Consider the following 115343-nt stretch of genomic DNA (forward strand, 5'->3'; position numbering starts at 1 on the left):
CAAGTGGCTTGATCCCTGTCATCAACTCATTATGGCTAATTTTTATTGGTTGGCGGCTCGGAATGACGAGGCGCTTAATTAGTAATCCGAACGCGAAAGGATTCGCGCACGAGCGATGGGTTCTTTTTCTAAAAAACAAAAACCCGAAGTACAAGACAGCTTTTTAACTTGTACTTCGGGTTTATTTATGGGCTTATGGCAGCATCTTAGTTCTGCGATGCCGCTTGCACTTCTTCTTTTTGAGCATTGGTATTCCGGGTTCGTATCTTGGTGTTAATACCATCAATTAAAGAATCAATTACCTCAGCCGTACTTCCGTAGGTATCGGGTAAAAGGTTGTTCATTAAGTTCAGGTAATTCACCACGTTTTCAAAAGCATTTAACACACGCTTTACCACTTCACCAGCTGGTTCTGCCTTATCTCTGGCCGCTTTATTTACACTTCGAGCCAATTCGCTCTCTTTGTAATTTGATTGCGATTTAACCATGCCATTATAAATAGGTGTTAGGCATAGTGTTTCCACTGATTCTAAACCATCAGCATCAATGGCTGCAAACATCGAATTCATTACAGCACTTTGCTTTTCGAGCGATAAACGCGATGGATTACCGCCATTGTTTTTAAGTATTTGATAAATATGCTCCGCAGCTTTTGCTTGCTCTAGTATTGGCGAGCCAATATGCGCTTTTACAATAGCATAAAAGGTGGTACAATAGTTATCTCTGATACCATCTAACTCTTGCACTCGTTTTGTATCATTCAGTTTACGCTCTTGAAATAAAGACTGGGTTAATAGGCCATTCTCGGCATCTAACTTATCAGTAAAAGAAAGTAAATGGGCATCGGGCGTTTCCTGTCCCTCTAAAAACTGGCGTACACTAGTTACCGTTGAGTTACTAAGGTCATTTACTTCATCCATTTTAATGTAGCTCGTTAATAAAGAGCTGATTTGATTGTTTTCCATTCTGAGTTTAAAAAAAATTAGTTAAAGCTGTTTTGTATTTATTTTTAAGATATCCTGTAGAAGCTATTCAATGCTCTTATACTGTATTCACCATATAAAATAAGAGTGTGCAAGTGTTGCTTATTCAAAAAGGGACATTGGCTTTTTAGCTCGCAAGCCTTGTTTAATGCCTAATGAATGTTGCTTTGGCATTTCGCAGGTGTTGCTTGTTAATTTTCAAGATTCAGAATAGAGCTCGCAAGTGCTGCTCGTAAAAAAAGGAACCTTGAAAAACACCTCGCAGGTGTTGCGCCTTGCAAAACCAAGTTTCAAATTGAATGCCGCAAGCCTTGCGAATAGAATTTGAACTTTGCTTTTACATGCTGCAGGTGTTGCGAATAGATTTTGAACGTTCGAAATGGTGCTCGCAGGTATTGCGAGGTCAATTTCCATCACCTCAAGGGCACAAACAGGGGTGTTGAGCTGCTTTTGTTGCGTTAAACCATTTATTGGCGCAGGGTGTAAGCTTATGCTAGCGCATTGATTACAACACAAGCATGTGTTGCAAATACTGCCTTTGGTATTAAATATGGGTAGAACAACAGCCAGAAGGGCTGCATGGCAAAAAATAGATTTCATTTAGGGTATTAGATTAGTTAATATCTATACCGAATATATAATGTTTAGACGATAAAAACTAATACCTAAAGGGTCAATGTATTAGCGAAGGCTCTGAATAAAGCGCAATCGCACACAATAATTAAGGTGTAAAATGGAGCGAAAACGCAGTTCATTCTCGTAAATGAGCATTTCGATGGCTTTGGAAGCCATACGCTAAAACAAAGTTTTATTTACAGCAAGAGACTGTAAATTTCTACCTGTATTAATTTCGTCTCCATTTAGTTTTCCATATTTCTAACTTAATACTAACGCACCGCTTTACTCCACCTTAAATCTTAGTACGGTTTTTAGCTTTTCGGGAGCTACCTTTCTGAAATCAGATAAATATATCTCGCGGTGTGTTTTTGAAATTCGCTTTAAACCTTCACGCTCTGTAAATTCTTCCATTATTTTAAAGGTTTCAGGTTCGTTATCGTAACTACCCACATGCAACATATGAATACATTTTCCTTCTGAAATGGTTTCGAACTTTACATTATTCAGCTGCTCTTGAGGTTTCTTTTGTTGGGTAAGTGCTAACATCTCCTTAAAAAATGCTTCACTTACAAAATTGGGCTGACGAATCATTATTTTAAAAACCAAATCGTCTTTATTAAATGTTCCATCGTATTCTTTACGGGCCTTTTCATTTAAATCCCAAACGCCTTCGAGCGGATAAACGGTAAAGTCAGCGTATCCATCAGGCTTAGCATCCATTTTTTTAAGGGTCATTTTAATGGCATAAGAAACGGCATACAGCGCGCCTATGCACTCGCTAAACAATTCACCATTGGGATTTCCTTCTCCTGAAATAGTTACAAATTTAAATGCAGGTACATCTAGCAATTGAGGTTTTGCTTTTGGTAGGTAAAATTCCTTTTCCGTTTTTCTCCATTCGTGCTTGGTCATCATACTTGGGTTTAATTATTCAAATGTATTACTGATACAATATTACTCATATCCTGGCAAAAATAAACGAGATGCGAGTTTTTTAAATTCTCTAACAAACTGATAATATAGTCGCTTTCAACAGCTTTATTAATTGCAGTGAGCTTAGCAAACAACTCTTCAAAGGAGTGGGTTTTATCTTCAAGTATTTGTAAAATTTGTATGTACTCGGGTTTACCCAATACCATGTTCTCAATCTCTTTATCGTTACAATACTCGGTATAATAAAGCACCTCGTTGTGAGTTTGTATTTTATATCTAAAGGTATTCTCTTTATAATAATCTTCAATGTCAATTAACTTTTTCCACTCCTTATTATTGATAGGTACATCGGCCTTAAACCTGAATAAATGAAAACGTTGCTCGTTATTAGAGTATTTATCAGGCATCAAATACGATAAATCATCATCGTTATAAGTGGCCACTTGATCTTGGGGCAACTCGGCATAATACTTCGACATAGAAGACAGAACCAACTCAACGTAGGTATGCGAAAAGGATACCGTGCTATCGTTATAAAAGAAACGCAGGTAATGCAAATTATCAATACACTCGCGCACATCATCTTCGGTTTCGCCGGGTACATGTTTAATTACATTTACCAAAGGTGCAATTCCGTTTTTAATGGAGTGTTTCACAAAGAATATATTATCGGCAAAATCGTTCTTCTTATTCATCTTTTTCAAGAGCGTATCCGACAAGCCATCGTAACCTATAAATATATTCTTTAATCCAGCAATGGTCATTTTCTTAAGCAAGGAAGCGCTAAACTCCTTATTGGGGATAATCTCAGCCCAAAACACATAATCCACTTCGTTTTGGTAGCGCAAATCAATAATTAAATCTAACAATTTCTCAAAATGAGCCAAGTTGCCAAAGGTGTCACTATCCACAAAGTTGTACGATGAAATACCATACTTATTGGTATAAAACTCTATTTCGTTTAGGATACATTCGGGGGTGCGCATCCGTAATTTGTAGCCCTTATTAAAATCGCAAAATTTGCACTTTAACCAGTGGCACGATCGTATGGTATTAATGGGGAAGTTAACCTGATCCAGTTCATCCTGCTCGGGATAACTTGCCATATAATCGCTGTAATCAGGATATAGGTACGATTTAAAATCGAGATACTCACTTTTAACCAAGCCCGACTTCTTTATCTCCGCTCCTTCTCTATAGGCTAATCGCGATACTTGAGAAAAATTGGGATGCTCCGTCTGTATCTCTTCCATAAAATTGAGCAAGGGATATTCGCCTTCGCCCCAAGTGGTAAAATCAAAATCGGCACAAAGATTCATGGCTTCCTTAGCCACCTCAAAATTTCCAAATCCGCCCACTATTATTTTCGATTGCGGAGAACGCTTTTTAATTTCGGCCGCCAACACCATTCCTGGAATCCACTGATTATATTTGGCACTAAAGCCAAACACAGTAGGTTCTGATAAATCCATTTTATCTAATTCGGCATTAATTACCGCAAAAATCTCCTTTTTCTTCTCCTCCAAAAAGTTGGAATAGTATGCTGGATCGTAAAACTTCTCTTCGGGTTTTAACTGATATAATAACGATTCTATTCTTTTGTTGCCTTTGGCATTTCCTTCCATATCATTTAATATGGATAAGAAAGGTAAAATCTTCACCTCTGTTTCTTCGTCAATAGCCTCTTCTTCCGATTCGATATAATCAGACATCACCGACAGCATAAAATTCCAATACTTAAGCTCTACTTCCAAGCCCTTTTGCTGAAGAAACGATTTTAATATGGATAGCGAAATTGATGGACTTTGCGTATCTACTGGAGGTAAGCAATTTAAAAGTATCTTCATTTTTAATTATGCTATTTTGTAACTATTGAGTGTTGATTTACTCAGGATATTAACATGGATGCGCCACAAAATTAAACTTAATTACCCTGAATGATAGTTTTTAATCCGAAAAGATGAATACTTATTTGTCCTTCTCAGTAATTACCCCCTGATACCCCATAAGCACACTAATTAACTAAGCTTTTACACCCGATTATTTTAGGGTATAAATTCTAATTTCATCTTCACTATTAAATTCAATCAATCACCAAGTAAAAATAGATATGAAGAAACTATTCCTCTTTATAATTAGCGCATTAATAATTACGAATTCAGCATTTGCACAAAATAGCAAACCCAATATACTTTGGATTATAACCGACGACCAACGTGCTGATGCTTTAGCTTGTTTTAACCAAGCCAATACTGGAACTAAAGAAAGTAAACTAGGATATGTTGAATCACCCAATATTGATGCGCTGGCTAAAGAAGGCGTTATTTTCACCAAAGCCTTCTGTAACTCCCCGGCCTGTGCCCCATCTCGCGGATCAATGCACACCGGAAAATACCCACACCACTCAGGTATTTATGGTTTTGAGCAAACGCATACCAAAGCCAAACACTATAATCCGGTAATTCCTGAAGTGATGAAAACGCAAGGCTACAATACCGCTCGTATGGGTAAAAGTGGCATTTATATTTTTGAGTGGGAGAATGGTTTAACGTGGACATCGCCCGATTTTTATAACACTGTGGTGGATGCAAAAAACAACTTAAAACGCAAAGGGCATACCGACTTTTACAATGCCACAATTAACGGCAAAGGGGCTGATGCCGGTAAAGCCGAAGTTTGGTATTTTCCCGATGGATCGAAAAAAACAATTTACCACGAGCGTAAGAATGCAGTTTTAACAGATGAGGATAAAGCATTAAAGAAACAAGTAGATACAGATCAGGATGTACTGCGAGCTTACACCCGTTCACAATCTAATATGATTTTAGGAGGAGTGAGTCCGCTTACGGGCGATAAAATGCTCGATGGGCAAATCACTGCTGCTTTCCAAAATTATTTAAATAATGCCAACAAATCATATACAGCCGTTGATGGCACAAATTTACAAGGTCCAAAAACTAACGAACCTCAATTCATCCATTTAGGATATCACTTCCCGCATTCTCCTATCCTTCCTCCGCATTCATTCCGCGAGCGTTTTAAAGATAAAGTATATCAGATACCTGATTTTGATAAAGCTGAATTAAAGAAACTACCGACTCAACTTCAGAAACTTTACGATAAAATGAAAGTGGATGATATGAATGATGATGAAAAGCAACAGTTGGTGAGAGACTATTACGCATTTTGTGCCTATGGCGATTCTTTAATTGGAGAATCGGTAAAATCGTTTAAGAAATACTGTGCCGATAATAAGCAAGAGTACCTTATTGTAATGGCTTGCGGCGATCATGGCTGGCATTTAGGTGAGCAAGGCATAAGTGCCAAATTTGGACCATACGATAAGTCGAACCACACCACGGTAATTGCAGTTGCATCAGACAAAAAGAAATTCCCTGCTGGTAAAGTGGTAAATAACTACGTTGAGTTTGTTGATTTTGCGCCAACCTTTTTTGCCGCCGCAGGCATCGATGTAAATACAAAAACTTACGATTATTTAGATGGATACGATTTGGCAGAAACCGTAAACGGAAAGAAAAAACCACGTCAATACATTCTGGGTGAGATGAACCACGTATATGGCGACAGAGCTTACATACGTTGCGAAGATTTTGCCTTTTCGATGCGCGTAAAAAAAACAAATGGCAAACCCAATACCAAAACCATGGGTGTAAATTTAAAATGGGCATTAACTGCCGATGCCAAAGCAGTTGAAATGGCACTATACGATTTAAGAGTGGATGCTAACGAACAATCTAATGTGGCCTACGAAAAAGAATACAAACAACTGGCTAGTTTCTTCCGCAACAAATTGGGTAATATTGTATTGGGCGATGGCCGAGTAGAATGCGATTGGAAAAAAGAAAATCAATGGGTAAAAAGTGATTTTGCATTGGGTGCCGATGATAAAAAACTAAACATCCCAAAGAAAATCATCCCTAAAAAATAAACCCACCAAAATTAATAAGTAGACAATTATGAAACGTATTTATATAGCAATCTTAACTTTATCCCTATTACTAAATGTATTAAGTGCCCAAGATAGGCCAAACATTGTATTTCTTTTATCCGATGATCAAACTAGTGCTGCCACAGGATGCTATGGTAACAATCAGGTAATTACACCTAACATTGATAAAATGGCTAGCGAAGGCGTAATGTTTAGTAATTACTATAATACCACTTCAATATGTATGGCTAGCAGGGCTTGCCTGATAACAGGTATGTATGAGTACAAAACGGGTTGTAATTTTATGCACGGCCCCTTACATAAGGATAAGTTCGAAAAATCCTTTCCTGTAATAATGCGCAAAGAAGGTTATTTTACGGGTTTTGCAGGCAAGTTTGGAATGGCAGTTTCTGATGGCGATAGTTGGGACGATAAATCGTGGGAGGTAATGCCTGTTGATGCTTATGATAGATGGGGAGGTGGCCCTGGACAAACCAATTACAAAACTGCCAAAAACGAACGTATTGCACAGTACGCTGATGAATACCCGCATAGTACTAGAGCTTATGGGGCTTGGGCGAACGATTTTATAACGGATGCCAAAAAATCAGGCAAACCCTTTTGCATGTCCATAAGTTTTAAGGCGCCACACCTTCCATTTACTCCTGATAAGTATTTTGACGATGTATATGCCAATAAGGTTTTTGAGAAACCTGCGAATTACGGTGCCGAAAATGCAACACACCTATCTCCTCAGGCCAAATCGGGGCGTCAATACAATGCTTATAATTTTTGGCGCGAATCCGAAGAATCGTATCAAAAAGCTATGCGTACCTATAATCAATTAATACATGGTGTAGATTATGCTTTAGGCATGATTAGAAAAGCCTTGGAAGAACAAGGTGTGGCTGATAATACAATAATTATTTTTACCAGCGATAATGGTTATAGCTGTGGTGCCCATAATTTTGGTGGCAAAGTTTTACCTTACGAAGAGGCTTCTAAATCGCCTTGTGTTATTTACGATCCGCGTATTCCTGAAAACAAAAGAGGTATGAAACGTGAAACGGTAGCTGCTAATATAGACATTGCTCCTACCATATTAAGCTACGCCGGCATAAAAGCTCCTGATAATATGGATGGCAAAGATTTAAACCTATTAATTAATAATCCCAATAAGTTTAAGCGCGAAACCATAACCTTAACTAACATGTGGGGCAATGATGAGATTCAATCCATATCTGTGGTTTCAAAAGATTGGAAGTACATTTACTGGCAATACGAGAATGAAAAGATGAAACCCACCGAAGAACTCTTTTTTGTGGGCAAAGATAGACTTGAAATGAAGAATGAAGTTAAGAATCCTGAACATAAGAATCAACTTAACTCCATGCGCCAACAATACGATAAACAAGTGCAGGAAATAAGCAAGGGCGCTGTTAATTATAACGACTACCAAAAGTACAGCATCCTATTTGATAGAAACGCAAGTGCTGAAGAAAAAAAGCCCTACCTAACGGGCGATTATGAGCAAGTGCTTAAAGAAGCAACTCAAAAAAGAAAAGAAAAACAGAAACAAAATAAACACTAGAAATAATAATCGATAAATATGATGCCGCACTATTACAGTGCGGCATTTGTTTTTTTAAGGCAATTTGTATTATAAATGCACTAAAAATCTTTTCGGGCTATTGCTATGTCTTTGTGGAATAAAATAGGGCTCCAAAACCCTGCATCTTTGTAATGTAATTAAAAACAACATTTAAACACAAAACATATTACGTCATGAAAAAGTTAAATTTATTATTCGCAGTTCTTATTAGTATGTTCACTCTAGGAGTAACAGCACAAGAAATTATTCACGATGCAGATCACTATGTATTATTAAAACAACATGGTGACGATTGGAAGAAGCAAGACAAAGAAATAAACAAAAAGCTAAAAGCTTTAGAGAAAAAACATGGTACTAAACCAAACATCATACACATTATGTGGGATGATACAGGTGTTGGTGAAGTAGGTATACCAGAAATACAAAAAGTAAGAGGTTTTGAAACGCCTAACATGAACAACATGGCAAAAGAAGGTATGAACATGATGCGTATGTATACCGAACCAAGTTGTACACCAACAAGAGCTGACGCTATGACAGGCCGATATGCTGTTAGAACTGGGATGCACACAGTAAGTTTCCCTATAGAGAATTCAGGGATAGATGGTGATGAAATAACCATTGCTGAAGTATTATCAGATGCAGGTTATTCAACAGCATTCTACGGAAAATGGCACTTAGGTGATACTGAAGAGAGTTATGCTCACAATCAAGGTTTTGATGAAGCATTCTTTACTCCTTACAACCAAGTACCAAGTATGTGGGTTCGTGAAGCTGAAGCTAATAATGTAGTAACTGGATTGTATCCTGAATTATATGGTGAGGATATTTACGACATAGACAACTCATGGCAACCAATTGGATACGTTTGGACTTTAGAAGGAACCAAAGGCGGAAAAACATATGAGTGGGGAGCTCCTCCAGCAGTACCAAACTTCTGGGATATTGATAAAGAGTGTGAAAAACGTACCATCGAGTTCATCAGAAAAAATGCAGCTGAAAAGAAACCTTTTTACACAGCATATTGGCCAACAGTAACGTCATTTATTCCTGATGTAAGATCTCCAGAAAAGTTAACAGCAAACAAAAATGTATTACAAGAAGGTTTAGTAAAAGTAGATGAATTTATTGGTGAGTTACATGAAGAGCTTGAAGCATTAGGAATTGCTGAAAACACCTTAGTTATTATAATGGCAGATAATGGCCCATTTACCCACCACGGACCTAGAGGAATGGTAGAAACATTATACACTGGAGGAAAAGGTGATTTAACTGAAGGTGGCGTACGAGTTCCTTGTATTGCAACATGGCCAGGAATGATTGAAGAAGGACAGATTGTTGGAGATATAATTCACGTAACCGATTTATATACAACATTTGCAAGCATAGGTGGTGCTACAGACTATATACCAAGAGACCGAGTAATTGATGGTGTTGATCAAACTTCTTTATTAGTGAATGGAGATGGTTATAGCCGCAGAGATTATGTAATGATTTACCAAGGACCTAATTTAGCTGCTGGTGTAAAAGGCCGATTTAAAAAAGATTATAAAAATGCTGAACCAGGATTATCAGGAGCTGAGTTTTACGACTTATACACTGATCCACGTGAGCAGAATCCTGAAATGATACAACAATTCCATACAAAAAGTATGTTCCAACGTCAGAAAGAACGTCACTTAATGTTTATGGATAAATATCCAAACAGACCTGATGCAACTAGAGGAATTCCATTACAAGGCATAGAAAACGTAAGACCAGAAACAGAAGCATTATATCACGCTCCGTTTAATGAAAGCGATTTACCTTTCGATATTAACGAAGTAATAGAATTTGAAATGCCATATGTGGATACTAAAAAATAATAGTAGTAAGTAGTGTTAAAGTGTAGGAAGGGCCAGCTCAACAGAGCTGGCTCTTTTTGTTATTAGATTTCTAAAGCACTGATTAGTACTAGTACCATTGTATGGCGAAAAACACCCTTAAATCAGCGCCTCAAACCTTAATTAAAAACGCTTCTCTCAGACTCTAACCAACAAGTAAAAGTTCATATCAAAATACTCTATTAAGGTATAAACTAAACTTCTTATTATCACAAAAATGCACTAAACATCTTTTTGGGCTATTGCTATGTCTTTGTGGAATAAAACAGGAGCCTCAAATCCAACATCTTTGTAATGTAATTAATCACAGAGATGTAATCGCAAAAATAAAACGTTATGAAAAAGTTAAATTTATTAGTTGCAGCCCTTATTAGTTTATTCACAATAAACATTACGGCACAAGAAATTATTCACGATGCAGATCACTATGTATTATTAAAACAACATGGTGACGATTGGGAGAAGCAAGACAAAGAAATCGACAAAAAGCTAAAAGCTTTAGAGAAAAAACATGGTACTAAACCAAACATTATACACATTATGTGGGATGACTCAGGTGTTGGTGAAGTAGGTATACCAGAAATACAAAAAGTAAGAGGTTTTGAAACGCCTAACATGAACAACATGGCAAAAGAAGGTATGAACATGATGCGTATGTATACCGAACCAAGTTGTACACCAACAAGAGCTGATGCCATGACAGGCCGATATGCTGTTAGAACTGGGATGCACACAGTAAGTTTCCCTATAGAGAATTCAGGAATAGATGGTGATGAAGTAACCATTGCTGAAGTTTTATCAGACGCAGGTTATTCAACAGCATTCTACGGAAAATGGCACTTAGGGGATACAGAAGAGAGTTATGCACACAACCAAGGTTTTGATGAAGCATTCTTTACTCCTTACAACCAAGTTCCTAGTATGTGGGTTCGTGAAGCTGAAGCTAATAATGTAGTAACTGGATTGTATCCTGAATTATATGGTGAAGATATTTACGACATAGACAAATCGTGGCAACCAATTGGGTACGTTTGGACTTTAGAAGGAACCAAAGGCGGAAAAACATATGAGTGGGGAGCTCCTCCAGCAGTACCAAACTTCTGGGATATTGATAAAGAGTGTGAAAAACGTACCATCGAATTCATCAGAAAAAATGCAGCTGAAAAGAAACCTTTTTACACAGCATATTGGCCAACAGTAACGTCATTTATTCCTGATGTAAGATCTCCAGAAAAACTAACAGCAAACAAAAATGTATTGCAAGAAGGTTTAGTAAAAGTGGATGAATTTATTGGTGAGTTACATGAAGAGCTTGAAGCATTAGGAATTGCTGAAAACACCTTAGTTATTATAATGGCAGATAATGGCCCATTTACCCACCACGGACCTAGAGGAATGGTAGAAACATTATATACTGGCGGTAAAGGTGATTTAACTGAAGGCGGCGTAAGAGTTCCTTGTATTGCAACATGGCCAGGTATGATTGAAGAAGGACAGATTGTTGGAGACATTATTCACGTAACCGATTTATATACAACATTTGCAAGCATCGGTGGTGCTACAGACTATATACCAAGAGACCGAGTAATTGATGGTGTTGATCAAACTTCTTTATTAGTAAATGGTGATGGTTATAGCCGCAGAGATTATGTAATGATTTACCAAGGGCCTAATTTAGCTGCTGGTGTAAAAGGCCGATTTAAGAAAGATTATAAAAATGCTGAACCAGGATTATCGGGAGCTGAGTTTTACGACTTATACACTGATCCACGTGAGCAGAATCCTGAAATGATACAACAATTCCATACAAAAAGTATGTTCCAACGTCAGAAAGAGCGTCACTTAATGTTTATGGAGAAATATCCGAACAGACCTGATGCAACTAGAGGAATTCCTTTACAAGGCATAGAAAACGTAAGACCTGAAACAGAAGCATTATATCACGCTCCGTTTAATGAAAGCGATTTACCTTTCGATATTAACGAAGTAATAGAATTTGAAATGCCATATGTGGATACTAAAAAATAATAGTAGTAAGTAGTGTTAAAGTGTAGGAAGGGCCAGCTCAACGGAGTTGGCTCTTCCTTTTTTTTTGAGTTTTTTTATAAATGAACCAAACCTTTTATATTACAAATCCTTTAGCTATTAATTCAACACTTCATTTTATGCAAAAACAGATTGAATTCTACGAGAATAAGTTGGCTTTTGAAATGGACTCATCCGATTTATACCAAGCCTTTGAAAACAGCTCTGATTATATTGCAATAGATACCCGTCAGGCTTTTGGTTTTGAAAAAGAGCATATTCCAACTGCCATTAATATTCCGCACAAAGAGATGACTAAGGAGAATACCCAACATCTTGATAAATCAAAAATATATGTTTGCTATTGCGATGGAATTGGATGTAATGCTTCAACCAAAGGTGCTTTAAATATGACCAAATTAGGTTTTAAAGTAAAAGAATTAATTGGCGGCATTGAATGGTGGAAGTTTGATGGCTACGCAACCGAAGGATCCGCTGCTTCCGACGGCTCACAATTTAAATGCTCTTGTTAGCAAATGCTAAAACTATTTGAAAACAGTCAGCAATATATCACCTTAAGTGATGATGATAAAGTTTCGCTTTATAATGCCGTTGAAAAAAGAGTTTACCATCGTAATAAAACTTACTTTGTCAGCAAGCAAAGTTGAAGAGTGTTTTAATGCTGAAGTAAAAAAACAAAACACCTAATTATTAATTACTATGAAAGAATTTTGGGACGAACGTTTTAGTCAATCTGAATTTGCTTACGGAACAGATGCAAGCATATATGTACAAAAGGTATTACCACAATTAACACCCGGAAAAATATTATTCCCTGCCGAGGGCGAAGGTCGCAATTCAGTGTTTGCAGCGCAACTTGGCTGGAAAGTTTCCGCCTTCGATTTTAGTATAAAAGGCAAAGAAAAAGCAGATAAGTTGGCCCAATCAAAAGGAGTAAAAGTTGATTACACAGTTCAAAGCTTTATGCAAGAACAATATGAAGCTGAAGAATTTGATGCCATATGCATGTCATCCGTTCATTTCCCGCCAAACATTAAAACTGCAATGCATCAGAGGTTAAACTCCTATTTAAAAGTTGGAGGTTATTTTATTATTGATGCATTTAGCAAAGAACATCGAGAGATTAATAAACTGAACCCTGCTGCTGGTGGCCCACCAGATGCTGATATGATGTATTCGATAGAAGAAATTAAGACTGATTTCAGTAATTACGAATTCATCGAGCTAAAAATAGAGCGCCCTCATTTAAAGGAAGGATTCGGACATGTGGGCGAAAGCTCAATGATACGTTTTATAGGCAAGAAGATCAGACTTAATTAAACAAATCATCTATAATTATTGGTTTCACATTGTGTATTCATCAATAATTATCAACTCACAATGGCTAGTGCTGTATAAAACTCCTCGGGTTTAAACTCTATTTATACCCGACTTTTAAGTTTGATAAATACTAGTTTAGTTGCAGACAATAGATCATCGTGTCAACTAAACTGTATTTACACTTATAATATTTATATGAAGAAATTACTACTGCTTATAGCACTGACCTTTTCAATTGTTGCCCACGCACAACTTGATAAAAAGTATTTCAGAAAACTACAAAGTGAACAAATAGAATCAACCGACCTAGTAGAATGGACTCAGTTTGGGCCAGGAATGTCGGGTTATTGCGAAGAGTTTTGGTGCCATCCTACCAATACCGATGTAATGTTTATGTCGCCCGATATGTATAATACTTATGGTACATGGGATAATGGTAAATCGTGGCATACCATAAAAGATGTTGATGGCACTGGGGTGGATATGCGACGGGTGCAATCCATTACATTTTCGCATCAAGATCCAAATTTTGGACTAGCCATTGATGTACGTGGCATTTTATACCAATCAAACAACCAAGGCCGCTCATGGGAAGTGATGCCATTTGAAGGTAAAGGGCGTCATTCTGAGTTAGCGGTAGATCCTACCAATGATAATATTTGGTACATGGGAGCTGGTGATTTTTGGAATGTAAAATCCAATCACCGCACTAAAGCTAGTTTAGATGATCCTGCCAAAGGGTATCAGTATAAATATGCTCAATACGGACATATTTACAAGAGTACCAACAAAGGTAAAACATGGAAGAAAATTAAAAAGGGATTACCCGAAACCTTGGATGTTGCCAAAATAATTGTAGACCCAACTAAGCCTAAAAACATTATTATGGCAGCCAATTCGGGCATCTACCTTAGTAAAGATGGTGGTTTAAGTTGGACTTTGGGCGGAAAGGGTTTGCCCAATAACACACCTCGCGATTTAACTTCGTATTACAATGCTAAAACCAAAGATTTTGTATTGTATTTGGTAGAGCAAACTAGCTTTACTCCCGAAGGTAAAACCATAAAGTGTACTGGCGGAGTGTATAGTAGTACCGACCATGGTAAAACTTGGAAAAACATCTCGGGTAACCTGGCGGTTGACATGAATAAAATAAGCTCTTACGGAGGCCGCCAAAAATACTGGAGGTCGATAGCACATTGGCTTGGGCTGAAAAATGATAAGGAGGCAAAAAAACTTTATCCTGAATATAGCACCGAAGTATACAATGTTCTGAATCGCATTGTTGTTAACCCTTTAAATAAGGATGAAATTTATATTTCGCACAATACCAAACACGATAAAGCCTTTTTACCGGGCGATGTTTGGAAAACTAACGATGGCGGCAAAACTTGGATTGCATGTGCCCGCACAGGAAGATATTGGAGCAAAGGAAAAGATAATGCATATTGGCAATCGCGCAACAACCCAACTAAACCCAATACCTATTACGCACACTTGCAAAAAGAACAGAATGAACGTGAAGAAACCTTTGGAAATCGCTTTATGCAAATTAATGCCAAGGGCGATGTTATTATTTGCTTAGAACAACAAGTTATGCGCACCAACAATGGTGGCGATTCGTGGAATCAGATTGATGATTACGAAACGGAACCGGGCAGCAATGCATGGGTAGGTCGTGGTGGCAGTAACCTTCCCGGAAGATTTATCCTTACAGAAACGGGTATCAAAGATCGTTACTTCTTTTGCAGCGGCGAACATGGATTGTGGCAATCGGCTCCTCTTGGCAAATTTGCCGATAAAAAGGCTGTTGCCGTAACTCAAATCGAAGGACAAGTAAATCATAAAGGAGCTACTTCTATTTCGTCGGTAGCCGTACATCCTAACAACCCTGATATTATTTATATGCTGATGTTTCGTCAGGACCATAGAGGAGCATTTAGAAGATCAATGGATGGAGGTAAAACATGGGAAGATATTGCTAAACCTTTGGAGCATGATAGTAATTATTCGATGCAGCATATTTTTCAGTACTCACTTACCATAGATCCTGAGAATCCGGATAACATCTATTTTGTTGTAATGCGCAATGCCATTACTGAGGTTAGTTCGCAACGAGCCCCCAAAGGTTTTAACAAATTTGGCGTAATGAAAAGTACCGATGGAGGTTTCACTTGGGCATTAGCAAATACAGGTTTACCCAATAATTGCAGTGTACATCGCATTGTAATGGATCCTAAAAACACTTCAACCTTATATGCTGCAGTTAATGAAGGAAAAAATGGTGAGCCAGGAGGTTTATTCATTAGCACCGACAAAGCCAATTCATGGCAAGCACTTAAAATACCAGCTCAAATAAAATCGGTAAATAATGTTTTTATCGATAGAAATACTAATGATATATTTTTGGCCTGTGGAACCCAAACAGGATTGCTTGAAGAAGGTGGTGTTTGGCGAAGCAACAACAAGGGGAAATCGTGGAATAAGATATTTGATATGCCATATATTTGGCAAGTTGAAACTTCTCCGGTTAATCCGGATATCATTACCGTTTGTGTAGCTATGCCTCATGAGAAAAAAGGCGCTTGCCCAATAAATCCAGGGAACTACGTATCATTAGATGGTGGCAAAAGTTGGAATAAAATAAACCACAACCTTGGTCAACCTAATACTATAGTAGATTTTAAACCCGATCCGTATCGTGAAGATGTATTTTGGTGTGCACTAAAGGGAAGCGGTTGGTCAATCGGCTACCTAAAAGGAACAAAAAAAGGATGGAGCGAGAAATAATAAAATAAACTAATTACTAAAAAACGAGGCATGGGTTTATACCTTGCCTCGTTCTTATTTTACAAAAAAAACTTCTAATAAATTAAACGCGAATAGTTTTATTGCACTGGTTTAAATACTCTAATCCAATCTACCTTCATGGTATTTCTATCTGGGTTTAATAAATCTTCGTCCGAAGGCGTTCTTCCCGCTTTTACATGCCAATCTTGCGACTCCAGATTCACTATAATATTTAATTCTTTAGTATAGCCTTTTCCTCCCTGATATTCGTAAGGATCAATAATACTAACTGATGAAACAGCATTGGCCTTTTCTAACTCTGCAAAAGAATAATGATCAAGCGTACTGAAATTGGTAATTTTCTGTTTTCCGTTTTTCACGTCTAACTTCCCATCTGTCATTGTTGGATAACCATACTCCCACTTCCCATTTCGTTTTGTAGCTATCGATTTATCGTATAAAACACGATACAACTCTCCATCAATATAATGTTCAAAATGAACAGGACTTTTCCAATACACACCGGTTCGTACATATTTCCGATCGCCATCATTCCAACAATACTCGCCCCATGCTTTTACTCCTTCGCGCTGATACCAAGCACCCATGTCTCGTGGTTGATAATCGGTAAATGGTTTGCGAATAAATGAATGGTGGCTTACATGTATAGATTTCGCAAAATAAGCATTACCGTGCTCAGCACCACCATAGCACTCCATAATGTCTATTTCTTGTGTGGCATCCGGGCTTAACAACCAAACATCTGATGCTAAAACGATGTTGGCTACGCTGGACTTCGACTCAATATATACAGGATATACTACTTTGCCAACAGAACTAATACAACCTGCATTTACGCCACCTTCGGGCTTATCCATTTTTACACCTTTTGTATATACAGGTTCAAACTGCTTATCTTTATTCCAACGAGATGCTTTAATAATAAGCTCACTTCCATCAACCGATGCGTGATTATATTTCCAATAGGTGGTACCTGGTCCATCCCACTTACTATGGTAAAAATTTACCCACTTATTTTCACCAAAAATAGTTTTGGCATTGGTAGGTGCAAATTTGTAGTTGAAATCATCAGACACATCGCCCTGAAATTCCCATTTGACATCCTGTAAATTTGTTGGTAAAGGCATAGTAGCAATCTCATCCATTTTTGAAGTTTTACCTTTACTGGCATCCTTACCACTCCCACACGAAAAAAGTAGTGCTCCAATGGCACATATAAGAATTTGTTTTTTCATATCTATTTTATCAATTATTTTATTTCTTGTTTGTGATAGCAAGAAGTAAATAATATGAAATATTTATGAGTGGCATTTTAAGCTTCTTACATGGGATATTTATGTTTTTGTTTTGAAACTGTACAGTTTTAATATGTACATTCTATTATATAGGATACATTTTTAGGGAATGCATCAAACACACACTGTATTAATATTGAAAACCGATTTTGGCAGAAGTGGCAATAGGTGTAGGATACAGAAAACTCTTATTCTCGCTTACAATAGTATTAACAGAATGTAGTTATCTCTAATATATTTTAGAGTTTATAGGGCATCAATAATCTAACCTAAGTTATTTTACCCTCAATTTTAAAGTAGCATCACAACTATCTCCATTTTTCATCTTTATTTTTGCAGATATTACATCTTCCTCACCCAAGGATATAAGTCGTAAATAAGTCCTTTCGTCCCATGCTACAGGTGTTTTATTAATTTCTAAATTGGTTAATGGATTGGTAAATAACCAATTCTTAGTTAAGGACATGATCTTTTTTGCTGCTAAATTCTCAGATGCGATGGAATGAATCCGAACTATCCCCAGGTTTGTTAACTTGCCTGTACAATCGTAAATAGAATCTTCAAGTATTGTAACATCATCAATTTTATATTGATATACGGTGCTCAATAAAATTTCAGCAATGCCAGAGGGTACAATAATTCCATCGTAAACTACAATGGGTTCAGGTTTAACGGGCAAATTATTATTACTAACATCACTATTACTCTGCTGAGCAAAAGTAAGCATCGAGAAAATAGTTAGAAGGGAGGTAGTTACAAGTAAACGAAGCATAACACACATGTAATTTAGATGAAATACAAGAATTTATTTTCATCTATAAATTACAACATTGATATTACAAAGTCATTTTTATAATGCTATTTTTTTATGGTAATACAATTCTTTTTTTCTGATTTAACGCATTGAAGTTGTTTAAAGTCGTGCTGAAAAACTGCGAGTAACATCTTGATTTTATTGACTTCAGCTAATTTTTATTCCGTAGCTAAGGCTATGCAAGAAAAATTGAGCCTTGTCACTGAAAACCAATATGTCACTCTCGAAATTTCCAGACAACTTTAAACAACTTCATTTTGAATCCAATCTGTTTTAGCAAAAAACATTTATATTTCAAGATCTTGCGCTGAAAAAGAGAGTGGTAAAAGGCCAACTGTATTTTTTGATACTATTATTTTGCTTTCACTATCCATAATTACTCGTAGTGGTGTTTCAAACCTATTTTCAGTTTCGAGCATTACTTGGCGGCACGCACCACAAGGTGCTATTGGGTTGGCAACAGGCTTTCCGTTATTTAAAACACTAATGGCAATGGTTTCAACAGCAATATCAGGAAACTGAGAGTTGGCCCAAAAAATGGCAGTACGTTCAGCACACAAACCTGATGGGTAGGCAGCATTCTCTTGATTATTGCCTGTAATTACTTTTCCGTTTGCCAAACGAACGGCAGCTCCAACACTAAATTTTGAGTATGGTGCATAGGCATTATGGCATGCTTCGCGGGCACTTATTATGAGTTCTTGATCTTGCGGGGTAAGCTCATTTATATCGTCTACTTCAATCAAACTGGTAACTATTTCTATCTTCTTCATGTGGTAAAATTACAAATTATTAGATACAGCATATTAGTTTTAATAGCATTATTAATTGTTACACTAATATCACGCCAAAAAAGTCAATCTCACGCAAAGGGAACCCAATCTCACGCAAGAAATGGTAAATCTCACGCTCCCAAAGTCGATCTCACGTATCGGGTAGCTAATCTCACGATAGTTTATATCTATCTCACAGGTAGTATGGTTAATCTCACGCACTATATTTGCAATCTCATGTGTGAGATTGATGATTTCTAGTGTGAGATTAACTTTATTGACATGAGATTGGATAATTATAGCAAAAACATCATCAAATGATTGATATAAATAAGAAGTTTCGAGTTAGGGCATCAACTCGAACCCGGCTGGCTTAGCGGTAGTAGTGGCATCCTTTGTGAGCCCATTATGGCGAAGCAAAGATATAGCGAATGACGCGACCCGCAGGGTAAGCCCCATATTTTAATGGCTTTAAATATAATGTCAATGGCTTTTTAAAATGAGAACCATAAAACTGAATCTTTTTTTATATTTGCTGCACTCACATAATTAATATTAGTTTGTTAACGTTATTGCAATAGAAATAAGGAAACAAACCCTAAAACAGAAAATTAATGCAGCATAAAATTCGGTTTTCAATTTTACTTTTTGTTGGCACATTGCTTTGTAATTTATCTGCGGCGCAGGAGAGATACAGCACGCCTGATTACATAAAAAAGTACTCGGACTTGGCAGTTAAGGAAATGAAAAGAACGGGAATTCCGGCAAGTATTACTATGGCTCAGGGAATATTAGAATCGGGCAACGGTAATTCTACTTTAGCACGAAAATCGAACAACCACTTTGGAATTAAGTGCCACAGTGATTGGAAGGGCAAAAAAGTGTATCATGATGATGATGCCAAAGGAGAGTGCTTTAGAAAATATGCGAAAGTGTACGATTCGTACATTGATCACTCGGAATTTTTAACAGGAAAGCAACGCTATGCCTCTTTGTTTACTTTAAAAACTACCGACTATAAGGGTTGGGCGCACGGTTTAAAAAAGGCCGGATACGCAACTGACCCTAAGTATGCGCACCGATTAATTAAAATTATTGAGGATTATAATTTGCATAAACTCGATGATAAAAAATACAAAGCGAAGGCTACTAGTTCTGGCGGTTCAAATACGGATAACTTTACAGTGGATGCTTTTAATAACCATACTATTGAGCGTAACAATGGCGTAAGGTATATTAGGGTTAAGGATGGTGATAGCTTTATTGATATTTGCAATGAGTTTGGACTTAAGGAGTGGGAAATTTATAGTTACAATGATTTAAGTAAAGGGGAATCTATACAGGATCATAAGTACCTTTATTTAAGTCCGAAAAAGCGCAAAGCCCACCAATCACATAGTACGCATAAATTAAAAAATGGCGAAACATTGGAATATATTTCGCAAAAGTATGGTATTAAACTGAAATCTATTTACAAGCTAAACCGTTTAGAAGATGGTGCTCAGCCTAAGGATGGAACGGTTATTAATTTAAGAAAGAAGAAAAAGAAATAACCTATATTATAGAAGCAAAAAGGGCGATTGGATTAACTTCCTTCGCCCTTTGTTATTTTTATTAATGCTGTTATTGTTTCACTACTTGTGTTGTGAAAGTAGTGTGATTACCTATAAACTTAATAAAGTATATTCCGCTGGTAATTGAATTATTATTTAGAATAAACGATACTTTAGTTTGGTTGGCTGCAATAGGCTGCTGACTTACTATTTTACCTGAAATACTAATTAATTGTAGGTGATTATAGCCATGTTGCGCTTCTAACTCGATATTGATTTTATCGTTAAACGGATTAGGGTATACTGAAGTAAGGTGGGAATCTATATCATCAACAGCTGTTCCGATTGTAAATTTAGCCCATAGGTTAAAATCTCCTGCCGAGCCATGTTCAATTACAGTAATTTGGTCATCGGTAAAGTTCGCATTATCGTACCAGCCTTTAAAAATATATCCTTGCTTTTCGGCATCTAATAAAACCAAGTCATCATCAGCAGAATTATAACTTGGTGGATTTGTATGTGATCCACCATCGGCATTATAGGTAATGTAATAAGTATCCGGACACCCTTCTTCAACATCTTCGCCAGTAACAATATCCTTTGATTGATACTCGAAACCAATTGATTCTGTATTAACAATTTCGTTAGGATAGGTCAACTGCCCTTCTACTATATCAGAAGCGGTATTTACAACACAAGAAATAGCAGGAGCTATATAACTTTCGCCATCGGGGCCTATGTCCTCATTTATTAAACCTCGTAACTCGCAAGGCATGTATTTAAAGTGCTTAGATTTTACTTGAGCTGTAGAACCATAGCTTGCTTTTACATTTTCGATATAAACATCTTCGTACTTTCCGGGTCCTACATTAATAGTATCGTAACGCGTGTAACCAGATGACATACGAACAGCAAAACCACAATTTACTGATTCGATATTTGAAGCCGAAACTATACCATTATGTGTTTCGTGAGGAGATACCATTAGCGATGCATTCCCATTTTCGCAATAAATATTATCGGCAACAATATTAAAATTGCCGCCTATTTGTTGAATATTCATTTGAGAATAACCGGTTTCTAAACGCAAAGTTACACCGCCTTCGCCCCATAAGTTTTTAAATAAAGTATTATTAAGAGCTTGCGACTGAACCAAGCCATAACCATAGGCAGCTCCATACACATTAATATCTTTTACTATGCCATTGCGCGATGAATACCAATTATCAGGCATTCCGTTGTGCACCTCAGTACCAGTTGTTATTGAAGAAAATCGGGTTAATTTATCGTAAATATTAACATCAGCAATATAAAAATTATCTACGCTGTTTAGTTGAAATACACGCACCCTTGTATTTAAAGCATCGCGTAAATCAACGGTATATTTTTCGTCAGCCTGTTTACATCTGATACTTGCATTTTTAAAATCGTAATTTTTGTAAGTAAAATAAAAGATGGTGTAGTTTTTATAGTCATCAGGGTCTACTCCCACCCACTCATCTTGAGTAGGTTTAATAATAGCATCTTTATCAATTTCGATATGGATATTATTATCTAAATAAATTTTGGTGAGGTAATAGGTACCAGCTGGTATGTATATTCTTCCGCCGTTTTCGAGCTGTGTTAATTCTGAAATGGCAGTTTTTAAAGCTTGGCTATCGTCAAGTTCATCGTTTCCATTAGCTCCATAATCCGTCACCAGATTTTTTGATACTGCTAAATCAATATAATCTGTATAAAAGTCGGCCTCATCCTGCGCCCAGATTCCACTCAAGCAAAGTGAAAAAGTAATTAAAGTGTAGATTTTTTTCATGTGTGATATATTATAATTTGCTTACAAAAAAGCTATTTATTATAATTTATTGTGTGTTTAGGGATTAAGCAAAAGTTCGTATGGATACATACAAAAAGGGCACCCTATTGGATGCCCTTAAAATCAGTGCTTAATACGAAAAAACAGACTATTAATTATTATTTATACGAGCCACTTCAAATGGAAATAATTCAGAATGCATATGTTCTTTCATAATAATTTCTTTTAAATGTTTTACCACATCAGGATGATTGGCTGCTACGTTGTTTGTTTCGCCTAAATCGGTAGATAAATCATATAATTCGAAGGTTGGATTCTTAGCCTTCTCTACTTTATATACTACACCTTTCCAATTATTCCAACGCGCTGCAACTCTGCCGCCTGCAACATTCAATTCCCAATACATATGGTCGTGTTTTTTTTGCTGATCTGTATTACCTAATAATGTTGGTAAAAATGAAATCCCATCTCCTTCAGCTTCTAGCTCAATACCAGCAGCATCGGCTAATGTTGGCATTACATCCCAAAAGGCAGAAATATGATCGGATACAGAACCTGCAGGTATTTTTGCAGGCCAACGTGTAATAAATGCTGTACGGATGCCTCCTTCATATAAATCGCGTTTCACGCCACGTAGCGGGCCATAACTATTGAAGAATGCAGGTACAGCTCCCCCTTCGGTATGCGGGCCATTATCGCTAGCAAACATGATGATTGTATTCTCGTCAATACCCAAATCCTCAAGTTGCTCCATAATTTGTCCCATATAGGCATCCATGCGATATACCATTGATGCATAGGTTGCCAAAGGCTGTTCTTGCGAACAATATTTCCAGTATGCCTCCGCTTTTCCTGGTCCATAATCCATTGTGTAATTCGGATTTGTACTCAGGTCGTAAGGAACTTCATCATCGGCATATTTACCATCAAACATAGCCCAAATAGAATCTTTAGGAGATATTAATTCAGCATGTGGTAAAGTGCAGGCCACATAAGCAAAAAATGGTTTATCCTTATTTTCTTTGATAAAGTTTAATGCGCCATTTTGCATAACGTCAGCAGCATAGGTTTTCTTTTGTGTCCAATCGTTACCTTCGAGCATCAATTTTTCATCATTATGCCAAAGGTAAGGTGGATAAAATGAATGTGCCATACGCTGACAGTTAGCTCCTAAAAATTCATCAAACCCCTGGTTTAAAGGATCACCTTCGCTCCCTGGCACTCCTAATCCCCATTTACCAAAACAACCTGTTGCGTAACCTGCTGATTTTAGAACTTCAGCAATGGTTATATTTTCTGCGGTAAGAGGAGCTTGCCCTTCTATGGCATCACCGGCTTCATTAAACAACTCTTTATTTCCTCTAATGTAGGTATGCCCAGTATGCTGGCCTGTTAATAGTGATGAGCGCGATGGAGCACAAACTGCAGTACCACAATAATGCTGCGTAAATTTAATTCCTTCGGCAGCTAACTTATCTAAGTTGGGAGTTTCAAACTTTGTTTGACCATAGCAACCTAAATCGCCATAACCCATATCATCAACTAAAAAGTATATGATATTTGGTTTCTGTTCTACTTTCTTTTGCGCAGGTTTAGATACACATGATGCAAACAAACCTAAACCTATTAAGATTGCTGCACTCCATTTTATTTTCTTCATATAATTATTCATTATCGGATTTATTCTACTACTAATTCATCAATACAAAGTCCGTCGTCTTCTAATGCTTTCAAACGAATGGTGTTGGCACCACTTTGCATTTGTACATTTACTTCATATACCTCCCAAGCTTTTTTGTAAGTTTTAGTGGCTGGTAATTCTATTGTTTGCACCTGATCATTCACCTTTAATTCTACTTTGTAAGTATCTCTAATTTTATCAAAAGCGCTGTAACGTATTTTAAGTTTGAATTCTCCGTGGCTTCCATCATTCTCCTGATACCACTCAACCCAACTTCCTTTGTTACGTGTAAAGTACAAATAACCTTTTCCGTTATATCCTTTACCTGCGGTATCGAGAGTTGCCATATAATAAGTTGCATCCTCAGCTTGATCGCCACCCGGGTTTTGGGCCGATGCTACTGAATCCCAAACAAAACCTTCATCCATAGCAAATCGTTCTTCTAAAATTTCTAAGGCTTCGCCATTTACTATTACTAAGGCTTTAACTGTGGTTCCTAAAGCTACCTCAAAAGGCAATGTATAAGCTTGTGATTTCTTGCTTGGAGTACTTCCATCGGTAGTATAAAAAATCTCCACGTAAGTGGATGGCTTTTTACCTCGCAAGTTGATAAGTTGTGTATCGATACTAACCATATTTGAACTTACTTGCTTTTTTTCTCCTAATATTGATGCTGCAAATAAAGCAACATTTCCATCGCCAACAGACTCAATATATGCGCGTGTTAAACCAAAGAAGGCGATACGATTAGTCGCTTCAAAATGCTTTTCTACATCTATCGGACTTCCGTTATCTAAAGCTCTAATTTTACCAGATCCTAACACTTTAAAATAAGTTCTATTTTCTCCGTATGGATAAAACTGACCTTTAGCATCGGTTGTTGTAACACGCACCTGAACCATATCATCACCCAATTTAGACATAGGTTCTCCATCAATGGATAAACTTATTTTTGATGGAGCATTTGCCGTATGAATCATCTTATTGGCAACCAACTTACCGTTTTTATAAGCGAACACGTTTAGTTCTCCGGGAGTATAAGGAACCATATACTGACATTGCATTTCGTCCCAATTTAGGCCTGGTTTCATCTTTCCTAATGACTGGCCATTTAAAAACAGTTCTACCTCATCGCAATTAGAGTATATCCAAACAGGAATTTCAGTGCCCTCTTTTACTGTTGGGTGCGTCCAATGTGGAAGAATATGCACCATTGGTTTTGTAGTCCACTGGCTTTGGTACAAATAGTACAAATCCTTTTCAAAATTTGCCATATCAATAGCACCACCCATGAATGATTTAAAAGGCCAGCCTCCATGCACATAACTTGCCTCGCCAATGTAATCATGACCAGTCCAACGAAACGAACCTGCATAATTTGGAATATCGCGCAACTGCTGCATATTTTGGCGAGAGTTTAATCGCACCATTGCATTATCATAGCTTGAATTAAAAATCTGCTTAAAGTTCTTTTTACCCGCAGCATTAGTCCAATCGTAGGTAAACACTTCTTCTTCCGTTAAATCGGGATACCAATACGGTTTTTGACGTTTATTAGGATAACCATCTCGATACCATGTACGTGTACGGTAATAACCACGAACCTGCCAAGTATGGGTATTTTCTGTTCCGATGAAAACACGATCGCGTTCCATTTCTTCAAACCAACCCATTTTTTCACTGTGCCCATTTACACCTAACACATCCATATATTCAGAGCTGGAATGTCCGGAAGTTACAGGTCGTGTATCATCATATTGATGACATTGCGCAACCAAATCGGCTCCAACCTCGCCACGTGTTTCGTTACCCACACTATAAATAACAATACTTGGATGATTGCGGTCGCGAATAATCCAATCTGCCACATCACGCTGCCACCAATCATCAAATGAATGTGCTCCATAATCGTTGGCAGCCTTTTTCATCCAACCATCAAAAATCTCATCCATCACAAGCATGCCCATTTCATCGCACATATCGTAAAACTGTGGTGTTTGTGGATTATGTGCTGTACGCATGGTATTTACGCCCATATCCTTTAACTGCTGAATACGAAAACGTAATATCTTATCTGGAACAGCAGCTCCTAAAGCCCCTGCATCTTGATGATTACAAATCCCTTGCATTTTAATATTTACACCATCAATCCACATTCCCGTTTCCGGAATCCATTCAATATCTCTAAACCCAAAACGAGTTTCGTTAACATCAACAACTTCCTTATTAATAATTAATTTACTAACGGCAGTATATAAATTTGGGGTTTCAATTGACCAACGTTTGGTTTCATTCAACTCTATTACCTGAGCAATACTTGTACTATTTTGCGAACTTGCTTTTACATTTTCTGATAAACGAGCCACTTCCTCACCAGCAGGATTAAGAATTACAGTGCTGAGTTTTGCTTTGGCATCTTTAGCTAAAGTATTCTTAATCTCGGTATCAATACTTAATGTGTTTTTATTGGTGCGCACATAAGTACCATTATTAGGGATATAAACTGTATTGTGAACATCAATCCATGTATTTGCATAAATACCACTTCCAGTATACCAGCGTGCTGATGGCTGCTTATCATTGTCAACTCTTACGGCAAATGTAATGGTGTTTCCCGTTTCTACTTCAGGCGAGATATCATAGGCAAAGGAAATCCATCCGTAAGGACGAAAACCTAGTTTACGACCATTAGCCCACACCTCACTATTCATAAATACACCATCAAAGGCAATTTCTACATGTTTACCTTTCCACGAATTAGGAACTGTAATGGTTTTACGATACCAGCCAATTCCAGCAGGTAAATAACCGCATTGTCCTCCCATTGGCGCATCCTCACTATACTCCCCTTCAATACTCCAATCGTGTGGAACATTTAGTATGCGCCAATCCGCATCATTAAAATTCTCAACATCAGCACCAGTTTGGTCGCCTAATTTAAATTTCCAATCGGAATTAAAACTAACACGTTGCGCTTGAACAGACCATACCATTAGCATGGCCACGAATACTATTTTGTATCTCATTCTTAAAACTTATATCAATAATCGCCTAAATAATTAATCTATAATTTGCATTGGATAAACCTCACTTGGCGTATGTTCCTTTTTCATTATACTGCGCATTTTAGCAGCAATTTCAGGATACTGATTTACCACATTGTTCTCCTCAGCAATATCAACATCTAAATTGTAAAGCTTTAGTTTACCCGGCTTCTTTTTATTGGCTATATCATAAATTACAGCCTTCCATTTTCCCATTCGAACTGCCTGACGACCAGATTTTATAGAAAACTCCCAGTACAAATACTCATGTTCTTTTTGTTTTCCTTTACCAGTTAAAGTGGGTAAAAACGAAATACCATCAATTTGACTATCCACTGTTACACCAGCAATCTCAGCACAGGTTGGCAAGAAATCCCAAAAAGCAGAAATATGATCTGAAGTTGAACCTGGCTTAATTTTATTCGGCCATCGTACCAAAAATGGAGTACGAACTCCACCTTCATATAAATCACGTTTAATACCTTTATACGGACCATTACTGTTAAAGTACTCAGGATCTGCTCCACCTGCATCGTGAGGGCCATTATCACTGGCAAACATGATAATTGTATTATCGGCTATGCCAAGTTCCTCAACCTTAGCCATTATCTGACCAACATAAACATCTAAACGATAAATCATTGAGGCAAACACTGCTCTGGGATACTCTTGAGAACAGTATTTATGTTGTACAATATCAGGACCGTAATCTGATAAGTAATTGTGTTTTACGTAAGGTTTGTCTTCTGGATATTTACCTAAGAATTTTTGCAATATAGAATCATTTGGCACTAATAATTCTGCGTGAGGTTGAATTAAAGGAACGTAAGCATAAAACGGTTTATCCTTATTATCTTCAATAAACTTTAATGTCTCTTCCTGAATTACATCAGGAGCATAAGTCACTGTGTTTGTCCAATCATTACCTGGCATCATAACTTTTTCATCATTTCGCCATAAATAAGGTGGATAATAACGATGTGCCATTCGCTGACAATTATAACCAAAAAACAAATCGAAACCTTGGTTTATGGCGTCACCTTCAGAGCCAATAAAACCCAAACCCCACTTACCAAATGCTCCTGTGGTGTAACCTGCTTTTTTTAATACATCGGCAACAGTAACAGTAGATGCAGGCATCGGATACTGGCCTTCTTGCCCCACCAACTCTTTATTGTTTCGTATTGGTGTATGACCGGTATGTTGCCCTGTCATTAAAGTTGATCGCGAGGGTGCACAAACTGCAGAACCTGTATAGTGCTCTGTGAAACTCATTCCTTGAGCTGCTAACTTATCAAGATTAGGCGTAGTAAATTTCTCTTGTCCATTACAACTCAAATCTCCAAAGCCCATATCATCTGCCAAAATGTAAATAATATTAGGCTTATCCTGTTTCTTTTTTGCTGTTGCATTTACTACAAATAGTAAAGCGAATACAAATACAATAATGTGTTTCATATGTTTATTAATGGTTTAACTTTTATGATTCAATCAAATATAGCTATAGACAATTTAAGATGGAGCTGTTTAACCCGTTAAAAACGGTCAGTTAACGAGTTCTAATTATTATATATGAGACACTTAACAAAAAGCCTTATAAAATGTACCCTTACGAGATATGAGTGTATCTATTAGTGTAATTAATCGGTCATTTTTACTCAAATATTCGTAAGAAAAGTAAATCTGATTATATTTGGAACATCAAATACTTGCACATGAATTTCTCAGAAGAACAGATTAAAAATATTAACGATGCACTTGCTCAACTAAAACAAAGTTCGATATTCGGAAACTCTGAAAGAAACTATCGCATTCTTAGCTTTTTAGTCGATTCATATTTAAAACAAGTGCATGTAAAAGAGTCGATTCTTGAGATTGAATTATTTGGCGATAAGGATAACTCAATATCCTACGATGGAAAAGTACGTGTGTACATGTATAACTTAAGAAAGAAGCTTGAGGAATACTATAGAACCGATGGCGCTAAAGCCAAGATAAAATTTATTGTAAAAAAGGGGCAATACAACCTCTCTATAGAGGAACAAAATACCAATGAAAAATCAAATTCGGCAAAAAACACGAAATTGCCTTACTATATTATTATAGCGTTAGCAATAGCCCTAATTGCTTTAATATACCCTAAGACAGAAAAATATTTTGAAGAAACATATTGTTGGACTCCATTCTTTGATAAAGAAGCCACATCGTGTTGTGTTGGCGATCATTTTATGGTGATTGGAAAAACTCCCAATGGAAAACGCTCAACTCAATATTTAAATGAGGTAAACTCAAACAAGGACTTTGATAACTTATTAAAAAGTGATAATCCGGATAGAGAAGGCTTAACGAAAGCCCCTTTTAGCTTTGTTACCAAAATGGGACCTGTTTCCACAGCTCGATTATCGCAATGGTTTACCAACCATAACAAAAAACTATCGGTGGTAATGGAATCAGAAATATCGCCAGATATTATTACCCGAAATAATGTGGTTTATATTGGTCCGTTCAGAACAATGGATTTTTTTAGCACGATGTTTTTAAACAATTCTAAAGTTTTTAGTTATGATGGTAAAGACATCATTCTAAAAAAAACAGGATCAAAAATTAGAAACATGCACGTAAAGAACTCTCGCGAAGATCATGTGATGGTATCATTTAATAAAATGGGTAACTCAGGACTAGATATCATCTATTTTGCGGGGAATAATGATATTGGTGTTATGGCAGCAGTTAAAAACTTCACCAATAAAGCATGGCTAAAAAGCTTTTACAAAGAACTACCTAATACGAAAACATATTTTAATGCACTATTCAAAGTTGATGGTATTGGAAGAACTGAATTAAGTTGCGAATTAATAGAAATTGAATTATTGTAAGCAACTCTATTTCTCTAAACTTACACTCGTTATAGAAATTTCACTATCATTCTGATACGCTCAAAAAATTCTTAGCTGAACTCATTATATTTAATAAGTTTGATATTATAGATATCTTTCTTAACTCATATTTATCTAGCTATCCATTGTACAAAGTGATTGTACCAAATAAAACAACCCTAAAAAATTTAATGTCACTTTAACATAAAAATAACTTGCGCCCTATAAAATTATAAACTAACTTGCGTGTAAACGTGTAAAACCTTAGCCCCCTTCATAAGTTTTACCGCCCAATAGAAATATATTTTTTAATCAAAACTATTAAACTATGAATGATTTAATCATGGTTGAAGAACCGTACAACATTCTAGAGAATGTTAATTTTAGTCCAAACGAAACAGTAACAGCCAAAGTACAAAATGAATATTCACTTGAACTAGAAGCAGGTTCAATGGGGTGTTCTGAGTTTGGAAGACACATTGCCATATTAGGCTCTATGGCAGTAGCGAAGAGCTTTGGACACAAAGATAAACACTATTATTTGGCAATACACGCAGACTTAAAGCGTAAATCCAATAGTACAAACCACTCTAAATTCTTTCACCTAAAGGCCAAAACATTAATTGCTAAAAAAAGAACTGCTCGGATTTATGGTGAAATAAGAGATGATGAAAATGAATTACTATTTGCCGGAACGGTAGAATATCAAGCAATTAGTCAGCCTGTTTTTTCAAAGTTATACTCGAAACATAAAGTAGACAATCCAAAATACAAACTTGTTAGTCCTTATATTAATAGAAAACAACTTACTAATATTGATATAAAAGATGAATGTATAGTAGGAACATATAGTAAAGTTGAGCCTTGTGACTGCGAGGGGCATTTTAAAGATTTCCCAGCCTTACCCGTTGCAATTATTGGTGGTTTGTTTGGGGAGTTATGTATGCCATTATTCAAGTATCATAATCCTCATTTGACTAAAATATTAAGCAAGGAGGTAATTATTAACGCATACCGACTTGCATTTACAGGTGAGCATGTAACATTTGAAGGGAAAATTGATAGACGCCTTCCAAATGATTCTGTTAAGCTTATCGCATATGCAAAAGTAGGCGATGAGATAATTGCTGATGCACATTTTGAATTACAAGCAGTATACAGCCCTGAACTTGTTGAAATGGCTACACTCTAATAACGATATAGATTCAAAACAAAATGGCTTTAATAATTCGTTTATTGAAGCCATTGCTATATTATTCAGCTCCTTATCCAAAAGTAATTGTACATTCACCATTGCTTTTCTCACAGGGTATAATTAAATTTTCTTCGTCCAACACATATATCAATACCATTCATAATACTACAAGGACAATTTATCTAATAATTAAATCCTTATTCGTTAAGTAAAACTTGTGCTACTATCTTTACACTTATAATATATGTTGTTATTGCACCAGAATCGATAATGCACTCTAAATAATAATTGATATTTCATTATAAGTATCCATAAACCCTAGTTATGAAGACTCAAAAAATAATTGGTTTGTTTTTCTCTTTTTTACTTTGCTTCTCTTTTATAGCATGCGAAATAGAAGACCCACATGTTTGTTCTGAGAAGCTATCTGGGCACTTTGAAGTAAAGGATTTAGAAAACTACCCCGCATTATTATATAAGATTGATGGGAACAAAGAAAACTATATAAAAAGAACAGCTATTAAATATACCGATATTGACAATTTTAGGATAATAGGTCAATTTAATACTTCAAACTATGGAATAATTAGCTCTGATTGTATTGTGGAACACGGAGACCTTGGCTGTGAGGAATTGACAAGTAGAATAACCATAACCGATATTGCAACTAACAGATCTATAGTAGGACAGTCGGTACTGAGTGAGGTGTATACTACTTCATCTATAAAGGATAGTGTTTCTTTTGATGTGTATTACCCTGAAGATAACGAAAAGTATACTTCCAATACACTTATAAGTAACTTAAATCATGAATATTATAGAATGATGCTCCCTAATTACATCATTCAAATTAGATATGGATTAGTAAGAAAAGAATATGAATACGAATTAAAATATCAATTCGCATCTACTGAATATATTGATACCATAAGGTTTAAAATTGAATAAAAACAATACTAAAGTCTACACCATTTATTCACTGTATGGCAAATTACTCCATAAGTTAAACGATTTTGCTTTTCACCCCAGTAGCTTGGGCATATTTGCATAATAGCTCCATGCAGTTCTCCAATGATTCTTTCAATAATGCTGAAGCACCAAAATCAACAAAAATAAAAAGAACCTCTTTAGTCTTGTCGTCAATCATTGTTCTAACCGAGTCACTAGTTGGCGTACCAAACGCTCCCAACTCATCTCTGAACACGGGCAAGTTTTCAATATTCAAATGCCCCCTACCGATGCCCTCATATGGCTCACCTTCTTTGCCTTTTCCGAATGAAATATCACCTTGTATTTTACTTTTATCGTAACCACAAATTGAAAAACCAGTTTCAATAGAAACCAAATTTAATACGTCCACAACATTTGAGATCGCGTACAAGCCCTTTTTATTGGCAATTCTGCGCATTAAAGCTTCGGCAGCAGGTCGGTATCGATTGGGGTCTTTCCCCAATAACCTGTAGGCATTTTTAGTTGCTTTTACTGTATCTTTTTCCCTTATAATTTCAGCTGTTAGTATATTCTCTAGTTCACTAATTTTATCATTTAAAAGTTTTTTCAAAGCTGGATAATCTGTATCAACAGTAATTTCTGCTTCGATACAACCAAAACGGATATTAGGAAGTACAGCTAACAAGTCGGGATCAATAGTAATTTGAGTCATATATATTTTAATTTACATAAAATTAATACAAACAAAATAAAGTCTTTTTTAAACACAATGATAGGTTTTGGTGAAAAAAGATAACTTTACCAACTAAACAACAACTACAATATGAGTGCAGCAGATATATCATCACAAATTCCTGAAAATTTAAAGTGCATAATTTTTGATATGGATGGCGTTTTATACGACTCCATGAAGAATCATGAAAAATCGTGGACTGCATGTTTTAAAAATATAGGAATTGATTTTCCTGCCTATGATGCTTATTTATATGAAGGGAAACCTGGACATCACACCATTCAAGAAGTTATAAAGAAACACTTAAATAGAGATGCCAGTGCTGATGAAGCAGAAGCGGTTTATCAGGATAAGGTAAAATATATGAGCCAATTACCAACACCTGTATTTTGCCCTGGCATGGATAAACTATTGCCTTTATTAAGAAAAGAAGGATTAGCTGTTTGGGTAGTAACCGGATCAAAGCAGCCTACCCTTTTAAATAAGTTAGGTGCCGATTTTGGCATGGATCCTGCCCATATCATCTCTGCTAAAGATGTTATAAACGGAAAACCGCACCCCGAACCATATTTAAAAGCAGTTGCAGGGTCAGGTTTTAAAGCTTCACAATGCTTGGTTGTAGAAAATGCTCCGCTTGGAGTAAAAGCATCAAAAGCTGCGGATATTTTTACAATTGCAGTCAATACAGGCATTCTAAAACCCGAAGTACTAAAAAATGCAGGTGCCGATATTGTCCTTCCTGGTACTGAACCCTTAATTTCAATTTTTGAGAATTATCTAAAAATATAAATTAGCATACTAAACTTCCGACTAGGCATATAAATCACTATAAGTGAGCACTAAAACACCGCTTTTTTGCCTAGTCGAAATAAAGAAAAATTTCTTTATAAAACACATACAATCAATCCTTAACACTAATTATTCACACACCATTATCAGTGTAGAAAAAAACATTTCAGTTTAAAAACACAATTGTAATCTTCAGATTACACTATCTATCAGATAATTGCAATCTCCACATTACACTTTTATTTATTTATAACAATTACAAATAACGTAAGTCCCTTTGCAGTAAGCCTGTAATCCTTACTTTTGTTAGCAAATCAAAAGTGAAAATGGGCTCGCAAAATAAGGTAGTTGAACATAGCGGAGTAGTTGAAGAAGTGCTGAGCAAAATTATTAAGGTTCGTATTGTGCATGAATCAGCTTGTGCTTCGTGTCATGCTAAAGGAGCTTGTAATGCTTCGGATATGCAAGAAAAAATAATTGACGTATACCCTTTAGATATTAAAAGTGTAAAAAAAGGGAATAATGTGATTATACAAGGTCAACAGTCTTTAGGCCTAAAGGCTGCATTCATTGCTTACATCTTACCTTTTATATTGGTTTCGATAACACTATTTGTTAGTTACGCCCTAACTAATAACGAAGCCATTAGCGGAATTGCTTCACTAGCTATCCTTATTCCTTACTTTTTAATCATTAAACACCTCTCGCCCCGTCTTCAAAAATCGTTTGTATTTACTTTAAAACAAATCATTGAATAAATATATAATCAAATGAATATTGTAATAATTACCATTTTAACCTTAGGTATTCTAGGTACGCTTGCAGCTGTTGTGCTCTACTTTGTAGCACAGAAGTTTAAAGTGATTGAAGATCCAAGAATTGATCAGGTTGAGGAGGTGCTTCCTGCTGCAAATTGTGGCGGTTGCGGTTTTCCGGGATGTAGAGCTTTTGCTGAAGCAATGGTTAAAAGCGATGACATCTCTTCTCTTAATTGCCCGGTTGGTGGTGCTGAAACTATGAATGCAGCTGCCAGCATCCTTGGCAAAGAAGTTGCGGCTTCTGATCCGATGATTGCTGTTGTTCGTTGCCATGGTACTTGCGATAACCGACCAAAAACAAACAACTATGATGGAGCTGGCTCTTGTGCAGTTTCTGCTTCACTTTATGGTGGAGACACGGGTTGTTCATTTGGCTGTTTAGGAGAAGGTGATTGTGTGGATGCTTGTAATTTTGATGCCATGGAAATGGATCCTAAAACAGGCTTACCTACCATTAACGACAATTGTGTTGCCTGTGGTGCTTGTGTGGATGCTTGTCCGAAAAACATTATCGAACTTCGCAAAAAAGGGCCTAAAGGTCGTCGTATTTTTGTATCGTGTATTAACCAAGACAAAGGTGGCGCTGCAAAGAAAGCTTGTTCTGCTGCTTGTATCGGATGTAAAAAATGTCAGAAAGAATGTCCGTTTGAGGCCATTACAGTTGAAAACAACTTGGCATACATCGATTACAGCAAATGTAAATTATGCAGAAAGTGCGTAAGCGTTTGTCCTACAAATGCCATTCACGAGATCAACTTTCCACCAAAGAAGGTAAAGCCCGTTGCTGTTAAAAAACCAGTAGCTCCTGCAGGTGATGCTCCCAAAACGGCAGCACCAAAGGCTGAAGCAACTAAGAAAGAAAATAATCCATCAGTGGAATCAAAAAATAAGGAGGAATAGACGTGTTAAAAACATTTTCATTGGGAGGTATTCATCCTCCGGAAAACAAATTCTCGGCAGGTCAAAAAATTGAATCTATGCCGATTCCTTCGCAGGTAACCATTCCTGTTGGACAACACATTGGCGCTCCGGCTGCCGCTGTGGTAAAAAAAGGAGATACTGTTAAAGTGGGTACATTATTGGCTAAAGCAGCCGGTTTTGTATCGGCAAATATTCACTCTCCTGTATCAGGTACTGTATTTAAAATTGATAAAGTAGCAGATGCCAGTGGTCTTAAAAAAGAATCCATCATCATTAATGTAGAAGGTGATGAATGGGAAGAGAGCATTGATCGCTCAAGCGACTTGGTTACTGAAATCAATATGGCACCGCAAGACATTGTGAAAAGAATTGCCGATTGCGGAATTGTAGGTTTAGGAGGAGCAACATTTCCTGCTCACGTTAAACTATCAGTTCCTACCGGAAAAACTTGCGATGTATTGATACTAAATGCTGTAGAATGCGAACCTTACCTTACATCTGACCATCAGTTAATGATGGAAAAGGGTGAAGAAATTATGGTTGGTACTTCAATTTTAATGGCTGCACTTAAAGTGGATAGAGCTGTTATTGGCATTGAAAACAATAAGAAGGATGCCATTGATCATTTAACAAACTTAGCGAGTAAATACCCTGGTATTCAAATTGAAGCTTTAAAAGTTCAATATCCTCAAGGGGGAGAAAAACAACTGATTGATGCCTGCATCAAACGTCAGATTCCTTCAGGAAAATTGCCTATAGAAGTTGGTGCAGTTGTTCAAAACGTAGGAACCACATTTGCGGTATATGAGGCAGTACAAAAAAACAAGCCATTGTTTGAACGTATTGTTACAGTTACCGGAAAATCAGTTTCTAAACCATCAAACTTTTTAGCACGCGTAGGAACGCCAATCAGTCAATTAATTGATCAAGCTGGCGGTTTACCTGCAGATACTGAAAAGGTAATTGGCGGTGGCCCAATGATGGGTAAAGCCATAGTATCAACAGATGCGCCTATTACCAAAGGTAGTTCTGGTATTTTAATCGTGAAAGGCCAAGAAGCCAAACGCGAGAAAATGCAACCTTGTATTAAGTGTAGTAAATGTATCTCAGTTTGCCCAATGGGATTAGAGCCTTATTTATTAATGACGGTATCGCAAAAAGCCATTTGGGATAGAGCTGAAGAGGAACAGATAATGGATTGTATCGAATGTGGTTCATGCAGCTACACTTGTCCTTCAACCCGACCACTATTGGATTACATCCGATTAGGAAAAGGAAAAGTTGGACAAATAATGAGAAGTAGAACAAAATAACTGGTGCATCCAGATCTATTTATTTAGAATATAAAAATATTATAATATGAATACATTTACCGTTTCACCATCACCACACATCCATAGTGGCGATAGCGTGAAAAAGAATATGTACGGCGTAATTATAGCATTGCTTCCAACATTGGCCATATCCATTTACAATTTTGGATTAGGTGCTTTGGTGGTAACAGCTACTGCAATTGCTGCCTGTTTGCTTTTTGAGCATCTCATTCAAAAGTTTCTATTAAAACAAGAAACTACCATTTGGGATGGTTCTGCAATTATCACAGGAATGCTTTTGGCATTTAATATCCCTAGTAATCTTCCTATTTGGATTATTGTTATTGGTGCTTTAGTGGCCATCGGAATTGGAAAGATGTCGTTTGGTGGCTTGGGTAATAACCCATTTAACCCCGCATTGGTAGGTCGAGTATTCTTACTCATCTCCTTCCCGGTTCAAATGACATCGTGGCCAACTATTAAGAATACCTTCTTAAGTTATACTGATGTTCAAACAGGCGCTACGCCACTTTCAGTAATGAAAGAAGCCTTAGCCAATGGCGAGTTACCAACCGATGTATTGGGTCAAATACCTAGCTATCGTGATATGTTCCTCGGACTTCAGGGTGGTAGTGCTGGTGAAATGGCAGGTATTGCCATTCTTATTGGTTTGGCATTTATGCTTTTCCGTAAAATCATCACTTGGCATATACCTGTAGCCGTATTAGGTTCTGTGTTTGCCTTTGCAGGCATACTACATTGGATTGATCCAATGATGTACGCGCCGCCAATGTTCCACATCCTATCGGGAGGTTTATTTTTAGGAGCCGTATTTATGGCTACCGATTATGCGAGTTCTCCTATGAGTAACAAAGGAGGTATTATTTTCGGTATTGGTATTGGAGTTATCACTGTTGCCATTCGTGTATTTGGTGCTTATCCTGAAGGAATCTCGTTTGCTATTCTTATCATGAATGCATTTGTTCCGTTAATTGATAAATACATTAAGCCAAAACGTTTTGGCGAAGTAGCTAAAAAGAAATAAAGTAAATCATGGCAAAAACAGAATCAAATTTAATAAATATGGTGCTTGCCTTGCTAATTATCACCCTTATTGCGGGAGGTACTTTAGGAATGGTTTACAAAGTTACCAAAGAGCCAATTGCTACAGCAAAGCTTGCTAAGCAAAAAGCGGCTATAGAAAGTGTGGTACCCGGGTTTGACAATAACCCAACCGATGAAGCTTACGAATTAACCTCTGCCGAAGGCTATCAACTTGAAGTTTTTCCTTGTAAAAAAGGAAGTGAGCTTTTAGGAGTTGCTATCTCAAGCAAGACAATGAAAGGCTTTAGTGGAGAAATAAAATTAATGGTTGGCTTAAAGCCTGATGGCTCTATCATTAACTATTCAGTTTTAGAACACAAAGAAACACCAGGTTTAGGATCTAAAATGCAAGAGTGGTTTAATTCAACTGAGAAACCAAGTCAATCGGTATTAGGTAAAAACCCCGGTGCTGATAACTTAACCGTTTCAAAAGATGGCGGTGATGTTGATGCTATTACAGCAGCAACCATCAGTTCAAGAGCATTTTTAGATGCCATAACAATTGCCTACAATACATACACTAAGGAAGGAGGCCAGAAATGAATCAGAAAGAAAACTTTTTAAAGGGATTTTTTAAGGAAAATGCCGTATTCACCCTACTACTGGGGATGTGTCCTACACTGGGAGTAACCTCTTCTGCCATTAATGGTTTGGGTATGGGCTTGGCCACCACATTTGTGTTGGTGATGAGTAACATTGTAGTTTCGTTAGTTAAAGATATGATTCCGGATAAGGTTCGTATTCCTGCTTTTATTGTAATTATTGCCTCGTTTGTAACGGTGGTTGAATTATTAATGCAGGCTTACCTACCCTCTTTATTCGAATCGTTAGGATTGTTTATTCCACTTATCGTGGTAAACTGTGTTGTATTAGGAAGAGCAGAAGCTTTTGCCTCTAAAAACAACCCTCTTTCATCAATGATTGATGGTTTAGGAATGGGACTTGGTTTTGCCATGGCATTAACTATGCTAGGTAGTGTTAGAGAATTTTTAGGAAGCGGTAAAATATTCGACATGGTAGTGTTCCCTGAGCAATACGGTATGTTGGTATTTGTTTTGGCTCCAGGTGCATTTATTGCCCTAGCCTACCTTATTGCTATTATCGACAAACTTAAAAAAGCCTAGTATTATGGAATATGTATTAATATTTATATCGGCCATATTTGTTAACAACATTGTACTGGCTCAGTTTTTAGGGATTTGTCCGTTTTTAGGCGTTTCTAAAAAAATATCAACCGGAATAGGTATGACGGGTGCTGTAACCTTTGTAATGGTTATTGCTACTATTGTTACCTATTTAATTCAGAAATTTGTACTAGATGCCTTTAACGTAGGCTTTTTACAAACTATTACGTTTATTCTGGTAATTGCATCATTAGTACAGTTGGTAGAAATTATCTTAAAAAAGGTAAGTCCTCCCCTTTATCAAGCATTGGGGGTATTTTTACCATTGATTACTACAAACTGTGCCATATTAGGGGTTGCTATTATGACGATTCAGAAAGATTTTAACTTGTTAGAATCAGTTGCTTTTGCTGCTGCAAATGCCATTGGTTTTGGATTAGCCCTAATTATTTTTGCAGGTATCAGAGAGCAACTTGAACTTGCCGACTTACCAAAAGGAATGAAAGGAACACCTATTGCTTTATTGGTAGCAGGTATATTAGCGCTAGCCTTTATGGGCTTTGCGGGTATGGTATAGAACCACATTACAAATACAAAATAAACAAGAAATCCCCTTCCGATAAATCGGAAGGGGATTTTTATTTTAGATTAATATTAATTAAATACTTCTATACAAGGTGAATTCACCTGAGTAATTAAAATTTGAAGATCACTATTGCCATTGTAGAATGCAATTACCTTATACTCACCATAACCTGGAGAATAAGTTGCATCAGTTGCAACTGCACTCACAACTGCAGAGATATCAGCTCCATTATCAGCTCCACATATTTTCCAAATGATTTGTTGGATTAATTGACCTTGACCTGCAACGGGCACTCCATTAGAAAATAAAGGACTATTATTAACAAACCATGCAACGCGGTCTATCATCAGGTTAGAAATATTATTGATGCCAGCTGGTCCAAAATCATCAACCACGTAAAACTTGATTCCAGAGGTTGTTCCTCCAGGGAAACGATCACCATAATTTATACACCACCCATTGTAATAAGTGTTATTTAGAATACTATAACCACTAGGGATACCTGTAAACATAAATTTGGCAAAATAATTATTCGAATAATACGTTTGTGTAGCCGTCATTTGAATACCTTGAACACTATGATCCGGTAGGTTTAAATGTGCAGGTAAAACCCAATCTGCACTTTCATGACAATCACCTATAACGAAATCTATCATATCATCATCTTCACCAAAGTCTGTACTTGCATCAGCCGTAATAACTTTAACAGATACCCAATCAAGCACATTACCTACAGGTAATAACACTTTCAGTTCCATGGTAACGTCTTCGCTTTCTTCATCCAAATCTGACCAATAAACTGCTAAACATTCATTCAACGGATATTCAAGATTTGAGAATTCTCTTACAGTACCATCAGCTTGAGTGATTATTACTTTTACTTTAGCAATAACATCAAATAATGATCCTCCCTGAACTTGATCGTAATAAGTAAAGACTTGATCATCACCATATAGATACTTTAACTTGTATGATTCTGGTTCACAAATACAAATATCACCAAATACACAAATACTTCTTACTGTAATTGGTCGAATATTAAACCAAATAAAACCGAAATAATCATACGTCAAATCGTCATAACATAACACATCAATAACAAACTCTGTTTTTTCGAACTTCTTAACTGTAAAAGTTCTTAGTCCATTGGCAGGATTTATAAATTGGAAGAAATCAGATCCACTATGCGGAGTTGCTTTTAGAGGTTCTCCTAATTCATCCCTTACAATAAACTCACTAATTAAGATTTCTAAAGTCTCAAGACTACCAAGCATTACCTTTATTGGTTGAGTAACAAACTTACCATCCACATAAAAAACAGGTACTTCTGCTGTCTGAGGTCCCGCATCAGGGTCATCACCAACAATGTTATACACAATAGTTGCATGATCGTATGCCTCTGTATAGTTAAGGTCAGGATCACACATCGGCAACATATCATCCATTAGTGGAGCATTTTTTAAGGTCACTAAATCAGCATCATTCGCAACAACAGCAAATTCAGCATACGCTTCCTCTGCAGGTGCTTTTGTTTCTTCCTTACAACTTGCCATAATCAGTGCGAAAACAGCAAAAACTAAAAGTAACTTTTTCATGATTATAAATTTTAGATTATTTAGTATGGCTTCAAAATAAGCGCGATGAGAAGGGGTGTCAAGAGCGAGAAAGGCTCAAAACTGGATGCATATCTACAAAAGAAACACGTTAATGTACACTAAAAAATTACTCCTTTATGATTTTATGTATTTCATCAACATGCAAATTATTTTAGTTTTACAATGGTGAGGTTAATGGCATTTTCAGCCATAAAAAAAGCCGAAGAAAATTAATTCTTCGGCTTTCTTAGTAGCGGGGACCAGACTCGAACTGATGACCTTTGGGTTATGAGCCCAACGAGCTACCAACTGCTCCACCCCGCAATATATCTTTAAACGTTTGTTGTTTTCTTTATTGCGGGTGCAAATATAGACAAGTTATTTAAACTACAAAACTAAGTTTGCTTATATTTTAAAGTTAGTTGTTACAGCCTGTAGCACCAACAACCGTAACAACTAACATAGCTGCATTTTACACGCCAAAATTTAGCTGAAATAAAATACAGTTTTAATTACAAGGCACTACTACTAGGCTTCCTTTTCGGCTTCGCTGCGTGTAGTTTTGGCTTTTAAGTAGGCACTTTGCTCTTTAAGCTGCTCGTTAATACTGCTCAAAACTTTAAAACAATACTCATCCTTATTTAAATTGGCCAAAGATTCGAGCAAGTTTAACCAAAGTACAAATTGCTTTTTAATATCAACTCTTAATTCGCTTGGTGTAGGCGCATCATCGCTATTTTTCTTACGATTTACATCATACTCTAAAAAATCACCTACTTCCTTACGAAGAGCTACCAAATCTTCAGATAAATCCAAGCTTGTAAAATGCTTTACATTTTCAGGGCTTTCCCAAATATTAAGTACTGCACCTATTTGAGTATATTGCGCATCGTAAGGCAGTAAATCAAGGTTTTTATCAAAGGAATTAAATACCTCTAAAAGCGAAATAGCGGCATTTCTCTTCTCTTCATTATAACTGTTAGACATGACTTTTATTAAATCAACTATATATGACCAACGAGCATCAACCAACTGATCTAAACTTTTACGATTGCTAAAAACCTTTTCTTTACTCATCAACTTATTTAGCTGCTCTACCTTCTCGGCCAATATTGCCACAGGGGTAAAAGCGATATGCTCTGCAGGAACAGCATGAATGGTAGGATATTGAACTGCCTTTTTCATTAACGATATAAACCGATCATTACTTAATCTGGTATAGTCTACTTTTTCACATTTAATTGCTAATTTTTCCATTTTTCTAATTTTAAGTTATAGGTTATTATAAGCTTACGGTAATCCCGAGAGTCCATTTTTTATTTATAATTGGCTTACGGGATTTCCGATAGCATTTCTAAATTTTTAATTGATGAAACGAGTAATCCGATTGGACATTTGTAATTTTTTTAATCCTTTCGGGAATCCCGGTTGGGAGTTTTGTATTTAAAATAAACGTTCGGGATTTCCGAAAGGCGGTTTTATAAAAAAACCAACTTACGGAAAAACCGCAACTCATTACGAGTTACAAATGGGTATGGCAAATTGATGTTTTGGATACTTAAACTTGCTTTTGCGAGAAAAATTTTAGCAAGCTTTATTGTTAATAAGAATGGGCGATCTGTTAAATAATGCATAATAGTAATTAGGTATTTGTAAAAGATACATACAATATAACACTTTGTATATTAGTAACAAAATGGAAACTACAAATAAAAATATTTCTAAATAAGGTTTTTACGCACTAACGTTGCGCAACATAATCATTGACGATACGTATACCAAAAGCATTATAGACTCTAACTAATAAACACACATGCTACCTAAACAACATAAGATGGGCTGTAGCCAATACAGCTATAATTTATTACCCGATAATTATAAAAAAACTAAACGCTCTATAACGCTCAAAATGCTTTGAGTTCCTCCGTATATTACATACTTAATTATCGTTCTACACACTTGTGAGTACTAACTTACGAATAGACCGACTGGGAACCACAACTACATATAACATTAAATTTTAACAACTATAAATTACAAAAAATGAAAAAGAGTTTTTTACTACTATTGGCCTTTGTGCTTACTGTAAATGTGATGGCACAAGAATTCGACAGTTCTAAAATACGCGCTGGTGCGGGTTTAGTATTTGCAACAGACATAGGTAATATTGGGCTTACTTTTGACGGGGTTTACGAATTTACCAGCGAGTGGGAAGGATCGGTAAGCTATAGCCACATTTTTAAAAAGGATTACGTAAGCTTTAATATTTTTGATTTTGATGCGCATTACGTTTTTTATCAACATGATGAAAACTTAAACGTTTATGGTATTGGCGGATTAGGACTTACTTCGGCTAAGGTAAGCGTACCAAGTATGAATTATGGTGGTTTTACTACACCCGCTGTTAGTTCTTCAGATACCTCATTAGGTTTAAATATTGGTATTGGAGCCAACTACAAACTAAGCGAGCAGTTTAACCTAGCTCCTGAAATGAAATTAACCATTACTGATGGTACTTATTTCAGAATTGGTGCTGCAGTGCAGTACTTATTTTAATAAGAATTGATTTAACAGCCATCTGTAGCAACAGATGGCTGTTTTCTTTTACCTACTAAAGCCAACTCTAAAAATTAACTAACAACAATAAACACAACTATGAAACACATTCTGTCTATTTTACTGGCTTGCACTTTATTCTTTGGATGTTCAAAAAGCAATGACAACGAGCAAAGTGATACCAACTCAATAAGCATAAACAATCAGGATTTTAAAATTAACACAGCTACCATGATTGGCGTATCACTATCGGGCAGCGGACATACTTCAATTTCATTAATAAGCGGTACAGGCTTTCAGGTGAATACTCTTACTATAGATGTAGAATCATTTACCAAAGAAACCATAACCGGTAACTACTCCTACCCTACTGCTGAGGGCGATAAAGTATTAGATGACTGGTTAAGCTCATACGCTTCTTTTAATGACTCAGGAGTAGAGACTACCAACCTTAAGGAAGGTGAAGTACAAATTAACCATAACAGTGGCAATAACTACACACTAAATATGAACTTATTAATGAATGATGGTACCGAGTTTAAAGGAACCTACACGGGCGACTTTATGGTAAACTTCGTTAATCAATAGAAATTTATTTCGCACACAAACACAACATTTATGAAAACACAAGTGATTTACGCCCTATTATTTGGCGCCTTACTAATGGGCTGTTCTAAAGATAATAGCAACGCATTTGACAATGATGAAACCATACCCGAAGAGGCTCCTATTATCAACAACTTCTTCCCAAAAGAAGGTAGAGAAGGAACCTACGTAAACATTACAGGCAACTACTTTAGCACGAAAAAGGAAAACAACAAAGTATATTTTAATGGTGTACTGGGCAATGTATATAGTGCAAACGATACTGTTATTCACGTTGAAGTTCCGGCTGAGGTTTCTACAGGTATACTTACCGTGCAAGTAGGCAACCAAGTAGATACCGCTTATCGCGATTTTGAATTAAGCACAAACCCATGGCTTCGCAAAAAAAGCATCCCCACAGGAAGAGATGGAGCTGTAGCTTTTAGCATAAACAATTATGGCTATGTGGGGCTTGGATATTCGGTTAGCACCTATTATAATGATATGTGGAAATACGATAGAATATACAATACATGGACTCCTATTAAAGATTTCCCAGGTACAAAAAGAACAGGCTGCATTGCTTTTAGTGCCGGTAACAACGGATATGTTGGCATGGGACAAGACCAAGAAAACCTAAGCACCGTGACTGTATTAGGTGATTTATGGAAATACAATGCCGAAGCCGACGAATGGAAACAAATGGCTGATATCCCTGGTGAAGAAAGAAGAAATGCCATAGCCTTTGGATGCAATGGCAATGGATATGTAGGCTTAGGGTATAAGTTTGGGGCAGGTCATTTAAAAGACTTTTGGAAATACAATACCACATCAGATTCGTGGGAGCAACTGGCAAACTATCCGGGTGAAGGAAGTGAAAATAGCGTTGGATTTGTTATTGGCGATTACATTTACATTGGTTGCGGTACAGATACGAAAGCTCAAAACGACTTTTGGAAATACGATACCACAAACGACACCTGGACTAAAGTAGCTAATTTTGGAGGTGGCACGCGTGCGGGTGCTGTTGGCTTTACGTTAAACGGAAATGGGTACGTTGGCACAGGAGGAACACAGAATATATACGATTCAACAAAAGATTTTTGGAAATACGAACCAAGCAGCGACAAATGGACTCAGGTTACCGATTTTTATGGTGGATACCGCGAAAGTATTGGTTGGGAAGACGGCAGAAGGGTACTTGGTGTGGCTTTTACAATAGACAACTATGCCTATGTGGGTACCGGAGATGGTTATATCCATAGCAGACAAGATATTTGGGAATATATTGAGGAAAAATAACTCAATTAACTATTATAAATACGAAGCCAGTACGGATATCTAACATTCTGTACTGGCTTTTTTTTTGCTGATACTAAATAAATTTTAAACCAACATTATGCATTAGAACTTCTTTGTAAACTTTACAATAGTATGCACAGGTTCATAATTTACATTGACAATAACCCTTGATTTCATAACAAAAACGACTGTATACTGTCAATATTTATGGAACAATAAGAGATACTGCATTGGCCGAATTCATATTCAAGTTTGGAAAAACTTTTCTGCCCAAATCTGAGTCATCGTATTCATTACTCCAAAATGAGTCTCCATATACTTTCGCATATACAGTCTGTCCTGATGAAAAACCAGCACTAATTAAATCATCCTGCGATAGCGTAATAACTAAGGGGGTTATTTGAGAAACTAGCCCCGGAGAATAATAGGTATAGTTTTCGTTACTAACATTTGAGTTAGTGGAAAGGAAATACCGAACATAACGAGTGTTACTATTATTTCCGGCAGGAATTGTGGTGATGGCAAGCTGAATGTTATCCCCATTTACAGTAGATTCAAGAGCTGTTATCTGGGTTGTAGAAATTTCTCCTAGCGAAGGACTTGCTGTAATTATAGTTGAAGACCCTGTGTTTGTGTGTTCAATATTGTATTTTTTAAATGTGCCAAACCCTGACTTCTCATAGGTAAGGGTATAGGTTCCAAAAGGCACTTCTGATAGAGTGAAATCACCATCATCATCTGTTTTTGCAGAAATTTCTGTTCCTTCCACTTTAACAATCATATTTGAGTTTTCAATTTGAGTTACGCCTTCGTTATACAAATTGACCGAACCAATGATGTTTGCTTTAGTGATGGGTTCTGGATTTGTATCATCATCGTTATTACAGGAAATTAAGCCTAATAGGATCACAAAACTTACAGTGAAAAAATTCAACTTCATAGCATTTAATTTTAGATTAAATATTTACGCTAAAACACATTAGCGATCGGTTTTGTTTATATATATTAAAAACAACATGCACTTTAATGTTGTTTTGGCACCATACTGCCACGCGGCGCGGATAATAGCGGCAGCCCTTTGTTGGCTATTGCTTATGATGCTTGGCTGGCGGAGGCGACCAAAGGAAGCCCACGCACAGTTTAGCAGAATGGCAATAGCCAACAAAGGCTATAGCGGATAGCCGCACTGGCCGCCCTAATGTTTAATTAAGGCGAGTCAGTGTCAGTAAATGGATGGGCAAAATGTCTTTTTGTCACTATTGAATGACAGCAAAAAGATGAATGGGGAACGAATCATGCCAATATTTCACTAAAAAACCCAAATTATTAAATGGCACAGGGTTTGAAACAAGGAGAGTCGTATTGAAATAGGAAAATAAAAAACTAAAATAAAAATTAATAAAATGGGAAAAGTAATTGGAATCGATTTAGGAACAACCAATTCATGTGTTTCTGTAATGGAAGGAAACGAACCGGTTGTAATTCCAAACAGTGAAGGTAAAAGAACTACTCCTTCGATTGTAGGATTTGTTGAAGGTGGCGAAAGAAAAGTGGGTGATCCTGCAAAACGTCAGGCTATCACAAACCCAACTAAAACCATTTACTCTATCAAAAGATTCATGGGTGAAACTTATGATACAGTACCTAATGAAATCACAAGAGTACCTTACGAAATTGTAAAAGGTGATAACAACACACCACGTGTTGCTATTGACGATAGAAAATATTCTCCACAAGAGATTTCGGCAATGACACTTCAGAAAATGAAGAAAACTGCTGAAGATTATTTAGGACAAGAAGTTGACGAGGCTGTTATTACAGTGCCTGCATATTTTAACGATGCACAACGTCAGGCTACTAAAGAGGCTGGTGAGATTTCTGGTTTAAAAGTACGCAGAATTATCAACGAGCCTACTGCTGCTGCGTTAGCTTATGGTTTAGATAAAATGGACAAAGACATCAAAATTGCTGTTTTTGACCTTGGTGGTGGTACTTTTGATATCTCTATTCTTGAGTTAGGTGATGGTGTTTTTGAAGTAAAATCGACTAACGGTGATACGCACCTTGGTGGTGATGACTTTGATGATGTAATCATTAACTGGTTAGCTGATGAGTTCTTAAAAGACGAAGGTATTGACTTACGTAAGGATCCAATGGCTCACCAACGTTTGAAAGATGCTGCTGAGAAAGCTAAAATTGAGTTATCGAGTGGAAATTCTACTGAGATTAACTTACCATATATTATGCCTGTTGATGGTATCCCTAAGCACCTTGTTAAAACTTTAAGCCGTGCGCAGTTTGAGCAATTAGCTGACAAGTTAATTCAAGGAACTTTAGAGCCATGTAAAGCTGCTTTAAGAGATGCTGGTATGAATCCTTCAGAAATTGACGAAGTAATTTTAGTTGGTGGATCAACACGTATCCCTGCTATTCAAGAGATTGTTTCTAAATTCTTCGGTAAAGAGCCTTCAAAAGGTGTTAACCCTGATGAGGTTGTTGCTGTAGGTGCTGCTATCCAAGGTGGTGTATTAACTGGCGAGGTTAAAGATGTATTATTATTAGATGTAACTCCACTTTCATTAGGTATTGAAACTATGGGTGGTGTAATGACTAAGTTGATTGAAGCTAACACTACAATCCCAACTAAAAAGTCAGAAACTTTTACTACTGCTGCTGATAACCAACCATCGGTTGAAATCCATATTGTACAAGGTGAGCGCCCAATGGCTAACCAAAACAAAACAATTGGTCGTTTCCACTTAGATGGAATTTCTCCTGCACGTAGAGGTGAGCCACAAATTGAGGTATCTTTTGATATTGATGCTAATGGTATCTTAAACGTAGCTGCTAAAGATAAAGCAACAGGTAAAGAGCAAAGTATTCGTATCGAGGCTTCTTCGGGCTTAAGCGATGAAGAAATCAAGAGAATGAAAGACGAAGCTGAAGCTAACGCTGATGCGGATAAAGCTGCTAAGGAAAAAATTGACAAATTAAATGGTGCTGACAGTTTAGTATTCCAAACTGAAAAGCAACTTTCAGAGTTTGGCGATAAATTACCTGCAGACAAAAAAGCGCCTATTGAGGCTGCTCTTGAAAAACTAAAAACTGCTCATAAAGCGGAAGACCTTGAAGGTATTGATGCTGCTACAACTGAGTTAAACACAGTTTTCCAAGCTGCTTCGCAAGAGATGTACAACGCTAGTCAAGCCGAAGGTGCTCAAGCTGGTGGTGCACAACCAGGACCAGATGCTGGTGCGCAAGCTAAAGGTGACGATGAAGTTACTGATGTTGATTTTGAAGAGGTGAAGTAATTCACTCACTTTAGATAATAGTATTAAAAGCTCCACATAATGTGGGGCTTTTTTTATTTGCATCAATATTCTCTCTTATATCATAAAAATATTGATAGAATACTTATAAATTTGCCGCGCTAACTTGGATAGCACATCGCTTATTAATAATTAATATAGATGAAACGAACATGTAATTTTTAATATTTCTTGAGAGTTCCATCTGACCATTGAAAAAACAAATTTAAACAGATGAAATATTTACTTTTACTATTTGCTTTATCCATTACCACCAACGCATTTTATGCACAAGGCACTGATATTTTTGGCAATAGTGTACCATCAAGTAGTTCTAAAAAGCAATTATCTTCTGCTTCAACTAACAAAGTAGATGCGCAAGGGCGTAAACAAGGGCATTGGGAAAAACGTTTTAGCAGTGGCCGATTGGCATACAGCGTAAACTTTAAAGACGATAAGCCTGTGGGTGAAATGATTCGATATTATGAATCGGGCCGACCGAAAGTAAAAATCAATTACGATGAAAATGGTGAGTATGGCGATGCTGAACTATTTTACAAAAATGGTAAAATACAGGCTAAAGGTAAATATCATGGCAAGGTAAAAGATGGTAAGTGGAATTACTTTCTTAACGATGGAAGTTTAAATTCTACCGAAACATTTACTAATGATATTAAAAATGGCTTAACCACATTTTATTACCGCAATGGTAATAAATCGGAAGACACAATGTGGAAAGACAATATTAAGGATGGCGATTGCATAAAGTATTTCGAAAGCGGAGCAAAAAAAACAAAGCTTACTTATAAAAATAACCTGATACATGGAGATTATTGGGTATATCACGAAAATGGTAATGTTGAAATACAAGGACAATTTATCAATGGGCTTGAGGATGGCGAGTGGTTAATTTTTGCACCCAATGGCAACTTTATGTATAAGTTACTTTACGATGAAGGCATTGTTTTAAATGGCGATTCGCTTGATCAGAAACAGAAAAAGATGTTTGAAGAATTTGAAATGAATAAGGGTAAAATAAAAGACCCAGAAGAATTTAAAAACAACCCTGATGGTTACATCAGAACTTTTTAATGCATAAACATGAGAAAAGTTACGCTATTCATATTACTCATTATAAGTTGCATCACATTAAATATTGATGCGCAAAAATATTTTGTTTCATTTACTGATAAAAATAGCAACGACTATTCCCTGTCTGCCCCTCAGGAATTCTTAAGTCCTGAGGCTTTAGAACGCCGAACAAATCAGAATATCAACCTAGTTGAAAACGATTTACCTGTTACCTCAAGCTATCTTACTATTATCCAATCAAAATCAGTTAAGGTTTTACATACTTCTAAATGGCTTAACGGTGCTATTATTGAAAGCAGCAACACAGAAGCTATTGATGAAATAAAAGCTTTGAGTTTTGTGAGCAAAGTTGATTTGATATGGAAACCACAACTTACCAATACAATACAAAAGAACAACGAGCTGCTTAAAAATGCTACACCAAGTGCCGTTAATGTTACTTATGGTAATTCGTGGACACAAACTGCAATGGTGAAAGGTCAGTATGTGCACCAAAATTATAATGGCGAAGGCATAAATATTGCAGTGCTTGATGCTGGTTTTAAAGATGTAAATTCACTCCCAAGCTTTGTACACTTATGGGAGAATAATCAAATAATAGATACTTACGATTTTGTAAATCCGACTGGAAATATATTCCAGGAGCATCAGCATGGCATGCAAGTTCTTTCTATTATTGGCGGATATGTAGAGAATGAATTTAAAGGAAGTGCTATTAAGGCCAACTTCTTCTTATATAGAACTGAAGATGCAGCAACTGAATATCCGGTTGAAGAGTATTATTGGGTATGTGCTGCCGAAAAAGCAGATAGCATTGGTGCCGACATCATAAGCTCCTCACTTGGTTATTATGAGTTTGACGATTCTGACATGAGCTACACTTATACAGATATGGATGGACAAACCTCTACTATTGTGAAGGCTGCTGAAATAGCATTCTCAAAGGGAATAATTGTAGTAAACAGTGCTGGCAATGAAGGAAACAAAACCTGGAGATATATTATAAGTCCTGCCGATGGAGAAAATGTACTTACCGTAGGCGCTGTTGATTCCAGAAAAGAACCTTCTTATTTTAGTTCATTCGGCCCCACAGCCGATGGAAGGGTGAAACCCGATGTGGTTGCTCTAGGATCGAGCACTGCCATACAAGGCCTCGATGGTAATATTACAAGAGGCAACGGAACAAGCTTTTCGGCTCCTGTTATTACCGGATTTACTGCCTGTATAAAACAAGCATTACCCCAACTTAGCAACCAAGAAATTATTACCCGAGTTAAAGAAAGTGCCCACTTAATTTCAAACCCAACAGAACAACTGGGATATGGAATACCGAACTTTGCTGATATATTAGATATTGAAAATAGCGTAAATACAAAACATAGCCACACTACCTTTACCACCTACAATAACCCTTTTACCAATAGTATTCATTTTAACGCACCAAACTCTATCAATAGCGACATAACCATTAAACTATACAACATTAGTGGTACCCTTATGAGAACTGAGCAATTTGCGCCTCATTCTCAATTGACATTAAACAACCTAAACCAACTCAGTAAAGGCATTTATATTGCTCAAATTACCTACAATAACCAATCTCAAACTATTAAACTAACAAAACAATAAACAGATTATGAGCGATGCCCCTCTTTCTCTTTTCGAATTAAATAACAATGTAAAAAAGGCCATTCACACCCAATTTGATGACACCTATTGGGTGGTTGCTGAAATAAGCGAAATACGAGAGGTGCGCAATGGCCACTGTTACCTTGAGCTAATTGAGAAAGAAAAAGGTAGCGAACAGATAATTGCCAAAACCAGAGCCAACATCTGGGCTTACACCTACAGGATGTTGAAACCTTATTTTGAATCGAGCACTGGCCAAACACTATCGTCAGGTATCAAAGTTATGATACGGGCTAGTATCGATTATCAAGAAGTGTATGGTTTAAGCCTAAATGTTAGAGATATTGACCCGAACTATACTTTGGGAGATATGGCTCAAAAAAGACAGGCGATCATTAAACAGCTCACCGAAGAAGGGGTAATTGATATGAATAAGGATATTGAGCTACCTATGGTGGTTCAAAAAATTGCCATTATCTCCTCTCCTTCTGCCGCAGGGTATGAAGATTTCATGAATCAACTAAACAGTAACAAAGCTGGCATTAAATTCTATACGAAACTCTTCCCTGCAATTATGCAAGGCGATCAAACTGAAGAATCTGTTGCTGCAGCTCTTGAAAAAATATATGAACATGAAGGTTTCTTTGATGCTGTAGCAATTATAAGAGGAGGAGGTTCAAGCTCCGACTTAATGGCCTTTGATAACTATTGGATTGCTTATAATATTGCACAATTCCCGCTACCTGTTTTTTCAGGTATTGGTCATGAGCGAGATGAATCCATTGTGGATTTGGTTGCCCATACGCATTTAAAAACACCAACTGCTGTTGCCGAATTTATAATTGAATTAGCCACTGAATTTAATAATGATCTCAGCGAATATAAAAACCAATTAATCTATAGCACCGAACAAATAATCACTGAACTTAAAAATCAACACAATAATAATTCGGCTAGGTTAAAACCTCTGGTTAAGAATGCCATTTTAAGCCAAGAAAGTAGACTCCAAAACTTATCACATATTCTAAAATCAGAAACCTCCCGTTTTATACAAAATGAAAGTGCATTTCTGAATAAAAGCAAACTGAATATCGATTACTCGAGTCAGAATATAATTAACCAACATAGGCTTAAACTACAGCAAGTAAAACCTCGACTAAATACGCGGGTTCACCATTTTATCAATCAAGAAAAATCAAACCTCAACATTTTTAATAAAACCAACGAACTCTTAAATCCCACAAACATATTACGAAAAGGCTATTCCATTTCTTATGCCAATGGTAAAGTCATCAAAAATAAACAAGATGTAAAAGAAGGGGATACAATTACAACACATTTATTCGCTGATAAAATTGAATCAAAGGTCACCAAGAAATAAAACAACACTCTAAAAATCAGAATATATTATTATCGCACATAGCTAAACAATTTTACCACACTCGTGTTAATTATATATCAGCTTGTGTAAAATGCTTTTTTTCGGAGCATTAGATTTTTTCATAGATTTTAGGGTTTATAATTAAGTAAGGAACACCAATAAACAGGTGTTCCTTTTTTTTGTATAATTACTTCGATTACTCCCACCCTCAATTCGTCAAATTCTATCCATTTTGTATTAGTATTCAGATTATTTTAAGAACTTTGCAAAAATTAGATATATCAAAATGAACGGCAACTACTTCGATAAGAAAAAACCCAATAAAAAAACAGATGATAACCTAAATAAACAATCATCTGACACTCAAAAAAAAGACACTATACGTTTAAATAAATTTGTAGCAAACACTGGTGTTTGTAGCCGTAGAGAAGCCGACAAATTAATAGCTGAAGGGTTGGTTTCTGTGAATGGAGAAGTTGTAACCGCCATGGGCTCCATGGTGAAGAAAACAGATAAAGTAGTTTACGAGGGTAAAGAATTAATTATAGAGAAAATGGTTTATATTCTTTTGAATAAGCCAAAAGACTATGTAACTACACTTAAAGATCCGCATGCCAAACGAACGGTAATTGATTTAGTAAAAAATGCTTGTGATGAGCGCATATACCCAGTTGGCAGACTTGATAAAATGACTACTGGGGTTTTACTTTTAACCAACGATGGTGATTTAACAAAGCAGCTCACCCACCCTAGTCACGAACACCGCAAAATTTACCATGCTTTTCTTGATAAACCCATTACCCAAGAGCATCTTGATGCAATAGACAAAGGCTTTGAGTTAGAGGATGGTTTTATTAAATCAGATAAAATAAGCTTGGTACAGGATAATAAACTTGAAGTTGGCATCGAAATTCACTCCGGAAAAAATAGAATTGTCCGTAGAATTTTTGCTCACCTAGGTTACGAGGTTGTTAAACTTGATAGAGTTTACTTCTCAGGCCTTACCAAAAAAGATGTCCCTCGTGGGAAGTATCGCTATTTATCAGCAAAAGAAGTTACTTTTTTAAAAGCCGGAATAATGAAATAACAAAGTACCTTTAAGTACTTATAAGAATATAATAACCTAACGTCGAGAACTATCGTACGTACAAACAAAAATCATGACTTTAATAAAATCCATTTCAGGAATTAGAGGCACCATTGGAGGCCAAGCAGGAGAAGGTTTAAGCCCTCTTGATGTAGTAAAATTTACAGCTGCCTATGCAACATGGGCAAAGCAAAATGTAGGTAAAGATAAAATCACAGTTGTTGTGGGGCGTGATGCTCGTATCTCAGGCCCTATGGTAGACCGACTTGTAGTGGCTACACTAATGGGCATGGGTGCTGATGTGATTAATTTAGGTTTATCAACTACACCTACAACAGAATTAGCTGTTGAATGGGAAAATGCCGATGGAGGTATTATTTTAACTGCCAGTCATAACCCAAAACAATGGAATGCCCTAAAATTATTAAATAATAAAGGCGAGTTTTTAGATGGCAAGGCAGGCGAAAAAATATTAGAAATTGCCGAATCGGAATCCTTTACTTTTGTTGATGTTGATGATTTAGGAGAAGTGAAAAATGACGACTCTTACCTTCAGAAACATGTTCAGCATGTATGCGATTTAGAATTAGTGGATGTTGATGCAATTAAAAACTCAAATTTAACGGTTGCGCTAGATTGTGTTAACTCTGTTGGTGGAACTTACCTTCCTCCTCTTTTAAAAGCCTTAGGTGTTAAAAATACCATTGAGCTTTATTGTGAACCAAACGGACAATTTCCGCACAACCCCGAGCCACTACCTGAAAATTTAACCGAAATAGCATCGCTTATAAAAGAGAAGAAAGCTGATGTTGGTTTCGTAGTTGACCCTGATGTTGATAGACTTGCTATCGTGAATGAAGATGGTTCTATGTTCGGCGAAGAATATACTTTAGTGGCTGTTGCCGATTATATTTTAAGCAACAAACCAGGCAATACAGTATCTAACCTTTCATCAACACGTGCTTTGCGCGATGTTACTGAAAAACATGGTGGATCTTATGCCGCTGCCGCCGTAGGAGAAGTAAATGTAGTAAGCAAAATGAAAGAAACCAATACGGTTATTGGTGGTGAAGGTAACGGTGGAATTATTTATCCTGAATCTCATTACGGTAGAGACGCCTTGGTTGGTATCGGTTTATTTTTAACACATTTAGCAAAATCGGGCAAAACGTGTTCTAAATTAAGAGCTACATATCCCGAGTATTATATTTCAAAAAATAAGATTGAATTAACTCCTGAAATTAATGTGGATAAAATCCTATTAGAAGTTAAAAATAAATATAGCGACGAACAAATTAATGATATTGATGGCGTTAAAATCGACTTTGCTGAGAAATGGGTGCATTTAAGAAAATCGAATACTGAGCCAATTATTCGTATTTATTCTGAAGCGGCAACTATGGATGAAGCTGATCAATTAGCTCAAACTATTATAAACGATATAAAAGAAATTGCAGGTCTTTAGCCTGCTTTTTCTTCATCGAAATTTAATAATGGCACGATTAATATTTTTCGTTTAAACGGATTAAAAAATCACATCAGCATCATTTTTATAAAATCAGATCAAAAACCTTGCGGTTATTAGTGTTTTAAGTACTTAAAGAACTACATAAATTTCTTTTTCAGGTAAAAAACCCTATATTGCCTAATAACATATTAACCTTTTACTACTTGTACTATGCCAGATACAAAAGAAGAATATCAACTCGAATTTATTATAAAAACATCTCCTGCTATTTTATACAATAGACTTTCAACACCTAGCGGTTTATCCGAATGGTTTTCTGATGATGTTAATGTTAAACTTAGCAAATACACTTTCTATTGGGATGGTTCTGAACAAGAGGCTGAATTGTTATCAAAAAAAGAGAACCAATATATTCGCTTCCATTGGTTGGATGATGAAGAGGAAGATACTTTTTTTGAATTTAGTATTGTAGTTGATGATTTAACCGGAGATACTGCTTTGGTGATTACTGACTTTGCTGAGGCTGATGATAAAGAAGATTCTATAGAATTGTGGAATCAACAAGTAGATCAATTAAAACATGGTCTTGGATCTGTATAAAACTGTTTTGTAGCTCTTTAAGCAATTTGGCTTCTGAAGCTATAATTTTTACGATATTTCATATAACTTTGCGCCTATAAGCTACTTTTGTTTATAGGTGTTTTTTTTGCACTAAACTGCCATATTTATATTGATACAATGAAGAAACTTCATGTTTTTATTTTAAAAAGCTATTTGGCTCCACTGTCAATGACCTTTTTAATTTGCTTATTTGTTCTATTAATGCAATTCCTTTGGAAGTATGTTGACGACATGGTTGGTAAAGGCCTCGAGATGTCTGTCCTTGCTGAACTTATGGTATACGCAGCACTTCAAGTTGTACCATTAGCTCTTCCCTTAGCCATTCTATTAGCCTCACTAATGACTTTTGGTAGTTTAGGCGAAAACTATGAGCTAACAGCAATAAAATCATCCGGAATTTCATTACCTCGAATAATGCTGCCATTAATTATATTCACGGTTATGGTAAGTTATGGTGCGTTTAAATTTTCCAATAATATTCTGCCCGTTGCAAACCTAAAACTATATTCCTTACTATGGTCGGTTCGGAGGGCTAGCCCTGAATTCGACATCAAGGAAAAGATATTTTATGACGGCATAACTGATTTCAGTATAAAAGTTGAAAATAAATCAAAAACAACAGATATGTTGTATGATATTATGATTTATGATCATCGAAATAAATTGGCTAAAAACAGTAACGTTACCTTGGCTGATTCTGGTAAAATGCAAATATCAGAAGACAAAAAGTCACTCCGGCTAACCTTATTTAGCGGACACAAATATAATGCTAAAGCAGATGATAAACGGGGGCGGATTTCCAAACGCGACCGGCAAAGCTTTAGAACTGATTACTTCGGAAAACAAGTTGCCTTGATACCAATGCATGGTTTAGATTTCAACCGATTTGACGAAGGTGGATTTAAGAGTAATGATAGAATGAAGAATCTTGATCAGCTTACTCATGATGAAGATTCCTTAACAAATTCTCGAAACCAGTTTGTGGAGCAACTCAAGCCTCGTGTTGAAGGTGCCTACTTTATAAATAGCAAACGAAGAAGAGCAGTTCAACGGCAGAAGAATTCAGCAAACTTTAAGGATACAACACTACTCAAACTTCCTAAATTCGATGAATATGCTGCACTAGATAGTGATAGTGCCTTTACTCAATTTAGAACCGAAGATAAAGTAATGGTATTAGAAAATGCCATACGCAGAGCTCGCGATTCAAAAACAGTTATAGAAGATCAGTTAACACATATTGAAAGTGTAGAAAATAAAATTAGGAGACATAAAATAGAATGGCATCGTAAGTTTACCTTATCATTTGCCTGTTTTATTTTCTTCTTTATAGGTGCCCCACTTGGTGCCATAATCCGTAAAGGAGGGTTGGGAATGCCTGTGGTTATCTCTGTTTTATTTTTTATCGTCTATTATATTATCGACACATTTGGACTGAAGGTAAGTAAAGAAGGCGTATGGCCTCCGGTATTTGGCATTTGGCTTTCTTCTGCAGTTCTTTTTCCATTAGGAGTATTCTTAACTTACAAGGCAGCAACAGATAGTGCAATACTAAACTCAGATGCCTATGTCATCTTCTTTCAAAAAATATATGCGAAGATTAAACCTTATGTTGAAAAGGTCGTGCCCAAAAAGAAAAACAAGACTAAATAGATAAACATTGTTACAGGTAAATTATTTATTACCTTTGCACTCTGAAAGAAGAATTCATTAAAAAGCATATTTCCATGAGCAATCAATCCTATAAATTAGATAGTATTGAAGACGCCATTGAGGCCATCAAACAAGGTGAGTTAATTATTGTAATTGACGACGAAGATAGAGAGAATGAAGGTGACTTTATTGCCGCCGGAGAATTAATGACACCTGAAAAGGTTAATTTTATGGCAACTCATGGTAGAGGGTTAATTTGTGCTCCTATCACCGAGGAACGCGCAGAAGAATTAGACCTTGATTTAATGGTTGGTAAAAACACTGCATTACACGCAACTCCTTTTACTGTATCTGTCGACTTAATTGGCCAAGGCTGTACAACAGGTATATCTGCTTCAGATAGAGCAAAAACCATATTATCTCTAAGTAATCCTAAAACCACTCCTGAAGATTTGGGTAGACCAGGTCATATTTTCCCGCTTAAAGCAAAAAATAGAGGTGTACTTCGAAGAGCTGGGCATACCGAGGCTGCTGTTGATTTAGCCCGCTTAGCAGGACTTTCTCCCGTAGGAGTTTTGGTTGAGATCTTAAATGAAGATGGCACAATGGCTCGCCTACCGCAGCTTGTTGAAATTGCAGAGAAATTTGATTTAAAATTAATTACTATACAAGATTTAATTGCTTACCGCCTAAAACAAGAGAGCCTTGTTGTTAAGGGTGAGAAAGTAAACATGCCTACTCGTAGAGGTAACTTCCATTTTATTCCTTTCCGCCAGAAGTCAAATGGAGTTGAACACATGGCCCTTATTAAGGGTGAATGGAATGAAGATGAACCTGTTTTAGTACGAGTGCATTCTTCTTGTGCAACAGGCGATATTTTTCATTCACTAAGATGCGAATGTGGCGAGCAGCTTGAAAAAGCATTACAAAGCATTGAAGAGGAAGGTAAAGGTGTATTAGTATACATGAACCAAGAAGGACGAGGTATTGGCTTAATGAATAAAATGAAAGCCTATAAACTTCAGGAAGAAGGACTTGATACTGTAGATGCAAACACTCAACTTGGCTTTGATGCTGATGAAAGAGATTATGGTGTTGGCGCTCAAATTTTACGCGAACTAGGTGTGAAAAAAATGCGATTAATGACTAATAATCCAATTAAAAGAATCGGTTTAGAGGGATATGGTTTAGAGATTGTTGAAAATGTACCTATCGAGATTGAGCCAAACGAGCACAATGAGTTTTACATGAAAACAAAAAAAGAACGCATGGGACATCAACTCGAGTTCTTTAAATATAAAAGTAAATAATACTTTAAAAATATATGGAGGAAGCTAATTCGTTACGCTTCCTCCACAATTATCTTTACGAGCACCCGTTACCGATTTTAAACAGTTCACTTCACCCTCTTGCTGCAATACTCCTAGAAAGGCAAAAATTAAGGCTTCCTTAAAATCTATTGTTTCCTTAGATGGAATATTCACATTCGCAGCAGTCAGGCCTGATATCAATTCCATTAAATAATTATTGAAAGTACCTCCTCCTGTAAAAAGCACATTCTTTAATTTATTATCATCAATAACATTTACAATTTGCACAGCGTAATGCATATACAATGTTGCTAAAATATCTTCAGCTAAATTGGTTTCATATTTTGATAAAATAGGCTGTACACAATCCTCAACCCACTCTCTTGCCAAAGACTTTGGAGCTTTTAAACTATAAAACTCTAAATTATTTAACTCAGATAATAAAGGTTTAATTACTGTACCACGTTTACCCATTTTACCTTTATCGTCATAGGGCAAATCAAAAGCGTCTTTTACTATATCGTTAGTAATTATATTAACAGGGCAAATATCGTATGCAACTCTACTCTCTCCCTGCTGATAAGAAATATTCGCAAAACCACCTAAATTAATGCAGCCATCATAATCATTAAATAATAATTGATCCCCAATAGGAACCAATGGAGCTCCCTGTCCTCCTAAAGCAATATCTAGGGTTCTAAAATCTGATACCACTTTTAAACCGGTTTGTGCAGAAATTTGAACGCCACATCCAATTTGAAAAGTTACATTATTCTTAGGCTCATGAAATATTGTATGCCCGTGAGAAGCTATCAAATCAATATTCTCTTCCCCTTCAATAAACTCAACAATTTCCTGCCCTATGTAAACACCATATTCACGGTGCAACTTTACAAAATCATAGGCACTTAAATTTTGAGCTGTAGCCAAACTTTGTTTAAGATCATTATTATATGCAATGGTACTACACCTATCAATAGTAAAACACCATCTACTTTTAATATAGGTGAAAGAACACAAAGCTAAATCAAGTCCATCAAGTGAGGTACCGCTCATTACTCCAACAACCTTATATTTCTTTACTTCTTCCATCCTATTATTGTTCTTCTATTTATCAAGTCCGAAATTATTACTATTTTAGGATTATGTCAGAATTATAGAATTATTATTTCAAAAATCGGTGCTTTTTTTCACCCTCGTAAAATAAACAGTATGCCCAATTTATCAGTAGACTACCTCGGATTAAAGCTTAAAAGTCCAATAATTGCAAGCAGCTCGGGTTTAACAAATTCTGTGGATGACATAAAAGAATTAGAAAAACAAGGTGCAGGAGCAATCGTTTTAAAATCATTATTCGAAGAAGAAATAATTAAGGAGTTTGAGCACACTATGCGTAAAAACCAAACTTCGCACTACATTTACCCAGAGACTCTTGAGTTTTATGAAAATCAAAATGTAGAAGATACATTAAGCGCTTACCTAAAATTAATAAGCGATTGTAAAAAAACTGTTGATATACCAATTATCGCAAGCATAAACGCAATTACAGCAGAAACTTGGCCCTACTTTGCACGTTCACTGCAAGATGCAGGAGCAGATGCTATTGAATTAAATATATTCATCCAACCATCTGACACTATGAGTCACGATGGAGATACAGATATTTATTACAAGATTATTGATGCTGTAAAAAAGGAAGTAACTATTCCTATTTCGATAAAAATTAGTCCTTATTTTACCAACATCACTAAAACCGTAACCGCACTCTCAGATACCGGCATAAAAGGGCTTGTTCTGTTCAATCGATTTTACTCGCCAGATATTGACATAAATGAACTGACCATAACTTCTGCGCCAAAATTTAGCTCACAAGTTGATTATACTTTACCCCTAAGGTGGATTGGTATATTATCAGATAGAGTTAACTGCGACATATCCGCATCTACAGGTGTTCATAACAGTGAAACACTTATTAAAATGCTATTGGCAGGTGCCAAAACAGTTCAACTAGCAAGCGTTCTTTACAAATCAGGATTCTCTCAAATCTCCATCATGCTAGATGAACTAATGACTTGGATGAATTCGAAAGGCTTTTCTAATCTAGAAGATGTCTGTGGTGTATTAAGTCAATCTAAAACAGAAAACCCTGCGGTATATATGCGTGTTCAATTCATGAAACATTTTGCAGATAAATAGATTCATATTATTACACTATTCATTTTTAATGATAGGATCTTCACTATATAGAAAGTTGCTAAAATTCTAAACTACTATTTAAAAATACAATCAGTATAAAAACTATCTTTGTGACCCAAAACATCATTATATAAAATGGAATACATTGATGATTATTATGTACAAGACCCTTTGAAGGAAGGTATAGACTTCATTATGGATCCACGTGGGTTTAGGATTATGACAAAAAAATACCTAAGCGAAAGAGGCTATTGCTGTGGTAACGGATGTAAAAACTGTCCGTATCACCCTAAACATCAAAAAGGGAATAGTCAATTACAATAAGCATTAAAGAGAAAAGATGATAAGTAAAGAAAAGTTGAGAATCGTGTTCATGGGAACACCTGATTTTGCTGTAGAAAGCCTTAAAAAACTTGTTGAAAATAAATATAACGTTGTTGGCGTAGTTACTGTAGCTGATAAAAAAGCTGGTAGGGGTCAGAAAATAAGAACCTCACCTGTAAAAGATTTTGCGGTTCTAAATAACATTCCTGTTCTTCAACCAGAAAAACTCAAAGATGAAACATTCCTAAAAGAACTTAAAGCTTTAAATGCCGATTTGCAAATAATTGTAGCATTTAGAATGCTACCTGAAGTTGTATGGAATATGCCCAAATTAGGATCATTTAATTTACATGGATCTCTTTTACCGCAATACCGTGGTGCTGCTCCAATTAACTGGGCTGTAATTAATGGCGACAAAGAAACCGGTGTTACTACCTTCTTTTTACAACATGAAATTGACACAGGTAACATTATAGATCAAAAAACATTGCCAATCTCTGAAAATGATAATGCAGGTATTGTTCATGATAAAATGATGGTTTTAGGAGCCGATCTTGTCCTTGAAACTGTCGTGAAAATTTGCAATGGCACAGCAGAAACCAAGCCTCAATCAGAATATTTCAAGGACGATGTAACTCTGAATCCGGCACCTAAAATTTTTAAGGATGATTGTAAAATTGATTGGTCAGAACCAATTAAGAATGTATACAATAAAATTAGAGGGTTAAGTCCCTACCCTGCTGCTTGGACAGAACTTACCCACACGGATGGCACTACAACAACGCTTAAAATATTTGATACTGAGATTATAGAGTCTAAAAACAGTATTGGCGAAATTACTTCTGATGGAAAACAATCCATAATCATAAATGGTAACGGAGGCGCATTAAGTATTAAATCCTTGCAAATTTCAGGCAAGAAAAGAATGAACACTAAAGAATTCTTAAATGGTTTTAAAACCATACAAGATTATAGAGTCAAATAAAGTATACATATAATAATTAACAAACACATTTAAAATACAAATTATGAAAATGTTAAGGTTAAAAATAGCATTACTAGTAACAGTGATACTAGCATCATGTAGTTTAAGCAAAAATACTTCAAATAAATCAACAGTTATTGAATTTAAGATAAATGCTCAGGGTGACTTTTCTCGGGTTACTAAAAAAAGCACCTATGTTGTTAGAAATAAAAATGAGCAAACAATTAGAAATAAAAATGAGCAAACAATTAAATCGTTAGACGAATTTAATATTGATGCTATTGATTTTAAAACAACTATGCTGGCTGAGATATTCATAGGTGAGAAACCATCAAGTGGATACAAGGTTATTCTAGATACAATTATCGAAACAGATGATTCTATAACAATTAAGTATCATATAGACAAACCTGAGGGCATAGTAATGACTGTTATGACAAGTCCTTACATAATTATTGAAATACCACAATCTAGTAAGGAGGTAATCTTTTCTGAAGATTTATAGCAACAGATTGCAAATATTACCTCCTATATTTTATCAAAACTATTGGCTTACTAAATCTTCAAATTCAACATTTGTATAATCGTTGGTAGCTTTGGTTTCGCCAATAGTCTCATTATTTTCTTCAGCTTGCTTATTTCTAATGAAAGCAACAACCTCCTCTAGGCCATCAGCAAACTTATCAAAGTCTTCTTTGTAAAGAAATATTTTGTGTTTCTCGAAGTAATGCTTGCCATCTTGGCCAAAACGTTTTTTACTTTCAGTAACTGTAAGGTAATAATCATTTTTACGTGTAGCCTTTACGTCAAAAAAATAGGTTCTTTTACCAGCACGGACGGCTTTTGAAAAAATTTCTTCCTTATCGGTTCTTTCATTGCCTTCTTTATTCACATATCCATCCATCGTCAAAAAATTGTAGGGTTTTAATTATCTGAGTTTAATTATATCTCAAAAGTGGGAAATATTTATGAATTAATCTAAATATAACTTAACAAAAAGCTGCATTTTACACGAAAGCTTCTTATAAATTGAAGATTTAATCTCTATATTGGTTATATATTATAAGCTATTCGTATAAATAGTTAATGTTCTAATTCTACTACTCCACATTTTAACGTAATGCTTTTAAGCATCATAGTTAGCTCAATAATAATTAAATATTACTAATATTCACTTTTGGCATATTTTTAGCTTACTTAAGAGCTGTTAAAATGCTGAAAAAATAGAATTGTTTTATGGATTGGTATGAAAAAAGACCTATTTTTGCGGCATATATTATAAAACTAAAGTTCTTTACAGAATGCTAAACAGAAGGCTACTCCGAGTTAAGGTTATGCAAGTGCTCTATGCACATTATAAAAATGGCGATACCTCAATTCAAAACTCCGAAAAGGAGTTATTCCATAGTATCTCAAAATCTCACGATCTTTATTTCCTATATATCTTATTATTACTTGAAATAAGAGAATATGCTGTAGGACGAATTGAATTTGGTAAGAATAAAAAAATGCCAAGTGAAGCGGAGTTAAATCCAAACATGCGTTTTGTAAACAACAGAGTTTTAGCAAAATTTATCGATAGTGAAGCTGTTGTAAAGTTTGTTAATAACAACGGGAATAATTGGGTTAATTATAAAGACATTGTAAAAAACCTTTATAACCATATTCTTGAGTCTACTCAATATCAAGATTACATGAATGCTGAGGAAGATTCTTTTGAAGCTGACAAAAAATTTGCAGCTCGTCTTCTTGAAAAGGTAATTGCTTATTTTGAGCCTATTTATCCAACATTCGAAGAGCAAAGTATCTATTGGAATGATGAGGTTGAATTTGTTTTGAGTATGGTTGTTAAAACCATAAAAGGCATAAATGAAGGTGATGAATCCATTAGCTTAATGGGGCAATTTAAAGATGATGACGATGAAGACTTTGTAAAAAGATTATTCAGAAAATCAGCTGTAAACCATTCAGATTACCATGCACTTATTAAAAAGCACTCTAAAAACTGGGATGTAGAGCGTGTAGCCTTTATGGATATTGTACTTATGGAAATTGCTTTAGCGGAGATTGTTGAATTTACCAACATTCCTTTAAAAGTTTCTATCAACGAGTATCTAGAAATTGCCAAGCACTACTCCACAGATAAAAGTAATGTTTTTATTAACGGTATTCTCGATAAAGCTTTACAAGAATTAGAAGCTGACGGTAAAGTAAAAAAAGCCGGTAGAGGATTAATTGATAATAAATAACTATTATTGTGCGAACCTTAATTGTATTTCTTCTAAGCTTAGTGCTAATTTCGTGTGGAACTAGTACTAAGGAACAGGATAAAATAGCTACAGAGTCAATTCAAAACCAAACAAAAATTAAGTTTGATAAAGAGTTACATAATTTCAATTCAATAAAGAATGGTGAAATTGTAGGATGCTATTTTAAGTATACAAATACAGGGGAAACACCATTGCTAATTAATAACGTTAAACCAGGCTGCGGTTGTACAACAGTCAATTACACAAAAGAACCTGTATTACCAGGGGAAGAAGGTGAAATTGAAATACGATTTAACAGCAAAGGTTTCTCGGGCAAGCAATACAAAATAATCAAAGTAGAGGCCAATATACCCAATCAATTTATTGAGCTGGTGATATCGGCTAATGTTATAAATTAAACTAAATTTTTTGAAATGAACTTACAGTCGTTTTTATTACAAGCAGCCCCAGCAGAAGGGCAAAGCGTTGTAATGCAATTATTGCCATTTATATTAATTATTGTAGTTTTTTACTTTTTCATGATTCGTCCACAGATGAAACGTCAAAAAGAATTAAAAAAATACCGCGAAGAACTTAAAAAAGGTGATGCAGTTATTACTACAGGTGGTATTTATGGTAAAGTAGCAGAGATTAAAGAAGCGCATGTTAACGTTGAAATTTCTAAAGGTGTGGTTATCAAAATTGATAAATCTGCCATTATAATGGATATGTCTGACGCAAATGCGAAACGATAATTTTTTTTTAGAAAGCCAATGACTAAATTTATGGAGTCATTGGCTTTTTTTATGCCATGAATTATTATTATTATAAATATTATGGCTATAAATTTCAGATATCATCCTTACATTACCATCAATAAATACTATTTATGAGGATGAAGCACAATGTTGACGAATTAAAAAATTGGAAAACATACCTTGTTTCAATTTTAAAGAAGATAAAAGAAAATAGAGACCTATTTATTTACCTCATATTTTTCTTAATTGCCACTGCATTGTGGTTCTTAAATGCATTACGTAAAGAATATGTAACGAATATTTCGTATCCCATTAAATATTCGAATTTACCTGATGATTATATTTTACATGGCACTACCGATGATCGATTACAATTAAAAATCCGTGCCCAAGGATACTCTTTACTCCCCTACTATTTTGGTAAAGATGAAGCACCGCTATTCTTAAGTGTTTCAAATTTCAAATTAAAATCAGAAGGCGAAAGTCAATTTGCTTACGTGTTATCACGCGAATACCTTAATGCTGTATCATCGCGCCTAGCCAATAATATTGAATTAATCGAAATCTTTCCGGATACACTATCTGTTTCGCTTGATAAAAAGCAACGAAAAATTGTTCCTGTTAAACACCAATCAACATTTACATATGCAGCTGAGTATTATCCTTCAGGAAATGTTGACATAGATCCAGAAAGAATAGAAGTGTCTGGACCTTCTTCAATAATAGACACACTTAAATTCGTTGAACTTATTCCTAAGGATTTCGGTAACCTTAAAGATTCTATTGATGAGTTTGTCGCGATTAGGCCAATTAAAAATGTAATTCTAAATCCTGAAAAAGTTAATTTAAATTTACCTATTGAACCCTTCACTGAAAAGAAGATCAGTATACCTGTATTGGCTATTAACCTACCCGACAGCTTAAAGGTGAGAACATTTCCTGCAAAAATAAACCTAAGTTGTAGAGTTCCGGCGAGTAAATTTAACGAAATTGATGACGTTCTGTTTCATGCAGTTATTGATTATGACAATTTTACCGGCGAAGGTTTACCTGATAAATTAAAAGTTAGATTGCTAAGGCAACCCAAATGGATTAACACAGTTAATTATTCTCCTCTGTTTGTTGAATGTTTATTTGAGAAAAAGTAATGTTAAAAGTTGGAATTACCGGTGGCATAGGTAGCGGAAAAACTACTGTATGTAGGATATTTGAATCATTAGGGATACCTGTATATTATTCTGATTTAGAAGCTAGAAATCTAATCGATAAAGACGATACAATTATTAGCCAAATAAAAACACTTTTTGGAGCGAATAGTTATGCCTATGGGAAATTAAACCGCCCTTTTATCTCAAATATAGTTTTTAAGGATAAGCAAAAATTAGATCAACTAAATAAGATTACCCACCCTGCTGTTGCATTACATTTTAAAAAGTGGTATCAGCAACAAACAGCTCCGTATATTCTTAAAGAGGCAGCTATTCTTTTTGAAAGTGGAGCATACAAAACCGTAGACAAAATAATAACCGTAACTGCGCCCATTGAGATACGAGTAAAACGCGTTATTGAGCGCGATGGAATTAGTAAAGAAGAAATACTTGATAGAATAAATAATCAGATGAACGACGCCGAAAAGATTGCACGTGCTAATGAAGTTATTTATGCCGATGATACGCATCTTGTAATTCCTCAAATATTAGAAATAGATAAAAGATTAAGAATATAATGAAGAAATTTAGATTATCTGGAAGTTCACTACTTGGAGCTGGTTTAGGATGGTGGTTATTAGGACCCGTTGGCGCATTACTTGGTTTAGTTTTTGGATCAATTGAATTTGACGAGCGCGAAGCAGAACAATATGAAGGCAACCCACGTGATGGATTTGTTGCATCACTTTTAGTTTTGATGGCAGCTGTTATGAAAGCCGATGGTAAAGTTGTAAAAGCTGAACTTGACTATGTAAAACTATACTTAGTTCGTTCGCTTGGAGAATCACACGCCTCTGATGCATTGTTATCGTTACGTGAGATATTAAAACAAGACATTGATACAAGACAAGTTTGTAACCAAATAGCGAATCATGTTGATTATGATTCAAGAGTTCAACTTGTTCATATGCTATTTGGCGTAGCGAGTTCTGACGGTCATATTCCAGAGAGTGAAAGAAATGAAATTGCGTTTATCGCAAAAATGCTTCTTATTTCTTTGCCCGATTACAACTCTGTTGAGGCTATGTATTACAAAAATGTAGATAGCGCATATAAGGTACTTGAAATAGCAGCGAGTGCTTCTGACGATGAAGTGAAGAAAGCTTACAGAAAGATGGCGGTTAAGTTTCATCCAGATAAGGTGGCTCACTTGGGTGAAGAATTTCAACAGTCAGCTAAAGAGAAGTTTCAAAAGGTAAATGAAGCTTTTGAGCAAATTAAAAAAGAGAGAGGTATCAAATAATTGTACCAAATATCATATCTCATATTTTTTAAGTTTTAAGCCTAAAAAATTGCACATTGTTTTATAAAACTTCTATTTTTGCAGCAATTAATAAAGTTGAATAATTAAGAGGTATTACCCTTAATAAAATAATAAACATGAGTGAAATGTTAAAGGGAGTTCTTGCAGTATCAGGGCAAGGAGGATTATTTAAGTTAGTATCACAAGCAAAAAATAGCATTATTGTTGAGTCATTGCTTGATGGCAAAAGAATGCCAGCTTACGCAACATCAAGAATCAGTGCACTAGAAGATATTTCTATTTTTACTGAGGAAGCTGATGTTAAGTTAGCTGATGTTTTTAAAAACATCTCTGATAAAGAAAATGGTGGAGCAGCAATTAGCCATAAAGTATCGGCTAAAGAACTAAAAGCCTATTTTTCTGAAATTTTACCAGATTACGATCAGGATAGAGTTTATGTTTCGGATATGAAAAAAGTAATTATGTGGTATAACTTACTTCAAGAAAAAGAGTTATTAAACTTTGATACCACTGAAGAAAAAACAGAAGAAAAGGAAGCATAATACCTCCTTTTTTTGAAATAATAATCACTTAGTTGTGACAGAAAAAAGGCAGTAAGAAATATTCTTACTGCCTTTTATTATTTAGTAATACTTATAATTCCTTAAAACTTAAAACCTAGTTTAATAATCGGTTGAGTTAAGAATGAAGTATTATGTGAATAGGTATTTTGAGCTTCTAAACCTGATTGGTGATAAATATTTTTTACACTTTGCATGTAAGAAACTGCTTTGATTTCAACCCCAAGGAAAAAACCAGGTGCTAAATAATAGTCAACACCACCAACTAAACTTCCTCCAAATCCGTACGATTCACCTTTTCGCGTATCATGTGTAGGTAACACTTCATCATTATCATCAAGCCCTAGGTAACCATCAGATAATTCTAATGAACCATAAATAAAGTTACCTTGAACTCCCACGTAAGGATATAATCTATCAATACTTGTGGTAAAATAATAATCGGCACCTAAATCAACATAATACTGCTGTGTATTTAAACCTTCTGTCATTGCATATGAAGGAACTTTAGCCATTGGGTCATTAGATTCTAAAACATCAACTCCCTCAACAAAATCCTGAGAAGGTGCCCCTGAGATCATTCCAGCTCCACTTAAGCGAACCGCAATTTGTGATGTAACAAAATACTTAAACTCTACCCCAATAGCATTACTCACATCATTTGTGTAACCTGTAATATAGGTAGGCTGACTAAGCTCTCCTGCACTGCTACTGTTTGTACTTTGATTTGTCTCATAATGACTAACAAAGCCATAATTTACTTTATTCCCCAGGTTTAGTGAGAATATTTTATCTCCTGCGTTGATACTATAATCTTGAGCAACAGCAGAAGCCGAAAGTAACAAAGCAATACCTGAGAAACATATATTTTTAATAAAATTCATAAGCTAAAATTTAACTATCCACTAACAATAGTTAGTGGGATAGAATGATTAATAAACCCACAAATCCAGTAGGATCTGTTTTATGCTCTATAAAAGAACAATGAGTATTGGGTTTGAATAAAACCAAACCCAATAACATCAATCATTAATTATTTTAATAGCTCGTCAATTTCAGCTTTAACAGTAGCAGCGTGTGCTTCTAAAACAACTAACTCTTCTTGTAAAATGAAAAGCTCTTGTTTCTTTGTCTCTGTTTTAGCAGCCCAGTCAATTGCATTAATTTCAATTGCTTGTAATGCTTCCTCAATTTCAATTAAGTCTTCTTTTGCACTGCGAATTAAATCCTCAACATTCTTTTTTGTTCCATAAAGTGCAGCAATAAAGTTGTTGTTATAATCCTTATCAGCAACAACTAATTTAATTTCAGCACTTTTCGCATCCACTAAATCATTTGCATCATCAAATAATTGAACTTTTTCAATGTAAACATCACCAGCTGCAATATATACATCTTTAGCTGCGTAAAAATCTTCTTTACGATCAGTTATGCTCCAATAACTTGCAAGAAATCCTCTCACACTATTAGCAAATGTCTTTTGTGCTACATACATTGCTTCATCATCTGTACCAGCTGTTGAAGTAATCTTGTCTTCATAATATGCAATACTATAGATCTTATCTATACCATTTACATGGCTATTTAATTCATAATCGAACATTTCAACAAAATTAAACTCGTCTCCATTTTCATCCGTAAGATCTGAAAGTTCCACATCTTCATGGTCTGCATTATTAGCTAACTTATCAATATTTTTCTTAGCATCTATAGCATCATAATAAAGATCTTCTGCTTCACCCATAGCTTCTTCAGCTTTATCTATCGCCTCTTTAGCATCATCCATAACCACCTCAGCAGCAAGAGATTTATTTACTAACAAAGCCTTATCCTCTTCCATCTTAAGAATAGTATTCTCAAAATTTACAGAATCAACTCTAGCTGCAAGATATAATTCTTGATTATCATTGGTTACATCAATAGCAGAATAATCAACAATCCACTTCTCAACAATTTCTTTTTGATTTTCTAGTTTAGCCTTATTTAACTCAATGATCTTTTTATCTTGTTGTGCTGGAAGATTATAATTTTCGTAGATTGCATAAAATGCTAATTCTGTTTCAACTCCAATGATCTCATTATTCTTACTTACGATATCTGCTAAAAAACCAGAATACTCATTTTTTAATAACGTTAAAGCATCTCTGTCTTCTGCTTTTGCAGCAGCAATAGCTTTATCTAATGAAGTTACAGCAGCTAACATCTTTTCTTGCGCTTCTAAAACGGCTCTTGCAGCAGTATTTTCTGCTTCAGCAATTGCAGCTTTTGCTAAAATAAGTAATTCTTGTTGTTTTGCTTTCTCAATTTCCAGCTCAGCTTTAATCATTTCAATGTCTCGCTCATTCTGAGCTTCGGCTAAAGCTAATTCTAATTGTTTCTTTTTCTTTTCAATCTCTTTAATTTCAATCTCTAATAATTCGTTTTGAAGTTTAGCTTGCGCCAACTCTGCATTTGCACTTGCTAAAGCTGCGTTAGCTTCTGCTTCTAACCTTTCTGCTTCTGCTTTCGCTTTAATTAGGTCTGCTTGAGCAATTCTCATAGCATTTACTCCTTCAGACTCTGTATTATCTACACAGTTTGTAAATAATAATCCTAGGGCTAAGGCACTCATCGGAATAAATAATCTCAATTTGTTCATGGTTTAAATTTTAAAAATCCTTTATCTATTATGTTTAATTTTCGAAGCAAAAATAAATACTAAAAAGGTCTAATCCAATCCGAGAAATTTACATAGCATGAATATGAACAAACGAAAATAATTCACTTTACATAAAAATACATTGATACACAACGCATTGTATATGTTTACTAAAACTAAAAAAAATCAAAAACTAACCTCCTATTTAATAACACTTAAAGCTATAATTCTCATCAGTATTTTAACAAAAAAAAACACATGTGATTTTATTCATATTTAGAAAAACAATGTTTTAATCCAATAAAAAACGACATTCATCAGCTCAGAATTCTAACCATCCATCCGAATTAATATTATTTAACAATAACTTCCTATTTAATAAAGAAATCAACATAACACAACGCAATTTATAGTCCTTTCAGATTCAAAACGTCATTTTTTTCTATTAGGGGGTAAACAATTAAAAGTCTGATTTCTTTTACAAAAAAAATACCTGTCCCTAATTTCATTTCGAAATTAAAAACAGGTATATAATCCGTAATTTATTTATTACTCTTCTATTTCAAACGCAAAATCAGCTTTTAAGCTATTAAGAACAGCATTAATAGATACTTGACCAGACTTATCTCCCACTCTTAATAAAGCTGTGGCTATTCCAGCTTCACAATTAATAGGTCCAACATTTACGACTTTGATGTCTGCATTCGTCTCTAACTGTAATTCTCCTTCAAAGTTAGGCACGATAGTACCATTGGCATCAACTGCTGCAACGTATAAAAATACAACATCATTTAAGTTGGCTTGAGGTGCTTTACCACTTTCGTCAACCCAAATTTTTAAAGCCGTAGCTTTACCAGGTGTTTGTACTATATTTTCAGCTACTTTTTGCTCAGTTAGATACCCCTCAGCACGCAACACTCCAGGTTTAAACTCTCCTAAATTAAATGTAAAGGGTGGATGGTTTAAGTTTTTTGTGATACTATCAGCATCAGGCAATTGCTTCGCTATAAGTTCATTATTTAAATAAAGTGCAACCTCATCGCAATTGCTATAAACTTTTAGATCTAAAGGAGATTCTTCGTTCCAATAACTAGCAATATCTAATACTATTGTATCACTTACATCTCGCTGACTCTGATAAAATGAGAATCCAAACTTTGGCAAACGAAATATATCCATTACACCTGATGATTCAATATTATCATGGTATCCTCTATTATAATCATACATTACCCAATAACCATCGCCAAAAGCAGCAGTAGTTAGGTTATCATTATAAGCTTCTTGCCAATTAGTAGCTTGTTGTAACATTCGTTTTTCTCCATCACCTCGTAGCTGACGGCTGCTTTTTTCGGCCCTCATAATATCATTAAACTTGTGCTGGTTTAAACCTGGGTTTTTAGAATGATATTCCCAATCTCCGTATTCTGACACAAAATAAGGTTTGCCCTGAATAGAATCGTAATGATGCATTATTCTGTGCTGACGAGCCTGAAAGTAAATATCGTAAACATCATTCATCCAACCACAAGAATACGTTAAAGCGGATGGATACTCAGCGTGGACAATATCGTGTAGTTTTTGCATGAAAAATACGGGCATCTTAGTTTCATTAAGAGATACCTCCCAAGATAGAACGGATGGATGATTACGATCTCTGCGCACCAATTCAGTTGCTGAACGGTAACAATATTCTCTGAATGAATCACTATCGAGATAATATTGCCACCCTAAAATAGCATCAATAGTTATTAAACCGAGCTCGTCACATGCATCCATAAATGCGGGAGAATGTGGGTAGTGAGATAGACGAATACAATTAAAACCTGCATCCTTAATTTTTTTAGCATCTCGAAATTGGGCATTGTCTGATAATGCATACCCAATAAATGGATATTCTTGGTGCCTATTTACTCCACGCAAGTAGGTTTCAACACCATTTATATACAATCGATTTTCTTTAAACTCGAATTTTCTTATTCCGAAACGATTTGTTTCTTCATCAACAACATTTCCAGCAATTAAAACTTTGGTATGCACCGTATATAAATTTGGTTCGTCAGGCGACCATAGAGCTGGCTCTTCAATACAAAACTGCTCAACGAACTCAACAGAATTTTTAGATCCTATACTTTGACTCGAAGCGAACTGAGTTTGAATCTTTTCTCCATTAAAAGATATAACATGCTCAAGAGCTACCTCTTTATCGTGATAACTTTCATTATTAATGTGCGTTTTTATGTTTACAGTTGACCTATCGGAAGAAACTTCTGGTGTTGTAATAAATATTCCCCCTCCGGCTACTTTATCTGCTAGAATAGGATGTGAGATATACACCTTCTTTTTAGTGATTAACCAAGCATTACGATATAGCCCGCCGTACATATTAAAATCAAGCTTAGCAAGTGGCTTAGGCCCTGTTATGGCATTGTCTGTATTATTTAGTCGTACTGCAATTAAATTAGACTTTCCTTTTCTAACATACTTGGTAACATCAATCACTATAGGAAGGTAACCTCCCTGATGAACAGTCAGCAACTCACCATTTACCCAAATTTTAGAGTGATTCATTGCAGCCTCGAGCTCAATAAATATCTGCTTCCCCTTAGTTTCTGGCACCTCAAAAGTTTTTCTGTACCAACACGTACCTTGCCATTGATCATTTACCACTAGAGGTTCAAGATGAGCAGTATGGGGTAAGCTTACATTTTCCCAATCAGAATCTTTGTAATCGCTTTTAAATAAAGATGACTCAGAGTCTGCATCGTCTAGTAGCTTAAATTTCCAATTACTATTAAAGTTTAGTTTTGCTTCATTCTGATTTTGACAGGATGAATGAAGTATTAATAAAGCTATAATTATAAAATAAATATTTTTCATAAATATCAATTTAGATTCAATGTTTTATTAAGATCAAAAACATTGTAGTTGCCTATAATAAGGTTCAATAAAACGTAGCAATTTTGAGGGCGAAGCAATAGCCTGCTTCACCCATAATAATCTTATACCAAAAACATTATCAAATGATTGATATAAATTGTTTCTATAAAGATTCTATTGCTTCATAAAATATCAATGTAGCTATGGCTATAGCTCATATTTTATTCATCGTAGAATCTATAAATAATTCAATTTCTTATCATTCATTCAATAATGCATTTGGTATTATTTTTTCTTCTTTGCCTTCATGGCCTTTTTATATTCGGTTGTATACTTCTTAAAACCAATCTCAACTCCTGCCAGCATTTGTTCATAAGCGTCTGGTTTTTCAGTCTTAAGCCATTCTAAAACATCTACCGATACAGGAGCGATGGGTTCGTAAATATTATTTACAGGAACATACTCTGAGTCGAATTCTTCCGTAGCTTTTCGCATTTTACTCAACTGCTTTGCATATTCAGGGTTATTCGCGAGGTTAACTAGTTCTTGAGGATCATTCTTAAGGTTGTACAACTCTTCTTTTGGCTTTGTTGAATTAAAGAAGAATTGTTGCGTTTTAGTAAGTTTTCCTTCTTTATTCAATTCGCGCATAATATGCACTGCTGGGCGATAAAACTCAAGATAAGCTTGGTGTGCATCCCACGCTAAGTCGGTTTTATCATTTCTAATATACTTCCATTCACCATCGGTGATTGATCTCATTTTTTCTTCCACCTCATCCCAAAGATCTCGGGCTCCATAGGAATACTCGCGCTTAAATTTCTTATCAAAAACTGGCATCCCTGTCATATAATCAGGAACTTCTACCCCTGCCCAATCCAAAACAGTTGCAGTAATGTCTGTAGCTGATACTACATCTTTACGCACTTTTTTTCCGGGTAAACCTTTAGGATTATATGCAATAAAAGGAATATGTAAACCTGGATCATTTAAATACCCCTTTCCTTTTATGTTACATCTACCATTATCTCCAATAAAAACAATAATGGTATTGTCGGCAAGACCTTTATCTTCAAGTTCCTTAACAATCATTCCAACTTCGCCATCCATATACTCTACCTGGTCTAAATACTTAGCCCAATCTAATCTAATCACTGGGTGATCTGCCAAATAATCCGGTAATTCAACATCATTAGGATTGACAGGATGAGCTGATTTCTCACGAATTTCATTCCACCAATCGCCACGATGTGTAACTACTAACTGAATATGAGCATAGAAAGGCTGATCTTGTGCTTCAAAATTATCATACTTATCAAAAAGTCCGAACTTTGATTTACCATCCCACTCACCTAAGGCTTCAGTTTTAAAATTACAGTCGATTTTGCGCCCATTCTTCATCACACTATGGTGACCTAGAATACAAGTATATCCTGCTTTACGCAGGTGATATGTAAAAGGCTTGAACTGCTCATCCAAAGGTACATTTCTGTTACTTCTGTGATTTCCGGCATTTATTCTCACTTGGTGCGTACCAACCATCATAGCTGAACGACTAGGCGAACAAATAGGGTTGGTTACAAAACACTCATCAAAACGTACACCTTGTTCTGCAAGTTTATTTAAATTTGGTGTTTTTACAGCTTTCATGCCGTAACACTCTAAATCGATACTCATATCCTCAGCCATAATCCAAATGATGTTAGGTTGATTTTTAGCTGAGATATTTAAAACTGTAGCTAAAAGAAAGGATAGAACTATTAGACTCTTCTTCATCGGTTTATAAATTATAATGTATTCTTTTCTGCTATACAGAAAAGCCTAAGCTGTTAATAACAACCTAGGCTTTAATTATTAAAAAAACTCTAGAAACTTACTTTAGGATTTTTAGGAACTGCCTCATCTTCCCAATCTTGCAACTTCTTTTTTAGTGGATTCGCAATTTTAGGGTTAACAAAAATCAAGTTACTTACCTCGCTGACATCTTCTTTCAAGTTAAAAAGCTCATAATTTCCACTTCTATACTTAATCAGTTTCCAATCGCCTGAGATTATTGCAGCGTACTGATCTTCGTAAGAGCGATAAAAGAATAAATCTCTATCAGCAACTTCTTCACCTCTAATCAATGGCATTAAACTAACACCATTTACTTGAGGATCTTTTTGATCTTTACCTGAGGCAATTTCTACCAATGTTGAATAAACATCTAAGGTTTGAATTGGAACCGCGCATTTTACAGGCTTAGTAACTCCTGGATAGTAAATAATAAAAGGAACACGTGCGCCACCTTCACCAAGTGTGTTACCGCCATTCTTTTTTCCTCTCAAAGGGTAATTTGTAAAGTATCCCCCTTGATCTGAAGTAAATAAAATAACCGTATTATCTGCAATTCCTTTTTCTTCTAATGCGGCACGCACTCGCCCTACTGATTGATCCATAGCCTCAACCATCGCTCCATAATTTGCAAAACGCTTTTCCATACCTTTTGCTTCATACTTTTCAATTAATTCCTTTTTTCCAATATGCGGACCATGAACATCGTAATACCATAAATTAAGCATAAATGGTTGTTTCTTTTTGTAGTTCTTTATTAAGTCAACCGCTTTATCGGTTAGTATATCAGTTAAATACTTGTCCTTCGGAAATTGACCTTCTTCAAATGGACTAGCGTATCTGAAATAAGGCTCGTAATAAGAAGTTGGATGACCATGATTACTTGTTCCAAATTGCTCATCGAAACCTTGATGTATTGGGTGATATTCTTCGTGACCTAAATGCCATTTACCCACAAACATATTGTAGTAACCATACTCTTTTAAGCGTTCTGCATAGGTAATTTCTTCAAGTGGCAAACGAGTTATTGATGGTGTTTGCGCAGGATCTCTATCCCATAAATGGTATTTATTTTCATTGCGCCCTGTTTTTTTATCTTCCTCAGAAATATGACGAACCATTTGAAAGCGTACAGGCTCTTTCCCGGTCATTAATGATGCTCTTGAGGGACTACAAGTAGGCGTTGCAACGTATGCACGCTCAAAGTCCATACCCTCTTCACTTAACTTATTAACATTGGGCGTATCAAATAATGGATTGCGGTAACCTAAGTCAGCCCATCCTAAATCATCAACAAAAAGTACTACAATATTTGGTTGATCTTGTGTTTTTTTAGCGAAGCTGCCAACAGCTATGCATAATACAATTGCTAAAATGAATAATTTCCTCATCCTGATATATTAATTTAAGTTATTCTTTAGTGAATAGTTTATTTATTTTATCAACGTAAAGTAATTCAATTTTGCCTAGCCCATTGTGTCCATAAGTACGTTCTGTGTACCTGAAAGTAAATAGCCATGGTAGGTATTGTACACATTGGTACAATTACCCACAAAAAAAGTCCTTACAATTAAAACCTGTAAGGACTCGATAATCAGATTATTTTAAAATTTATTCTTCTATTTCTTCTACAACTGTTTTATTTATTTCTATTATGCCAGGTTCTAAACCAACAGCTGATACAGTAAGTTTTACATCGCTAGGCTCCTTGCCCATTTTTAGAATTAAAAGACACTTGCCATTATGCGCAAAACTTTTTGTTTTATCAGGATAAATAGGTGCTCGGTTCATATTTCCATTGGTTACACCAAGTATTTTAGCATCGCCTTCAATCTCAAATCGAAGCACATCAGAATAGATTGGAAGAACAAAATTATCCTCATCAACAACTTCAACCTCAACATGAACTATATCCCATGACTCTGGCATTTCATTATCTGCTTTAACATTAACTTTTTCAGCTATTCCAGCAGTATGAATCTCGAACTCGCAAACCTCTTCTCCTTTTATCTTACCTATAGCTTTAACTACTCCAGGTTTATAAATTACATCTTTCCATTTCATAATATGATTTAAAGAATCGGCCATTTGTTGCGTTCCAACTTTACGTCGGTTTACGTATAAATCAATTTCATCACAGTTAGTGTAAGTTACCAAGTTTAATTGATCTCCTTTTAAAAAGTTCCATGCCTGCGACATTGAAGGCCAGCCCCAACGACCTGAGTTTGAAAAATCATCAGGATCATCGTCGTACACAAAAATTTCTACCATAGGCTCTTCAGTCCATAAGGATTGGTAAAAACGCCCTCTTTCTTTAATATTTCCTCCAATATCGAGGAGTCCACTATCAGATCCGATTTTTGGAAATTTCTTCGACTCACCTAGGTAATCAATTCCAACCCAAAGAAACAATCCGGCATTGAAATCATTTTCGAGCACATCAAACCACGGACTCCTTTCGTTGTTGGCAAATCTCTTTTCAGGATTACTTGTGAAGTAAGTATAACTCTCGGTACTGATATAAGCTTTTCCTGGTTTACGCTCTCCAATTTTACTGCACCATTGCTCTCCATAATTAAGTGCAATTAAATCCATATACTTGCAACTCTCAATAATAGCATCAACTTTTGCAGCAACATCAGTATCCTTTCCCCTTTCCATTCCTGAAACTACTGGTCTGCTTGGGTCCAATGATCGTACATAGTTACAATACTTTTTTAAGCCTATTGTTTGGCGAATATCTTCGGGAGAATAATTCTCATTTCCTACACTCCAAATAATAACTGAAGGATGGTTATGATCGCGGGCAATGGTACTGGCAAAATTCTTTTTCCATTCCATTTCGAAGAATGGATTTGCCCATTTTTCATCATCCCATTTATCAACAAATTCATTCATAACCAGAAAACCAAGTTCATCGCATAAATCCAAGAATTCAGGAGTTGCGGGATTATGAGCAGTGCGAATTGCGTTACATCCAATTTCTTTCAAATTTTCAAGCCTTCTGCGCCAAACAGCTTTAGGAACAACAACACCCAATGGACCACCATCCATATGCACACAAACTCCTTTAAGTTTTATATTCTGTTCGTTTAATAAAAAACCTTTATTTGCATCAAAACGGATCGTACGCACTCCAAATTCCGAGGTATAATCATCAATTATTGTATTACCTTCTTTTATTTGAGTAACAGCAGTATAAATATTAGGTGTTTCAAGCGACCATGGAAAAGGATTACGAATTACGATAGCACTAAATTTCTCAACCGATTCAAATTGACCAATCTCGAATGGCTTGGTTTTTCTAAAACCTACCTTAGTTCCTTCAGGCGTATATATAGTAGTTTCTAAAACTATTTTTCTACTCTCACCCATATTTTCAATGACTGTAGTGATCTCAACTTCTGCCTCTTGATTATTAACGGTAGGCGTTGTTATGTATGTTCCCCAATGCTTTATGTGTAAAGGATTCACTTTATTTAACCACACATTTTGATAAATCCCAGATCCTGTATACCACCTTGCATTAGGTTGATCAGAATTGTCTACACGGACAGCAATTGTGTTTGGCTTATCAAAATGAAGGTAATCTGTGATATCATAATAAAAACTTGTATACCCATCGTATTGTACACCTACATATATATCATTAATCCAAATTTTTGCATGTCGGTAAATACCATCAAATTGCAACTCAAAATGCCTTCCTTCTTCTTCAGGTAAAAGCGAAAATTGTTTTCGATACCATCCGATTCCCCCGGGAAGCCATGCATTTCTGCCACTCAGTTTTTTAGAAAAATCAGCTTCAATACTCCAATCATGAGGTAAACTTAACTCCCTCCATGTGCTATCATTATAGGTGCTACTGCTATAAGCAATACTATCACCTAAACTAAACTTCCAGTTATAATTAAAGCTTTGTCGCTGACGAACAGGATTATCCTGAGCATTAACACTAAGAAATAATATACTTAGCAAGGATACTAATAGATATTTACAACTATACATATTGTTTTTATTTGGACTATTTGGGAAACCCAATTTAGGTTTCAAATATTTATATTAATAACTAGTTCAGATTTATTTTTAGTTTTTACAGTATGCTATTTAACACTTATTATCTTCATATGTAAGCATAGATGATATTTAAACAACAAACCATTATCAATAATCACACATTCAACAACTTAATCATTGCACCTAACAATATCCTAGAAATTATTGAGAATTCAAAACATAAAAAAGCCCTAATCTGATATTAACAAATTAGGGCTTTCAATAATCAGGCCTACAATTATGATTACCTAACTATCTTTCAATTAATCTTCATTTATTATAATTCTTTATCCATACTAAGGTGTTTTATAATAAACCGAGCTCCTGAGTTTCTAAAGCTCTCAACAAGCAAGGTAGAGGTGGTAATGCAGTTACAGCATCACTTAATTCGCGTTTCGCATCTAACTTACTTCATGTTGATTGCGATTTATCTCTAATTATGGCTTCTACCAACTTTGCAAGACAATTTTTTTCCACCTTCAATACTCAAAAAGCAAACACCCGTTTTATTATTTGCTTTCACATATGTTCTAATATTTACTTCATCAAAATCTGAAATTAGTGCAAAAGAAGGTAGGTTTTTCGGTCTTATATTTTCCATTGTAAAAGCCACAACAGAAACCAAAGGTTTTTCGCCAAAAAGGTCAATTTCGAGTTCTTTTGGAACAAACTTTTTCAATTCAGATAACTCCACTTGCCAATGAAGAAATATTACATTATTCCATTCTTGATAAAATTTCCATTTTTCAGTGGGCATTTTCCAAGGCCTGTGTTCAGTTGTATTTAATATTTCTCGGATTGTCATTTTCTCAAATTGGCTAAAGCTCTATCAAAGCATGTAGGCTGAATCTGAAAAGCCAAAATAACCAAAGCTCAGCAGAGCGAACTTTTGTATAGGTTATAAATTTATTCTTTTGACTAGCCGAAACAAAAGTTTCGGTGGTTTTATTAAACGAGCTAAACTCCCAAAACTACACTAAGGCCTATGAACTTTGTTTATTGGTGTGTGTGTGTGGCATAACTTATTCAATTTGAACTAGTAGTCGAAGCCACAGCCGATGCAACCACAGCACCAATTATTGCTACTTGCATTTCTTTAATAACTTTATCAACTCCTTGTGCAATTAAATCAGATTTCAATATTTCACCCAACTTTCTTTTGCAAACCTTAATCTCTTTTTTATCCCTGCAAATTATTTTATACATTTTACAAGCTTCTATTAATCCAAGAATTATCAAATTTTCAGCATTCATTACTGCTTCATTAAAAATAATATTACGAAGCTCACTAATTACATTATCCCTAACTGTTGGGTTGGTCAACTGAGTATTGTAATACTTGATTCCTAAAAACCGTTTATGATTAATCCTTATAATTCCTTTTTTTTCAAGTCCCAAAAATATATCCTTTTGATACTTTCTCGATTTTATTGAAAATATGTTTAACCATGATTTAATTTTCCGGGTTCTTCTAGATTTTGCAATTTGTTCTATAACTATTAGATGGCTTGTTGATAAATCAACATCGACAGATTTAACAATTATTCTCCCATTTTCTATGTCTAAATTTTTCGAATTCGATAAGTCTAGGAAAATTGCCCCCAAGAATCCGACATTCTTTATCTGCTCTGACACAATAAATCGGCATTTCTCTGGATGCTGAATCAGTATTAGAAATCTTTCTGCTGTATTTTCTATCATAGCTATCTTTGGTTATGCCACTAACGTTTTGTATAAGAGCAGTAGCGGATTTATTTTAACTGCCTTTTGGGAAGCATTATACTTATTAAAAAAAAAAACGGTTTGAGTATGCACCCAAACCGCTATTGCTTTTATACCTTGTTGGCATTAGTTATTCTTTTATGAATTTTGAAGAAAAGATACCATCGTTGTTATAGACCTTTATTATCAGAATCCCTGAACTAATATCTGCCACATTTATAATGCTCGAATTTTTAATGCTTTTAATTAGATTTCCAGTTGTTGAGTAAATTTCAATTTTATTAATGTTATTTAGCTCTACATTTAAAGTGTTTTTTACTGGATTTGGAAAAACCTTGAAATCGCTAATATCAAACTCGTTAATTGATAATGAGCTGTTTATCTCAGTGATCATGCTCCTTAAAGTTGTGTTTCCGGTTAATTCAGTAAAGTGAAAAGGGAATGATACCACATCGAGAGTCGGATCGATTTTAATAATGCTACCATAACCATTTTGACCACCTTCATCAAGAGTACCATAAAGTTTATCGTCAGAAGCTAAAAATAACTTAGCACCTCTGTAATAACCTTCCGTTGAATCTAAATCATGGATCGTTGAGTACATATTGTTCAATAAATCGTATTTAAAAACTGAACCTATGTCGTTTACACCTCCTGATGAAGTTATACCATATAAATAAACGCCTACTAATGCTAAATTAACAGGATTTCCTGTCATTGAGGTAAAATCTTCTAAAACTGAAAAAGTTGAGTTTCCAATTTCAAATTGAAAGACCGCTCCTGTGCCATTAGCTCCTCCCTGATTATTTATACCATAAATAACACCATTATCGATTTCAGCCTTAAATGTAGTATTTCCATCAATAGAGGTGTTGAATGTATGAGGATATGAGATTGCGTTCATGTCTAAGTTATATTCAAATATTTTTCCTGCTGTAAATCCGTATAATTTATTTCCCTCTAGCAATAAGTTCCCTTCAGATATTGAAGTTGGTAAAGCAACCCCTGCAATACCACTAGGATCTATGGCAGCAACTAATGAGATGGAGCTTCCTACTGGATCATAAGAAAACAGCACGCTAAAACTTTCAACGGAATTTGGATCGTAAGCAGCGCCTACTCCATAATACAATCCATTAAAAAGAACTAAGTTGGTTTCGAATTCTTCAATGATATTGTTGTCGATGTTATCATAAACACCTGTAATAGAATTCAAATCTGATGAGAAAATTGTTCCGTAACCAAAACCACCTCCTCTTGCATTGAGTCCTAAATAATCACCTGTTCCAGTTGGAAGAATTTGACCAATTGGAGTTCTACCATTTGAACTTCCCATATCTTTAATTTTACTATAGGTAGAAGTTAAGAGGTCATACTTATAAAAAACCCCACTACCATTGGCTCCACCTTCATCAGCAAAACCATATAGCACATTATTCACTAATACAGGTATTCCTTGTATACGGTATCCATCCGTATTAGTGTTTGGAAAACTGAATATAGGAGTTTCAATATTAGTTGCAGAGAATTCAAAAAGAGAACCATGGTTATCGGTTGCGTTTTCGAGGGTTACACCGGCTTGTTTTCCATTACCTAAATCAATTAATTCTTGTTGAGGGAAAACACCATTAGCTCCAAAAGAATGAACATTTACGAGTTGAGGAGCACTAGAATTTAACTCTAAAATCGCTCCTTTACTATTACTTCCACCGCCACTTGCAGTAACATAATGCTTACCAGTATTAGAACTAAAATTAAATCCCTGATAAAAATTTCCTAAGACGTCATTTGTACCGGTACTTTGATGTACCGTGTTTAATGTGTTTAAACCAAAATTATAATATCCTACTAATGATGAACTACAATAGTATAACAATCCAGATTTAAAAATAAGATCATTAATGGGTTGTGCGACTCCCCATCCATTTAACTCAGATAAAACCGAATAGTTATTATTTGAAGGGTCGAATTCGTATAAAACAAATCCATTGCCATCAGTAGATACTCTAGTTCCTCCATACAGCTTGTTAGTCTCCAGAATCAGCGATGAATTCGGAAAAGCACCATCTGTAGATTCAAGAAATTCATGAACCACGTGATAGCTGTCATCAGTTAAGTCTATGTAATAAATAACTCCGTTATCATTTACTCCTCCAACTCGGCAAACACCATACAATTTCCCATTGTATTCGGTTAAACCATTTGTAGGTTCACTGCCTTCTTCGTAATTGAGTACACTAAAACTTCTAACAACGGAAAATTCTTCTGTAGTTAAATCATACTTAATAATTTGACCTTGAGCTTCTGCATCATAGGCGTGTGTGCCACCTGCAGCAAATGTATAGTAAATACAACTGTTTGAACTTACGTATGTTCCTTTACTTTCTCGATTCGTACTTCCTATTCCGCGGTGATCTGATTTTTCAACTTCATGGTCAAAGAAAATAGCCTCATGATTTCCATTGGAATAATCATATTTGAAAACCGTACCTTGATCTTTACTACCACCATTAGAAAGTGGAAAAACAAGGGTTTGGGAATAACAAAGATTAATTCCCAAAAATGCTAGAAATAATAGTTTTGTTTTCATTATTTATTTTTTTTAAAGTTACTTTTTTTTTATGAATGCCAACTTGAATATATACTCACCCTATGCATATATCATCATAGAGTATATCTGTATACTCACCTTAAATGGTGATATATACGCCAGTGGAATTACACAATTTGACTATGAAAATAGCAAAACTTTAACTATGTACATCTACATATGTTAATTTAGAACTAAAATAAAAATGCCTTTATCACATATTAGGGTCTCCTAAAGCTGAAAAGGTAAGGTATGGGGCTGTAAAGTTGAGGTATGGTAGCAAAAAGCGACTCTTTGTCAGTAAAAGGCGAGGTATGATCATAAAAAGGCAAGGTATGGTGGTGCAAAGTTTAGGTATGGTGGTAAAAAGTGACTCTTTGTCAGACAGTGAGTGACCTTCCCTAAAATAGCTTGACAGATTTATACTTTATTTTTATAGAAATGGAGTGTTGTTTTGCTTACTCCTTGGTTACAAATCTATAAATTTCTTATTACTAAGTTTAATTAAATGTGATAAGGTTATTCCTGAGAGCTGTTCTTTGTTTCGGGCTTAAGCCCGAAACAAAGAACAGCTCGTTTTTTTATGACTACTATATTTTTCACTTTTTTTCTTCCTCCTGGTTTATTCTCACACTTTTCTCATCTATTCCTGTTTCTTGCTTCTGCTTGTAACTACGTTTTTTCCAATGCTTTTTTAATAGTCCCTTTTGTTCATGTGCATCTATAGGAAATAGCATATCTACACTACGATGTGGCCGTTTATTATTGTATTTATAAACGGCTGTTTTTACCGCCTCTAAGGCTGATTGATAATCCGAAAAAGTTTCTGCTAATTCATACTCATCTTTTAGAATGCCATTAATTCGTTCTGCTATGGCATTCTCATATGGATCACCATTCTCTGTCATTGATATATCAATCTTCGCGCCTTTCAAGTAGTTCACGTAATCATTACAGCAATACTGGATACCTCTGTCTGAATGATGAATAAGCCCTGCCCTTACACCTTCAGCCGATACAGCCATTTTAAGGGCATTTAAAGCGCCTTCACTAGAAAGACTAGGCCACAAGCACCAACCAACAATCTTCTTCGAGTAGGCGTCTGTTATAAGTGATAAATAAACAAAGCCTTTGGTGGTTCTGATGTAGGTAATATCACTTACCCATAAGCGCCCTGAACTATATAATTCCATGTCTCTTATTAAATTGGGATACCTACGATAAAAATGATTTGAGTTGGTGGTTCTTGGGTTGCGCCTTCGGCGCCTCACCAGTAAACCATGTTCGCTTAATAAGTTATAAAACTTATCACGTCCATACTTAATTCCGTGTTCTTCAAATACAGGCTTTAGTAAGAGATGTAGCTTTTCACCTCCCATGCGCTTATGTTCCTGACGCAAGACTTTAACCTGTTTAAGAATGAAAACTTCTTCCATTTGAAAACGAGAATGGCGTTTTTTACTGTCGTACCAAGCCTGACGGCTATACCCAAACAGACCACAAATGACCGATTTTGTAGATAAAGGATACATCTGTGCCAGTACGTCTACTGTTTGGGGCCAGACTTTTTTCTGATTTCAAGTTTGTAGTCCTGCTCAGCTATATCAATCATAGTATTTAAGCCCACATTTTTCATCTGAGCAAGCTCTAATTGCTTCTCTAGTTCTTTTATGCGCTTTTCTAAGGATTTGTTATCTGCTCTTTCTTTACTGCTCATAGCTTGCAAAGATAAATGAATTTCATCACTGTACTTTGGGTGCCAGTTTTGCTTATACAGGGTAGAAAAGTGAACAGGAAGGCTAAACCTTATTTTGGCTTCTTCTATTGTCATCTTTCCCGAATCGATCTCTGCTACAAGCCAACGCCTAAAGCTGATTTCATATTTTGTGTAATCAATTTTATCAACATGAAATCCTTCCATGTTGTCACTTAAATTTGGAGATCTATTTGCCATAATAGCTTATTTTTTGTGTCAAGCTATTTTAGTGTAGGACAGTGAGTTTTCTTAACTTAATGACATTGAACGCGCGAACGTGTGGGGTATTCAAAACATAAAAAAGCCCTAATCTGATATTAACAAATTAGGGCTTTCAATAATCAGGCCTATTATTATGATTACCTAACTATCTTTCAATTAATCTTTATTTAATATTTTTCTTTATCCATACTAAGGTGTTTTATAATAAACCATCCTCCTAAAATAACGGCAAGTCCAATTCCAACAGAAATAGATAAAACATAAGGCAATCCAAAACCTTCAGGTGCCACTAAAATATAGGTTGATACAACAGCCGTCATAAACATGGATGGTATTAATAAAAACCACGCCTTTTTCTTTACTGTATGCATATATACGGTTGCTGCCCATAAAACAATTGTTGCTAATACTTGATTTGCCCATCCGAAATAACGCCATATTACCGCAAAATCGATTTGGGTTAATGCTAAAGCCACAATAAATATAGGTATGGTTACCCATAGTCTTTTAAGTAAACTACCCTGATTTAAGTTTAAAGAATCTGCGATAGTAAGTCTTGCACTTCTAAAAGCCGTATCTCCCGAAGTTATAGGTGCAGCCACTACTCCTATTAATGCCAAAACTCCACCTATCTTGCCTAACATGGTATTACAAATGGTATTAACTGCCCATGCGGCATTATGACCAGGCTCGGCCATTGTTGCACCTAATTCACGCACACCACCAAAAAATGCCATGGCAACTGCAGCCCATATTAATGCAACAATACCTTCAGTTATCATTGCTCCAAAGAAGATTATTTTACCATCTCTTTCATTGGAAATACAACGAGCCATTAATGGCGATTGCGTGGAATGAAAACCAGATATAGCTCCACATGCAATTGTAATAAACAACATTGGAAAGATTGGGTACTTCTCAGGTGACGGATGAAAATTTTGAAAAGAACTTATATTCAAATTAGGAATGGTGTAATCCTGATAAAGAATGGTTACCAATAAACCTACAGCCATAATTAATAAGGACATCCCAAATAAAGGGTAAATTTTCCCTATTAGTTTATCAATAGGAATCATGGTTGCTAATAGGTAATAGGCAAAAATTGCTACCATTATTATGGTTAAATCTCCACCTGTTATGCCTTGCAATATTGTGGCAGGTCCTTTAACAAATACAACACCTACTATAATTAGTAAACCCACTGAAAATATTCGCATAAATTGTTTAACACTTAGGCCTAAATACTTACCAACAATTTCAGCAATACTCTCTCCCCCATGACGAATGGAAAGCATACCTGAGAAATAATCGTGCACAGATCCTGCAAAAATACATCCGAATACAATCCACAAAAAGGCCACCGGCCCCCATAAGGCACCTGCTATGGCACCAAAAATTGGTCCCAGACCAGCTATATTTAAAAACTGAATTAGAAATATTTTACTCAACTTAAGAGGTACAAAATCAACACCATCGTTTTTAGTAATGGCAGGAGTTGGTTTATTTGGATCGGCACCAAAACGTTTTTCAATGTAGGTTCCGTAAACAAAGTATGCAACTATGAGAGCTGCGATACAAATTAAAAATGTGATCATTTTTCAATAGATTTTAGATTAACTATAATTTTGTTAGAGTCTATAAATAGTCTTTATTCTTTTTGTAAAACTTATTAAGCTGCTTTGATTGTTCCTTATTAAGCTGTTGATTTATTAGAAAATAATAAGCTCTTCGGGCTACAAGAATTTCTTTATCTAAAAGTAAAAATACATTTTGAAGCACCTCACTGTTTATTTCATTTTTATCCTCAATTAAACTAATTAACAAATCTACTTCTTGATAATTGAGATAATCGGCTAATTGATAACTGATTTTTGTGTAATATCCATTAGGGATTGAATAGCTAGTCTTTCGAAGCGAACTAAGATAAGAAACGCGTTGCATTGAATTTGCCTTTGGCATTAATTCATCAATCATATTAAAATAGATATCAACAGGAGCACCTTCTGCGTATTTAACAAACTCATTTAAATTTACTTTTGATGCCTGAGATGAATAAGCCATCATATGACGTATAATTTTCTCGCCATAAGCCTTTCTAACAATGAGATGCTTTATGGCAAATGATTGATAGGCTTCACTATTATTCAATAAATGTAATAACTGATTTGAGCTAAGATTTTTGGCTGTAATTTCTTGGATTTTATCTTTTATACTACCATTAGCCCAATGCCAAAGGGTATAACAGGTTAAACTTGAACCTTCAATGGTTGAACTTTCATCTAAATCAACAATGGTTGCTCCAGAAATTGCATCAATTCCTTCTTCTATGTGCCTTGAGTAAGAAGCCGTAATTTCATCAATCTTCAAATCTTTAAAGGGCGAATTTTCATCATGAAGAATGCGATCTAATTTTTCGTAATCTGTTTTTACAAAAGCCTCACCTTCATATTTCTCAAGATATACATCTGGCGGTAATTCGTAACGAAGGTATTCGCCAATACTATTCCAGTAAATTGTAACCGGATCAATTTTACAAACCTCATCGTAACAGTAAACTGATTTCACCACTGCATAATACACAGAGGGCATGTTATTACTGTCTTTGATTACCCTCAAATCAATTGGTGTGCCTTTTTCAATGCTCCCTGGGTGACTTATGGTAACTCGATAAGAATCAGAACCGGGTGTATCCTGAGAAGGTGAGAATTGCCATGCTGAGGACAATATTATTACAATTAGACACTTTACAAAAACACAAACTCTCATACTCAGTTATAACCAATACTACATTAAAATGAGCCTTATTCTTTCGTCCTTTTTAACTTATCCATCGTTAAAAAATATCGCCGTAGCTAAGGCTATGCCTCAATTTTTCGCCCTGCCTACCGGACAGGCAGGCTTGCCCAAGCTAAAAATACGCAAAACAATTTAAGGCTCACTTTAAAATAGAATTGGTATTAATAAAAAAGGTGTGTGCTTGCACACACCTATAATCTTTAATCAGTTAATTAAGAATAACAACGAACTTCGTAAAGTTTTGCATTTTCGTATCCCCAAGTTTCTTCAAACTTTATACGAATAGCTGTAGTTTTAACTTGATCAAAATTGGTCTTCATCAAGCGTGTGATATTATCCTCTATTTTCGCCACTTTAATCCACTTCCCTTTTACTCTAGCCTCAATACTTGCAGTCTTTATAAGTTCTGGTGGCACGGCTTTTATTTGTCCTTGTCTTGTATACTTATCAGGATTTTTGTGCATCATCATTTTACGCGACACAACAGTTTCTCCTTTTAATTCAACCTGAGATATCTTAACAGGTTTTTTCCATTCTAAAGTTAATTCGGCGTTTAATCCTTCAGCCTCCCAATGGTGTATTGCATCTTTCCTATCGCGCGACATACCATCAACCAATAATTTAGTATCGCCTGAAAGTGTTGATGAACCAATAATTGCATCGGCTATTCGAGCCAAATCATTAACATCCTTTGCTGGTCGTTTAGGAATAAATGCATCATCTCTTAATAATTGCTCTTGCAATTGGTTGATATGTTTATTGCGAATATCGCGAGGATTTAAACCCTTAGCTACACACATTGCAGCGGCTGTTCCTGTGGCCTGCCCCATTGTGGAACAGGTTCCGATAATACGCGTAGAAGATAATGCCATGTGAGTTACACTAACATTTCTTCCCGAAAGGGAAAGATTATCAATATTACGTGAATACAAGGCTGAGTATGGAATTTGGTACAACTCTTTGATCCCTTTATGAAAATAACTCGCCGGTTGAGATAAATCTTCAATCCCGCCAGGATTGTGTTCATCAAAAGACCATCCGCCAAAAGCTACGGCATCATCAAATATTTTACCCGATGATAAATCAACCTGATTTAAAAGCGTATCGCCTATAAAACGACGTGATTCGCGACGGCCAGGAATTGAACCTACCCAATCCAATGCTATATTTTCGGCCTCAGGGTGGTTTCCTGAATTTTTAATGTAATCCCAAACACCATAAAAATAGGCCATTAACTTATGTCTGATATTTTCGCGGTCGGCAATAATATCAAACTCATTACCTACTTCAACCCACCAATAACCTTCTTTAACTTGCTTAATTCTGCGGTGTTTATCTTTAAATGCAGCTTCATAATCAAATGGAATTGCATAATCAGGGGCTTTAAAAGGTACAGGAACTCCCATATCTTTTGTAACCATCATAATACAATCGCCCATTGTCCAACCATCGGCTTTTTCAGGTGCATGATCTTCGCCAAATTCAGACTTTGACTCGCGCCCAGTTCTATACTCTGCACCTGCCATGGCAGCTAACAAGCCATCGCCTGAACAATCGATAAATTGCTTGGCATTTATGGTAAATTCTGTTTCGTTAGTACTTCCCCAGCAAATGGCACTTTTAATAACATTCCCATCCATTATAGCGTCAACAGCTTGGGTGTTTAGCATTAAGGTTAAATTTTGCTGACGTGTTACAAATCCGTAAAGCACATGATCCCAAATAGGATAAGAATCCTGAGGGTTATAAACCCAGTTTTCAATTAATATTTCTTCAACAATACCCGACTCGCGTTCCTTATGGCTTCCTTGATTTACAGTAACGCGCATTTCACTAGATGCATTTCCTCCTAAAACAGGTCTATCTTGCACTAAAATGGTTTTAGCACCATTACGAGCGGCCGAAACAGCTGCTGAAATACCTGCCATTCCGCCACCAATTACAGCAACATCGTATTCAAGGGTTTGCTTACGATCAGGCTTTGCCATTTTGCCGGTAGCAACTTGGTACCATTTATCGTTTTTTCGGTCACCTAAAAGCTCAGGAGCAGGGGCTGCCTTTCCAATAACAGGAACCATAGTTGCTGCTACAGCACCCGCGCTTGCCTTCTTAAAAAAATCTCTTCTTTTCATGTGTTTAATATTTGCTTTCGTGTGGGCTTTTGATGCATTTCTTCAAATCCAATAGCATACCTCTAAAACTCTAAAGTGGTATCTTTTTAAACCGAAGATTTACTTCATAAAAACATTTTTTTTATTCATTAACCATCCTGCAAAAAACTATTGCTTAAAATGGTTTAACAAAAAAGGCAAATGATGCGCACAAAGACTTACTCGTACATAAAGACTAGTTACTCCCGAGTAAAACAGGAACACAAATCACTAAAAAACATACATCTATGAAAATAAATATTGTTAAAATACGATTTGTAAAATAATAAGAACTTATTCTTCTGACAGCTTATTTTTCATATACTGACTTGGAGAAACCCCGTATGTATCCTTAAACATTTTATTAAAATGAGCGCGACTTTTAAAACCAGTTTGTTCAAAAGTTTCTTGAACAGATAAACGCTCATTTATCATTAAAAATGCAGCTTTCTTAATTCGGTAAGATTTTAATAATTCGTATGGTGTTTGATTGGTGAGTGCTTTTACTTTTTGATAGAAAAAGGTTCGGTTTAAAAATAATGCACTTGCTAAGCTATCGAGTTCAAGCTCTGTATTAGATAAATTCTCATCTAATAATTCGTAAAGTTTTGTGAGGAAAGAATTATTCTCTGATTGTTTATCTCCTCTATCTAGTTTTAAAGGAACTTCCATTTGAAAACGCTCCCTTAATTGTACTCTGCTCTTTAATAATGCATCGATACTTGTAACCAAATACTGCATATTAAATGGCTTTTTAATATACAAATCTGCTCCTTTTTCTAATCCTTTAATTTGATCGTTAAGAGAAGATGAAGCAGTTAGTAAAATAAAAGGGATATGATTGGTTTTTATTTCTGCTTTTACATTTTTACAAAGCTCAAACCCATTTAAATTTGGCATCATTAAATCACTAATAATAATATCTGGCCATTGATGATTCATTGCCTCCAACAAGCGTTGTCCATCTTCAAAGGCTTTTATATTATAAAACTGACCTAAAGTATCTACCACAAAACGACGTAACTCAGTATTATCTTCCGCGAAAAAAATGAGCGCGTCTGCGAAATCAGAATTCACCTGTATATTTTCATCCTCAGTATCCCCAGAAAGGAAACTATAGGTAACAGAACTTTTTTCAGTGGATAACACCTCATTTTCCATCTTCTTAATAAGGTCAATATCCTCATTTTCAACAATTGGTAATCGCACTGTAATACATGTTCCTTCCGACAAAACACTTGAAGCACTAATGCTTCCATAATGCATCTCAACCAACATTTTTGCGAATGCCAAACCAATGCCAGAACCACCTGCATAAGACTTACCTGCTTTACCCGCCTGGTAAAAACGCTCGAAAATAAAAGGCAATGCATCGGGAGCTATCCCACAACCAGTATCCGTAACTTTAAATAACAAATCGGAATTACTCAACTCATACTCAAATACAATAGTATCGCCAGAATCGGTGAATTTAAGCGCATTGTTTAATAAATTATTAATTACTTTCTCTAACTTATTTTCATCGGCCCATACATATACATTACTTGGCCCCTTTAAAACAAGCTTTTTATTATCGGTGGTAGCAACAAACTCAAATTGACTGACTAACTGTTTTATAAATTCATCGAATTTGAAATGCGACTTTTGTAACTCTAACTGATTGGCATTTGAACGTTGAAAATCGTGAACCTGATCAACCAACTGTGCAATTTTTATGGATTGACGCTGAATCATATCAAGCTTATCCTTTATATTTGGTTGTGCCTTAAACCGATCGAGCAAAACACCTACTGGGCCAGATATTAAAGTAAGAGGCGTTTTAATCTCGTGCGAAATATTAGAGAAAAATCGTAGTTTGGCATTGTTTAAATCTTCTACATTTTTCTTCTCTAGTTGCTCTAATTCAACCTTGTGGTTTAACTGAATTAACCTAAATCGGGTTTTAACCGCAATATAAATTCCTAGAACTATTATGAACACCACTAATAACCTTACCCACATTAACTCCCACCATGGAGCCTTAATACTTATATGCAAAGTTTTTGCCACTGACCATTCTTTGTTAATGTTTGAAACTCTCACCTCTAAAGTATAATCGCCATGAGGTAAACCGTTGAAATTAATATATCTCTGACTGGTTCGTTCTTCAATCCATTTTTTATTCAGTGGTAAGAGCCTATATTGTAAATAATGTGAATTAGGAGCTGATAGATGTAAAGGAATTGCCTCTATCGAGAATACATTTTCGTTATAATTCAATTCAATTTTATCAAGCTCATTCAACCTTTTATCCAATAGAACTCTATTTGCGACAGTATCTCCAGGATGAATAATTCTATTATTGAGTTTTAAAGCACCGAATTCGAGGTTTGGAATATCTTTTTTAGCGTTAATATCATCGGAATTAAAATAGAAAAAGCCCTTATAACCCGAGAAGAACATTGTACCATCCTGAAGTTTAGCAGCACCCAATCGAAATGAATTAAAGGGTAAGCCATCATCGGTATTTAATTTGGTAATAGCCGCATTATCGGTATTTAATATGTTTAAACCATTATTTGTGGCAACCCAAAGTGTATTGTGTTTCGTAAGAATACTTCTTACAATATTATTGCTCAAACCATCGCGCTCAGTAAAGGCCTTAAAACTAGTTTCATTATTGTTTGTTTTAAGTTCGCACAAACCACCACCCTCAGTGCCAATCCACAGCTGCTTATTAGGTAATCGTACTATGGATGTAACAAAATTACTAGGTATGCTTAAGCTATCGTTTGGAATATTTACGAACTGCTCAAATTCAAAATCGTCCTTATCAATATTCGTAATTCGAACCAAACCTTCATAATATGTAGTTAGCCATAAATCAGGATATAGTGGATCTACATATATGTTGTTGATATGATTAAATGACTTCCCCTTGAAAACTCCTGCCTCTTTTAATGATAACACATCAACACTTTCGCCAACCACAATTCTAAAAACATCGCTCTCCGTAGCTAACCAAATTTGACCTTTATTATCTTCGCAAATGGCTTTAATATTATTTAAAGATGGAAATTGAGTGGTTAAATTAAACAAAACCTCTCCCGTTGCATCAACTAAATATAAATATTGCGTACCTACACAAACCCATTTTCTTTTATTCGAATCGATAAAAACTTTACTAATTTGTTTCTTCAACCATTTGTATAAGTTAATATCTGATGACTCAAATTCGTTATTTTGCTTATTGTATTTTATGAGTTTACTATTGCTTGCCAGATAAACTGAACTAGAGTCTGATTGAGTAATGTGCTGAATTCTATCAACTCTAAAATTTTCATTTGACGTATTGATATATTTATAGATATTGGGCTGATACGAATATTGAAACACTCCCATATCAAAACTACCTACCCATATACTATTATTACTAAGTTTTATAATACTGCTTACCCTGCTAATTCCTTTTGAAAGTTGTTTCTTTAATAAGGTTTGATCATTCAATATTGAAGATACATCATCAACAAATAATAAACCCGAGCGCAAAGTACCTAGCCAAAAACTATTATTTGCACCTTTCAGGATTGAAGTAAAACAATAGTCTTTCTCAAATTGATTATGAACCAGCCATTCACCCGACTTAGTTTCATTTTGGAGATGTATAATTCCGTTAGAAGATGCTAACAATAAGTTGCTATCATTAAGAAATACTAAATCTTGAATTTTTCCGACTGGTAATGTTTCAATAAGTCTGCATGTTTCTGAAGCCTTATCAAATTCTATTAAGCCCTTTGATCCTCCGTAGTAAATATTGGACAGACTATTCTTTCCGCAAATAATGTAACCCAAATCATCTGAAAAGGATATTCTGTGAGAAAAACTATAATCAGATTCGTATACTAAAATCCCACTCTTTTCTGTAGCACAAAATATCTTGTCGGTTAATTTATCGAACACAATGCTTCTAACTATAAGACTTTTTGATGCATAAGCCTCAGGCATTTTTAGGGTAAAGAAGAAGTCTTTTTCGTAATTGTATACAGAAACACCATACTCGGTACCAATCCAAATATTTCCTTTTGCATCCTCGCAAAAAGATCGAATGCGCCTGCCCGCTAAAATTTTCTTGTGAGGTGTATTTTTATAAACTTCAAATTCGTAACCGTTATATCTATTCAGTCCGTTATAGGTACCAACCCAAACGTATGATCTACTATCCTGAAAAACAAGGGTTACTCCATTATCCGATAGGCCATCTGCTATGCTATATTGTTTATTAAAATTAAGTGTACTAGATGCACTGATAGATTCTATTGCTACACAAAGAAATATAAGTATACACTTAATGAAAAGATGAGATTTTTTGAACATATAATCGCGAATGGTATTGATCAGTAAAAATATTGAAATTATCTAAATATTTACTCATTCAGCATCTAACATCAAGAAATTTGGGCCATCTCAAATCAAAGATTAAAACATAGTTCGATGTGTACGATCCTTCTTCCTGCAATACTTGTCCTTTAGTACAAGAATTTCTTTTTCTTCTTTTTATTTTGCTTAACCGAATATATCTGCGTCCCTTTAGTTTTACCCTTGAGCTTAATATTTCCTACTTCCTTAAAATCAAAACCATCTTTCGGATCTAAGCCTTCGTATAATAGTCCTGATAATAATATACTCTGCTTATATTCATTGCACATAGATTCAATACGAGCCGCAGTATTTATAGCATCTCCATTATACGAAATGTCTCTTTTTACATTACCCACCTGAAGCACCATAGTATCACCATAATGTAAGCCGGCTTTAAACTTAGGTTCAACATCGTATCTTTTACTATAATATCTTTTACGCCTTTCAATAACTCTTAAAAAAGCAAAATAGGCTCTTATACAATTATTGTTTCTTGTTCCACTCTTTTTGCTCCAAGTTATAATGGCTCCATCACCCAAGTACTGATATATTTCGCCCTCATAATTATCAACAATTGCGAGGTCGTTAAAAACATCTTGCACCAAATGACTAAAACGCTTATGCCCGAGTTTCTCCGCCAGTGTAGTTGACGATTTCATATCAACAAACATAAATATTCTCTTTTCTTCGCGCGGTTTATTTAATTGCCCTGTAACCCAATACCGAAAGTTGGCAACTCCTATTTTTTTATACATCTCTTTAAAGAGATAATTGATAATAAAGGCAATGGCAAAAAATACCAGAAGTTTGATATGGTACAGGGTAAGTTCAGGTGTTAAAGCTGCAAAGTCTTCAAGTGATCTGATTTCGGCAACCAGTTTATAATTTGTGGTGGAAAAAAAGATTACTGCATAAGCTATAAAAACATAAAAAACTCCCCTCGGTAATACAATCATAAAATTTGGGAGTTTTCGCATTACCCTATCTGAAAATAGAGATTCAGAAATGGCAATTAGAGTTGCAATAATATAAGCTACACTAGATATTTGCAAGTATACAGGCAACTCTGATTCTTCAACAACACCGCTAAAAAAGTTAGAGAATAATGAAGCATCTCCTGTAAGGAATACGAAAAGGAATAAAGCCAAATTCCAAAAAGCCAAATGATACCAAAACAAACGCCATACTTGCCTTCTCCAAATTTTTATCTTTTCCCGTAGAAACATAGAATATTAATGAACATGTGTGCACAAGTCTACCTAAAAAAGTTTTTTTTGTTGCAGAAAACTTGTTAAAAAGCAACATACAAATGATCGCTACTCCATAAGTAATTCATTTATAACACATCTTTCAAAGCTAGAGATATCATTCCCCCTACTTCAATATTCATTTGCCCCCCTAAGTATAAAACAATTCAAAGCATGTCTAGTTTTTATCTATTCACACAAGAAAACCATACTCAGCTTTATGTGGTAGTATTGCACAAGACAAAACTTAAAAGAAATAATACATGAAGCTTTCAAATTTATTAGTACTAATCTTAGCGATTGCTTTTGCATCCTGCCAACAGCAAGAAAAAGTAGAGCGCGAAACAGATTTCAATTTCGATTGGAAATTTAGTCTTCAAAAAGACACTACCATTCCAACAAAAATTCCGATGGCTGATGCCAATTGGAGAGATATTCGTTTACCACACGATTGGAGTGTTGAAGCATCTTTCGATTCTACTTTAGAAGGATGTACTGGTTACCTACCAGGAGGCGTTGGTGTATACCAAAAACATTTTACTACACCTGTTGATAAAAACGAAAAAAGCACTTTTGTGTTATTCGATGGTGTTTATAATAACGCTACATTTTGGTTAAACGGAACCAAACTAGGTGAAAACCCTTATGGATACTCTCCTGTTTATTTCGACTTAACGGATTTGTTAAGCTCTGACGGAAGCGATAATATTATAACCGTTCATGTTGATCACTCAAGATATGCAGATAGCCGCTGGTATACAGGTAGTGGAATTTACCGTAACGTAAAGTTAATTACCGTTGATAAAACACGCATTCCAATTTGGGGTACTTACTTAACAACTCCTGAGGTAAGCAAAGAAGAAGCTACCGTTAAATTAGAAGTAAGTGTAGAAAACGACTTGAACAACAAAAGTGAATTTACTATAACTACCCAACTTATTAACAAAGCGGGTACAGTTGTGGCAAGCGCTAGTCAAGATGCTCAACTGGGGAAAAAGAATAAAAAGGCCTTTACTCAAAACTTTAAAGTAAGTAATCCTGCGCTATGGACTCCTGATACACCTAATATGTATAAGGCCGTAACACAAATTTCAAAAGGCGGCAAAGTAGTTGATGAGTACACAACGCCTTTCGGTATTCGTAGTCTTCGTTTTGAGGCACAAAAAGGCTTCTTCTTAAATGGTGTTGAAACGGATGTTAAAGGTATTTGTATTCACCACGATGGTGGATTAGTAGGAGCCGCAGTTCCAAGAGGCGTTTGGGAACGTCGTTTTAAGGAGTTGAAAGCTTGTGGTGTTAATGCCATCAGAACTTCGCACAATCCTTTCTCAGAAGAGTTTTTAGACTTATGTGATGAAATGGGCTTCTTGGTTCAAGATGAGATTTTCGATGAGTTTGATTATGCTAAAGATAAGCGTCAGAACTATCACGATAGACACGATGATTATATTACCAGAGGTCATGACAGACATTTTCAAAAATGGGCAAAAAGCGATTTAACGCGCACTATTCTTCGTGATCGTAACCACCCTTCGGTTTTCCAATGGAGCATTGGTAACGAAATTGAGTGGACCTATTTACATTATCGTTATGTAACCGGTTTCTGGAAAGATCCTAAGCAACCACAAAACTCAGGTAAATATTGGGGAAGTGCTCCAATGTATGGTCCTGAGGAATTGAAAAAACGTTACGATAAAATTGAAAAAACAGAATACAAACTACACGAAACTGCACAGAAACTAAATGGTTGGGTAAAAGAACTTGATCCTAGTAGAACCACAACTACCAACCTTGTTATTCCTCACGTAAGTATGGTAACTGGTTATGGACATGCCGTTGACGTTCCTGGTTTTAGTTACAGAAACCTTGATATTCCATGGTCGCAGAAGCACTTCCCTAACAAACAAGTAACCATTAATGAGTGCCCAGGAACATGGGACGATTGGAGAATGGTACTTGAGAATCCAGGGGTATTTAGTATTTATATGTGGACCGGTATTGGCTACATTGGAGAGCGCCATGGTGATTGGCCATCAAAAAGTGGATGGTCTGATTTATTAGACATCGCAGGATTTAAAGTTCAAGGATGGAATTACTTTAAAAGCATTTGGGTTAACAAACCACATATTTCACTTGGTACATTACCTTTGAGTGAATCAGGTTTTAAGAGAACTAGTATTTCAGGACAGCAGTTACCAGAAAACAGTGGTGCATACCGTTGGAGAGATTCAAATATGCACTGGAATTACGAAGAAGGCGAAATGGTGACTGTTGAAATTTGCTCAAACCACACTATTGCAGAACTATTGGTAAATGGTCGCTCAATGGGTCGTAAAAGTATGTCAGAATGTCCCGACCGTATTTTCCGTTGGACCATCCCATTCGAAGCAGGTACTATTACTGCTAAAGCAGGATTTGAAGGACAAGAAGTCATTGCCGAATTACACACAACAACAAAACCAGTTGGTATAACGGTTACTCCAGATAAATCAACATTAAAAGCTGACGCATATGATGTATCGCACCTAGTTATTCAACTAGTTGATGAAAAAGGAAGAGAAGTAAAAACCGAGAATACAAAAGTTGAGTTTGAGATTGTGGGCGACGCTCGTTTATTAGGAGTAGATACCGGTGCTGACCATAACAACCAAGATTTCCAATCGAACACTATTGTAACTGATAAAGGACGTTGTTTAGCAATTATTCAAGCTAATAAAACTAAAGGAGCTCTAAAAGTAAACGTTAAAGCTGAAGGTTTTGAGACACAAACCATCACTTTAGATTTGAAATAAAATTCAGATTTAAATTAAATAAAAAAAGCTGCTATATGCAGCTTTTTTTATTTACCAGTTTATCTAATTACTGATACTTCCCTACTTTATCATCTATAGTTACATCATTATTCAATACCGATTGAATTTTAACATAGCACATCACTTTTTCTGAACCTGCTAAATAACAAGCATTCTGAACATCCTTCACGATATTCATCAACTCTGAATATTTTCCCTCCATCACTGTTTCAAAAGGAGTTACAATATATTTTACTCCTGAGTTTTGAATAATCTCAATGGCTTTATCAACCAAATCATAAGAGTCTTTAGTTTTTGAAACCGGTAACACTTGTACCGCAATATTTACAGTATTCTCATTTATATAATCTTTCATAAAGTATATCTTTTATTAATTTCTGTTCACAAACATATTAATAATCCACATCTTCTTTAACAAAAACGCAAAATCACTACATATAGGTATTGCCATACTAATAGTAGATGTGTATTTTTGTGGTTCTCACTAAACCATCAAAAAACATATTTTTGAATTCTTAATGAAGTTATCAGATTTACAAACAGGAGAGAGTGCAGTCATTGTAAAGGTTAAAGGCCATGGTGCCTTTAGAAAAAGAATCCTGGAGATGGGCTTTGTCAAAGGAAAAAAGGTTACCGTAATAAAAAACGCGCCCTTTAAAGATCCCATTGAGTATGAGATAATGGATTATAAAATCTCTTTACGAAGAAGCGAGGCCAATTTAGTAGAAATTGTTACTAAAGAAGATGCGCAACAAATACAAGAGACACCATTTTTCGGTACCATAAGCGATAAGATTCTCCAAGAAACCGCTTTAGAAAAAAGAAAATCAATAAACATAGCTTTAGTTGGAAACCCAAACTGTGGTAAAACAACACTCTTTAATTATGTAAGTGGTTCAAAAGAGCACGTAGGAAACTACAGTGGTGTTACTGTTGAATCAAAAAAAGCAAACTTTACACACAAAGGATACAAATTTAACATTGTTGATTTACCGGGAACCTACTCGGCATCAGCATACTCTCCTGAAGAATTATACGTTAGAAAACACATTATTGAAGAGTTACCTGATATTGTAGTAAACGTATTAGATACTTCAAACATTGAGCGTAACCTATTTTTAACTACCCAGCTTATTGACATGGATGTTAGAATTGTAGGTGCTTTAAACATGTTTGATGAGTTTGAGAAAAAAGGCGACAAATTTGAATATGAAAAACTAGGCGAAATGCTTGGTTTTAATTTTGTGCCAACCATTAGTTCTAAAAATAAAGGTCTTGATAAATTATTTGATAAAATTATTGATGTTTATGAAGATACAAACCATAACAAACGACATGTTAGAATTAACTATGGTAGAACAATTGAAGGTGCCATTGAAAAACTAAGCCAAGAATTTCAGCTTAGTGGAAATATACCAAACAACATATCGCATCGATTTTTAGCCATTAAATTGCTCGAACGCGACAAAGAACTATATGGGAAGTATCTAAATCAACCTATAAATAGTCACCTTAAGGAGATTACAGAAAAGGTTATTAAAGATATTGAAGAGGAATATAACGACACTTCGGAAACTATTATTACAGATGCCAAATATGGTTTTATTGCAGGTGCTTTAAAAGAAACTTATCAAGAAAGCTCTAAAACAAGGGTTCGCAGATCTGAACTAATTGATGCTTTCTTAACTCATAAATTATGGGGTTTTCCTATATTTTTATTCTTTATGTGGCTTATGTTTCAGAGTACCTTTACTTTGGGACAATATCCAATGAATTGGATTGAGTTAGGTGTTGAATCCTTAATGAACTTTCTAAACGGCATTATGCCCGATGGTTCGTTTAAAAGCTTACTGGTTGATGGCGTAATAAGTGGTATGGGAGGTGTAGTTGTTTTCCTTCCCAACATACTCATTCTGTTTTTCTTCATATCCTTTATGGAGGATTCTGGTTATATGTCGCGAGCCGCCTTTATTATGGATAAACTCATGCATAAAATGGGCTTGCATGGCAAATCTTTCATCCCATTAATAATGGGATTTGGTTGTAATGTGCCAGCGATTATGGCAACCCGAACCATTGAAGATAAAAGCAACAGATTGATTACAATTTTGATAAACCCATTTATGAGTTGTAGTGCAAGACTACCGGTTTACATATTGTTTTTAGCAGCGTTCTTCCCAGAACATTCTGGTACTTTGTTATTTGCCATATACGGACTTGGCATTTTACTAGCCATTATAATGGCAAATATTTTCAGACGATTTTTATTTCGCGAGAAGGACGTTCCGTTTGTAATGGAATTACCTCCTTACAGAATGCCTACTTTAAAAAGTACCATTAAGCACATGTGGAATAAAGGTGGCCAATACCTCAAAAAAGTAGGTAGCATAATTATGGTTGCCTCAATTATTATTTGGTTTTTGCACAATTATCCTAAAGATGTAGTTTTCTCTGAGGATTTTGAGGCTCAAAAAACAGAATTGAATAATCAGTTTGAGAAAGAGGTAAACTATAATGAACAAGAAAGTGATATTAACAGTTTTACTTTAGAACACAGCAAGCAAGTTAACGAAATAAACAAACGCATTACGCTTGAGAGACAAGCGCATTCGTATATTGGTAGAATTGGAAAGTTTATTGAACCAACCATTCGTCCGTTAGGGTTTGACTGGAAAATTGGGGTTAGCATACTCAGCGGTGTGGCAGCAAAAGAAGTGGTAATAAGTACCATGGCTGTAATTTACCAAGCTGATGCAGATGATGAAACCAACTCACTAACCACTAATATTAAGAATGCCGAAAATGCAGATGGCAGTAAAACATTTACTCCTATCGTTATTTTTAGTTTCTTAGTTTTTATCTTAATCTACTTCCCTTGTATTGGTGTTATTGCTACAATTAAACGAGAATCAGGCTCGTGGAAATGGGCCATATTTACAGTAGTATACACCACAGGCTTGGCATGGTTAATGTCGTTTGCCGTTTATCAAATAGGAAGTTTAATACTATAGTTATGATACAAAATATATTAACCGGAATTAGTGTTTTAGGAGCCTTTATTTACGTAGCTATTTCGTTTGGAAAAGTTATTTATAACAGCTTTATAAGCAAAACTAGTTTGAGCTGTGGCGGTGGATGTTCAGGATGCTCAGCTAAAACAGAATTACTTCAGGAGGTGAAAAAATCGCATAAATACGAATCGCGAAAGTGGGAAATCGCTAAAACAAAATCACATTAACAAGTTGATAACACAAATCAAAACTGAAAATTAGGATATTTGTATATGGCTTTTAAGAATTTAATAAAACGAGGTATTGCATTTTTATTGCTGGGCTTATTTTTAGTAAGTACTAGTGGTATGGTAATGTATTACCATTTCTGCCAATACTCTAACGAGGTTGTGGTAAGCGTTTATGTAGATTCTACTGCTGAGAGTTGTTCTGAATCAGCACATCATAAAATACACGAAGAGTTACACACGTGTGCTGACTGTTGCACTGTTCATGAAGAAGATAAGTGTTGTGATGATCACCAAACTAACAGCAAAACGGCTAAGTTGGATATTCCTCTTTCTTTTTCTAATGAGGAAATAGCTATTGAGCCTTCAACTCTCGAATTGCCATTTGAGAATATTAAATTAGAATTAAGAAGCGAGATTGTTACTCAAAACAATTCTCAGTATTACAATTTTAAGGAGCATAAACCTATTCCGATTTACGGTCGTGATTTGGTAACCTACCTGAATACATTTAAAGTTTACTGCTAATTACTTTATGAGGTAACACATGCTGTGTTACAGAAATACCAACATACTTCTATGGTTGGTATAACAACCTATGCATATAATTATGCGAAGGGGATATTCTATTTATTTTTTTCTGTATTACACTGATTTTAACGTAAAGTAATTTTAAAATTATTAATGGTAATAGTTGGTATTAGAGTGGGATTTGGCTTAGGGATAGAAGCGGCATCCTTTGTGAGCCCTTTTGGCGAAACAAAGATATAGCGAATAGCCCGCCCCACAGGGGAAGCCCCTAACAGGTTTCGAAAAACAGAGGAGATTTTAACCACATAAAATTTATTAGCGAGATGCTTAAATCTATTATAACATTGAGTATTGTACTTTTTTCGTTTTCGATATATGCCGAAGACTATAAAGGCAAGGTACTTGAGAAAAAAGACAATAAAGAATTGCCACTTATAGGTGTTAACGTTTATTGGGCGGGTAGTACAACGGGCTCAATTACAAATGCTGATGGCAAATTTGAGGTACCACATGCACCTGAAAATACAAACCTTTTGGTTTTTAGTTTTGTAGGTTACCAAAACGATACGCTAGAAATTAATAGCCATAAACCCATTACGGTTTATTTAAATCAGGGTGCCGATATTGAAGAGGTAACGGTTACACACAGAACGGCTGCACAGAGTATTTCAAAGCTTAGTCCGCGTATGGTGCAGAATATATCGGGTAAGGAGCTGGAACGCTGTGCTTGCTGTAATTTATCGGAAAGCTTTGAAACAAATGCTTCGGTTGATGTGGCTTTTGCCGATGCCGTTACTGGCGTGAAGCAAATTCAGCTTTTGGGATTATCGGGTCGATATTCGCAAATAGCTATGGGTAATATACCCACACTTAGGGGGGCCGAATCGGCATTTGGTTTAGAGTATTTTCCGGGTACATGGATGGAAGGTTTGCAGGTTTCGAAGGGAACGGCAGCCGTTAAAAATGGCTACGAATCAATTACTGGGCAAATTAATATTCAGTTAAAAGAACCTGATGGTAAGGAGCGTTTACATGTTTACACTTATGGGAATTTGGATGGCAAAGCGGAGCTAAACTTTGGATATTCTTTTGATTTAAATGAGAAATGGAGTACCTCGATAATGGCACATACCAATGGCAATTTCCGCGAAATGGATTTGAATAACGATGGTTTTTTGGATAAGCCGATGTCGCAGATGACCACTTTTATGAATCAGTGGAATTACGATAGCGATCACTTCAGTTCTAAGTTTGGTTTTTCATACCTCAACGAAAAAAGAGAAGGTGGACAGGTTGGATACAATCATAACAATTACGCGTTTAACGACAGCGATTTATACGGTATTTATGTTGATGTGGAACGTTTTTCGGCTTATGCCAAAAATGGTTATATATTCGATAGAGAGGCTACCAGCTTGGGTACAATATTTTCGTACAATTACTTTGATAGAAATTCGTATTATGGTAACGATACTTATGATGTGCTGCAACAGAATGCTTATGCCAACATTATTTTTCAATCGTATATTGGCGACACACGACATACCTACAACACGGGTTTAAGTGTGGTGTACGATAATAATGATGCTATTTACAATGGTTCGAGAGATAATGTGGGTTATGAAGAAACTACCACAGGTGTATTTGCAGAGTACAACTACATTCCGAGTGAGAACTTTTCTTTTTTAGCTGGTTTGCGTTACGATTATAGTACTTTACACGCCAGCTTTATAACGCCTCGTGTTCATGCTAAATACAATGCCTCGGAGCATATAACTTTTAGAGCTAGTGCCGGAAAGGGCTACAGAACACCTGATGCTATTGGTGAAAATTCGAAATACATGGCCAGTTCAAAATCTTTTTATTTTGATGAAAATTTAAAACAAGAGGAGGCTTGGAATTATGGACTAAGCATGGTAAGCGAGATACCTGTGGGTGAAAAGCATATTAATGTAAGTGTTGAGTATTATAGAACCGATTTTCAGAATCAGTTGATTGTAGATATGGATCAGAACACACACGAGATACATTTTTATAACTTAAATGGAGAATCGTTTTCAAATATTTACCAGATTGAAGCTAGTTACGAACTTTTTAATCGCTTTGACTTGAGTGCTGCTTACCGATATAACGATGTACAAAGTACTTATAATGGCGAATTGCAAGAAACCCCGTTTACCAATAAATACAAAGGCTTGATTTCGGCATCGTACCGAACTAATATGGATAAATGGCAATTTGATTTTACCGCGCAATTTAATGGCGATCAGCGTTTGCCGTCAACCCAAGATAATGCCATTGAAAATCAACGCGAAGATAGATCAGAAAGCTATGTGGTTTTATTAGCTCAAATTACCAAGAATTATAAAAATTGGAGTTTCTATGTTGGAGGCGAGAATTTAGGTAGTTACACTCAAAAAAATGCTATTATTGCTGCGGATAGTCCATTTGGATCTGATTTTGATGCCAGCAGAATTTATGCTCCTTTATATGGTGCAATGGCCTATGTAGGGGTTAAGTATATTATTGGAAAATAGACTTTAAGACATTAAAATAATAACTAATAAAATAATAAACCAATGAAAAATTTACTATTAGTATTACTATTTACACTTAGCGTTAACCTTGTTAGTGCAAAAGAAAAAGGAACTGTTAAACAAGTAACTTACGAGTGCAGTATTGATTGCCACGATTGTAAAGAAAAAATAATGAAGAATATTTCGTACGAGAAAGGCGTTAAGTCTATTCAAGTAGATATTCCTACCAAATTGGTTAAAATTAAATACCGCGACGATAAAACCGATAGCGATAAGCTTAAAAAAGCTCTTGAAAAGTTAGGTTACGAAACTAAAGTTGTACCAGCTAAAAAGGGGTAATTACAATACAAATTGAAAAAAGAGGCTGTCTCAATATAGAATGATTCATCCTCTTTTTTTGCCTTCCTTACTATGCTTGATAAAAATGGCACTAGCTTGAAAAAGCACAACAATAGTTTTTTGAAAACTGTTGTACCATTGATGTCTATCAATTATCCGTTCAAAATATCCCCATAAGGACTTCTGCTTTCTTTGGTAAATAATGAAGTAATTTTGGATGTTGGATTTACAATTCTCTCTGCTTCAGGATTCCATTTTAACGAACCCTCCCCTGAACGTACTAAAATATCACATAAATGGCTAATGGTATCCGATCGAATAGCCGATTCAATTGGACTAACTGTTGGCGTCCCATTTTTAATGGCCTCAATAAAATTTCGCATATGATCAGAACTTTTAACTAATCTAATATCACCTTCCGTAAATTGGTGATTTAGCCACTCGGGATTACTAACATGAACTCCTTTTCTATCAACACTCACCCAGCCTTTATTTCCAAAAAATGTGGTTCCATGTCCCATAAAAGGTCTATACTTGCTCACAATAGGCTTGGCAACATCGTAACTACAAAAGTGCATATCAACCCCATTGGCATACTTTGCATGAATATCCCAAGAATTCATGGTATTAAAAATGTTATCCTCGGCAAAGAAACTTCCTGTACCGGAGTATTCTATTGGACTCGTTTCATCAGTGTTATTTCCCCACTGAGCAATATCTAAAGGATGTGCGCCCCATCCTGCAACAAAACCAATAGCATAATCATCAATAAACCATGCGCCTTTATTTGAGGCCCTGACTTTTGAATACGGGCGTTTTAATGCTGGCCCTTGCCATAAATCGTAATCAAATCCTGTAGGAATAGCTTCCGCTTCAGTTGGTATAGGTGCAAAATTATTTTTACCACTATCGCACCACGCTTCAATACGCTCAAGTTTACCTATCACTTCATTTCGGGTAAGTTCACAGGCGTGCCTAAAATTCTTGCCCGAACGCTGTTGCGTGCCATATTGAAACACTACACCACTATCATTAATTGCCTCTCGTAGTTTCTGACCTTGCGGAATACTCAGTCCAACTGGTTTTTCAAGATACACATGCTTTCCCGCTTTAGCAGCAGCAATAGCGATTGGCACATGCCAATGGTCGGGTGTTGAAATAACAACAGCATCCACATCCTCTCTATCTAAAACATCTTGAAAATGATTATATGCCTTACATCCGTTATAAGATGTTAAACCTTTTTGCTTTGCATAAAACTCATTTACCTTTTGAGCTTTAACTGTTCTTCTATCTTCATACGGATCGCAAACAGCAACCAATTGAGCAATAGCTGCCAACTTTAGAACTCCCACAACATGGTTACTCCCCCGGCCACCAACACCGATTGAAGCCACGTTAACTTTTCCGTTAATCGATTTCTTTTTTGTATTACACGAACTAAAAATTGAAGGAATTATCGCAGTACTTGCTGCAATAATTCCGGTATTTCTAATAAAATTTCTTCTTGAAATATTCTTTCCGTTAATAGTCATATTAATTGTTCTTTATAATTAAATAGCACCTAGATTTTTCAAAAACTGAAAGCTTTTTAAAACAGCTTCTTCACCCGCAATTTCAAGGGTTGTATAACCATCAAAGCCCGATTTTACAAGTGCCTGATAAATGGATGTTATATCGATGACCCCATCACCCAAGGCGGTAGCTGACATGCCGCAACCATAAACTTTGCCTCTCTGCTCTATCATCTCCTCTGGCAGATCTTTCCAATGTACATGTTCAATTTTAGAACCTAGTTTCTCAATCATTTCTAAGGATTCCCCTCCTCCTAACCATAGGTTACCTGTATCTAGGTTAATACCTAAAGCATCGGAGTTACAACGGTCTAGTACATCACCCATCAAATCAACGGAATCAGTAATATGACCATGGGGTTCTAAAAGAATTTTAACGCCATAATCTTCGGCAAACTTTAAGGGTTCGTATAATTTTTCTGTTATTGAAAAGATCGATTCTGATACCGTAAGGTTCTTACCAAATGGTGTTTTAGCATCTCCTTCTGCTGTTATTACATGCTTAACTCCAATGGCACCCGCCATTTTTACCGCCTTAATTAATTGTGCAGTACCATAGCGCGATGGAGCTGTTGGATCTAACAAATTGGCATGCGCACAAATACTAGATAGGGCCAGGTCTCGCTCATGAAACATGCGTTTTACATCAAATGGATTGGCATCAAGGCTAGCCAAAGCGGTAAATCCATACTCGGCACCTAAACAAGCACCGTCCGAATTATCGGTTAAATCGGCACTTGAAAAGCCCCATTCCTTTATCTGATCGAGCTGCGCATCGAGTGTGCTAAAAGGGTTAATTAACGCAAAACATCCTACTTTAATTGCCATAGAAATAAATTTAAATTGATTTGAGTTTTAATAATAGAGCAGTAAAACTTAATAATTACTAATGGTTTACTGATGTAGATTTTTTATTGTAACACGTATTCATCATACATCTGCTGAATATGATGTTGGCTTAAGTCATTATTATTCACTAATAATCGATATTTTAGTGTGAATTTTTCTCCTTTTTTAAGTACAAGTTTGTTGCTAAACAGCACTGCCGGACTGAAATAATAAAAAGGCACTTCTGGATTGATTGTGGTATACCATTTATTGGGATGATTCATATTCTCAGGATGGTCGAGAATCACCAAAGATGCTGGCTTTCCTAATACACTCTTCATCTGAAAATTAATCCATTTTGAAGTGCTACCATGTAAATCATTCTGTTCTGATTTATCGTTAATAGCTATCACATTGCTCAGTTGGGTATTTAAACGCGCTGAAAAACCCGCATATCCACCAAAGGCTTTGCCCTTATCTTCACCCAAAATTGGTGTTCTATCCAAAACTACCTCATCCGCCATAGCGATGCTTGTACTTTGCCAATCGATATAATAATTTCCAGTTTCATCAGGAGGTGATACTTTTATGATACGATCTTCTTGCAGAATATCAGCTTCGCCTGATAAATGAAATCCAATACTTAATTTGAATTCAGCACCAAACTGCTTTGTTTTTGTATAGGATACTGTTTTTATCTCGGTAGTACCTTCTGATATACCTGTTTTGCGGTCTTCTTCCCAGTAGTTTATTCCATTAATATATTTCCAAGAGTGCCATATTCCTCTATGCCAAGGGTGATCTAATGGCCTAAGCGCTGTTAACAATGTTCCATCAGAAGTTGAAAGCGGATGAAAATAAGGCTTCCCCTCATCCACATCAAAATTGTATTGCCAAACTACCCTCTCGTTATTCATTAATGATAAACTACTTTTCTCTTTCTTCCAAGATAATTTGGTATAAGCGCTTGGAGCTTTAAGTTCATCTGGGATAGCTTGTTTTACCTTTCCGGTGGCGGCCCATTCTGCACCACGTAAAAGCAAGGTTTTAAACCCGATGTTTTTCATCACTTGCTCATTGTGCCCCAAAATCAGATTAAACGAACGCCCTTTTGCATAAGTACGCTCAAACATAACAGACTCCATTTTATCCATCCCCTTATTACTTTTAGGAGCAAATGCTTCGCCCAAAACATTACAAGTATTTGTATTATACATATTAACCCATAGCTCATCGTGAATAAAAAAGTTACTCATCCCTTTGGTAATAGGATGATTTACATCCCTAATATTCACTTCAAACTGGGCCATTTTACCATGCCTGGTTCCTTTTCGCCAACTAGCTCCAGATAATTCCTGAAAGGCATTCCAATCTGTATGCGCACTGCTAGCTGAATGGATAAAAAGAATACCACCTCCTTGCTTTATAAAATTAAGGATCGCACTTTTTGTTGTTTCAGACCACTTGCAATTCTGATTTGGAAAATCATTCCAATTACTCAATATAAGTTGGTAATCACTTAGCATGTCAGTATTTATTTGTTCGGGCTTCTCGGTAACAAGCACCTCAAACAACTGACTATTTGTAAGTATATTTTTAAGGGCTGGTGTAGTTTTTTTCCAGTTATGGTTATTATTTCCACTCAACAATAAAACTTTAATTTTCGACTTTGCTTCAACCTTTATTAAGGGTATCCCAATAAAAAACCAAATTAATATAAATGCAAAAAAACACTTCCTCATCGCGCTAAATACTTATGTGAATTTTGTTTAAAAATAAGAGATCCTAACACTTGTTATTTAATGTCTACAATTATAATTGTTTAGTGATACAAAATATTCCATTATCTTACACTGAAATATTTTACAACATCTATCATCCTATTCATGAACGATAATACACTTTACACATCTACCGATGGTATAATTCACAATCCCGATTCGTGTGAACCATTAGAGCAAGCATGGCTAAATAATGAGATAGAGTTGCAAGCTTTAAAGCGCGGAACGTATGCCGGATATCCATTAAATGACAATGATCTTACAAGCATAAAAAATATCGGTTATTGGAATGCAAGTAAAAAACAAATTTGGGGTTTAGATTGGCATAGAAATGAAGGTATTGAAATTTGCTTTTTAGAAACTGGAAGTCTTGAATTTGAACTTAACCAACACATCCATCATCTAAGTCCAAATACCTTAACCATAACACGCCCTTGGATTCCTCACAGATTGGGTAACCCTAATATTGACTCAAGTAAATTACATTGGTTTATTATTGATGTTGAAGTGCGCCAACCGCATCAAGAATGGATTTGGCCTGATTGGATTATTCTCAATAAAGAAAACCTCAATACGCTCACTAACATCCTTAGAAGAAATGAACAGCCTGTTTGGAAGGTTGGGCCCGAAATAAAAAAGTGCTTTGTACAAATTGGCCATCATATAAAAGAAAACAAAAAAGCGTTTTTAGACTCTAAAATTAAAATCCTCATTAATGAGATACTTATTCTGCTTTTAGAGTTATTTACACAAGAAAAGCCCCTATTGAATGATTCACTTATTAAAAGCCAACGAAGTGTGGCTATATTTCTTAAGGATTTAGATTCGATGCTAACAGAACCTTGGAGCTTAAAAAAGATGGCTGAATATTGTGGCCTTGGGAGTACGCAATTCTCAAAGTATTGTCACGAAATTACCAACTCAACACCTATGAACTACCTTACTCAATTAAGAATAAAAAAGGCCCGCGATCTTATTATTCAGCATACCAATAAATCAATAACCGAAATTGCTTTCGATTGTGGTTTCTCTTCGAATCAATACTTTACACAAGTTTTTAAGAAACATTATAAAATAGCTCCTATGGAATATAGAATAAGTAAGTTAGGAACTGAAAAATAGGCATTCCGCCCTTACTTACTAATATATTAACCTATACCTTAATAAACTTAACTAAGCGCTTATTATCAATAATAATATAGTACATACCCGCTATTAATGCGCTCACATCAATACTATTAGAATTTACAAATCCATTTACAATTGGATTGCCACTTGCGTTATAGATGGTATAATTGTTACTATAACTACTGTTGCTAAAGTGCAATTTATCCCCTGTTACTGGGTTCGGGTATAATTGAATTGTTTCATATTTATGGCTAGCAATACCGTTATCCATAGGATTAATCCAACAAGTATCACTGATTACTTCATCCCCTTTATTGATAAAAGCCACAATACCCACTTTATCTTCCTTTAGCAAAGTCACTTCGCCTGTGTTAGATACTGTTGCGATATCTTCATTTAATGATTTCCACATGGGTGTTATTGGCGTAATCCCCAAGGGATACACATTACAGTTTAAATTAATTTTCTTGTTTAACTCTACATTAGTGTCAATTTGTTTTATGGCAATACTGTCAACTTCACCAATTTTTGATGTATTTATTAAAGCAGTATAAGTACCTGATGATTCGCACGAGCACCACACTCTGTTAGGATTTCCTGTATCAAAAGCAATAGCCCCAATCATCATACTTCCGCGACCCGTATTAAATTTCGTCCAAGCACTATTATTGTTTTCAGAACCTCCGCTTAAGGAATAAAAAGTACCTGCATCCTTTTTACTATTTCCTGTGGATTCACGCGTAACTACTAAAATATGCTCTGCATTATTCGGACTTGTTCTCACTATTGATGCAAATGGATGTTCAAATATCTTTTGCCAATCTGAAACCGTATAATTTCCGTTTGCTTTATAGTCGGCAACCCAAACACCGCCTTCGCCCCAATTTGAAACATCACTTTCGCCTCCGCCAGCTATAAATATTTTACTACCCATTCCATCATTTGTATGAATCCAAACATCCCATAAAGATTTTATCCCTTCAGGAATTAATATTTCAGACCATTGAGCACTCGCATTCGCTGTTCGGTAAAGTCCTCCTTCTACCCAACCTGATTCTCCTGCCGGAGCACGATATCTTTTTACGGCAGCATATAAACAATCCTCATCCGAAGGGTCCATAATTAATGCTTTTACACTGGCACTATTATTTCCTCGCGTTAAGCCCGAAGCATTTCTACCTCCTGCTGTTTTTGGCAAACCGCTATTCATACACATCCAGGTGCGTCCTTCATCATTACTCTTATAAATGCCTTTTTGAGAATCCGGATTAAAAATTTTCACCTGCCCCATTGGCCGATTATCTGTATCAATAATTTCAGCAATGGCATACATGGTCTTTCCGTCTGAAGCAATACGCAAATCAGACCAATACGCACACTTCATGTTTGAAACAATTGTGGTATTGGGCACTTCAATTGGTTCTCCCATTATTTCGTGTTCAGTTTCACCTACAGTACATTTACTAATATCTCCCGTGCGGGTAGACATATAATAAAATATATTAGGATCTGTAGGATGACTAGCCAATGTGGATGGCGATAAAATTGGCTGACCAGGAGCCCACTTGGGACCTATATCTATTAGCTCAGGTACGCGTTTTACGCCTACAATACCCGGATAATCAGGATGCGTTTGCGTAGTAGACTTATAAGCAGAAGCTTCGTATTGAAGTAAAAACATTTCTCCTGGGCGGTGAATATCAGGCACAACCGAAAATGCACCTGTATTGGCATTACCATGTCCGTAAAACAAATCACCATCTTGTGTATTATCTAGGCTAAGCCATTCATCCTCATCAGCATTATACTTTATAGTTAAATATCCCTTAATGGCACTTGCATACAAGGTTCCGTCAACAGCAATAGCCATTGAACGCACTCCACGCTTGCCGTAATTAACAAAGTCGGGGAATTTTTTATCATGCACACCAATTTCAACATTCTTATTTAAATGCTCAGGCTGTTTATCTTTCCAATACGCATCATTGGTAAAACCATTACCTGGGCGTAAAGCAGCATACCAACTATTGCCTCCATCTTTAGAAGCCCATACAGATCCTGTGATGAGTTTAGCTATAGTACCTCCCCATACAGACATGTAAACTTTATTAGGGTCTGTGGGATCGCATATTATATCAGCATAATCATGCAAATATGACTCTGGTATTCCAACCAATTCCTCTTCGCCATTTGAATAGCCAAACCAAGCCTTTACCATTGATCTGTAATGCGTTTTATTAATATCTAAGGTCGATAAATCAATGTGTAGGCCTTCCGTTTTATCAAGCCATCCAGAATTAAGGGTAGCTATTTCGGGAGTAGTACTTTTAAAAACACCTCCATCTGATAAAAGTATATTATCAACTACCTGATAGGTTGTCTGCTTCAAAACAAAAACACTCAAGACACTACCGTCCCATTGAAAATCGGCTCTTGAACATCCCGCTGATATTTTTAACCAAGCTGCAGATGCATTATCCTTTCGGTAAAAACCTGTTGAAGTAGCAGCAAATAGCATCTCAGGGTAGTTTTCAGTATCGGGATGACAAAATAAATCAAATACTGCCGATTGTGCATCCATTCCATTGTCCGACACAGCTTCAATGGTTCTTGAGTTTGTAGTAATGTTAGTAATTTTCCAAACCTTGGGCTGGTTAACATCAATATTAGTGAGTGGGTTTGTATTTACCCCCGTACGAAGGTATCTGTTAGCAAGTCCATTGGCCACATACCATGTTCCCCCTTCTGTGGGATGCGCTGCTGCAGTATACCAAACAGAGTTTGGCTCTTCACCAGATGCGTAATCGTTTATGGTACTAAATGACTTCCCACCATTGGTGCTAAATTGAATGTCTTTCTGACGCAAATTCAAAACAATATTATTGTCCTTAAAATCGCTCATCACACATTCATCACTTAAGGTATTGCGCCAATTCCATACTCCATCAAATGGGATAATACTCTCCCAATGTTTTCCACCATCGTTAGATAAATAATCATTACCCATATCGGGTGCTACCCACACTTTTAAAGGATCAACTGCATCGGTGTAAATGGCGCGGTTACTCCCTGCCATTCCGGGAGCCACTTGTCGCCAAACTCCTGAAACATCTTGGTTGTAATGCGGTAAATCCTCAAGATTAACTTGAGCATGAACAATACTGAAAATGTTGGGCAATAGCATTGCTAAAGATAAATAGAGTAGTTTTAGAGTTCTTTTCATGGGAAATATTTTTTCGTATTAATTATGGCTCTGTATCTCAAGCACAATAACATTCGCTTTTTCTTTCTTCAAGAAGTATATTTTTAAATTATTTAGCTCGTACTATGTCCTAGTTAAATTTATCAAGCTCATGTTCCCAAAAATGGAGAACTAACGAATATTTATTCGCAATAATACTTCCTGATGATTCAAAGCTTTAAATATTTAAAAAAATAATTGAGGGATATTTTTTATTGATAAGAGTGGTAAATATTCCATTTAAAAAAGAAATGCCTATTGTATATTAATACTATAGTCTGGTTTATACAGCATTAATCAAATCATTAAGGTGCAGATACAGCTTGCCCTTAATGTTAAATGTATACACAAAATGCAAATGAAGCTTGCCCTTAAA

Annotated in this window: 86 protein-coding genes and 1 tRNA gene; 49 read left to right on the forward strand and 38 right to left on the reverse strand. The window is 35.7% G+C overall.

Annotated features, from left to right (window positions below; genetic code table 11):
• Positions 1-206: 206 nt before the first annotated feature.
• The 3 genes from QMO11_RS14645 to QMO11_RS14655 all read right to left on the reverse strand — a co-directional run bounded on the left by QMO11_RS14645 (position 207) and on the right by QMO11_RS14655 (position 4381).
• A complete protein-coding gene (locus QMO11_RS14645) occupies positions 207-965 on the reverse strand; it encodes a DUF6261 family protein (protein WP_282037973.1) in 759 nt (252 codons plus the stop codon).
• A gap of 918 nt (positions 966-1883) precedes the next feature.
• Positions 1884-2513 (reverse strand): GyrI-like domain-containing protein, encoded by a 630-nt coding sequence (locus QMO11_RS14650; protein WP_282037974.1) that lies wholly within the window; start codon positions 2511-2513, stop codon positions 1884-1886.
• An 11-nt stretch (positions 2514-2524) separates the two neighbouring features.
• Positions 2525-4381 carry a B12-binding domain-containing radical SAM protein gene (locus QMO11_RS14655; RefSeq protein WP_282037975.1) on the reverse strand — a complete coding sequence of 619 codons (1857 nt, stop codon included), beginning with the start codon at positions 4379-4381 and terminating at the stop codon, positions 2525-2527.
• A 263-nt stretch (positions 4382-4644) separates the two neighbouring features.
• Between QMO11_RS14655 and QMO11_RS14660 the strand changes: the two genes are divergently transcribed.
• The 7 genes from QMO11_RS14660 to QMO11_RS14690 all read left to right on the forward strand — a co-directional run bounded on the left by QMO11_RS14660 (position 4645) and on the right by QMO11_RS14690 (position 16134).
• Positions 4645-6483, forward strand: coding sequence for a sulfatase-like hydrolase/transferase (locus QMO11_RS14660; RefSeq protein ID WP_282037976.1), 1839 nt, complete (start codon positions 4645-4647; stop codon positions 6481-6483).
• Between the two features lie 28 nt (positions 6484-6511).
• On the forward strand, positions 6512-8074 hold the full coding sequence (locus QMO11_RS14665; protein WP_282037977.1) for a sulfatase family protein: 1563 nt from the start codon (positions 6512-6514) through the stop codon (positions 8072-8074).
• 194 nt (positions 8075-8268) lie between these two features.
• Positions 8269-9960 (forward strand): sulfatase-like hydrolase/transferase, encoded by a 1692-nt coding sequence (locus QMO11_RS14670; protein ID WP_282037978.1) that lies wholly within the window; start codon positions 8269-8271, stop codon positions 9958-9960.
• A gap of 354 nt (positions 9961-10314) precedes the next feature.
• Positions 10315-12006 (forward strand): sulfatase-like hydrolase/transferase, encoded by a 1692-nt coding sequence (locus QMO11_RS14675; RefSeq protein WP_282037979.1) that lies wholly within the window; start codon positions 10315-10317, stop codon positions 12004-12006.
• A gap of 137 nt (positions 12007-12143) precedes the next feature.
• The gene (locus QMO11_RS14680) at positions 12144-12536 is read left to right on the forward strand and encodes a rhodanese-like domain-containing protein (RefSeq protein WP_282037980.1); all 393 of its coding nucleotides are present in this window, start codon (positions 12144-12146) and stop codon (positions 12534-12536) included.
• Positions 12537-12723: 187 nt separating this feature from the next.
• The gene (locus QMO11_RS14685) at positions 12724-13344 is read left to right on the forward strand and encodes a class I SAM-dependent methyltransferase (RefSeq protein ID WP_282037981.1); all 621 of its coding nucleotides are present in this window, start codon (positions 12724-12726) and stop codon (positions 13342-13344) included.
• A 195-nt stretch (positions 13345-13539) separates the two neighbouring features.
• The gene (locus QMO11_RS14690) at positions 13540-16134 is read left to right on the forward strand and encodes a VPS10 domain-containing protein (protein ID WP_282037982.1); all 2595 of its coding nucleotides are present in this window, start codon (positions 13540-13542) and stop codon (positions 16132-16134) included.
• A 98-nt stretch (positions 16135-16232) separates the two neighbouring features.
• Here QMO11_RS14690 and QMO11_RS14695 read toward each other — a convergent pair whose 3' ends face one another.
• From QMO11_RS14695 to cdd, 3 genes are all read right to left on the reverse strand, one after another.
• The gene (locus QMO11_RS14695) at positions 16233-17390 is read right to left on the reverse strand and encodes a LamG domain-containing protein (RefSeq protein ID WP_282037983.1); all 1158 of its coding nucleotides are present in this window, start codon (positions 17388-17390) and stop codon (positions 16233-16235) included.
• A gap of 334 nt (positions 17391-17724) precedes the next feature.
• A complete protein-coding gene (locus QMO11_RS14700) occupies positions 17725-18222 on the reverse strand; it encodes a hypothetical protein (RefSeq protein WP_282037984.1) in 498 nt (165 codons plus the stop codon).
• A gap of 329 nt (positions 18223-18551) precedes the next feature.
• A complete protein-coding gene (cdd, locus tag QMO11_RS14705) occupies positions 18552-19037 on the reverse strand; it encodes a cytidine deaminase (protein ID WP_282037985.1) in 486 nt (161 codons plus the stop codon).
• 614 nt (positions 19038-19651) lie between these two features.
• Here cdd and QMO11_RS14710 point away from each other — a divergent pair.
• Positions 19652-20590: a glucosaminidase domain-containing protein gene (locus QMO11_RS14710; RefSeq protein ID WP_282037986.1), complete on the forward strand. Its 939-nt coding sequence runs from the start codon at positions 19652-19654 to the stop codon at positions 20588-20590.
• A gap of 70 nt (positions 20591-20660) precedes the next feature.
• On the opposite strand, the gene QMO11_RS14715 is transcribed toward QMO11_RS14710, so the two are convergent.
• The 4 genes from QMO11_RS14715 to QMO11_RS14730 form a co-directional block, all read right to left on the reverse strand.
• Positions 20661-22403: a T9SS type A sorting domain-containing protein gene (locus QMO11_RS14715; RefSeq protein ID WP_282037987.1), complete on the reverse strand. Its 1743-nt coding sequence runs from the start codon at positions 22401-22403 to the stop codon at positions 20661-20663.
• A 151-nt stretch (positions 22404-22554) separates the two neighbouring features.
• Entirely contained in the window at positions 22555-24063 is a 1509-nt protein-coding gene (locus QMO11_RS14720; RefSeq protein ID WP_282037988.1) for an arylsulfatase, read from the reverse strand.
• Positions 24064-24083: 20 nt separating this feature from the next.
• Positions 24084-27110 (reverse strand): glycoside hydrolase family 2 TIM barrel-domain containing protein, encoded by a 3027-nt coding sequence (locus QMO11_RS14725; RefSeq protein WP_282037989.1) that lies wholly within the window; start codon positions 27108-27110, stop codon positions 24084-24086.
• Positions 27111-27143: 33 nt separating this feature from the next.
• Positions 27144-28586, reverse strand: a complete 1443-nt coding sequence (locus tag QMO11_RS14730) for an arylsulfatase (protein WP_282037990.1) — start codon at positions 28584-28586, stop codon at positions 27144-27146.
• A gap of 257 nt (positions 28587-28843) precedes the next feature.
• Here QMO11_RS14730 and QMO11_RS14735 point away from each other — a divergent pair, with 257 nt between their 5' ends.
• The 3 genes from QMO11_RS14735 (at position 28844) to QMO11_RS14745 (ending at position 32147) form a co-directional block, all read left to right on the forward strand.
• Positions 28844-30004 (forward strand): hypothetical protein, encoded by a 1161-nt coding sequence (locus QMO11_RS14735; protein WP_282037991.1) that lies wholly within the window; start codon positions 28844-28846, stop codon positions 30002-30004.
• 328 nt (positions 30005-30332) lie between these two features.
• Positions 30333-31196: a hypothetical protein gene (locus tag QMO11_RS14740; RefSeq protein WP_282037992.1), complete on the forward strand. Its 864-nt coding sequence runs from the start codon at positions 30333-30335 to the stop codon at positions 31194-31196.
• Positions 31197-31523: 327 nt separating this feature from the next.
• Positions 31524-32147, forward strand: coding sequence for a hypothetical protein (locus tag QMO11_RS14745; protein WP_282037993.1), 624 nt, complete (start codon positions 31524-31526; stop codon positions 32145-32147).
• Between the two features lie 55 nt (positions 32148-32202).
• On the opposite strand, the gene QMO11_RS14750 is transcribed toward QMO11_RS14745, so the two are convergent.
• Positions 32203-32862, reverse strand: coding sequence for a B3/B4 domain-containing protein (locus QMO11_RS14750; RefSeq protein ID WP_282037994.1), 660 nt, complete (start codon positions 32860-32862; stop codon positions 32203-32205).
• 111 nt (positions 32863-32973) lie between these two features.
• On the opposite strand from QMO11_RS14750, the gene QMO11_RS14755 reads away from it, so the two are divergent.
• The 8 genes from QMO11_RS14755 to rsxA all read left to right on the forward strand — a co-directional run bounded on the left by QMO11_RS14755 (position 32974) and on the right by rsxA (position 39529).
• Positions 32974-33672, forward strand: coding sequence for an inorganic diphosphatase (locus tag QMO11_RS14755; protein WP_083634261.1), 699 nt, complete (start codon positions 32974-32976; stop codon positions 33670-33672).
• Between the two features lie 326 nt (positions 33673-33998).
• Complete coding sequence (locus tag QMO11_RS14760) at positions 33999-34430, forward strand: SoxR reducing system RseC family protein (protein WP_282037995.1); 432 nt, start codon at positions 33999-34001, stop codon at positions 34428-34430.
• Between the two features lie 12 nt (positions 34431-34442).
• Entirely contained in the window at positions 34443-35390 is a 948-nt protein-coding gene (locus QMO11_RS14765) for a Fe-S cluster domain-containing protein (RefSeq protein ID WP_282037996.1), read from the forward strand.
• A 2-nt stretch (positions 35391-35392) separates the two neighbouring features.
• Positions 35393-36724 carry an electron transport complex subunit RsxC gene (rsxC, locus tag QMO11_RS14770; protein WP_282037997.1) on the forward strand — a complete coding sequence of 444 codons (1332 nt, stop codon included), beginning with the start codon at positions 35393-35395 and terminating at the stop codon, positions 36722-36724.
• Between the two features lie 46 nt (positions 36725-36770).
• Positions 36771-37769, forward strand: a complete 999-nt coding sequence (locus QMO11_RS14775; RefSeq protein WP_068471525.1) for an RnfABCDGE type electron transport complex subunit D — start codon at positions 36771-36773, stop codon at positions 37767-37769.
• Positions 37770-37777: 8 nt separating this feature from the next.
• A complete protein-coding gene (locus QMO11_RS14780) occupies positions 37778-38371 on the forward strand; it encodes an RnfABCDGE type electron transport complex subunit G (RefSeq protein ID WP_282037998.1) in 594 nt (197 codons plus the stop codon).
• Complete coding sequence (gene rsxE, locus QMO11_RS14785; protein WP_068471523.1) at positions 38368-38952, forward strand: electron transport complex subunit RsxE; 585 nt, start codon at positions 38368-38370, stop codon at positions 38950-38952. Before QMO11_RS14780 ends, rsxE begins: the two co-directional genes overlap by 4 nt.
• A gap of 4 nt (positions 38953-38956) precedes the next feature.
• Complete coding sequence (rsxA, locus tag QMO11_RS14790) at positions 38957-39529, forward strand: electron transport complex subunit RsxA (RefSeq protein WP_068471522.1); 573 nt, start codon at positions 38957-38959, stop codon at positions 39527-39529.
• 77 nt (positions 39530-39606) lie between these two features.
• Here rsxA and QMO11_RS14795 read toward each other — a convergent pair whose 3' ends face one another.
• From QMO11_RS14795 to QMO11_RS14805, 3 genes are all read right to left on the reverse strand, one after another.
• Positions 39607-41133 carry a hypothetical protein gene (locus QMO11_RS14795; protein WP_282037999.1) on the reverse strand — a complete coding sequence of 509 codons (1527 nt, stop codon included), beginning with the start codon at positions 41131-41133 and terminating at the stop codon, positions 39607-39609.
• A 251-nt stretch (positions 41134-41384) separates the two neighbouring features.
• Positions 41385-41457, reverse strand: a tRNA-Met gene (locus QMO11_RS14800).
• A 204-nt stretch (positions 41458-41661) separates the two neighbouring features.
• Positions 41662-42390 (reverse strand): DUF6261 family protein, encoded by a 729-nt coding sequence (locus QMO11_RS14805; protein WP_282038000.1) that lies wholly within the window; start codon positions 42388-42390, stop codon positions 41662-41664.
• Positions 42391-43176: 786 nt separating this feature from the next.
• Here QMO11_RS14805 and QMO11_RS14810 point away from each other — a divergent pair.
• The 3 genes from QMO11_RS14810 (at position 43177) to QMO11_RS14820 (ending at position 45576) form a co-directional block, all read left to right on the forward strand.
• Complete coding sequence (locus QMO11_RS14810; RefSeq protein ID WP_282038001.1) at positions 43177-43689, forward strand: outer membrane beta-barrel protein; 513 nt, start codon at positions 43177-43179, stop codon at positions 43687-43689.
• Positions 43690-43788: 99 nt separating this feature from the next.
• Positions 43789-44277, forward strand: a complete 489-nt coding sequence (locus QMO11_RS14815) for a hypothetical protein (RefSeq protein WP_282038002.1) — start codon at positions 43789-43791, stop codon at positions 44275-44277.
• Between the two features lie 30 nt (positions 44278-44307).
• The gene (locus tag QMO11_RS14820) at positions 44308-45576 is read left to right on the forward strand and encodes an IPT/TIG domain-containing protein (protein ID WP_282038003.1); all 1269 of its coding nucleotides are present in this window, start codon (positions 44308-44310) and stop codon (positions 45574-45576) included.
• A 205-nt stretch (positions 45577-45781) separates the two neighbouring features.
• Here the strand turns inward: QMO11_RS14820 and QMO11_RS14825 are convergent, their stop codons facing one another.
• Entirely contained in the window at positions 45782-46516 is a 735-nt protein-coding gene (locus QMO11_RS14825; protein WP_282038004.1) for a carboxypeptidase-like regulatory domain-containing protein, read from the reverse strand.
• 463 nt (positions 46517-46979) lie between these two features.
• Between QMO11_RS14825 and dnaK the strand changes: the two genes are divergently transcribed.
• The 9 genes from dnaK (at position 46980) to QMO11_RS14870 (ending at position 59125) form a co-directional block, all read left to right on the forward strand.
• Entirely contained in the window at positions 46980-48887 is a 1908-nt protein-coding gene (gene dnaK, locus QMO11_RS14830; protein ID WP_075601800.1) for a molecular chaperone DnaK, read from the forward strand.
• A 231-nt stretch (positions 48888-49118) separates the two neighbouring features.
• Entirely contained in the window at positions 49119-49976 is an 858-nt protein-coding gene (locus QMO11_RS14835; RefSeq protein ID WP_282038005.1) for a toxin-antitoxin system YwqK family antitoxin, read from the forward strand.
• A gap of 9 nt (positions 49977-49985) precedes the next feature.
• Positions 49986-51605 (forward strand): S8 family serine peptidase, encoded by a 1620-nt coding sequence (locus QMO11_RS14840; protein ID WP_282038006.1) that lies wholly within the window; start codon positions 49986-49988, stop codon positions 51603-51605.
• A 7-nt stretch (positions 51606-51612) separates the two neighbouring features.
• On the forward strand, positions 51613-52986 hold the full coding sequence (xseA, locus tag QMO11_RS14845) for an exodeoxyribonuclease VII large subunit (protein WP_282038007.1): 1374 nt from the start codon (positions 51613-51615) through the stop codon (positions 52984-52986).
• 286 nt (positions 52987-53272) lie between these two features.
• The gene (locus QMO11_RS14850; RefSeq protein ID WP_282038008.1) at positions 53273-54073 is read left to right on the forward strand and encodes a pseudouridine synthase; all 801 of its coding nucleotides are present in this window, start codon (positions 53273-53275) and stop codon (positions 54071-54073) included.
• A 73-nt stretch (positions 54074-54146) separates the two neighbouring features.
• Positions 54147-55538, forward strand: a complete 1392-nt coding sequence (gene glmM / locus QMO11_RS14855) for a phosphoglucosamine mutase (RefSeq protein ID WP_282038009.1) — start codon at positions 54147-54149, stop codon at positions 55536-55538.
• 213 nt (positions 55539-55751) lie between these two features.
• Complete coding sequence (locus QMO11_RS14860; RefSeq protein ID WP_075601794.1) at positions 55752-56141, forward strand: START-like domain-containing protein; 390 nt, start codon at positions 55752-55754, stop codon at positions 56139-56141.
• A 138-nt stretch (positions 56142-56279) separates the two neighbouring features.
• Positions 56280-57815, forward strand: coding sequence for an LptF/LptG family permease (locus QMO11_RS14865; protein ID WP_075601793.1), 1536 nt, complete (start codon positions 56280-56282; stop codon positions 57813-57815).
• Between the two features lie 74 nt (positions 57816-57889).
• Positions 57890-59125, forward strand: a complete 1236-nt coding sequence (locus tag QMO11_RS14870) for a bifunctional 3,4-dihydroxy-2-butanone-4-phosphate synthase/GTP cyclohydrolase II (RefSeq protein ID WP_075601792.1) — start codon at positions 57890-57892, stop codon at positions 59123-59125.
• Positions 59126-59149: 24 nt separating this feature from the next.
• Here the strand turns inward: QMO11_RS14870 and QMO11_RS14875 are convergent, their stop codons facing one another.
• Positions 59150-60217 (reverse strand): anhydro-N-acetylmuramic acid kinase, encoded by a 1068-nt coding sequence (locus QMO11_RS14875; RefSeq protein ID WP_282038010.1) that lies wholly within the window; start codon positions 60215-60217, stop codon positions 59150-59152.
• Between the two features lie 120 nt (positions 60218-60337).
• Between QMO11_RS14875 and QMO11_RS14880 the strand changes: the two genes are divergently transcribed.
• From QMO11_RS14880 to QMO11_RS14895, 4 genes are all read left to right on the forward strand, one after another.
• The gene (locus tag QMO11_RS14880) at positions 60338-61321 is read left to right on the forward strand and encodes a dihydroorotate dehydrogenase-like protein (RefSeq protein WP_282038011.1); all 984 of its coding nucleotides are present in this window, start codon (positions 60338-60340) and stop codon (positions 61319-61321) included.
• A gap of 135 nt (positions 61322-61456) precedes the next feature.
• Positions 61457-61645 (forward strand): C1orf53 family protein, encoded by a 189-nt coding sequence (locus QMO11_RS14885; RefSeq protein WP_282038012.1) that lies wholly within the window; start codon positions 61457-61459, stop codon positions 61643-61645.
• Between the two features lie 16 nt (positions 61646-61661).
• The gene (gene fmt / locus QMO11_RS14890) at positions 61662-62630 is read left to right on the forward strand and encodes a methionyl-tRNA formyltransferase (protein WP_282038013.1); all 969 of its coding nucleotides are present in this window, start codon (positions 61662-61664) and stop codon (positions 62628-62630) included.
• A gap of 43 nt (positions 62631-62673) precedes the next feature.
• On the forward strand, positions 62674-63135 hold the full coding sequence (locus tag QMO11_RS14895) for a protease complex subunit PrcB family protein (protein WP_282038014.1): 462 nt from the start codon (positions 62674-62676) through the stop codon (positions 63133-63135).
• Between the two features lie 39 nt (positions 63136-63174).
• Here QMO11_RS14895 and QMO11_RS14900 read toward each other — a convergent pair whose 3' ends face one another.
• Positions 63175-63534, reverse strand: coding sequence for a DUF3276 family protein (locus QMO11_RS14900; RefSeq protein WP_282038015.1), 360 nt, complete (start codon positions 63532-63534; stop codon positions 63175-63177).
• A 397-nt stretch (positions 63535-63931) separates the two neighbouring features.
• Here QMO11_RS14900 and nusB point away from each other — a divergent pair, with 397 nt between their 5' ends.
• The 7 genes from nusB (at position 63932) to QMO11_RS14935 (ending at position 68651) form a co-directional block, all read left to right on the forward strand.
• A complete protein-coding gene (gene nusB, locus QMO11_RS14905; RefSeq protein ID WP_282038016.1) occupies positions 63932-64879 on the forward strand; it encodes a transcription antitermination factor NusB in 948 nt (315 codons plus the stop codon).
• 8 nt (positions 64880-64887) lie between these two features.
• Positions 64888-65298, forward strand: coding sequence for a DUF1573 domain-containing protein (locus QMO11_RS14910; RefSeq protein ID WP_282038017.1), 411 nt, complete (start codon positions 64888-64890; stop codon positions 65296-65298).
• Between the two features lie 15 nt (positions 65299-65313).
• Positions 65314-65634 carry a preprotein translocase subunit YajC gene (yajC, locus tag QMO11_RS14915; RefSeq protein ID WP_075601784.1) on the forward strand — a complete coding sequence of 107 codons (321 nt, stop codon included), beginning with the start codon at positions 65314-65316 and terminating at the stop codon, positions 65632-65634.
• Between the two features lie 134 nt (positions 65635-65768).
• Complete coding sequence (locus QMO11_RS14920; RefSeq protein WP_282038018.1) at positions 65769-66785, forward strand: CdaR family protein; 1017 nt, start codon at positions 65769-65771, stop codon at positions 66783-66785.
• Complete coding sequence (gene coaE, locus QMO11_RS14925; RefSeq protein WP_282038019.1) at positions 66785-67363, forward strand: dephospho-CoA kinase; 579 nt, start codon at positions 66785-66787, stop codon at positions 67361-67363. The genes QMO11_RS14920 and coaE overlap by 1 nt, the downstream gene beginning before the upstream one ends.
• Positions 67363-68088 (forward strand): TerB family tellurite resistance protein, encoded by a 726-nt coding sequence (locus QMO11_RS14930; RefSeq protein WP_282038020.1) that lies wholly within the window; start codon positions 67363-67365, stop codon positions 68086-68088. The genes coaE and QMO11_RS14930 overlap by 1 nt, the downstream gene beginning before the upstream one ends.
• A 137-nt stretch (positions 68089-68225) precedes the next feature.
• Positions 68226-68651: a DUF5606 family protein gene (locus QMO11_RS14935; protein ID WP_282038021.1), complete on the forward strand. Its 426-nt coding sequence runs from the start codon at positions 68226-68228 to the stop codon at positions 68649-68651.
• Positions 68652-68752: 101 nt separating this feature from the next.
• Here the strand turns inward: QMO11_RS14935 and QMO11_RS14940 are convergent, their stop codons facing one another.
• From QMO11_RS14940 to QMO11_RS15015, 16 genes are all read right to left on the reverse strand, one after another.
• The gene (locus QMO11_RS14940; RefSeq protein ID WP_282038022.1) at positions 68753-69553 is read right to left on the reverse strand and encodes a BT1926 family outer membrane beta-barrel protein; all 801 of its coding nucleotides are present in this window, start codon (positions 69551-69553) and stop codon (positions 68753-68755) included.
• Between the two features lie 149 nt (positions 69554-69702).
• The gene (locus QMO11_RS14945; protein ID WP_282038023.1) at positions 69703-71307 is read right to left on the reverse strand and encodes a hypothetical protein; all 1605 of its coding nucleotides are present in this window, start codon (positions 71305-71307) and stop codon (positions 69703-69705) included.
• A gap of 549 nt (positions 71308-71856) precedes the next feature.
• Positions 71857-74187 carry a glycoside hydrolase family 2 protein gene (locus tag QMO11_RS14950; RefSeq protein WP_282038024.1) on the reverse strand — a complete coding sequence of 777 codons (2331 nt, stop codon included), beginning with the start codon at positions 74185-74187 and terminating at the stop codon, positions 71857-71859.
• Positions 74188-74472: 285 nt separating this feature from the next.
• Complete coding sequence (locus tag QMO11_RS14955; protein ID WP_282038025.1) at positions 74473-75963, reverse strand: sulfatase family protein; 1491 nt, start codon at positions 75961-75963, stop codon at positions 74473-74475.
• 89 nt (positions 75964-76052) lie between these two features.
• Positions 76053-77411 (reverse strand): sulfatase, encoded by a 1359-nt coding sequence (locus QMO11_RS14960; protein ID WP_282038026.1) that lies wholly within the window; start codon positions 77409-77411, stop codon positions 76053-76055.
• Positions 77412-77631: 220 nt separating this feature from the next.
• Positions 77632-80028, reverse strand: coding sequence for a glycoside hydrolase family 2 TIM barrel-domain containing protein (locus QMO11_RS14965; RefSeq protein ID WP_282038027.1), 2397 nt, complete (start codon positions 80026-80028; stop codon positions 77632-77634).
• A 481-nt stretch (positions 80029-80509) separates the two neighbouring features.
• Entirely contained in the window at positions 80510-80881 is a 372-nt protein-coding gene (locus QMO11_RS14970; RefSeq protein ID WP_282038028.1) for a DUF2071 domain-containing protein, read from the reverse strand.
• Between the two features lie 221 nt (positions 80882-81102).
• Complete coding sequence (locus QMO11_RS14975) at positions 81103-81777, reverse strand: GOLPH3/VPS74 family protein (RefSeq protein WP_282038029.1); 675 nt, start codon at positions 81775-81777, stop codon at positions 81103-81105.
• 151 nt (positions 81778-81928) lie between these two features.
• Entirely contained in the window at positions 81929-84388 is a 2460-nt protein-coding gene (locus QMO11_RS14980; protein WP_282038030.1) for a choice-of-anchor tandem repeat GloVer-containing protein, read from the reverse strand.
• A 599-nt stretch (positions 84389-84987) separates the two neighbouring features.
• Positions 84988-85920 carry an IS3 family transposase gene (locus QMO11_RS14985; RefSeq protein WP_282038031.1) on the reverse strand — a complete coding sequence of 311 codons (933 nt, stop codon included), beginning with the start codon at positions 85918-85920 and terminating at the stop codon, positions 84988-84990.
• Positions 85921-85934: 14 nt separating this feature from the next.
• A complete protein-coding gene (locus QMO11_RS14990; RefSeq protein WP_282038032.1) occupies positions 85935-86342 on the reverse strand; it encodes a hypothetical protein in 408 nt (135 codons plus the stop codon).
• Positions 86343-86533: 191 nt separating this feature from the next.
• Positions 86534-87961, reverse strand: coding sequence for a carbon starvation CstA family protein (locus tag QMO11_RS14995; protein ID WP_282038033.1), 1428 nt, complete (start codon positions 87959-87961; stop codon positions 86534-86536).
• Between the two features lie 40 nt (positions 87962-88001).
• A complete protein-coding gene (locus QMO11_RS15000; protein ID WP_282038034.1) occupies positions 88002-89090 on the reverse strand; it encodes a hypothetical protein in 1089 nt (362 codons plus the stop codon).
• A gap of 284 nt (positions 89091-89374) precedes the next feature.
• The gene (locus tag QMO11_RS15005) at positions 89375-91294 is read right to left on the reverse strand and encodes an FAD-dependent oxidoreductase (protein WP_282038035.1); all 1920 of its coding nucleotides are present in this window, start codon (positions 91292-91294) and stop codon (positions 89375-89377) included.
• Positions 91295-91606: 312 nt separating this feature from the next.
• A complete protein-coding gene (locus QMO11_RS15010) occupies positions 91607-95665 on the reverse strand; it encodes a hybrid sensor histidine kinase/response regulator transcription factor (protein ID WP_282038036.1) in 4059 nt (1352 codons plus the stop codon).
• A gap of 152 nt (positions 95666-95817) precedes the next feature.
• Entirely contained in the window at positions 95818-96936 is a 1119-nt protein-coding gene (locus tag QMO11_RS15015; RefSeq protein WP_075601768.1) for an adenylate/guanylate cyclase domain-containing protein, read from the reverse strand.
• A gap of 284 nt (positions 96937-97220) precedes the next feature.
• On the opposite strand from QMO11_RS15015, the gene QMO11_RS15020 reads away from it, so the two are divergent.
• A complete protein-coding gene (locus QMO11_RS15020) occupies positions 97221-99749 on the forward strand; it encodes a glycoside hydrolase family 2 TIM barrel-domain containing protein (RefSeq protein WP_282038037.1) in 2529 nt (842 codons plus the stop codon).
• A 67-nt stretch (positions 99750-99816) separates the two neighbouring features.
• On the opposite strand, the gene QMO11_RS15025 is transcribed toward QMO11_RS15020, so the two are convergent.
• A complete protein-coding gene (locus QMO11_RS15025) occupies positions 99817-100125 on the reverse strand; it encodes a thiamine-binding protein (protein ID WP_282038038.1) in 309 nt (102 codons plus the stop codon).
• A gap of 163 nt (positions 100126-100288) precedes the next feature.
• On the opposite strand from QMO11_RS15025, the gene feoB reads away from it, so the two are divergent.
• The 5 genes from feoB to QMO11_RS15050 all read left to right on the forward strand — a co-directional run bounded on the left by feoB (position 100289) and on the right by QMO11_RS15050 (position 106415).
• The gene (gene feoB, locus QMO11_RS15030) at positions 100289-102781 is read left to right on the forward strand and encodes a ferrous iron transport protein B (RefSeq protein WP_282038039.1); all 2493 of its coding nucleotides are present in this window, start codon (positions 100289-100291) and stop codon (positions 102779-102781) included.
• Between the two features lie 2 nt (positions 102782-102783).
• Complete coding sequence (locus tag QMO11_RS15035; RefSeq protein WP_282038040.1) at positions 102784-103008, forward strand: FeoB-associated Cys-rich membrane protein; 225 nt, start codon at positions 102784-102786, stop codon at positions 103006-103008.
• A 45-nt stretch (positions 103009-103053) separates the two neighbouring features.
• Positions 103054-103536: an HYC_CC_PP family protein gene (locus QMO11_RS15040; protein ID WP_282038041.1), complete on the forward strand. Its 483-nt coding sequence runs from the start codon at positions 103054-103056 to the stop codon at positions 103534-103536.
• A 326-nt stretch (positions 103537-103862) separates the two neighbouring features.
• Positions 103863-106076 (forward strand): TonB-dependent receptor, encoded by a 2214-nt coding sequence (locus tag QMO11_RS15045; protein ID WP_282038042.1) that lies wholly within the window; start codon positions 103863-103865, stop codon positions 106074-106076.
• Between the two features lie 42 nt (positions 106077-106118).
• Positions 106119-106415: a heavy-metal-associated domain-containing protein gene (locus tag QMO11_RS15050; RefSeq protein WP_075601761.1), complete on the forward strand. Its 297-nt coding sequence runs from the start codon at positions 106119-106121 to the stop codon at positions 106413-106415.
• Positions 106416-106567: 152 nt separating this feature from the next.
• Here the strand turns inward: QMO11_RS15050 and QMO11_RS15055 are convergent, their stop codons facing one another.
• From QMO11_RS15055 to QMO11_RS15065, 3 genes are all read right to left on the reverse strand, one after another.
• Positions 106568-107950, reverse strand: coding sequence for a Gfo/Idh/MocA family protein (locus QMO11_RS15055; protein WP_282038043.1), 1383 nt, complete (start codon positions 107948-107950; stop codon positions 106568-106570).
• An 18-nt stretch (positions 107951-107968) separates the two neighbouring features.
• Entirely contained in the window at positions 107969-108817 is an 849-nt protein-coding gene (locus QMO11_RS15060; RefSeq protein ID WP_282038044.1) for a sugar phosphate isomerase/epimerase family protein, read from the reverse strand.
• 83 nt (positions 108818-108900) lie between these two features.
• Complete coding sequence (locus QMO11_RS15065; protein WP_282038045.1) at positions 108901-110559, reverse strand: DUF6807 family protein; 1659 nt, start codon at positions 110557-110559, stop codon at positions 108901-108903.
• A 144-nt stretch (positions 110560-110703) separates the two neighbouring features.
• Here QMO11_RS15065 and QMO11_RS15070 point away from each other — a divergent pair, with 144 nt between their 5' ends.
• Positions 110704-111720 (forward strand): AraC family transcriptional regulator, encoded by a 1017-nt coding sequence (locus tag QMO11_RS15070; RefSeq protein ID WP_282038046.1) that lies wholly within the window; start codon positions 110704-110706, stop codon positions 111718-111720.
• A gap of 31 nt (positions 111721-111751) precedes the next feature.
• Here the strand turns inward: QMO11_RS15070 and QMO11_RS15075 are convergent, their stop codons facing one another.
• The gene (locus QMO11_RS15075) at positions 111752-114949 is read right to left on the reverse strand and encodes a T9SS type A sorting domain-containing protein (protein ID WP_282038047.1); all 3198 of its coding nucleotides are present in this window, start codon (positions 114947-114949) and stop codon (positions 111752-111754) included.
• Between the last annotated feature and the right edge of the window lie 394 nt (positions 114950-115343).

Source organism: Saccharicrinis aurantiacus (genome assembly GCF_947489045.1).
GTDB lineage: Bacteria > Bacteroidota > Bacteroidia > Bacteroidales > Marinilabiliaceae > Saccharicrinis > Saccharicrinis aurantiacus.

Excerpts from the sequence above, each read along its gene's own strand:
- QMO11_RS14820 (WP_282038003.1), top strand. The coding sequence starts at position 44,308 with ATGAAAACACAAGTGATTTACGCCCTATTATTTGGCGCCTTACTAATG.
- nusB (WP_282038016.1), top strand. The coding sequence starts at position 63,932 with ATGCTAAACAGAAGGCTACTCCGAGTTAAGGTTATGCAAGTGCTCTAT.
- QMO11_RS14950 (WP_282038024.1), bottom strand. The coding sequence starts at position 74,187 with ATGAAAAATATTTATTTTATAATTATAGCTTTATTAATACTTCATTCA.
- QMO11_RS15025 (WP_282038038.1), bottom strand. The coding sequence starts at position 100,125 with ATGAAAGATTATATAAATGAGAATACTGTAAATATTGCGGTACAAGTG.
- glmM (WP_282038009.1), top strand. The coding sequence starts at position 54,147 with ATGACTTTAATAAAATCCATTTCAGGAATTAGAGGCACCATTGGAGGC.
- rsxE (WP_068471523.1), top strand. The coding sequence starts at position 38,368 with ATGAATCAGAAAGAAAACTTTTTAAAGGGATTTTTTAAGGAAAATGCC.
- QMO11_RS14955 (WP_282038025.1), bottom strand. The coding sequence starts at position 75,963 with ATGAAGAAGAGTCTAATAGTTCTATCCTTTCTTTTAGCTACAGTTTTA.
- QMO11_RS14965 (WP_282038027.1), bottom strand. The coding sequence starts at position 80,028 with ATGTATAGTTGTAAATATCTATTAGTATCCTTGCTAAGTATATTATTT.
- QMO11_RS14725 (WP_282037989.1), bottom strand. The coding sequence starts at position 27,110 with ATGAGATACAAAATAGTATTCGTGGCCATGCTAATGGTATGGTCTGTT.
- QMO11_RS15035 (WP_282038040.1), top strand. The coding sequence starts at position 102,784 with ATGATACAAAATATATTAACCGGAATTAGTGTTTTAGGAGCCTTTATT.
- QMO11_RS15020 (WP_282038037.1), top strand. The coding sequence starts at position 97,221 with ATGAAGCTTTCAAATTTATTAGTACTAATCTTAGCGATTGCTTTTGCA.
- QMO11_RS14750 (WP_282037994.1), bottom strand. The coding sequence starts at position 32,862 with ATGACTCAAATTACTATTGATCCCGACTTGTTAGCTGTACTTCCTAAT.
- yajC (WP_075601784.1), top strand. The coding sequence starts at position 65,314 with ATGAACTTACAGTCGTTTTTATTACAAGCAGCCCCAGCAGAAGGGCAA.
- QMO11_RS14660 (WP_282037976.1), top strand. The coding sequence starts at position 4,645 with ATGAAGAAACTATTCCTCTTTATAATTAGCGCATTAATAATTACGAAT.
- QMO11_RS15065 (WP_282038045.1), bottom strand. The coding sequence starts at position 110,559 with ATGAGGAAGTGTTTTTTTGCATTTATATTAATTTGGTTTTTTATTGGG.
- dnaK (WP_075601800.1), top strand. The coding sequence starts at position 46,980 with ATGGGAAAAGTAATTGGAATCGATTTAGGAACAACCAATTCATGTGTT.
- QMO11_RS14975 (WP_282038029.1), bottom strand. The coding sequence starts at position 81,777 with ATGATAGAAAATACAGCAGAAAGATTTCTAATACTGATTCAGCATCCA.
- coaE (WP_282038019.1), top strand. The coding sequence starts at position 66,785 with ATGTTAAAAGTTGGAATTACCGGTGGCATAGGTAGCGGAAAAACTACT.
- QMO11_RS14795 (WP_282037999.1), bottom strand. The coding sequence starts at position 41,133 with ATGAAAAAGTTACTTTTAGTTTTTGCTGTTTTCGCACTGATTATGGCA.
- QMO11_RS14930 (WP_282038020.1), top strand. The coding sequence starts at position 67,363 with ATGAAGAAATTTAGATTATCTGGAAGTTCACTACTTGGAGCTGGTTTA.
- QMO11_RS15060 (WP_282038044.1), bottom strand. The coding sequence starts at position 108,817 with ATGGCAATTAAAGTAGGATGTTTTGCGTTAATTAACCCTTTTAGCACA.
- QMO11_RS14805 (WP_282038000.1), bottom strand. The coding sequence starts at position 42,390 with ATGGAAAAATTAGCAATTAAATGTGAAAAAGTAGACTATACCAGATTA.
- QMO11_RS14960 (WP_282038026.1), bottom strand. The coding sequence starts at position 77,411 with ATGAGGAAATTATTCATTTTAGCAATTGTATTATGCATAGCTGTTGGC.
- QMO11_RS14900 (WP_282038015.1), bottom strand. The coding sequence starts at position 63,534 with ATGGATGGATATGTGAATAAAGAAGGCAATGAAAGAACCGATAAGGAA.
- QMO11_RS14780 (WP_282037998.1), top strand. The coding sequence starts at position 37,778 with ATGGCAAAAACAGAATCAAATTTAATAAATATGGTGCTTGCCTTGCTA.
- QMO11_RS14840 (WP_282038006.1), top strand. The coding sequence starts at position 49,986 with ATGAGAAAAGTTACGCTATTCATATTACTCATTATAAGTTGCATCACA.
- QMO11_RS14675 (WP_282037979.1), top strand. The coding sequence starts at position 10,315 with ATGAAAAAGTTAAATTTATTAGTTGCAGCCCTTATTAGTTTATTCACA.
- QMO11_RS14920 (WP_282038018.1), top strand. The coding sequence starts at position 65,769 with ATGAGGATGAAGCACAATGTTGACGAATTAAAAAATTGGAAAACATAC.
- QMO11_RS14990 (WP_282038032.1), bottom strand. The coding sequence starts at position 86,342 with ATGGCAAATAGATCTCCAAATTTAAGTGACAACATGGAAGGATTTCAT.
- QMO11_RS14850 (WP_282038008.1), top strand. The coding sequence starts at position 53,273 with ATGAACGGCAACTACTTCGATAAGAAAAAACCCAATAAAAAAACAGAT.
- QMO11_RS14875 (WP_282038010.1), bottom strand. The coding sequence starts at position 60,217 with ATGGAAGAAGTAAAGAAATATAAGGTTGTTGGAGTAATGAGCGGTACC.
- QMO11_RS14775 (WP_068471525.1), top strand. The coding sequence starts at position 36,771 with ATGAATACATTTACCGTTTCACCATCACCACACATCCATAGTGGCGAT.
- QMO11_RS14680 (WP_282037980.1), top strand. The coding sequence starts at position 12,144 with ATGCAAAAACAGATTGAATTCTACGAGAATAAGTTGGCTTTTGAAATG.
- QMO11_RS15010 (WP_282038036.1), bottom strand. The coding sequence starts at position 95,665 with ATGTTCAAAAAATCTCATCTTTTCATTAAGTGTATACTTATATTTCTT.
- feoB (WP_282038039.1), top strand. The coding sequence starts at position 100,289 with ATGAAGTTATCAGATTTACAAACAGGAGAGAGTGCAGTCATTGTAAAG.
- QMO11_RS14760 (WP_282037995.1), top strand. The coding sequence starts at position 33,999 with ATGGGCTCGCAAAATAAGGTAGTTGAACATAGCGGAGTAGTTGAAGAA.
- QMO11_RS14935 (WP_282038021.1), top strand. The coding sequence starts at position 68,226 with ATGAGTGAAATGTTAAAGGGAGTTCTTGCAGTATCAGGGCAAGGAGGA.
- QMO11_RS14765 (WP_282037996.1), top strand. The coding sequence starts at position 34,443 with ATGAATATTGTAATAATTACCATTTTAACCTTAGGTATTCTAGGTACG.
- QMO11_RS14685 (WP_282037981.1), top strand. The coding sequence starts at position 12,724 with ATGAAAGAATTTTGGGACGAACGTTTTAGTCAATCTGAATTTGCTTAC.
- QMO11_RS14980 (WP_282038030.1), bottom strand. The coding sequence starts at position 84,388 with ATGAAAACAAAACTATTATTTCTAGCATTTTTGGGAATTAATCTTTGT.
- QMO11_RS14945 (WP_282038023.1), bottom strand. The coding sequence starts at position 71,307 with ATGAACAAATTGAGATTATTTATTCCGATGAGTGCCTTAGCCCTAGGA.
- QMO11_RS15005 (WP_282038035.1), bottom strand. The coding sequence starts at position 91,294 with ATGAAAAGAAGAGATTTTTTTAAGAAGGCAAGCGCGGGTGCTGTAGCA.
- QMO11_RS15070 (WP_282038046.1), top strand. The coding sequence starts at position 110,704 with ATGAACGATAATACACTTTACACATCTACCGATGGTATAATTCACAAT.
- QMO11_RS14860 (WP_075601794.1), top strand. The coding sequence starts at position 55,752 with ATGCCAGATACAAAAGAAGAATATCAACTCGAATTTATTATAAAAACA.
- QMO11_RS14970 (WP_282038028.1), bottom strand. The coding sequence starts at position 80,881 with ATGACAATCCGAGAAATATTAAATACAACTGAACACAGGCCTTGGAAA.
- QMO11_RS14880 (WP_282038011.1), top strand. The coding sequence starts at position 60,338 with ATGCCCAATTTATCAGTAGACTACCTCGGATTAAAGCTTAAAAGTCCA.
- QMO11_RS14720 (WP_282037988.1), bottom strand. The coding sequence starts at position 24,063 with ATGAAGAAAATAAAATGGAGTGCAGCAATCTTAATAGGTTTAGGTTTG.
- xseA (WP_282038007.1), top strand. The coding sequence starts at position 51,613 with ATGAGCGATGCCCCTCTTTCTCTTTTCGAATTAAATAACAATGTAAAA.
- QMO11_RS14670 (WP_282037978.1), top strand. The coding sequence starts at position 8,269 with ATGAAAAAGTTAAATTTATTATTCGCAGTTCTTATTAGTATGTTCACT.
- QMO11_RS14695 (WP_282037983.1), bottom strand. The coding sequence starts at position 17,390 with ATGAAAAAACAAATTCTTATATGTGCCATTGGAGCACTACTTTTTTCG.
- QMO11_RS15045 (WP_282038042.1), top strand. The coding sequence starts at position 103,863 with ATGCTTAAATCTATTATAACATTGAGTATTGTACTTTTTTCGTTTTCG.
- QMO11_RS14810 (WP_282038001.1), top strand. The coding sequence starts at position 43,177 with ATGAAAAAGAGTTTTTTACTACTATTGGCCTTTGTGCTTACTGTAAAT.
- QMO11_RS14835 (WP_282038005.1), top strand. The coding sequence starts at position 49,119 with ATGAAATATTTACTTTTACTATTTGCTTTATCCATTACCACCAACGCA.
- QMO11_RS15075 (WP_282038047.1), bottom strand. The coding sequence starts at position 114,949 with ATGAAAAGAACTCTAAAACTACTCTATTTATCTTTAGCAATGCTATTG.
- QMO11_RS14665 (WP_282037977.1), top strand. The coding sequence starts at position 6,512 with ATGAAACGTATTTATATAGCAATCTTAACTTTATCCCTATTACTAAAT.
- cdd (WP_282037985.1), bottom strand. The coding sequence starts at position 19,037 with ATGAAGAAGATAGAAATAGTTACCAGTTTGATTGAAGTAGACGATATA.
- QMO11_RS14710 (WP_282037986.1), top strand. The coding sequence starts at position 19,652 with ATGCAGCATAAAATTCGGTTTTCAATTTTACTTTTTGTTGGCACATTG.
- QMO11_RS14700 (WP_282037984.1), bottom strand. The coding sequence starts at position 18,222 with ATGCTTCGTTTACTTGTAACTACCTCCCTTCTAACTATTTTCTCGATG.
- QMO11_RS14870 (WP_075601792.1), top strand. The coding sequence starts at position 57,890 with ATGAGCAATCAATCCTATAAATTAGATAGTATTGAAGACGCCATTGAG.
- QMO11_RS15015 (WP_075601768.1), bottom strand. The coding sequence starts at position 96,936 with ATGTTTCTACGGGAAAAGATAAAAATTTGGAGAAGGCAAGTATGGCGT.
- QMO11_RS14740 (WP_282037992.1), top strand. The coding sequence starts at position 30,333 with ATGAATGATTTAATCATGGTTGAAGAACCGTACAACATTCTAGAGAAT.
- fmt (WP_282038013.1), top strand. The coding sequence starts at position 61,662 with ATGATAAGTAAAGAAAAGTTGAGAATCGTGTTCATGGGAACACCTGAT.
- QMO11_RS14885 (WP_282038012.1), top strand. The coding sequence starts at position 61,457 with ATGGAATACATTGATGATTATTATGTACAAGACCCTTTGAAGGAAGGT.
- QMO11_RS14895 (WP_282038014.1), top strand. The coding sequence starts at position 62,674 with ATGAAAATGTTAAGGTTAAAAATAGCATTACTAGTAACAGTGATACTA.
- QMO11_RS14690 (WP_282037982.1), top strand. The coding sequence starts at position 13,540 with ATGAAGAAATTACTACTGCTTATAGCACTGACCTTTTCAATTGTTGCC.
- QMO11_RS14825 (WP_282038004.1), bottom strand. The coding sequence starts at position 46,516 with ATGAAGTTGAATTTTTTCACTGTAAGTTTTGTGATCCTATTAGGCTTA.
- QMO11_RS15050 (WP_075601761.1), top strand. The coding sequence starts at position 106,119 with ATGAAAAATTTACTATTAGTATTACTATTTACACTTAGCGTTAACCTT.
- QMO11_RS15055 (WP_282038043.1), bottom strand. The coding sequence starts at position 107,950 with ATGACTATTAACGGAAAGAATATTTCAAGAAGAAATTTTATTAGAAAT.
- QMO11_RS14645 (WP_282037973.1), bottom strand. The coding sequence starts at position 965 with ATGGAAAACAATCAAATCAGCTCTTTATTAACGAGCTACATTAAAATG.
- QMO11_RS14730 (WP_282037990.1), bottom strand. The coding sequence starts at position 28,586 with ATGAAACACATTATTGTATTTGTATTCGCTTTACTATTTGTAGTAAAT.
- QMO11_RS14650 (WP_282037974.1), bottom strand. The coding sequence starts at position 2,513 with ATGACCAAGCACGAATGGAGAAAAACGGAAAAGGAATTTTACCTACCA.
- QMO11_RS14815 (WP_282038002.1), top strand. The coding sequence starts at position 43,789 with ATGAAACACATTCTGTCTATTTTACTGGCTTGCACTTTATTCTTTGGA.
- QMO11_RS14655 (WP_282037975.1), bottom strand. The coding sequence starts at position 4,381 with ATGAAGATACTTTTAAATTGCTTACCTCCAGTAGATACGCAAAGTCCA.
- QMO11_RS14940 (WP_282038022.1), bottom strand. The coding sequence starts at position 69,553 with ATGAATTTTATTAAAAATATATGTTTCTCAGGTATTGCTTTGTTACTT.
- rsxA (WP_068471522.1), top strand. The coding sequence starts at position 38,957 with ATGGAATATGTATTAATATTTATATCGGCCATATTTGTTAACAACATT.
- QMO11_RS14715 (WP_282037987.1), bottom strand. The coding sequence starts at position 22,403 with ATGAAAAAAATCTACACTTTAATTACTTTTTCACTTTGCTTGAGTGGA.
- QMO11_RS14745 (WP_282037993.1), top strand. The coding sequence starts at position 31,524 with ATGAAGACTCAAAAAATAATTGGTTTGTTTTTCTCTTTTTTACTTTGC.
- QMO11_RS14865 (WP_075601793.1), top strand. The coding sequence starts at position 56,280 with ATGAAGAAACTTCATGTTTTTATTTTAAAAAGCTATTTGGCTCCACTG.
- QMO11_RS14995 (WP_282038033.1), bottom strand. The coding sequence starts at position 87,961 with ATGATCACATTTTTAATTTGTATCGCAGCTCTCATAGTTGCATACTTT.
- QMO11_RS14735 (WP_282037991.1), top strand. The coding sequence starts at position 28,844 with ATGAATTTCTCAGAAGAACAGATTAAAAATATTAACGATGCACTTGCT.
- QMO11_RS14755 (WP_083634261.1), top strand. The coding sequence starts at position 32,974 with ATGAGTGCAGCAGATATATCATCACAAATTCCTGAAAATTTAAAGTGC.
- QMO11_RS14985 (WP_282038031.1), bottom strand. The coding sequence starts at position 85,920 with ATGTATCCTTTATCTACAAAATCGGTCATTTGTGGTCTGTTTGGGTAT.
- QMO11_RS15040 (WP_282038041.1), top strand. The coding sequence starts at position 103,054 with ATGGCTTTTAAGAATTTAATAAAACGAGGTATTGCATTTTTATTGCTG.